The organism is Rahnella sp. AN3-3W3 (assembly GCF_003263545.1).
Lineage (GTDB): Bacteria > Pseudomonadota > Gammaproteobacteria > Enterobacterales > Enterobacteriaceae > Rahnella > Rahnella variigena.
Map to the genome: position 1 here is coordinate 1 of NZ_JYDG01000002.1, position 115,343 is coordinate 115,343.

A 115,343-nucleotide genomic window follows, 5' to 3' on the forward strand; every position below is an offset into this window, starting at 1 on the left:
CACTCGCTTCTGCTTTTAATGGCAGAGCACCTGCGGCAAGAGCCACGCCGGAGGCTTGCAGGAACGAGCGACGACTGAGTGACATATCTTCTCCATGAAAACAAAATCAGGAACTGTGTAGAATCCGCCGCCATCAATGGCAGCGGGAAAAATGGCATCAACTGAATTTTATTTTTTTGCGGCGGCTTCGCGCTGCGCCACTTCGGCATCCAGCTCAGCAATTTTGTCCGCCATGATCTGACGGCAATGCTCGGACAACTCACGCAGGCGCTCTTTGGTATAACCGCTGGTGTCAATTGGCGGCAGCATCTCAACAATCACCAGACCGTTTGACCAGCGATTTAACTTCACCTTGTTACTGGTGTTCGATACGCAGATCGGCACAATCGGCACACCGGCAGCAATGGCAGCATGGAAAGCGCCGGTTTTGAATGGCATCAGGCCACGGCCACGGCTGCGGGTCCCTTCCGGGAACATCCAGATCGACAGATTCTTTTTCTTAATCTGGGTCACGACCTGAGAAATGGTACCGTGCGCTTTGGCGCGATTATCACGGTCAATCAGCAGGTTGCCCGTCAGCCAGTAAAGCTGACCAAAGAACGGGATCCAGGCCAGGCTTTTCTTGCCGACGGTCACCGTTCCTGGCATGACGACGGACGAAGCCGTCACCATGTCATAATTGTTCTGATGGTTGGCAATATAAATACAGTTGCCGTTATTCACTGCTTCTGCAGGAATACGTTGTTCTACACGAAGGCCAAATACGGGTGCCAGACGACCAAACAGCTTACCGAAAGTCGACACATGTTTCGGGTTCCGCGGACTGAAAAGACAATAAATACAACCAAAAACAGAGACCAGAATCGAGTAAACCACCACGATAATCAGACGCAAAATAAATAACATAACATCCTCTTAAAACTACAGCCGAAGCCAGTAAGAAACCTGTGCAGTTTCGCTCCCTGTGAGGTGAACTATTCTCAAGCCTCATTCAGCAGGGCACAACGGTTTTATTGATACAAATGTAAAATCTTTGCACTGCACAACAGTCTCAGGCCGCTGCAACCCTCTCAAACGAGTTCAGGGCACAAATGTGCCCTGTCTGTTAAGAAGTTACAGCCATTTTATTCTTCGCTGTCACCACCACCGGTGCGCACAGGCGCATCGACTTCAACCCGATCGATACGTTGCAGCCCGCGTGGCAGCAGGGTTCCCTTGCGGCCACGTTCAGCACGGAATTTCTGCAAATCTTCCGGACGCAGAACCAGCTTACGTTTACCCACGTGCAGGGTAACTGATGTTTGCGGTGGCAACACCAGCAGCCATTGTAGTTTATCTTCACCACTTGCTGCTTGCGCAGAAGGGATTGAAACAATTTTGTTACCTTTGCCTTTCGACAACTGAGGCAAATCAGCCACCGGGAACATCAGCATCCGGCCCGCGGCAGTGATCGACAGCAACATATCATCAGCGCCATGCAACTCCATTGGCGGGAACGCTTTCGCATTTTCCGGCAAGGTGATCATGGCTTTACCGGCACGATTGCGCGCCACTAAATCATTGAAGGTACAGACGAAACCGTAACCGGCATCGGAAGCCATCAGTAACTTCTGATCGTCGGCAGCCATCAGCACGTGTTCAATGGTCGCGCCCGGCGGCGGCGTCAGTTTACCGGTCAGTGGTTCACCCTGACCGCGCGCCGATGGCAACGTGGTCGGATCCAGCGCATAACTGCGCCCGGTGGAATCCATAAACACCACCGGCTGATTGCTCTTGCCTTTCGCTGCAGCACGGAAACTGTCGCCGGCTTTGTAGCTCAGGCCGGAAGCATCAATGTCATGACCTTTAGCACTGCGCACCCAGCCAGATTCGGACAACACAATCGTGACCGGCTCAGACGGAATGAAATCGTGCTCGCTCATCGCTTTAGCTTCTTCGCGTTCAGTGATCGGCGAACGACGCTCGTCACCAAAGGCTTCAGCATCAGCCTGAATTTCTTTGCGGATCAGTGTGCTGAGTTTGCGTTCAGAGGCCAGCAGCGCCTGCAGCTGATCGCGCTCTTTCGCCAGTTCATCCTGCTCACCGCGGATCTTGGTTTCTTCGAGTTTCGCCAAATGACGTAATTTCAACTCGAGAATCGCTTCTGCCTGAGTATCTGACAGCTCAAAACGCTGCATAAGCACCGGTTTTGGCTCGTCTTCGCTACGGATGATGTGAATGACTTCATCTATATTCAGGAACGCCGTCAGCAAACCTTCGAGGATATGCAGGCGTTTCAGCACTTTATCAAGGCGGTAGTTCAGACGACGGCGTACGGTATCGCGACGATAAACCAGCCATTCGGTCAGAATTTCCAGCAGCCCTTTCACCTGCGGACGGTGATCGAGGCCGATCATATTCATGTTGATGCGGTAGCTGCGTTCCAGATCGGTGGTCGCGAACAGGTGATTCATCACCTGATCAAGGTCGATACGGTTAGAACGCGGAACCACCACCAGACGCGTCGGGTTCTCGTGATCGGATTCGTCACGCAGATCTTCGACCATCGGCAGCTTTTTGGCACGCATCTGGTTGGCAATTTGCTCCAGCACTTTCGCACCGGACACCTGATGCGGTAACGCGGTGATCACCGCGCTGCCGTCTTCTTTGTGCCAGACCGCACGCATACGCACCGAGCCTTTGCCCGATTCGTACATTTTGCGGATTTCATTGCGTGGCGTAATGATTTCGGCTTCGGTCGGGAAATCTGGCCCCTGAACGAATTCCAGCAAATCTTCCAGCGAGCTGTTCGGTTTTTCCAGCAACGCGACCGCAGCGGCAGCCACTTCACGGATGTTATGCGGCGGAATATCCGTCGCCATCCCGACCGCAATGCCGGTGGTGCCATTGAGCAGAATATTCGGCAGACGCGCAGGCAGCATTTTCGGCTCCTGCATAGTGCCATCAAAGTTCGGCACGTAATCGACCGTCCCCTGCCCTAATTCACGTAACAGAACGTCGGCATATTTCGACAGACGCGATTCGGTATAACGCATCGCAGCAAATGATTTCGGATCATCCGGCGCACCCCAGTTCCCTTGCCCGTCAACCAGCGGATAACGGTAAGAGAAAGGCTGCGCCATCAGCACCATCGCTTCATAACAGGCGCTGTCGCCGTGCGGATGGTATTTACCCAGCACGTCACCGACGGTACGCGCGGATTTTTTGAATTTGGCGTTATTACTCAGGCCCAGCTCGGACATCGCATAAATAATACGGCGCTGTACCGGCTTGAGCCCGTCACCGATAAACGGCAGCGCGCGGTCCATGATGACGTACATGGAATAGTTGAGATAGGCGTTCTCAGTAAACGTGTGCAGGGCTAAACGCTCTGTTCCGTCATGAGTCATTTCGCTCATTGATGTTTAATCCTCAGACCCGTGGCGTTATCGTTTTGGAAATTAAGGAAGCTTGCACCCGCTGGCGCATAATAAGGCGGCGTACACGAGGCAATGATGTCCGCGATAGTACATCATCTGCCGTATGGCTGTCACAGTTGCTGTGTTTATGCCTTCTTTTTAAACAATTATTCCGCAATAAAATGGCTCAATTGCCGTGCTGTTTCTTCCATTATTGCATCTGAGTCAATAGTCTTGTGCGCGATATCACATTTTTCTGCGGGACAGAGTTAAGTACACTACGTGATAACAGCCTGACCACCAGAATTCTATTTAAGGGAACTCCATGAGCAATATCCTGATTATCAATGCCGGCAAAACATTTGCCCATTCCAAAGGCGCACTGAACAACAGCCTGACTGAAGTCGCAACCAGCTTCCTGCGTGATAAAGGCCACGACGTGCGTGTGACCGTGCTGGAAGACGGTTATGACGTGCAAACCGAAATCGAAAGCTATCTGTGGGCAGATGCCATTATTTATCAGCAGCCGGGCTGGTGGATGGGGATGCCATGGACACTGAAAAAATACATCGATGAAGTGTTCACTGAAGGCCACGGCAAACTGTACGCCAGCGATGGACGTACCCGTTCTGATGAATCGAAAAAATACGGTTCCGGTGGCCTGCTGCATGGCAAGTGCTACATGCTGTCAGTAACCTGGAACGCACCTCTGGAAGCGTTCGAAGATAAAGAACAGTTCTTCCACGGCGTTGGCGTTGATGGCGTTTATCTGGCACAACACAAAGCCAACCAGTTTATCGGCCTCGATACGCTGCCGACCTTTATGTGTAACGACGTGATTAAACAGCCTGATGTGGAAGGTGATTTTGCGCGCTACCGTGCTCACCTTGAAAATGTATTCGGTCAGGCTTAAGGTTTAAGGTCACCCGGGAAAGAGGTTTTTTATGATCACTGTTATTGCTGAAATCAAAGTAAAACCAGGCCGTCGCGATTCGGTTATGGAAAAAATCATCGCCCTGCTGCCGGACGTTCAGGCAGAAAAAGGCTGCCACCGTTACGAGCCTTACGTTGATTTCAACGGGCAGATCCCGTGGCGTAAAACCGTACCTGATTCCATCTTTATGCTGGAAGACTGGGAAAGCCTGGCGCATCTCGAAGCGCATCAGCAGGCTGAACATATGGACAAGCACCGCGAAAACATCAAAGCCGACGTGCTGGATGTGGTGATCCATATTATTGAGAAAGCGTAGTCGTAAGACCAGCGCAGTTCAGAAAACAAAAATGCCGGAGCTGTGAAGCGTCCGGCATTTTTTATGGGTGCAGCGAAATTAAAAGGTTCAGACGTCCAGTTCGGCAGTGTCGCCTTTTTCCTGCAACCAGTTACGGCGATCTTCTGAACGCTTCTTGGCCAGCAACATATCCATCATGCGCAGTGTCTGATCGATATCCTCTTCATCGATTGTCAGTTGCACCAGACGACGGGTATTCGGATCCAGCGTGGTTTCGCGCAGTTGGAGCGGGTTCATTTCACCCAGACCTTTAAAGCGCTGTACGTTCGGTTTGCCTTTCTTGCGTTTCAGCTGATCCAGCACGCCTTCTTTTTCCTGCTCATCCAGCGCGTAGAACACTTCTTTGCCCAGATCGATACGGTATAAAGGCGGCATCGCCACATATACATGACCGCCGCGCACCAGGGACCGGAAGTGACGGACAAACAATGCGCACAGCAGCGTGGCGATATGTAAGCCGTCGGAGTCCGCATCCGCAAGGATACAGATTTTGCCGTAACGTAGCTGGGTCAGATCTTCGCTGTCCGGATCGATACCGATCGCCACGGAAATGTCATGCACTTCCTGCGAAGCCAGCACTTCATCAGAAGAGACTTCCCACGTGTTTAAGATCTTACCTTTGAGCGGCATGATCGCCTGATATTCACGATCACGTGCCTGTTTGGCAGAACCGCCTGCGGAATCCCCTTCCACCAGGAAAAGTTCGGTCATGTTCAGATCCTGCGAGGTACAGTCTGCCAGTTTGCCCGGCAGCGCAGGGCCGCTGGTCAGTTTCTTACGCACGACTTTTTTCGCTGCGCGCAGACGACGCTGAGCGCTGGAAATGCACAGTTCAGCCAGCTGTTCTGCCGCCTGAACGTTCTGGTTCAGCCACAGACTGAACGCATCTTTCACCACGCCGGAAACAAACGCTGCACACTGGCGCGAAGACAGACGTTCTTTGGTTTGACCGGCGAATTGCGGATCCTGCATTTTCACTGACAGCACATAGGCGCAGCGTTCCCAGATATCTTCAGCAGACAGTTTCACGCCGCGCGGCAGGATATTGCGGAACTCGCAGAACTCACGCATGGCGTCGAGCAGCCCCTGACGCAGACCGTTGACGTGCGTACCGCCCTGCATGGTCGGGATCAGGTTGACATAGCTTTCAGTCAGCAGTTCGCCGCCTTCCGGCAGCCACAACAGCGCCCAGTCTACGGCTTCCGTATCACCGGCAAAATTACCGACAAAGGCTTTTTCAGGCAGAGTGATCAGGCCGTTGACGGCTTCCATCAGGTAGTCAGTCAGACCGTCTTCATAACACCAGCGTTGCTCGGTGTTATTCACTTTGTCTTTGAACAGAATTTCTACGCCAGGACACAGTACGGCTTTGGCTTTCAGCAAATGGCTGAGGCGGCTGACCGAAAAACGCGGGCTGTCGAAGAAGCTGCCATCTGGCCAGAAATGTACGCTGGTTCCGGTATTGCGTTTACCGCAGGTGCCGGTCACGTGCAAATCCTGCACTTTATCGCCGTTTTCAAACGCCATTTCATACACTTCGCCGCCGCGTTTTACCGCCACTTCGACACGCTTAGACAAGGCGTTGACCACCGAGATCCCTACGCCGTGCAGGCCGCCGGAAAACTGGTAGTTTTTATTCGAGAATTTACCGCCTGCGTGCAGACGGCAGAAAATCAGTTCAACTGCCGGGACGCCTTCTTCTGCGTGGATATCCACGGGCATACCACGGCCATCATCGATGACTTCCAGAGACTGGTCTTCGTGAAGGATCACTTCGATGCGTTTCGCGTGACCGGCTAATGCCTCATCCACGCTGTTATCAATAACTTCCTGGCCGAGATGGTTTGGCCGGGTGGTATCGGTATACATGCCCGGACGGCGGCGCACCGGTTCGAGTCCGCTGAGGACCTCTATGGAATCCGCGTTATAAGTTGATTGGCTCATCGTTGATTATTCGTGGCTCATAGGTTTGTGGGCTAACGATACAGTATTTGGGCGGGTATCAGCACTGGCAGCAAGCAGACGCGATTAATCCGGGGATAAAATCACCCTGACGATGTTAGTCTGCGGCCAGCTCAAGGAAATCTACAATCGGCGAAAAATAACGCTCAAAGCCGACAAATGCATGATTTCCTTCGGGTTCGACCGTCTGGCGACAGGTGGTGTAATACGCCACAGCCTGACGGTAATCGAGAATTTCATCGCCCGTTTGCTGCAGCAACCAGAGTAAATCCGGTGACTCCAGCGGTTCGACCTGCATCACTTTCAGATCGTAAACGTGGCGTGACTCTAACACATATTGTTGTCCGGTGTAGGGGTTCTCGTTTTGCCCGAGGAAGTCGATCAGCAGCTCATACGGCTTCACCGCAGGGTTCACCACCACCGCAGGCACGGCAAAACATTGCGACAACCAGGTCGCGTAATACCCGCCCAGCGACGAGCCGACAATCCCCAGTTTTTTACCCGCATTGCTGATCACCAGACTCTCAAGTTGTTCGGCCGCATCGGCCGGATAAGGCGGTAACTGCGGGACAACCATATCAATATGGGGATGATTGACCGCCAGCCAGTTTTTCAACGCCGTCGCTTTCGCCGAGTTGGGAGAACTGTTGAATCCGTGCAGGTAAAGTAAGGTGTTCATTCGTAGCCGTCCGACTCCGTGTCAGGATGAAACTCGCTGGTTTCCAGACGGAAGACTTCAGTCTCCACGCGGCCATCCGGATACAAATCGAGATAGCGCCAGCCCGGCGCAACAGTATCAATCGTGAAATTCGTGCAATGCGGTTTGAACTGTACGCAGGTTGACGGCGTCGCGTAAAGACGACGGCCATACCAGTCGAGATCCAGCTCCTGATGAATATGTCCGCACAAAAGCGTATTCACTTTCGGGTAATTCACCAGCGTGTTCGCCAGCATATGCGCATTGCGCAGGCTGTGCTGATCCAGCCACGTACAGCCGGAAGGCAGCGGATGATGATGGAGCATCAGCAATGTAAAACGATCCGGATAAGCATCCAGGCAGCGCACCAGCCATTCCAGCTGATATTCGCTCAGCTCGCCGTGAGGCACGCCGAAGACCTGTGTATCGAGCAGGACAATCTGCCAGTGTTCACCGAGAAGAACATGCTTGGAAGGGCTAATACCCGCATCCTGCAAGGCATTGACCATCGCCGGCTGGAAATCATGGTTGCCGGGCAGCCAGACGCAAGGCGCCGTCAGTTCACCGATGCCGCGCGCAAACTGATGGTAGGCTTCCACGGACTGATCCTGCGCCAGGTCACCGGTTGCCGCGATAATATCGACGTCGCGCTGCTGGGCTTTGATTGCGTCCAGCACTGCGCGATAGCTGTTAAACGTATTCACGCCCAACAACGTTTCATCTTCACCGGCAAAGAGATGGGTATCAGTAATTTGTAGAATCCTGACTTTGGCCCCATTCACCAAAGGCAATGTAAACAGGCTTTCCAAATCGTTTCCTTTGTTGTTGAAGTCTGTCTAACAAACCGGAATTGCCATCGCTCCATGCGCAAGGCAATAACGCAGCCAGTCCGCCAGGAACTGGTTAATTTGATGCTTTTCATCACGCTGATGCAACTTTTTATTCGGGTAATCATAGCGTGCTTTGAAACGAAAGATCTGCTGACTTGCACACACTTCAGCCACCATCGCATCGTGATACAGGCGAACAGTGAGCGAAGGCAGACTCCAGTAACTGACAGCCGGCGCCGTCTGTTTGATTTCCACTAGCGAGGTATAACGCGTTGATTCGAGGATCGTCAGGCAATACGTCGCGCTACTCACCTGATATGTCACGGTTTCACCAGGCTCATCGGTGCGTGGCATTAAACGGCGCAATTGTGCAAAATTAGTTTCGCACAATCTCATCATTTCAGGGAAATCAGGGGTATAGCGCTTAATCATTAGTTGGCCCACTCTTTTCTCAGGGATTCATGGTGCAGCTGCAGCCATTGCAGGGCAATCACTGACGCCGCATTGTCTATCGCTCCTTCTTCCACCCAGCGGTAAGCCTGTTCGCGGCTGACCACATGTACCCGGATGTCTTCATTCTCTGCTTCCAGACCGTGAATTCCTTCTGCCGTCGTGGCATCGACTTCACCGACCATAATGGAAAGACGCTCGCTGGTTCCGCCCGGACTTGCCAGGTAATTCAGAGCCGGTTTGCAACGCTTCACCACAATGTTCGCTTCCTCGAGTGCTTCGCGGCGGGCGACATCTTCGACTGTCTCGCCTTCTTCAATGATACCGGCGACCATCTCCAGAAGCCAAGGGGTATCACTTGAATCCAGTGCGGGGATACGGATCTGCTCAATCAACACAACTTCATCCCGTTGCGGATCATAAGGTAATAGTACGGCGGCATGTCCGCGCTCGAAAACTTCGCGCACAACTTCCCCGCTCATTTCCCCATTAAACAGCCGATGGCGAAACCGATATGCAATAATAGAAAAAAAACCTTTATATCGCGTCTCACGTGCAATAATTTCTACATCATCTTTACCGAAAGTAACCGGTGACCGTTTAAATGAAGACATGGAATGTTTCCTTAATGCCTCTTAAAGGTAATTTATCGCCCTTTGAGGTCAATTTGATGAAAATGCGTTAATAATAATCAAGGTTGTTTGTGATAGATTTAGGCTCATTCAGTCGGGAAGGCACGTTAAGCCAACCGCCCCGCTAGCCTGACTCTGCTAGAATCCGCGTCTATTGGTAATTTGACTGCGCCACCATACATAACAACATTGCTGCACAACAAGGAATGCAAATGAAGAAACTGCTCCCCCTTCTCATCGGACTCAGCCTGGGCGGCTTCAGTACGATAAGCCAGGCCGAAAACCTGATGCAGGTCTATCAGCAAGCCAGGACAAGTAACCCGGACCTGCGCAAATCTGCTGCTGACCGGGATGCTGCATTCGAAAAAATCAACGAAAGCCGCAGTCCTTTATTACCGCAACTCGGATTGGGTGCGGATTATGGATATACCAATGGCTACCGTGATGCCAATGGCGTTAACAGCGATGTTGGCAGCGCCAGCCTGCAATTAACGCAGACCATTTTTGATATGTCAAAATGGCGCGCCCTGACTTTGCAGGAAAAAACTGCCGGTATTCAGGATGTGTCATATCAGACTGATCAGCAATCATTGATCCTGAATTCCGCAACGGCTTATTTCAACGTTTTGAGTGCGATCGATTCACTCTCTTATACCGAAGCGCAGAAACAGGCAATTTACCGTCAGCTGGATCAAACCACTCAGCGTTTTAACGTGGGTCTGGTTGCGATTACCGATGTGCAGAATGCCCGTTCACAATACGACACCGTATTGGCTAACGAAGTGACTGCCCGTAATAACCTGGATAACGCACTGGAATCCCTGCGTCAGGTGACCGGTATGTATTATCCGCAACTGTCTTCCCTGAATGTCGACAACTTCAACACTACGCGTCCGCAACCGGTCGCGACGCTGTTGAAAGAAGCAGAAAGCCGCAACCTGAGCTTACTGTCTGCGCGTCTGTCACAGGATCTGGCACGTGAGCAAATCCGTTATGCGGAAACCGGCCACATGCCAACGGTGGATCTGACTGCCTCTACCGGCATCAGCAACACCAAGTATCACGGCGACAAAACCGGTGGTTCTTCAAGCTACCAGGATGCCGATGCTGGCCAGAACAAAATTGGTCTGAGCTTCTCCCTGCCACTGTACAGCGGCGGTTCTGTGACCTCACAGGTCAAACAAGCTCAGTACAACTTCGTTGGCGCCAGCGAACAACTGGAAAGCGCGCACCGCAGCGTTGTTCAGACCGTTCGCTCTTCCTTCAACAACATCTCTGCCTCAATCAGCAGCATCAACGCGTATAAACAAGCCGTTGTTTCTGCTCAGAGTTCTTTAGATGCGATGGAAGCCGGTTATCAGGTGGGTACACGTACCATCGTTGATGTGCTGGATGCGACCACCACCTTGTATAACGCTAAACAACAGCTTTCCAGCGCACGTTACACGTACCTGATCAACCAGCTGAACATCAAGTCAGCGCTGGGTACACTGAACGAAAGCGACCTGCTGGCACTGAACGGTGCTCTGGGTAAACCGGTTCCGACAGCGCCTGATCAGGTTGCGCCTGAAACGCCAGACCAGGATGCAGCGGCAGACGGTTACGGTAACAAGACTGCAGCAGCACCTGCACCACGCGCTCAGCAAGCCAGTGCAACGACCTCTGCTAACACCACCAGGAAAAGCGGCAATCCTTTCCAGAACTGATCCTGAAAAGTCCCTCCGCATTTTCCCTAAGGCAGCCTGAAAAGGCTGCTTTTTTTTGCCTGTATCACGCCGCTCTGTAAAGTCTCGTAACAATTGCCTGTCGCTGCTTTAACATTAACCAACTTTCCCCTATTCTTAGGCCCTACTGGGAAAGGGCGAAAAAGCCCTACACATGGGATAAGAACGATGAAACGGACACAACAAGTCAACTTAGCTACCTTCCGTAAATCATGGCGTAGCTCTCGAATCACTCCTGTCGCTCTGGCAGTCAGTGCGGTCTTTATGCTGGCCGGCTGCGAGAAAACCGACGAAACAGTTTCTCTGTATCAGAATGCGGACGACTGCTCGAAAGCCAACCCGTCTGGCAGCGCGCAATGTGTCGCCGCTTACGATGCCGCTAAACAGGAAGCCGCAAAAACCGCGCCAAAATATGCCAGCCGTGAAGACTGTATCGCTGAGTTTGGCGAAGGCCAGTGTACTCAGGCTCCGGCGCAGGCGGGCGTGGCCACGGCTGAAAACCAGAGCAGCGGCGGCAGCATGTGGATGCCACTGATGGCGGGCTACATGATGGGACGCATGATGGGCGGCGGCGGCTACGCGCAACAGCCTCTGTTCAGTTCAAAAAATCCGGCCAGCCCGGCGAACGGCAAATTCGTCGATGCGACCGGTAAAAACTACGGCCCTGCCACTGCGGGCGGACGTACCATGAACGTACCGAAAACAGCGATGGCACCAAAACCTGCCGTCACCAACACCATCACCCGTGGCGGTTTCGGCGACAGCGTAGCCAAACAAACCTCGATGCAGCGCAGCTCTACCGCAGCGACACGCAGCCCTGGCCGCAGCATGGGTGGCTAAGAGAATCAGATGAAACGTTTAGCCATTAATGAGCGTCCGGACTGGCGCGAAAAAGCCACGGAGTTTGGCTTCAACTTTCACACCATGTATGGCGAGCCGTACTGGTGTGAAGATGCGTATTACCAGTTCACACTGGCGCAGATTGAAGAGATCGAAGACGCCACCGCCGACATTCACCAGATGTGCCTGAAAGTGGTTGAGCGCGTGGTGAACGACGACAAACTGATGGCGAAATTCCAGATCCCAAAGCACGTCTGGGACTTTGTCCGCAGTTCATGGCGCACGCAACAACCTTCGCTGTATTCACGTCTGGATCTGGCCTACGACGGTGTCAATCCGCCTAAACTGTTGGAAAATAACGCCGACACGCCGACATCTTTGTACGAAGCGGCCTTCTTCCAGTGGCTGTGGCTGGAAGATCAAATCGCGGCTGGCAACCTGACTCAGGATGCTGACCAGTACAACAGTTTGCAGGAAAAGCTGATCGAGCGTTTTGCTGAGCTGAAAAATCAGCACGGTTTTTCGCTGCTGCACATCGCCTGCTGCCAGGACACTGAAGAAGATCGCGGTACGGTGCAATATTTGCAGGACTGCGCGCTGGAAGCTGAACTGGCCAGTGAATTCCTGTTCATCGAGGAAATCGGTCTGGGCGAACGCGGACAATTCACTGACACGCAGGATCAGGTGATTTCTAACCTGTTCAAGCTATATCCGTGGGAATTCATGTTCCGCGAAGTGTTTGCCACCAAACTGGAAGACGCGGGTGTCCGCTGGCTGGAACCGGCCTGGAAAGCGATTCTGTCGAATAAAGCCCTGCTTCCGTTGCTGTGGGAAATGTTCCCGGATCACCCGAATCTGTTACCGGCTTATTTCGCCGAAGACCCGCATCCGGAGCTGGATCACTACGTTGTGAAACCGCTGTTTTCACGCGAAGGCGCTAACATAAAAGTGATCGAAAAAGGTCAGGAAGTGGCGAGCGTTGAAGGCCCATATGGCGCTGAAGGCATGATTGTGCAGCAGTTCCATCCGTTGCCGGTGTTTGAAGGCAGTTACACGCTGATCGGCAGCTGGCTGGTCAACGATCAGCCTTGTGGGATCGGCATCCGTGAAGATAAAGCGCTGATCACGCAGGATCTGTCACGTTTTTATCCGCATACCATTGTCGGATAAAAAAACTAAAAAAGGATAATGAGATTTTTCATTATCCTTTTTATTTACCGGATTACCCAACCTGAACGGAAAGCATAGAAAGCGATCCCATCACGATCCCGTCCGTTGGCTGTGTGATCGGTTCTGTACCATCCCACGCGCCTAAAACATATAACAATGGCAGATAGTGATCCGGAGACGGATTCGATAACGCGCCGCCCTCATGTTCCATAAACTTCACCAGAGGATGATCTTTAGCCTCACCCTTCCAGTTCAGGTTATCTTTCACATATTTCTCAAACGCAATCGCCCACGGATACGGCTCGCCGTTACCATCCCATTTCACCATGCGCAGGTTGTGCACCACGTTTCCGCTGGCGACAATCATCACCCCTTCGTCACGCAGAACAGCCAGTTTCTTGCCTAACTCATAGTGATATTCCGGCGGTTGCGTTCCGTCGATACTCAGCTGAATAACCGGAATATCGGCATCCGGATACATCTTGATCAGCACGCCCCAGGTCCCGTGGTCAAAACCCCACTCGCTGGTGTCGGCCATCACATTCACCGGGCTGAGCAATTCCTGAACCCGTTTCGCCAGAGCCGGTGAACCCGGTGCCGGATAACGTTTATCAAACAACGCCTGCGGGAACCCGCCAAAGTCATGAATAGTGCGCGGATTCTCCATCGCCGTTACCGCCGTGCCGCGGGTGAACCAGTGAGCAGAAACTGCCAGAATCGCTTTTGGCCGTGGTAATGATTCGCCCAGCGCATGCCAGGCACGGGTATAAGTGTTATCTTCCAGCACGTTCATCGGGCTGCCGTGGCCTAAGAAAAGTGCGGGCATACGTTGAGTTGTCATCATAAATTCCTTACCGCAAATAAAAGTGAGCGGGCTGTTAAGCAACCTCCGCAAGATGTGATTACGGTACTCTTTTTGATTGCGGGTTACAGCCGGATAACCGTGAAGGAGATGTTCAATAAATTTGATGAGACAAATCAAAAGAAGATGATGAAAAATTGCGCTAAAGACAAATTGCAGGATTCAAAAGCAAAAGGCCGCATAAGCGGCCTTTTTGTTACGCACGATCGGTGTTGATTCAGCTTGCCTGACGGGTCTGCGCCTGACGATAAGCCACCAGATCGGCGATGGTCACGACCGGCATATTATGCTGACGGGCAAAGACAATCACTTCAGGCGCGTGCCCCATGGTGCCATCGTCATTGGTCAGTTCACACAGCACGCCGAAAGGCTTCAGGCCTGCCAGTGTCGCCAGATCGATAGACGCTTCGGTGTGACCGCCACGGGTCAGCACGCCACCGGCCTGTGCGCGCAGCGGGAAGATATGCCCCGGGCGGTTAAGGTCAGAAGGTTTTGCGCCGTCTTTGATTGCCGCACGGATAGTGGTGATGCGGTCAGCCGCAGAAACACCGGTAGTCACGCCTTCAACCGCTTCGATAGTCACGGTAAACGGCGTCTGGAACGGGCTGGAGTTGTTCTCAACCATCATTGGCAAATCCAGCTTTTTACGGCTGTCTTCATTCATGGTGAGGCACACAATTCCGCTGCCGTGACGAATGGTCAGCGCCATTTGCTCAACGGTCATGTTTTCAGCGGCAAAAATTAAATCGCCTTCGTTTTCACGATCTTCGTCATCCAGTACTAACACACCAACGCCGTTACGCATGGCGTCAAGAGCACGCTCAACACGTTCAGTTGATGTACCGAATTCGGAAAGTAGGGTCTGATTCATGGTAAAAATAACCTCATGTTCTGTATGTGGATTACCAGAATCAGGGCGTCTTGAGGAGGCTAGCTGAAGCAGCTGTATGGCGTGCTACAGTTATAAAAAATAACGCAGCGGGCAATACGGTGCCCGGCTTGAATCGTTACTCTCTCCCATCCGGACTTTAACCGTCGGCCCCGGAATCACACCGGATCTGCTGACCTCTAACCCCGAAGGATTGAGCGCTCGCGGGCTTCCACATGGAAGGGATTATGGTCCTTCCGATATTCCGTGGTTTACCGCCGGTGGGGACTTTCACCCCGCCCTGAGAATAAGCAAAACAACTATAGCGCCAATAAATGTACAGGGCAATCCTGCGGATTGGCCAATTAGTGCCCCTGAAGGTTTATAGAAACGGCGTCAGCGATTACACTAAGGAAAAGCACCTCCTTCGAGAAAAGGAATAATCATGATTGACCCGAAAAAAATTGAACAAATTGCCCGCCAGGTTCACGAATCTATGCCTAAAGGGATCCGTGAGTTTGGTGAAGATGCCGAAAAGAAAATCCGCCAGGTATTACAGGCGCAGTTCAGCCGTATGGATTTAGTCAATCGCGAAGAGTTTGACGTGCAGACGCAAGTTTTACTGCGCACCCGCGAAAAGCTGGCCGTACTGGAACAACGTCTCGCAGCGCTGGAAGGCAAACAAGCTGAAGCGGAAAAACCACAAGATCCGGCCTGATTTGCATGAGTTACGCGGATTGCTGAAGTAGAAACAGAAAAGGCCTGCTAACCAGGCCTTTTTGCTGTGAACAGTACGGCTTATTGTGTATTGAGTACCGTTTTAGCGCGGGGCAATAACAGCGAAAGCGCAGCAAATACCACCACGGCATACAATGCTTTCCAGCCGACCATCGCCAGTAATCCGCAGCACAACACGGCACCCAGCATCGCCATCCATTTTGAACGCCCTTTCAAAAGTCGCGTCCCCGCCAGCATACAGAGCAGGTATATCAGGATGAAAATCCCGTTGGCATAAGTGATCAGCGCGCCCAATGGCAGATGCAGCCAGTAAATCAGCAGGGTAAACAGCATACAACTGCCGACCACCAGATTGAGCGCCGCGACCGGCACCTGCTGAGACGAGAGCTGCGCCAGCTTACTTTGCGGCTTGAGCTGAGCCTGCGACCACACCAGCCGGGCAAAGCTTTGGGTATAAATATTCACGCTGGCAAAACACGCCAGATAGCCAATGATGCAGGCCACCCACAGTGCTTTTTGCCCGAACAGTTGCACGACGATGCCGGGGAGAGAAGCCCCCGCTTCCCGCCCTTCTCCCCAGGCATGGAATTTCAGCACAGCGACCGTACACCCCCAGTACACGGCGCCCGCCACCAGCATGCCAATCAGCAGCGCACGCGGAAAATCCCGTTCCGGATTGCGGAACTCTGTCGCCAGATGGGCAAACGCTTCAAGCCCGACAAAGCACCAGAACATTACTGCCAGTGCATCGAACAGGTTTGCGGGTGAAACGTCACGTATCGCAGGCAATGGGATTTCAGGCAGGGAAATTCCCCCTTTCCACCAGATAGCAATCACCAGCGCGATGACCAGCAAAGCGATCAGCGTCTGGATATTGGCGCTCGAACCGGCACTGCGGGTACCGAGAAACCAGATAATCAGCAACGTACCGAGCTGAACCAGCAGAAGATTTTCGCTGCTCCAGCCGAATGCCGCCTGCCAGAATCCGGCCGCGATATGCAGCGCGGCGGGTAAGCCGACCGGGATCACGGACAGGAATAACCAGCCGGTGACTCGCGCCATGTGGGGACCAAAAGCTTTGCCGACAAAATGCGCCGCCCCGCCTGCGTTGGGGAAATGGCGTCCGAGTGCGGCAAAACCGATGGCAATAGGAAACACCAGCAGGATAAGCACCGGCCACGCCCACAGGCTGTCATTTTGCGCCAGTTGCGCCGCCAGCGCGGGCACCGCGAAAACACCCGTTCCCAGCAGCGACGTAGATAACAGCCCGACGCCCTGTGCCAGGCTTAACTCCTGTTTTAATCCGCTCACAACGTTAATCCGCCCACAGCAAAGTCACTTCCGTTTAGTGTTATTGACGACATCATCAAAAAGAAAAAGGGCTTATCAGATAAGCCCTTTCATGCAAATAAACGATGTGGAAATCAGTCCTGAGCTTTAATCTGATTGATGATTTTGGTAGTGGACAAACCATCTTCAAAATTCAGCACACGCACTTCACCGCCATTCGCCCAGACTTCCTGACAACCGGCGATTTGCTCAGGCTTATAGTCACCGCCTTTCACCAGCAGATCAGGCAAGATCCCGGCGATCAAACGCTGCGGCGTGTCTTCATCAAAAGAAACCACCCAGTCGACCGCACCCAGAGCGCCCAGCACGATCATGCGGTTTTGCAGCGCATTCACCGGACGGGTTTCGCCTTTCAGACGCTTGGTCGAGGCATCGCTGTTAACGGCAACAATCAGACGGTCGCCGAGTTTGCGGGCATTCGCCAGATAAGAAACATGTCCCGCGTGGAGGATGTCAAAGATGCCATTGGTCATTACGACTTTTTCGCCGCGCTGACGGGCCATCGCCACAGCCGCTTTCAGTTGCTCTTCATTCATCACGCCAAAGCCGACGTCTGAACGCCCGCCGATAGCATTTTCCAGCTCAACCGGAGAAACCGTAGACGTACCCAGTTTACCGACCACCACACCGGCGGCGGCGTTGGCCAGGAAGCAGGATTCTTCCAGCGTATTCCCGGCGGCAAGCGCCGCGGCAAGCGTACCGATCACCGTGTCACCGGCACCGGTCACGTCATACACTTCCTGCGCCTGCGTTGGCATATGGAAAGGCGCTTTGCCTGGCTGCAACAGCGTCATACCGTGCTCAGAACGGGTCACCAGCAACGCAGAAAGCTCGAAATCAGCAATCAGTTGCATACCGCGCGTGACGATTTCATCTTCGTTTTTGCAACGGCCGACAACGGCTTCGAATTCGGACAGATTTGGCGTCAGCAATGTCGCACCGCGATAACGTTCGAAATCAGAACCTTTAGGATCCACCAGCACCGGCACGCCGGCTTTTCTCGCCAGCTGGATCATTTTCTGCACTTCCGTCAGCGCGCCTTTGGCGTAGTCAGACAGCACCAGCGCGCCACTTTGCGGCAAGGCTTGTTCGATTTTGGTCAGCATCGGCTGGAGATCCACGCCTTCAAAACCTTCTTCAAAGTCGAGGCGGATCAGCTGCTGGTTACGGGACAAAATACGCAATTTGGTAATGGTCGGATGCGAGGGCAACGCCACGAAATCGCAGTTTACTTTCACTTCCGCCAGACGTTCGCTTAGCGCACGTGCCGCGTCATCCACGCCGGTCAGGCCGATCAGACGCGAAGAAGCACCGAGAGACGAAATGTTCATCGCCACGTTTGCCGCGCCGCCTGGACGTTCCTCGATAGTATTCACCTTCACGACCGGTACCGGCGCTTCCGGAGAAATACGGTTGGTCGGGCCATACCAGTAGCGGTCTAACATTACGTCACCGACCACCAGCACACCGGCACGGTGGAAATCAGGCAAAGTCACTTTCATCCCAAGACTCCAAAACAGATAAATCAAATCGGGTAAACACAATGCGCCGGATAATATCACAAGCGCCTGTTACCCGAATAAAAACCCTCAGCCCAGCCACTTCGCCCAGCTGGCGCGGATTTGTGCGCGTTCTGCCGCAAAGCTGTCTGCGGCCACTTTTCCGCTATGTTCCTGTAAAGCGAGGTGATGAATTTCGTCGCGCAGCGTGACATAAGCCTGCGTCAGATTTCGTGCCTCGTCTTCCGGCATGATGTCGTGTTGCGCCATCAGCTCAAAAATCCTTACATTATCGGACCAGCGGGTCAGCTTTGGCTCGTCATGAGCAAAGCGTAAGACCAGATATTGTGCAATGAATTCAATATCGGTGATGCCACCCGGATCGGCTTTCAGATCAAACTGGTCAGCCTTTTTACTGCCCAGGTGCGCATACATTTTCTCGCGCATCTCGCGCACTTCTTTACGCAACCCGTCGTCATCACGCTGGCGACATAAAATATCGCGGCGCGTGGCGTTAAATTGCTGCGTCAGTTGCGGATCGCCGTAAACCACGCGAGCGCGCACCAGCGCCTGATGTTCCCACGTCCAGGCTTCATTGGCCTGATAATCGGCAAACGCTTCGATGGTACTGACCAGCATACCGGACGCGCCGGAAGGCCGCAGACGCGCATCAACTTCATAAAGAATTCCCGACGATGTGCGCGTGCTGAATAAATGCATAATGCGTTGCGCCAGCCGCAGATAAAACTGACGGCCGTCGATGACGCGCTCGCCGTCGGTCATGACTTCCGGCGCACAGTCGAGCAGGAAGACCAGATCCAGATCGGAACTGTAACCCAGCTCCCAGCCGCCGAGTTTGCCGTAACCAATGACGGCAAAATCACGGCCTTCACGGTGCTGAAGATGCGTCGGCTGACCGTATTTCGCGACCATCTGTTCCCACGCCTGCTGCACCACCACGTCGAGAATGGCTTCGGCGAGATAGGTTAAATGGTCGCTGACTTTCATCACCGGCAGCGCCCCGGAAATATCCCCGGCGGCGATACGCAGATGCTGCGCCTGCTTGAACTGCCGCACGGCTTCAAGCTGCTGCTCTTCGTCTTCTGTCGGCACGCGCATCAGATACTGACGCAGCTCATCGCGATAGGCGGTCAGTTCAATCGGCTGATACAACGTACGCGGATCGAGTAACTCATCGAGCAGTAACGGATGACGGGCCAGCTGCGTTGCCACCATCGGTGACGCGGCACACAGGCGGATTAACTGTTTGAGCGCACCGGGATATTCCACCAGCAGCTCGATATAAGTGGTCCGCGTGACGATGTTGAGCAGCAGTTGCATCAGGCGCTGAAGTGTCACATCGGCATTTTTATAGGTACACACCTGCGCCAGCAGACGCGGCATCAGTAAATCGAGTTGCTCACGTCCGCGCGGTCCGATAGTGCGCTTATCGACATCACGACGAAACTCGGCAATCTGCTGCAAAACATGACGCTGCGCGTTTTCATCGAGCAGTGGAACCAGAGGCGCCAGTTCGGCAGGCTCCAGCAAATCAATCCACAAACTGCTGAATTGCGCCTGTTGCTGATCGTCTTCAGAGTCAGGCGTGTCATCGCCAATCAAATCATTAAACACCGCACGCACGGCCTGCATGTGAGCATTCACTGCATCCAGAAGCTGTGGCCAGGCGGCGTAATCCATTCCCCAGGCCAGACGCGCCTGATTCAGTTCATCGGAAGGCAAAGTCTGCGTCTGTTCATCGGAAATTGCCTGCAACAGGTTTTCCAGACGACGCAGGAACAGATAACTGCTGCGCAGTTGCAACACCTGCTCGACCGGCAGGATGCTCAGATTTTCCAGCGCCTGCAACGTCGGCAGCAATGCACGCTGCTGCAATGCCGGTTCACGCCCGCCGCGGATAAGCTGGAAGACCTGCACGATAAATTCAATTTCGCGGATGCCGCCTGCACCGAGTTTAATGTTGTCTTTCAACCCCCGGCGACGGACTTCACGGGCGATCATCCCTTTCATATTACGTAATGACTGGATCACGCTGAAATCGATGTAACGGCGGAACACAAAAGGCATCAACATTTTGCGCAGTTCCTGACTGCTGATATCTTCCGCGCCGCCCATCAGCCGCGCCTTCACCATCGCGTAACGTTCCCAGTCGCGCCCCTGTTCCTGATAATAATCTTCCAGCGCCGGGAAACTCATCACCAGCGGACCGCTGTCACCAAACGGACGCAGACGCATATCGACACGGTAAACAAAACCGTCGATGGTCGGCTGATCCAGCGCTTTGATCAGCCGCTGTCCAAGGCGGGTAAAGAACTGGGCATTATCCAGTTCGCGTCGCCCGCCGCGGGTCTGACCGTTTTCCGGATAGGCAAAAATCAGGTCAATATCCGAAGAGAAATTCAGCTCCCCGCCGCCGAGTTTACCCATCCCGAGGATCAGCATTCTTTGCGGTTCGCCAGCAGCATTGACCGGCGTACCAAACTCCCGACAGCAAGCGTCGTAAAGCCAGTCGCGGGCGCTGACGATCAGCAGTTCAGCCAGTTCACTCAGCTGATGCAGCGTGTCTTTCGCTTCGCTGGTTTGCGCCGATTGCGACCAGGCGATACGGGTGAGAATACGGCGGCGGAACAGTCGCAGTGCTTTCATCAGCCCGTTTTCATCCGTCACACCGGTCAGTGCTTCTTCAAGCCATGGGCGATAAAGCTGCCATTCCTGGGACTGAGGCGGTGTTTCATTGATTTCATGCCACCACTGGCCAAACGCCAGCAAACTGTCCGTGACGAATTCACTGCTGGTTAAAACGGCCAGCTGTTGATCATCGGGAAGCGGGAGGTTTTCAGGATGTTCACGCCAGCGCTCAAGCAGACTCTGAGCATGACTTTGCAAAACAGAAGGGAGTGGCAACATGAAATCAGATTCCTTGCAAAAAAAAGCCCGGGCTATTTGCCCAGGCTTATCAGTCAATTAACGAGGTTGTCCGTTTAACCAGAATGCATCCATCATTACCGCATGAGAACGGGCGGAATCCTCCCAGGCGTGTTGCTGCTGCACGATGGCCTGTTGCAGATCGGCCCAGCCCGCAATGTACGCGGCAACGTCTTTTTCAGGATAAGCACCGCCCAGCAAATGGAAGGTGATAATCTGACGTTTCAGACGCGCCAGCTGGTCGCGGTAGCCTTCTTCGGTCAGCGGCTGTGCAAACGCCTCTTTCAAATCAGCAGCGGTACGGCCCAGCATGATGTCGGCAAACCGTTTGAAAGAACCTTCCAGTTTTTTCGCCGATTTGTCATCAATGAAAGGCGTCCAGCCTGAGGTTGCCAGCCAGGAAGTAAGCACTAACTTGCATTTCAGGTAGCTGGCGCTGTAACAGATTTCCTGCGCATCGGCAGATTTCTGCTCCAGCACAGGAACCAGATCGGTCAGCAGCGTACGCAGTTCAGACGAGGCTTTACGCGGCACCAGCCCGCCAAACAACACCAGCACCTGACGCACAGTTTCCACGGCCTGTAGCACGGTCAGACGCGCAGTTTTATCGCCACGCACCCACAGCTCTTCATGATATTGCCAGTGATCCAGTGCCAGCTCGAACATAGCGGACATTGCCTGTTCCACGGTCGCTTTCGGCTGGGCTTTAAAAACCGGCAACGGTTTGATTTCACGCGCCGGATTGCCTTTCGCCAGATGATAACCCCGAGCGGCTTTGCTGAATCCGCCCTGACGTAAACCGCCATGAGCGCCAATCTCAGCGGCCAGAGCCAGCAGATCGGCGGTGTTGCCTTTTTTCAGTTCCAGTTCAATTTCTGCCAGTGCTTCAGAAAGCTCACCGGCCACCACTTCACCCTGATCCAGACCCAGCTCAATCTCGCTTTCGCCGTAAGTGATCACCCACTTTTCACGGGTGAAGTCGGTACGGAACAACGGTGCCAGTTCTTTTTGCAGCGCGGCAGGTTTGCAGCCTTCCGGCCAGATATCTTTCGGGAACGCGCTGAGTTTCAGCACCGGTTTTTTCAGCTCGACATTGTATTCAGGGCGCTGATGCAGGCCGCCCACCACTTTCCCGCCGGTTTTAATGGTCATTTCGTACTGATCGTCGAAACCACGGATACGCAGGCCAATATCGTGCGAACGTAAATAGTTTTCCGCAGTCTCAAAATAGATGTTGGTCAGTTTCGAAGGCGCGGTGTGCTCGCTGTTAAATCCAGCGAGTTGCGAAGGTAATTCGGCGATTGCTGCCGGGGTGGCGATAAATTTTAATTCTATTTCTACGGTCATAGGAGTCTTCACACCGATTCTTTGCTGCCAAAAGGGATAAACGCGTCGCTGCAATTCTATCATAAGCACAGCGCGCAAGCCGCATGTTGCGGGATTGTAAGATAGTTCTCATTCCGGTTTATACATTGCGTCGTCACACTGTTGCCCTTACTATCGGTCACCCAACTTTTGGTCTATGAAACCAACTTTTGGACTCTGAATTAGTGCAATGGCCAACAGAGGCGGTTGCCAGAAGACGTATCCTGATTAAACGGATGCACACTTCACGTTCCCTAAATTCACAAAGAAACGATGAAATAATGCAGAAATTACGCCTAATTGGTTTCGCTTTGCTTGGTTTAAGCATCACATGGGGCGCTCACGCTGATGAGAAGCGCTATATCTCCGACGATTTGATCACCTATATCCACAGCGGTCCGGGTAATCAGTATCGCATTGTTGGCACCCTGAATGCCGGTGAAGAAGTCACCCTGCGCAGCGTTAACGACAGTACTAAATATGGTGAGATTGTTGATTCAAAGGGCAAAACGGCCTGGATCCCACTTGATCAGTTAAGCAATGTGCCGAGCCTGCGTACCCGCGTTCCGGATCTGGAACAACAGGTGAAAACGCTGACTGACAAACTGACCAACATTGATTCCAGCTGGAACCAGCGCACTGCGGAAATGCAGAGCAAGGTGTCTTCCAGCGATGGCATTATCAATGGCCTGAAGAAAGAAAATCAGGATTTGAAAAATCAGCTGATCGTGGCGAAGAAGAAAGTTGACGCGGTCAATGTCCAGCTCGACGACAAACAAAGAACCATTATTCTGCAATGGTTTATGTACGGCGGCGGTGTCGCGGGTGTCGGTCTGGTTCTGGGTCTGCTGTTGCCACATCTGATCCCACGTCGCAGGAAGAAAGATCGCTGGATGAGCTAAAAGCTCAACATCCTGATTAACTCCATAAGGCACTTCGGTGCCTTTTCGTGTTTCCATCAATCAGGAAATCTTCAGCCCAACTTTGCTATGATGAACAAAGAGTCCCTTTGGCCTATTTCAGGAGTTATCGCGTGGAGATTTACCTGGTCGGCGGCGCAGTCCGAGACAGCTTATTAAACCTGCCTGTGTCTGAACACGATTGGGTAGTGGTCGGCGCAACGCCTGAATACATGCTGGAAAACGGCTATCAGCAGGTCGGGAAAGATTTCCCAGTGTTCCTGCATCCCCGCACCCGTGATGAATATGCCCTGGCCCGCACAGAGCGAAAATCAGGTTCCGGTTATAACGGTTTCACCTGTTATGCCGCGCCGGACGTCACGCTGGAACAGGATCTGATGCGGCGTGATCTTACCATCAATGCGATCGCCAAAAGCAAAGATGGCGAACTTGTCGATCCCTATCACGGACAGCGCGATATCGAACAACGCCTGTTGCGTCACGTTTCGGATGCCTTCGGTGAAGATCCGCTGCGTGTGTTGCGTGTCGCCCGTTTTGCCGCGCGATTTGCTCATTTAGGTTTCACGGTCGCTCCGGAAACGCAGGCGCTGATGCAGCAGATGGCAGAAAGCGGTGAACTGGAAGCGCTGACACCAGAACGTGTGTGGAAAGAAACCGAAAAAGCCTTGCAGACGCAGGATCCCCAGGTCTATTTCCAGGTGCTGCGTGACTGCGGCGCGCTCAAAGTGCTGTTCCCGGAAATCGATGCGCTGTTTGGCGTTCCGGCACCAGAAAAATGGCATCCGGAAATTGATACCGGTATTCATACGCTGATGACGCTGAAAATCGCCAGCACGTTGACGCCGGAAGTGGATGTGCGTTTCTCTGCGCTTTGCCATGATTTGGGCAAGGCGCTTACCCCGCCGCAATTCTGGCCAGCGCATCACGGCCACGGTCCGGCAGGTGTGAAACTGGTGGAAAATATTTGCCAGCGCCTGAAAGTCCCGACGCATATCCGAGATTTAGCCAAACTGGTCGCAGAGTTCCACGACCTGATCCATACCGTGAACAAGCTGCGTCCGGAAACCCTGTTAAAACTGTTCGACACCATCGACGTGTGGCGTAAACCACAGCGGCTTGAGCAGATGATTATGACCAGTGAAGCCGACGCCCGCGGGCGTACCACCTTTGAAAACAACCCTTATCCGCAAGGTGATTATCTCCGTGAGGCTTTCAAAGTGGCGAACAGCATTACCAATAAAGAAGTGCTGGATGCAGGTTTTCAGGGAATTGAAATCCGCGATGAGCTGAAAAAGCGTCGAACACAAGCTCTGGCAGACTGGAAACAAACGCAGGAAGCAGCGATTTAGACCCCATCAACGATTAAAAAAAGCCCCGTGCGTTTTGCGCCGGGGCTTTTTTTCTCGCCATTATTTCTTGTCGCCAATAAACCAAAAATCAGGCGATAAAGACGAAGTACACCGCGATCGCTACAAAGAAGCGATAGATGGCGAACGGAATAAACGAAATACGTTTAATCACCGCCAGGAAGGTTTTGATAGCAATCAGGGCAACGATAAATGCGCTGATAAAACCGGTAGCGAACATCGGTAAATCAGCCAGCGTCAGGAAGCTGTAGCTCTTATACAGATCCAGCGCTGTCGCGCCCATCATCATCGGCACCGCCAGCAGGAAAGAGAACTCAGATGCCGCAAAACGACTGATGCCCATTAACATCCCGCCGCTTATGGTCGCGCCCGAACGGGAGAATCCTGGCCAGAGCGCCAGACACTGGAAAACACCAATCATAAATGCCTGCAGGTAAGTGATGTCATCCACCCCTTCTGCACGCGGTTTTTTCGGTTTCAACAATTCGGCTGCAATCAGCAAAACACCACCGACGACCAGTGCAATCATCACAAATTTCGGCTCAAACAAGGACTTAATCTGCGAGTGCAGCAGCAAGCCCAGGATCGTTGCCGGGATCATCCCTAAAATAATATGCAATAAATTCAGCCGGCGGTTACCCGTGCCTTCATGAACAGGCGGCTTGCCAAAGTGCAGGCCAATCATGCCAAACAAACGACGCCAGAACATCACTACCACGGCCAGAATGGACCCTAACTGGATAACCACTTCAAATGATTTCGAGGTATCACCGGTAAAGCCCAGAAGATTTCCCGCGATGATCAGATGGCCGGTAGATGAAACCGGTAAGAACTCAGTCAACCCTTCAACAACACCCAAAATTGCTGCTACAAGCAAAGAATGACTTTCAACGATCATTATCGCACCCTACCCTATAAAATATCCCCGGATGGGGAAACCAGCTCAAAGTACAGACAACAAAAAAGCGGCATCACGCTGAGCCGCTTCATTAAAGGAAGCCCGGCAGTCCGGACTTTCCTTTTAACGCTTCTATATGACATTAAATAGACAAGCATTTTTTAAATTGTATCCGTAACCGGACTAAATTCGTTTTCCGCGCTCAATAATCACGCCGACATTGGCCGCCTGAGCCACCGCGCCGGGCTTGCTGAGCTTAATCCGCACCCATGGCGAGTTAAAACGGGTCAGCAGCAATGTCGCCACTTCTTCGGCCACACGCTCTACCAGCGCAAAATTTTGCGATGCCACATGTTCAATCACCGCATCACTGACGTCCGCATAGCTTAAACAGTCATTCACATCATCGCTGGCAGCGGATTTTCGGTTATCCCAGGCCATTTCGATATCGAACACTAGTTTCTGTTTAATCGTCTGTTCCCAGTCGTAAGCGCCAATCGTGGTGATTACATTTAGTTGCTCAATAAATACGATATCCATCACGTGATTCTCTGTTTTTGGCCCAGCCGGATACCACTTCCAGCAGAAAATGCGTATTATCCATGGATGTTGCGATTAAAACGACCCTTATTAGACGGAACTGCTTTATGAGTGCTACCGCGCTTGGAATGATTATTTTCGCCTACCTCTGCGGCTCGATTTCCAGTGCGATTCTGGTCTGCCGGGTAGCCCGGTTGCCTGATCCGCGCACAGCGGGCTCTGGCAATCCCGGTGCCACAAATGTCTTGCGGCTGGGTGGCCGGCTGGCCGCGGCGTCTGTTCTCATCTTCGATGTTCTGAAAGGTATGTTGCCTGTCTGGCTGGCCTATCGCCTGAATATTCCGCCGATGTACCTTGGGCTGACCGCTATCGCGGCCTGTCTGGGTCACATCTATCCGGTATTCTTTCGCTTCAAAGGCGGTAAAGGCGTAGCGACTGCTTTCGGTGCCATCGCGCCTATCGGCTGGGACTTAACCGGGCTGATGATGGGGACATGGCTGCTGACAGTGCTGCTGAGCGGATACTCTTCGCTGGGCGCGATTGTCAGTGCACTGATCGCACCTTTTTACGTCTGGTGGTTCAAACCAGAATTCACTTTCCCGGTCGCCATGCTTTCCTGTCTGATACTGTTGCGTCATCACGATAACATCCAGCGTCTTTGGCGGGGCCAGGAAGGAAAAATCTGGGATAAGCTGAAGAAGAAACGCAAAGCGGCGAAAGAAAATAAGACCGAATAGCGGATAACGTCAGATTTCAGACAAAAAAAAACGACCTCAGGTGGGTCGTTTTTTATTGGTTTTTTAACTCAGCCAGCCTGGCTGAGCGCGAGCGAGACAAGGCGCCAGGAAACCTGAAAGCGCAGCATACTCAAGTATGTGAGCATTTCGGGTCGACGCAGCAACGCAGTCGCAGCCCCGCTCAGACTGGCGGAAGCTCCGCTAACGGCCAGCGCGGGCGAACGGTGACACCAAGATCAGGTGTTGCTCCGGTTTTCAATCGCACCATACCGGCATAAGCAATCATCGCGCCGTTGTCGGTACAGAATTCAGGTCTGGCATAAAATACCTTACCGCCACGTTTGGTCATCACGTCTTCAAGTTTGGCGCGTAATGTGCGGTTCGCGCTGACGCCACCAGCCATGACGAGCTGTTTAAAACCGGTCTGATCCAGCGCGCGTTTGCATTTAATCGCCAGCGTATCGACCACGGCATCTTCAAAAGCGCGGGCAATGTCCGCGTGCGTCTGCGGGTCGCTGTCATTGCCACGAATGGTATTTGCAGCGAACGTTTTGAGACCGGAGAAGCTGAAATCCAGCCCCGGACGATCGGTCATTGGACGCGGGAATGTAAAGCGCCCGGCCACACCCTGAGCCGCCATTTTTGACAGCAGCGGGCCACCCGGATAATCCAGCCCCAGCAATTTTGCCGTTTTATCAAAGGCTTCACCGGCAGCGTCATCAATAGACTCGCCCAGTAAGGTATATTCACCAATACCGGTTACGCTGATTAACTGCGTATGACCACCGGAAACCAGCAGCGCGACAAACGGGAAATCAGGCGGATTATCTTCAAGCATCGGTGCCAGCAAATGACCTTCCATATGATGAACCGGCACCGCAGGCACATCCCAGGCAAACGCCAGAGAACGGCCGATAGTTGCGCCGACCAGCAACGCGCCGACCAGACCGGGACCGGCGGTATACGCCACGCCGTCGATGTCCTGTGCGGTCAGCCCGGCTTCTTTCAGCGCGGCCTGAATCAAAGGGATTGTTTTGCGCACATGGTCACGCGAGGCCAGTTCTGGCACCACGCCGCCGTAATCTGCATGCAGTTTTACCTGACTATACAGTTGGTTGGCTAACAAACCGGCTTCGCTGTCATAAACTGCAATTCCGGTTTCATCGCAGGACGTTTCAATACCCAGTACTCGCATCACTCTTTCCATCATAGTTTGGCGCTAACTCGCGGCGCGCAGTTTAGCACACAAGCCTTAGCGGGTGCTGCACCGGAGTGGGAATTCCTTGCTTCCTGAGCCAATTAATGTCGAGCAATTTCGATTGATTGGTATATAATCGCCGCCCGACGCAAAAGCGAGCGCACGATGTTGCAGAAGGGTTGCTGAACGCGCCTGTTTCAATTTGCCGTTATGCTTTACAAGACGAGGCGAATTGGAGTAAAATTCCGCACCATTTTGAAATGTGCTGGTACAACATCAGCAAACAAACCGATTTTATCGAGGTGAGAGGCACATGCCTGTAATTAAAGTACGTGAAAACGAGCCGTTCGACGTAGCTCTGCGTCGCTTCAAGCGTTCCTGCGAAAAAGCAGGTGTTCTGGCAGAAGTTCGTCGTCGTGAATTCTATGAAAAACCGACTACCGAACGTAAACGCGCTAAAGCATCTGCAGTAAAACGCCACGCCAAGAAACTGGCTCGCGAAAACGCACGCCGCACTCGTCTGTATTAATCTTCGGGGGCAACCCCAAATCGCGTGATTTGCAATATTAAGAACGCGCAGACTGCGTAGTAGCATACGAAGGCCGTGCTTTCCGAAAGGAATGCGCGGCTTGTTCTCGTTTATAGGCTAGTGAGTAAGGGGCTTATGGCTGGGAGAATTCCGCGCGTATTTATCAATGACTTGCTGGCTCGCATCGATATCGTCGATTTGATCGACGCACGTGTAAAGCTCAAGAAACAGGGTAAAAATTATCACGCGTGCTGCCCTTTCCACCATGAGAAAACACCCTCATTTACCGTAAATGGCGATAAGCAGTTTTATCACTGTTTCGGCTGTGGTGCCCACGGCAATGCCGTCGATTTCCTGATGAACTATGACAGGCTTGAGTTTGTCGAAAGCATTGAGGAACTGGCGACAATGCAGGGTTTGGAAGTGCCGTACGAAGCAGGCACCGGTCCAAGCCAGATGGAGCGTCATCAGCGTCAAAGCCTCTACCAGTTGATGGCACCGCTTAGCGAGTTCTATCAGCAATCACTTAAACAGCCTGCAGGTGCCCCCGCACGGGAATATCTTGCCCGACGCGGTTTGAGTGAAGACGTCATCAGTCACTTCGCTATTGGTTTCGCCCCTCCGGGCTGGGACAACGCATTAAAGCGTTTCGGCAAAAATGCCGATGATAAAGCGTCTCTGATTGACGCCGGCATGTTAGTCACCAATGACAATGGTCGCAGCTATGACCGTTTCCGCGAACGGGTGATGTTCCCTATTCGTGATAAACGTGGCCGCGTGATTGCCTTTGGCGGCAGGGTTTTGGGTGACGGTACGCCGAAATACCTCAACTCGCCGGAAACCGAAATTTTCCATAAAGGCCGCCAGTTGTATGGCCTGTATGAAGCACAGTTAAAGCACCCGACGCCGGCGCGTTTGCTGGTTGTTGAAGGGTATATGGACGTTGTCGCACTGGCGCAGTTCGGCATTGATTACGCCGTGGCATCACTGGGTACGTCCACGACGGCTGACCACATTCAGCTGATGTTCCGCAGCACCGATAACGTCGTTTGTTGTTACGACGGCGACCGGGCGGGACGTGAAGCTGCATGGCGCGCGCTGGAAACAGCACTGCCCTATCTTAATGATGGTCGCCAGCTGCGTTTTATGTTTTTACCCGATGGCGAAGATCCAGACACGCTGGTGCGAAAAGAAGGCAAAGAAGCGTTCGAACAAAGAATGGAGCAGGCGATGCCGCTGTCCACTTTCCTGTTTGATTCGCTGATGCCGCAGGTTGATTTGAGCAGCCCTGACGGGCGCACCAAATTGAGCATGCTGGCATTGCCGCTGATCCGTCAGGTACCCGGTGAAACGTTACGGATGTATTTACGTCAGCAGTTAGGGAATAAGCTCGGGATTTTGGATGACAGCCAGCTTGAAAAGCTGATGCCTAAACAGGCAGAAAATAGCAATGTCTATCAGGCGCCCCAGCTAAAACGCACAACCATGCGTATACTTATAGGGTTACTGGTACAAAATCCACAACTGGCTACACTTATACCCTCGCTGCAAGGTTTGGAGCAAGCGAAGCAACCAGGACTGGATCTTTTCAGCGAGTTAGTCACCACTTGCTTAGCCCAGCCGGGCCTGACAACAGGCCAGTTACTGGAACTTTATCGCGACAATAAGTTCTACCAACAACTTGAAACTCTGGCGACGTGGAACCACATGATCGTAGAGGACATGGTCGAAGAGGAATTTCGTGCCACTCTAGCCAGCCTGTATGACTCGATTTTAGAGCAACGGCTTGAAACTTTGATTGCAAAAGCCAGGACGCATGGCCTGAGTCCAGAGGAACGCACCGAAGTGAGTTCCCTGAATCAGGTGTTAGCGAGAAAGAGTTAAAAATTTAATAACAAGAACATATATTTACCCGGATAACTCGAGTGATGGAAAGGCAGCTAACGCACCTGCGGCTCGAAGTATTACGGGTAAAACAGAACACGGCTTAAGTGCCGATAAAAAGCGGGGCACGGCCCTGCGCAGAGCCGCCCTGGTGGGCCGCGGCACAATAAACGCCCCTAACGTTATTGTTGGCGATGTTACCCGACCGACACCAACCCAAATACTCTGAAGTGTGGATACCGTCTTATGGAGCAAAACCCGCAGTCACAGCTTAAGCTACTTGTCACCCGTGGTAAGGAGCAAGGCTATCTGACCTATGCTGAGGTCAATGACCATCTGCCGGAAGATATCGTCGATTCCGACCAGATCGAAGACATCATCCAGATGATTAACGACATGGGCATCCAGGTTCTTGAAGAAGCTCCGGACGCCGATGATTTGATGCTGGCCGAAAACCGCCCAGATACCGACGAAGACGCTGCAGAAGCGGCGGCGCAGGTACTTTCCAGCGTTGAATCCGAAATTGGCCGTACCACCGACCCAGTGCGTATGTATATGCGCGAGATGGGTACCGTTGAACTGCTGACCCGTGAAGGCGAAATCGACATCGCCAAACGTATCGAAGACGGTATCAATCAGGTCCAGTGCTCCGTTGCTGAATATCCTGAAGCTATCACTTATTTGTTAGAGCAATATGACCGTGTAGAAGCAGGCGAAGTACGTCTGTCTGACCTGATCACCGGTTTTGTTGACCCGAACGCCGAAGAAGAAATCGCACCAACTGCGACTCATGTGGGTTCTGAACTGACCACTGAAGAGCAGAATGATGACGACGAAGACGAAGATGAAGACGACGACGCTGAAGACGACAACAGCATCGACCCTGAACTGGCTCGCCAGAAGTTCACCGAACTGCGTGAACAACATGAAGCGACACGTCTGGTCATCAAGAAAAACGGCCGTAGTCACAAGAGCGCAGCAGAAGAAATCCTGAAGCTGTCCGATGTGTTCAAACAGTTCCGTTTAGTGCCAAAACAGTTCGATTTCCTGGTTAACAGCATGCGTTCCATGATGGATCGCGTACGTGCTCAGGAACGTCTGATCATGAAAGTGTGCGTTGAACAGTGCAAGATGCCGAAGAAAAACTTCGTCAATCTGTTCGCCGGTAACGAAACCAGCGATACCTGGTTCGATGCGGCTCTGGCAATGGGTAAACCATGGTCTGAGAAGCTGAAAGAAGTCACCGAAGACGTGCAGCGCGGCCTGATGAAACTGCGTCAGATCGAAGAAGAAACTGGCCTGACTATCGAGCAGGTTAAAGACATCAACCGTCGCATGTCGATCGGCGAAGCGAAAGCCCGTCGCGCGAAGAAAGAGATGGTTGAAGCAAACTTACGTCTGGTTATTTCTATCGCCAAGAAATACACCAACCGTGGTCTGCAGTTCCTTGACCTGATCCAGGAAGGTAACATCGGCCTGATGAAAGCCGTTGATAAGTTTGAATATCGCCGTGGTTATAAGTTCTCAACTTATGCGACCTGGTGGATCCGTCAGGCTATCACCCGCTCCATCGCCGACCAGGCACGTACCATCCGTATCCCGGTGCATATGATTGAGACCATCAACAAACTCAACCGTATCTCCCGCCAGATGCTGCAAGAGATGGGCCGTGAGCCAACACCGGAAGAGCTGGCTGAGCGTATGCTGATGCCGGAAGACAAAATCCGTAAAGTGCTGAAAATCGCTAAAGAGCCAATCTCAATGGAAACGCCAATCGGCGACGATGAAGATTCGCATCTGGGCGATTTCATCGAGGATACTACCCTCGAGCTGCCACTGGATTCTGCAACGTCTGAAAGCCTGCGTTCTGCGACGCATGACGTTCTGGCTGGCCTGACCGCACGTGAAGCGAAAGTTCTGCGTATGCGTTTCGGTATCGATATGAACACTGACCACACTCTGGAAGAAGTGGGCAAACAGTTCGACGTTACCCGTGAACGTATCCGTCAGATCGAAGCGAAAGCGTTGCGTAAACTGCGCCACCCAAGCCGCTCCGAAGTGCTGCGTAGCTTCCTGGACGATTAATCGTCCTCAGGCTGTCAGCCAATAAAAAGCCCCGCCTTTCTCTGGAAATGGCGGGGCTTTTTTTATTGTTTGAAGTTTAGGCTCAGGAATTCAGCGCATCGTAAAGTTCGCGGTAAGAGGCGGTCAGTTCCTCTAACGTCGCACGGTTCAGTCCGCTGGGGTTAGGCAGCACCCAGACCTCTGTGTCACCGATTTTCAGCGCCTGACGCCCCCAGTTCACTTTGCTGATCCCAAACGCTTTACTGAACGCCTGCTTACCCAAAACGGCCAGTGCGCGCGGCTGATAGCGTTCGATTTTCTCCGTCAAAACCGCCCCGCCCTCACGCAACTCATCGCGTACCAGTTCGGTTGCTTCAACGGTCGGGCGCTCAACCAGCATCGTGATGCCACAACCCGTATCCAGCAAATGTTGCTCTTCTTCAGGCTTCAGCAAGCGCGCGGTAAAACCGGCCTGATAGATAACTTTCCAGAAGCGATTATTGGCATTAGCAAAATGAAAACCATGATGAGCGGTAGATAGACCAGGATTGATGCCGCAAAAAACGACAGAAAGATCCCTGGCGATAATATCTGTAATCATTATTCTTTCCTGAGATGTATTTACCGGAGTTATCGGTAAAAAAGTCTGCGAATACAACATGCCAGAACTGTGCACAAAACGCGCATACAAACCGAACACATATAGACCTGTAAGCAGAGTTTACCGTATAATCCCGCACCTCGGCCCTTTAGCTCAGTTGGTTAGAGCACGCGACTCATAATCGCTTGGTCGCTGGTTCAAGTCCAGCAAGGGCCACCAAATTTTAGTTTCAGATTCAAACGATTAAGCCACTTCGCAAGAAGTGGCTTTTTTGTTAGCTAAATTAATTGCCTCAAAAGTGGCTCACTAAAATCAAAGCACGCCCTGCGCCAACATAGCATCGGCGACTTTCACAAAACCGGCGATATTGGCGCCACGCACATATTGTGTCTGTTTACCTTCACCGCCGTACTCCACGCAGGAGTGATGGATATCCAGCATGATGTGACGCAGACGCGCATCCACTTCTTCAGCTTTCCAGCTCAGACGTGCAGCGTTCTGCGCCATTTCAAGACCTGACGTCGCCACGCCACCGGCATTCGCCGCTTTGCCCGGCGCGAACAACACGCCCGCGTCGGTGAACAAGTCGGTCGCTTCAATGGTTGTCGGCATGTTCGCGCCTTCGGCGACGGCTTTCACGCCATTGGCAATCAGCACGCGTGCCGCATCGGCATCCAGTTCATTTTGTGTGGCGCAAGGCAGCGCGATATCCACCGGCACGTTCCACGGCTGCTGGCCTTCGAGATAGGTCAGCCCGAGTTTTTCTGCATAATCGGCCACACGCCCGTCACGGCTGGCTTTGATTTCGGTCAGCAGCGCCAGTTTCTCAGGAGTAAAGCCTGCTTCATCGACGACAGTACCGTTAGAATCTGACGCCGTAATCACCCGGGCGCCCAGTGACATGGCTTTTTCAATCGCGTATTGCGCGACGTTGCCGGAACCGGATACCGCAACGCGCATACCTTCAAAATCCAGACCATGGCGTTTGAGCATCGATTCAGTGAAATAGATCAGGCCATAACCTGTGGCTTCCGGGCGGATCAGACTGCCGCCAAACGACAACCCTTTGCCGGTGAACACACTGGCGGTGTTGTTGGAGAGTTTTTTCATCATCCCCGCCATATACCCGACTTCACGCCCGCCGACGCCGATATCACCCGCAGGCACATCGGTATCCGGACCGAGATGACGGTACAGTTCAAGCATCAGCGCCTGACAGAAACGCATGATTTCGCCTTCGCTTTTGCCTTTCGGATTGAAATCACTGCCGCCCTTCCCGCCGCCCATTGGCAACGTGGTCAGGGCATTTTTAAAGGTCTGCTCAAAACCGAGGAATTTGAGGATTGATAAATTGACCGACGGATGGAAACGCATGCCGCCTTTATACGGGCCAATCGCCGAGCTGAACTGCACGCGCCAGCCACGGTTCACCTGCACCTGATTTTTGTCATCCACCCACGCGATGCGGAACTGAATGACACGCTCCGGCTCCACCAGACGTTCGAGTAAAGCAGAACGGCGGTATTGCAGATTTTGTTCGAGGAAAGGCCATAGCGTGGTCATAACTTCACGTACGGCCTGGGAGAATTCGACCTGATGCGGGTCGCGTTGTTGTACTGAGGATAAGAACTGTTCGAGGGATTGAATCTGATCCATTGATTTAAAACTCCGTCTGTAAGTGATGTTGTCTTTTTTTATTTACTGCTTATTTTTTGACTATGCATCGACTGACAAGCGGACATCAAGTGATTTATTTACCCGATTAAAACCCTAGGATTTGCGCCCTTCCAGCTTGAGTAATAACGCTTTGTTATCGAGGCCGCCAGCAAAGCCGGTTAACTTACCGGAAGCACCGATGACACGATGGCAAGGCGCCACAATGGAAATCGGGTTACGACCATTGGCAGCACCGACGGCGCGGACGGCTTTCGGGCGGCCAATACGGCGGGCGATATCGCCATAACTGCGCGTCTCACCAAAGGGAATTTCCAGCAACGCCGCCCAGACTTCTTTCTGAAATGCCGTGCCGGTGAAATCCAGTTCCAGCTCAAAGCACGTACGTTCGCCTGCAAAATATTCGTTCAGCTGTTGCTCGGTTTTCAGCAGGATCGGAAACGACGGGTCTTCAATCATGTCGCCCAACGGCACGCGCCCGTCGATTTCACATTCCCACAAAATGGCGGTCAGTTTGTCGCCTTTTGCCGCCAGCGTCAGCAGCCCGACCGGTGATGCCATTCGCTTGAATCTGTATTCCATCAGTCCCTTCCTTTGCGAGTTTTACGCCCACACTTTACCGGAAAGGCAGGAACTGACGACAATTATTTCAGACCCAGCTGCGCACGCAGTTCGGCTTTTGCCGCGTCAAATTCGGTCTTGAAATCAGGCTGCTCTGCCATTTTCTGGGCGATCAGCGCCGCGCCGGTGCGGCTCATCACGGTATCAGAACGGTAATGGAAACCGGCCACCAGACGGTTTTCAGCGTAACCGGCTGCGCGGGTGAACAGCGCGTTGCGTTTTTCCGGCACCATTTCACCCAGCACCGTCGCCATCAGATAACCGATGGTGGAATGACCGGAAGGCCATGAACCGGATTTAGATTTTTTCAGCAGCGGATGAATTTGTTCATCCAGCATGTAAGGACGGGGACGGTTAAACGCTTTCTTGGCGTGATCGTCCACCACGTCTTCTGTCGCCACAATGCGCTCAAACAGCGCGGCGGTTTTCGGCAGTTTCGCGGCATCAAAATCCGGGCCCATCACATCGGCAAAACGCCAGACGTTTTCTTCAGCATCGGCAATCGCGGCTTTCTCTTGCTCAGGCGTACGGGTGGCCTGAATTTCCAGCAATTCTTTCAGTTCAGCTTTTGTCTGCGCCGAATCATCCGCCGGTGGCGCTGGCAGATATTGGGTCAGATCCAGTTCCTGACTGGTGATAAACGGCTTGGCTTCTTCGGCAGCCTGAACAGCAAAGGTGGAACCCAGAGTGAAAAGCAGCAGAGCGACGAGGGACTTACGCACGGTGAAACTCCTGATATTAGTTTGAATATCAGGAGAATAGAGAAGAAATGTGACGGTTAAATGACAGACATCAGCCCAGTAATCCCAGTTTGCCGGTCAGCTTACGCACCACTTTTTTATTCCCCGCCAGCGCGATGCCGAGCAGTTGCAGGTTGTCGGTCGGCACACCCGATACCGCCTCACGAAATGCAGCGTAATCAGTGGTTTGCTGCCCTTCGACCGGGAAAATAATGCCGTCCATTTCATCATCATTAAGCAGATGCTGATGAAGTTGTGTGAGTTGTTGAGCATCGGCCACTAACACGCTGATACCAATCGGGATCAGCCCCGGATGTTCCCGGTTATCAGCATCAATCAGCGGCGCGCCAACCAGAGACGGATGACGTTGTCCGAGCGTCAGCGCCAGTACCGCGGCAGCATTGGCGGCATGTCCGGCGGCCAGTTGCTGGTTGATCACGATAACGCAGCGTTCAGGGGATGAGGGCAAAATTGTGGCAGGAGTATTCATGGTGACAGGCTCCGGTTCAGTTGAAATCTGAGCTTAACCTGTCACTTTTTCTCAATCTGGAAGATTTGTGCACAGACGCCGGTAATTCGCGGGCGTGAGCTGATACGCACGGCGGAACCAACGTCCGAGATGACTCTGATCGGCAAATCCTAAATCTGCTGCCACCGCTGCCGGCGTGCGCCCCAGCGCTAACCCTTCGCGGGCGCGGGTCAGTTTCAGCTGAATAAGATAAGCGTGAGGCGGCAATCCAAATTCGGCTTTAAACGCACGGCTGACCACAAAGCGGCTTTCGCCGGTCGCCGCCGCCAGTTGTTCGAGGCCAATGTCCTCGTGCAGATGGGCGTGCAGATATTCCCGCGCCTGATTCGCCACACGTGACCATGGCGCTTCGCCTTGCAAACGCGGCGGTTGCCAGGTGAGATGTCCACCCAGCGCGCTGAGTAATCCGTCGAGCGCGGTCTGCCGCACAATGCGCAGTTCTTTGCCATGCAACGCCTGAAACGCCATCGACGTCGCCTGCGCCAGCTGCGGATCCTGCGCTAAGGTATTTTCGAAACTCGGATCACCGGCAGACGACAGAGAATCGCGCCGCGCCGCCAGTTCGCGGCTCAGCCATTGCGGAGCGAGATACAGCATGTGGTAAGTAAAACCGCCGGGCTGCACGGCATCGCCATCGTGGATTTCGCCCGGTTCGAGCATAAACACTTTACCCGGCAGGCTCTGGTGCTTCTGGCGCCGGCAGCTGAACTGCTGCAATCCGTACTGCGTAACGCCGACCAGATAGCTGTCATGCCAGTGAGGATCGTAAGCATGGCCTTCGAAATGGGCGTGGATCGTCTCGATCCCGCTGTCTTTATCTTTCGATAAATCGACCCAGTTTGCAGACGCCATAATCCCCCGCTGAATGAATTAACAACAGGGTAACAATAGAAGGGAGAAAAAGAAATGAGGAGATTTAGCGCCTCCCCTTCGCAGGGAGGCGCTAAGAAAACTTAGTGTTTCACGCTTTCAATAAAGGTTTTGCGGGCGGTTTTAGAACCCAGACGTTCGGCTTCGTCCAGCAGTTTCAGGGCTTTATCGACGTCCCCTGCTTTCACCGCTTTCTTAATCGCGTCGTTGAAATAGGTTTCGGAATCACTGAGCATAGGTTCAGACGGTTTGGCCGGGGCTGCCGCAGGCGCAGGTGCCTGGGTGCTGCCGACAACCACTGGCTCCGCTGCTGCTGGTGCAGATGACGGGAGGAACTGACCAATCATCACGTTACCGGTTTTCTGCTCGGCGGTGACTTTCAGGCTCAGCGTGCCGGTTGGGGTATGACGGGCAATCGGATCCGGGATATCCGGTACCGCGTTACCCACGCCAGCGGCAAAGGCTTTGGCCGGGTTCACCATCTGCGTCGTTTCAGCCAGATCCTGACGGGTGGTGTACACCAGCAGATAAATTTGTTTCTGACCCAGCGCTGGCGTCAGTTTCAGTGTGCCTTCCAGACGGTCACTGGAGACGATGCCCGGTTTCTGATACGGGAAATAGCTGGAAGGATAAAAGGCTGCCGGACGCATCTGCTCATCCAGCACCAGAACATTTGGCGCATACACGGTTTTACCGGTCGCGATACTGGTCAGCGTAATTTCAAGTGAACCCCGGTCGGCAGGCAATGCGAATGCCCCGACGGCGCCCTGAATTTGACCCTGATTAATCTGTGCGCTGGACGTTCCGAGCGTCACATCCTGCGTCACTGGCGGGACCAGCGGCGTCCATGAAAGGTTGCGTAAGGTCTGGCTGGAAATTGCAGGTGCGGTATTCGCATCATTCTGCGCCGCATTCACGACCGCAGGTGCAGCAGCCAGCAGGCTCAGCGACAGACACAGTGACAGCAGATTCTTTTTCATTATTGTTTCCTTTGAAATCACCATGAAGGCTGGCGGTTATCAGCGATAATCCGCCAGCCAGCACATCTTCTTTACTGCTTGTACTTTTGAAAACTGGCACAGGCCTCGAAGTCATTTGAGTTGCAGGAAGGCGGCAACTGAACTCATCCCCGGGAGCATACACATGTATGTGACCGGGGTGAGTGAGGGCAGCTAACGCATCTGCGGCTCAAAGGACGAAGAGGATCACCACCAGATTTCCATTTGTGCGCCGAACGTTATTTCATCGTCATTACCACGGCTGAAGGTTCTTGTGCTGGTATCGTTCATCGCTAAGCCATTGTTTGCGCCGCTGTCAGTATCGTAGCCCCATTTTTCATCCCAGTTTGCATAGGTTGCAAACACGCGGATGGCCGGACGTGACCAGATGCTGTCGCCAGCCTGCCATTGTTGCGCAAGGGTAACTTTGTACTGACCGTTTTTGTCGCCGGTGCGCTGGGATTTCACGTTGTCGTAACCGACTTCCAGCAAGGTGCTCATGATCGGGGTCCATTTGTACATCGGACGGACACCGACGGTATACCAGGTTGTGCCGTTATTGTTATCGCGGTCAACATCCTGATACATCGCCACATACATCAGGCTCCAGGTATCGTTGAAGTCAATCGCACCGTGGTCGAGAACACGGATCATGCTGCCGTTGTTGTCGATGGCTGCACCGTTGGAGTGGCCGTTCGCTGCGCCCTGACCCGGATCAGTCATAGAGTCTGAGGCATATTGCAGGACGAATTTGTTGTAGCCGTTGTAGATGCTCTGCGTATGTTCTGCAGTCACCAGGAAGCCGTCTTTGGTCGCATTGTCCGCGAAGGAATAACCGTCACGCGCATTGGCACGACCGTAATCCACACCTAACTCCAGCACGCCGCCCGGGTTAGTTTGCAGGCCTGCCAGACGAACGTCGAACACGTCGTTGGACGTTGGCACTTCGTTACGCTGGTCAGCAATATAGCCGTATGAGCCGCCGCTTTCGGTGTTACGGGTCGCTGCCAGAGACAGTTTACCGAAGCCCAGATCCACATCTTCCAGACCCGCACCAGGACCTGAAATATCCCAGTAGTAGAAGTCGATCATGTGCACGTCATGACGTTGGTAGAAACGCTTACCGGCCCAGATGGTGGAACCCGGCAGCCATTCGATCAGGTTCTTACCCTTCACGTTTGCTTCGCGGAAAGCCGGATCGGTTGACTCCCAGTCGTTCTGTTGTGATACGGAATACGCCACGTTGGTGTCGAAGTAGAAGCTCTTATCCCCTTCTTTCCACACTTCCTGACCGAGTTTTAACTCCGCATAGGTTTCACATTCGTTACCCAGACGGTATTTACTGTCAGCGCCTGTCGCTTTGAAACATTGCTGCTCGCCGCCGCTGCCAGTCCAGCCGATGCCCGAACGGGCATAACCGGTAAAATCGACTGCCATTGCTTGTGTAGAAAGGATTCCGGCAGCCACTGCCAGCGCCAGGGAAGAACTACGCATTGTAATCATCATTTTCTCCTGTAGGGGATCGCGTGCTTTCAAACACCAGATTCGGGATGTAACCGGCGACATGCAGTTCCGTCCTCGCGGAACAGATGGCAGCGGTGTGGTGGCAACCCGATGGCGAATGTTGCACCTTCTTCTACCAGCACCACGTCGTTCTGGCGGTACACCAGGTTCTGACGAATTGCCGGAATTTGGATGTGGATCTGTGTTTCGTTACCCAGTTGCTCGACGACCTGCACTTCACCGGAAAGCGTCACTTCCGCGACGTCGCTTGGCAGAAGATGTTCAGGACGGATACCCAGTGACAGGTTGCTGCCGACTTTGACGTCGGTGCCTTCGACGGGCAGCCAGACTTGCTGGCGGTTTGGCAACTCGACCTGCACACGTGCAGGTTCAGCACCGGTGACTTTCACCGGCAGGAAATTCATTTTTGGAGAGCCGATAAAACCGGCGACAAAACGGTTGGCAGGATAGTGATACAGCTCGAGCGGCTTACCGACCTGAGCGATATGTCCGGCATCGAGCACCACGATTTTATCGGCCAGCGTCATCGCTTCGACCTGATCGTGGGTCACGTAAATCATGGTGCGTTTAAGGCGCTTATGCAGGCGCGAAATCTCGATACGCATCTGCACACGCAGCGCGGCATCTAAGTTGGAAAGCGGTTCATCGAGCAGGAAAACCGTCGGTTCTGCCACCAGCGTACGGCCAATCGCTACGCGCTGACGTTGTCCGCCGGAAAGCGCTTTCGGACGACGATCTAACAGGTGCGCCAGCTGCAATACTTCAGAAACCTGGTTCACACGCTGATTGATTTCTGCTTTCTTCGCTCCGGCCAGCTTGAGGCCAAAAGACATGTTTTCAGCCACCGACAGGTGCGGATAAAGCGCATAAGACTGAAATACCATGCCGATGCCGCGGTCTGCGGGCGGCACTTCATTCATGCGTTTATCACCGATTTTCAGTTCGCCGGAAGTGATGTCTTCCAGACCGGCAATCATGCGCAGCAGGGTTGATTTACCGCAGCCGGATGGCCCGACAAACACCACAAACTCGCCCTCTTCGATTTCCAGATTGATGTCGCTGGAAATCACGGTTTCACCAAAGGCTTTGTACACGCTGTTAAGGGAAACGCTCGCCATCCTGAACTCCTGTACTTGCTGCCAGCGAGAAAACTCAATGCAACGAAGAGTGAAGGAATAGCCGCTAAGCGTAATCATCCGTAACAAAGTTTTTCATGGGGGAGGAGCAGGGAGGATGACGGATTCGCGCAACCGGATGAAAGTTCACAGCAAAAATCAAATTCGTGATCTGAATGGCAAAAAACGACGCATATTTTTGAGTGATGAACCACATAACGCCAGAGAGTGTCGGCGGGATCACATTCTGAGAGGCGGGGGCGTAGAGGGGGGGATGATGAAGCGTTGTCGGGTTGAATCCACACTGGCGTCGTACCCTGTCTTTTCCCGTCTCAGACGACAGAAAACCGACTCCTCACAGGAAATAAAAAGGATTGGATTATGACTCTCAGCATTAAAAAGATTGTTAAACAAACACTGGCACTCTCAGCGCTGGCTACGCTGGTGCTGTCATCTTCCGCATTTGCCAAAATAGAAGAAGGAAAGCTGGTCATCTGGATCAACGGTGACAAAGGCTACAACGGCCTGGCGGAAGTCGGTAAGAAGTTTGAGAAAGACACCGGCATTAAAGTCACGGTAGAACATCCGGACAAGCTGGAAGAAAAATATCCGCAAGTCGCGGCCACCGGCGACGGCCCTGACATTATCTTCTGGGCGCACGACCGTTTCGGCGGTTACGCACAGTCTGGCCTGCTGGCTGAAATCAGCCCGGATAAAGCCTTCAAAGACAAATTGTTCCCGTTCACCTGGGATGCAGTGACCTTCAACGGCAAGCTGATCGGCTATCCGGTCGCGGTTGAAGCGCTGTCACTGATTTACAACAAAGACATCATTAAAGAAGCGCCAAAAACCTGGGAAGAAATCCCGGCACTGGACAAAGAGCTGCGCGCCAAAGGCAAGAGCGCCATCATGTGGAACTTGCAGGAACCGTACTTCACCTGGCCAATCATCGCCGCTGATGGCGGTTATGCGTTCAAGTATGAAAACGGCAAATACAACATTAAAGACACCGGCGTGAATAACGCAGGTTCTCAGGCTGGCCTGCAATTCATCATCGATCTGGTGAAAAACAAACACATCAACGCTGATACCGATTATTCCATCGCCGAAGCCGCCTTCAACAAAGGCCAGACCGCGATGACTATCGACGGTCCGTGGGCCTGGTCAAACCTCGACAAGAGCAAAATCAATTACGGCGTGACGCTGCTGCCAAGCTTCCACGGCAAACCGTCTAAACCGTTCGTCGGCGTGCTGACTGCCGGTATCAACGCCGCCAGCCCGAATAAAGAACTGGCGAAAGAGTTCCTGGAAAACTATCTGATCACCGACGAAGGTCTGGCGGTGGTCAACAAAGATAAACCGCTGGGCGCTGTGGCACTGAAAACGTATCAGGAACAACTGGAGAAAGATCCGCGCATCGCCGCCACCATGGCTAACTCCAAAAACGGCGAAATCATGCCTAACATCCCGCAGATGAGCGCCTTCTGGTATGCAGAACGCAGCGCCATCATCAATGCGGTGAATGGCCGCCAGACTGTTCCGCAAGCACTGAAAGACGTAGAAACACGCATTACCAAGTAATGCCGAAGCATTAGCTCAATGAACGGTACGGGACTCACGGGTTCCGTACCGCCACCACAAGGATTGTCCTTATGCCAAGAGCCAAAAAACGGCCGTTCAGCAATGCGTTCAAATGGCTGGTCATCGCCCTGCTCGCCTGCTTTACCGGTTATCTGATCGTGCTGATGTATGCGCAGGGCGAAACCCTTTTTGCCGTTCTGACCCTGATTCTTTCCAGCGTCGGTTTATACATTTACGGCAACCGCCGCGCCTATTCGTGGCGCTATGTCTATCCTGGCCTCGCCGGGATGTCGTTATTTGTGCTGTTCCCGCTGGTCTGCACCATCGCGATTGCGTTTACCAACTACAGCAGCACCAACCAGCTGACGTTTGAACGTGCGCAGTCGGTGCTGATGGACCGTCAATTTCAGGGCGGAAAAGCGCTTAATTTTGCGCTCTTCCCTGCTGGTGAAAAGTCTGCCGGTGATAAATGGCAGCTGGCACTGACGTCAGCGGATAACAGCGAGACGCTGGTTTCGCCACCTTTTGCCTTTAACGCTTCCGCGCCACAAACGCTGGAGATGCTCCCGCAGACCGCCCCTTCGACGGAAAAAGCCGGTCTGCGCGTGGTGACACAAAACCGTGCGGCGCTGGGACAACTCTCGGCGAAATTACCCGACGGCGAAACGCTGCGCATGAGTTCATTGCGCCAGTTCTCCGGCACCCAGCCGCTGTACAAACTGGGCGACGATGAAAAGCAGCTGACTAACGTTGAAACCGGCACCATCTACCGCCCGAACACAAAAACCGGCTTCTATCAGGCAGTAAACGCTCAGGGCGAATGGCAGGCCGAACAACTCAGCCCGGGCTTTACCGTCGGCATCGGCTGGGGCAACTTCCTGCGCGTATTGCATGATGAAGGGATCCAGAAACCCTTCCTGTCGATTTTCGTCTGGACCGTTGTTTTTGCCCTGCTGACCGTGATCCTGACCGTCGCCGTCGGCATGGTGCTGGCCTGCGTCGTACAGTGGGAGGAACTGAAAGGCAAAGCCGCTTACCGCATCCTGCTGATCCTGCCTTATGCGGTGCCGGCCTTTATTTCGATTCTGATTTTCAAAGGGTTATTCAACCAGAGTTTCGGTGAGATCAACCTGATGCTCAGCGCGTTGTTCGGCATTAAACCGGCATGGTTCAGCGATCCGTGGACCGCCAAAAGCATGATCATTATCGTCAACACCTGGCTCGGTTATCCGTACATGATGATCCTGTGTATGGGCCTGCTGAAAGCCATTCCTGACGATCTTTATGAAGCTTCGGCAATGGACGGCGCCACGCCGATGCAGAACTTTTTCCGCATCACGCTGCCTTTGCTCATTAAACCGCTGACGCCGCTGATGATCGCCAGCTTTGCCTTTAACTTTAATAACTTCGTGCTGATCCAGTTACTGACCAACGGCGGGCCGGACATGCTCGGCACTACGACACCTGCCGGTCATACCGATTTGCTGGTCAGCTACACCTATCGCATCGCCTTCGAAGGCGGCGGCGGGCAGGACTTCGGGCTGGCGGCGGCGATTGCCACGCTGATCTTCCTGCTGGTCGGTGCGCTGGCTATCGTGAACCTGAAAGCCTCACGCATGAAATTCGACTAAGGAGAAACAGACAATGCCCATGGTTAAACCTAAGTCGCAGAAAGTCAGATTGCTGGTCACGCACCTTTTACTGCTGTGTTTTCTGGCGCTGATCCTGTTCCCGCTGCTGATGGTATTCGCCATCTCGCTGCGTCCGGGTAACTTTGCTACCGGCAGCCTGATCCCGGATCAGGTCTCGTGGGATCACTGGAAACTGGCGCTCGGCATCGCGGTCACCAACAGCGACGGCAGCATCACACCGCCGCCATTCCCGGTGATGTTGTGGTTATGGAACTCGATCAAGATCGCCGGGATCACCGCGGTCGGCATCGTCGCCCTTTCCACCACCTGCGCCTACGCGTTTGCCCGCATGAAATTCCGCGGTAAAAGTTCGCTGCTCAAAGGGATGCTGATCTTCCAGATGTTCCCGGCGGTGCTGTCGCTGGTGGCGTTATACGCCCTGTTCGACCGCCTCGGCATGTATGTGCCGTTCCTCGGCCTGAACACTCACGGCGGCGTGATCTTCGCCTATATGGGCGGCATCGCCCTGCACGTCTGGACCATCAAAGGCTATTTCGAAACCATCGACGGCTCGCTGGAAGAAGCCGCCGCACTGGATGGCGCCACCCCGTGGCAGGCTTTCCGTCTGGTGCTGCTGCCGCTGTCGGTACCGATTCTGGCCGTCGTGTTCATTCTGTCATTCATCGCAGCCATAACCGAAGTGCCGGTGGCATCTTTACTGCTGCGTGATGTGAACAGCTACACCCTGGCGGTCGGCATGCAGCAATATCTGAACCCGCAAAACTACCTGTGGGGCGATTTCGCGGCGGCAGCCATATTGTCCGCCATCCCGATTACGGCAGTATTCCTGATCGCCCAACGCTGGCTGGTCGGCGGCTTAACGGCAGGCGGTGTGAAAGGTTAAATGTAAGGCTAATGCGCTTTGTAGTACTTGATCAATTACCTGTGTCTTGGGCGGCTGAATAAGCCGCCTTTTTTTGTGTCTGTGCTTATGCAAAACGCTTTCCATTGCATTCTACTTTTCGAGACATATTCCAGGAATGATAAATAAGTATCAGGATCGGCTCTCTGGGATGGTATTGCCCAGTATTCCTCTTAACATGCCTGCGGGACAGACGGTTAAAAGGAGGTCCCCGTGAATATTTCAGGATGGGTTTATGACATTGCCGAGTTGGCATTTAACGAATTACAAAACAGGCTCAACGATCACCAGATAAATGTTCAGGTAAATTTTCTGGATAAGCGTTCTGCTATTGATCTTGAACTCATGCGGACAATGCTAGACTGGCGATTATGGTTTAAAGAAGAACACTTCATTCTTGAAAATCGCTTCAGCCTGGCAATACATTCTAAAGGCAGGCCGCCCATAGTGATTGGCGCAGCGGTATATTCTTACGATGTTAAAGCTAACCAGGTTTCTATTCACATGCTGGAACATTTTAAAAATGCCGTTTTAAAGTCAGCATTAGAAAAACGCATGGCTTTTTGTGCATTTTTTGCCGCGTATTTATTTGCAGATATTGTTGGTGTAATAGTTCTGAAAATAAACAGACCTGTTTCAGGGCTGGCATCTTTTTACCAGTACTGGGGATTTATTTATGACGAGCATGGCGATATGAAAGTTAACAAATCAAATCTGTTAAATAAATTACGCCATTTGGGACAACGAGGGGGAGTACACGATTTTGAATGGCCTGAAGAAGGGCTTAACTGAACCGGTATAGGAAATGAATTATTAAAACGGTAGAGTGTTCTAATTCACACTAAAGGAATAGTTATGAGAACCATTGAAGAGATTTTAAGAACGTTACCGCCAGAAATAGTGGCTAATTATCATCGGACTAAAGATCAGCGCCGCATCGTTGGCGACATGATGTTTGCTATCCTCGATCCCGACGAAATTCTGGTAGGTATTCTTGCTAATAACGCAGAAGCAGAAACGCATACTTCTTTTTAAGTCATTCACAAAAAAGCCCCTTACGGGGCTTAGTTTGTCTTTCTCTAAACCTCAGCTTACCGAAACTTTCCGGCGGCGTTTATCGAGGTCTTTAATCAGCTTATTCACCTGCTCGTCGGCGAACATCTCTTCGAGGGAGGTGGACAGTTTACGGCGCCAGTTCGGGTATTCGTCGCTGGTGCCGGGCACGTTGACCGGCGCGTCCATGTCTAACCAGTCTTCTGGTTGCAGGCCGAGCAAAGCACAGGCGCTGTCAGCGACGTAGCGTTGCAGGCCACGGTTGAGCACCGGCGTCATCTCCATCAATGCCGCTTTACGTCCGGTTTTCTTAGGGATGCAGTCGTAATGGTGTAAGCCGTCAAGCAGCCCCTGACGCGCACGGGCGCGGTCGGCGTACAGCTCCTGCAACACATCTTCATCGCGGTACAGTCCCAGCGATTTACCCAGCGCCAGATCGTCACTTTGCCAGTATCCGCGCAGCGTCGGCAGGTCATGCGTGGTGATCGTCGCCATCGCCTGAACCGGATACGACTGCGGCGCACGGAAGTTGTTTTCCTCATCACGCTCGAAATACAGCACTTTGTAGGAATACACCCCACCTTCGCGCAGCTTACTGACGATCTCCACCGGGACGGTGCCCAGATCCTCACCAATCACCATGCAGCGGTGACGCTGACTTTCCAGCGCCAGAATAGCCAGCAGATCGTCTACCGGATATTGCACATACGCGCCTTTATCCGCTGTTTCACCGGCAGGGATCCACCATAAACGCAATAACGTCATCACGTGATCAATACGCAACGCGCCACAGCTGGTCATGTTTGAACGCAGCAGATCGATAAACGGCTGATAACCGCGTTTCACCATCACATGCGGATCCATCGGGCGCAGATCCCAGTTCTGACCCAGCGGCCCGAGGATATCCGGCGGTGCGCCGACCGAGGCTTTCAGGCAGTACAGCTCGCCATCGCCCCAGGTTTCCGAGCCACCTTCCACCACACCGACGGCCAGATCGCGATATAAACCGATCGACATGTCGCCCTGCTGGCTGACCTCGTAGCATTGGGAAAATTGCGTTTCTGCCAGCCATTGCAGCCAGAGGTAAAACTCCACATCCTGCGCTTGTTGTTCGCAGAAAGCGCGTACGGCCGGTCCGCGCGCATCATGATATTGCTCCGGCCAGCGGTTCCAGCCGAGCGCAACATCCGTCTCTTTCGCCAGATGCTCGTATAACGCGTCAAACGCCGCCTGCAGATACAGACTTTCCCCGCCCTGCTTCACAAAAGCCGCCAGCGATTTCACCTGCGCATCCTGCGCTTTACGCTTCAGGAATTGCGCGTAGGCCAGGCGTAAACCTTCGAGTTTGAGCGGCATCACTTCACCGTAATCCACCCAGTCGCTGGCACGTACGGCCTGTAACCGTTGCTGCGTCAGCGGCAGATTCCACCATTGTTGCGCGGCTTCGCTCAGCCTGAAATCGTCGACGGCACTGACGTCGATATAAATCACGTTCAGCCAGCGGCGCGACGACGGACTGTAAGGGCTGGCCGCCACCGGATTGGCAGGATACAGCGCATGAATAGGATTCAGCCCGACAAACGCACCGCCACGCTCAGCGACCTTTTTCAGCAACAACCGGAGATCGCCGAAATCGCCAATCCCCCAGTTATTTTCCGAGCGCAGCGTATAAAGTTGCACGCACGCGCCCCACAGTTTTTTACCCGCCAGCAACGCATCAGGTTCATAGCAACGTTTCGGGGCGACAATCACCCGGCAATCCCACTGCTGCGCATCTTGTGTCAGCGTCAGCTGGTGATAACCGGCAGGGATTTTGCCCGGCAGCGCCAGGGTCATTTTACCGCTGATTCGCCCTTGCTGGGTTGCACCGCTTTCCAGTTTGAGTGTCCAGGCATATTCGCCTTCACCCCCGACCGGCAATGCCAGACGGCTGCCGGAAACGAACACTTTCACCGCAGGAACCGGCGTCACTACCAGATGGCTTTCCGCCACCCAGCCCATTGCGGCTAACAGTTCACGCTTAGTTTCGGGCGCAATCGCCTGCTGCTTACCGTGCGCGTTGATAAAACCAGAGGAAATACCCGCCTCCCTGGCGGCCTGCTCCAGTGCTTTGTTCTCCATGCGGGCTCCTTAACGTTTCGCCTGCCAGATCCGCTGCTGATAATCGCGGATCGAGCGGTCGGAACTGAACATCCCAACACGTGCCGTGTTGAGAATGGTTTTGCGCGTCCAGTCTTCCTGGTCGCGATACAACACATCAACTTTTTGCTGCGCGGCGCAATAATCGGCAAAGTCAGCCAGCACCAGATAAGGATCGCCGCCACCCAGCAAACTGTCGAGCATCAGGCTGAAAGCCTGTTTGTCGCCATCGCTGAAGAAGCCGTTTTCCAGCTCTTTGAGGATCTTATCCAGGTGCTTGTCTTTTTTGCGGATCTTGAGCGGATCGTAGCCTTTCGCCTGCAACGCTTTGACCTGATCAACCGTGTTGCCAAAGATGAAGATATTGTCTTCTCCGACCTCTTCAGCAATCTCGACATTCGCGCCGTCGAGCGTGCCGACGGTCAGCGCGCCGTTCAGCGCCAGCTTCATGTTGCCGGTGCCTGAGGCTTCTTTCCCGGCGGTCGAAATCTGCTCGGAAACGTCCGCGGCCGGGATCATCAGTTCAGCGACAGAAACGCGGTAATCCGGGATAAACACCACTTTGATGCGGTCGCGCACCAGCGGATCGTTATTCACTTTTTCCGCCACTTTGTTAATAGCGTAGATAATGTTTTTCGCCAGGTAATAACCCGGTGCCGCTTTCGCGCCGAACAGGAAGACGCGTGGCACCATGTCCATTTCCGGGTTATCACGCAGCTGACGGTAAAGGGACAGAATGTGCAGCAGGTTCAGATGCTGACGTTTGTATTCGTGCAGGCGTTTGATCTGCACATCGAAAATGGCGTCAGGATTGAGCGTCAGCCCCATCACCTGTTTCACGTAGTGCGCCAGTTTGATTTTATTCTCACGCTTAATCGTCTGATAACGCTGACGGAATTTATTATCGTCGGCGAAACTTTCCAGCCCTTTCAGGGCATCCAGATCGTTAACCCATTCGGTTTTCAGCGTGTCGTCAATCAGCGCAGACAGTGCCGGATTACACTGTTTCAGCCAGCGACGCGGCGTAATGCCGTTGGTGACGTTATGGAATTTGTTCGGCCACAGCTGGTGATATTCCGGGAACAGATCTTTCACCACCAGTTCGGAGTGCAGCGCCGCCACGCCGTTCACCGCAAAGCCGCTAACCACGCACAGATTCGCCATACGGACTTGTTTGTTCTGGTGAACAGACAGTTTTTCCCACACCGCTTTATCGCCCGGCCACTGCTTTTCGACCACTTTTTTGAAGCGGGCATTAATGGCTTTGATCAGCGAGAAGTGGCGCGGTAACAGGCTCCGCACCAGTTTTTCGTCCCAGCATTCCAGCGCTTCAGGCATCAGCGTGTGGTTGGTATACGCAAAGGTCTGGCTGGTGATTGCCCAGGCAGCGTCCCAGCCCAGCTGATGCTCGTCGAGCAAAATACGCAGCAGTTCAGGAATGGCAATGGTCGGGTGCGTGTCGTTGAGCTGGATAACTTCGAATTTCGGTAAATCTTCAATTTTGCGACCGAGGAAATGATGACGACGCAGGATATCGCCTACCGAACAGGCGCACTGGAAATACTGCTGCATCAGGCGCAGGCGTTTACCGGCATCGTGGTTGTCATTCGGATACAACACTTTGGTGAGCTTCGCCGCATCAATGCCTTTTTGCTCAGCCTTGAGGAATTCACCGTCGTTGAACAAGGTCAGATCAAACGGATGCACGTCGGTGGCCTGCCACAAACGCAGTGGCTGGGTGACGCCATTTTTATAGCCGACCACCGGCAAATCCCAGGCTTCACCGCGCAGGGAGAACGCCGGATGCCATTGTTCTTCGCCATTCTCGTTCCTGGTCAGTTTGCCGCCAAACGCCACGTCAACAGACAGCGAGCTGTTGTGGCTGAACCACGGATAGCTTTCGCGATGCCAGTTATCCGGCGCTTCCTGCTGTTTGCCTTCGCTGAACGACTGACGGAACAGACCGTACTGATAATTCAGGCCGTAGCCGGTTGCCGGTTGTCCGACGGTCGCCATCGAATCAAGGAAACAGGCCGCCAGACGCCCTAATCCGCCATTACCCAGCGCCGGATCGGTTTCCTGCTCCAGCACATCGGCCAGCTCAACGCCCTGCTCTTTCAGAGCCTGGTTAACGGTTTCATACCAGCCGAGGTTGATCAGGTTATTCGCGGTCAGGCGCCCGATCAGAAATTCCATCGAAATATAGTTTACGTGCCGTTGCGGCTGTTTTGCCGCTTCAGGCGCAGGCTGCGCACTCAGCAGTTCGGACAGCGCGGCACTGGTGGCCTGCCACCACTGATGCGATGTCATATCCTGTGCCTGTTGCAAACCGAATCCCTGCCACTGGCGTTTTAGCGCGGCTAAAAACTGCGTCTTATCCAAAGTCACCTGCATTACATGCCTCTTTATCCGGGAATTTGTAGGGAAGTCTGATGTTGATTATCACTATGCTGACGCTTGTGCCTGTGAGCAGCATCATCCTGCCAAAGATTAGGCAGGGAGGAGAAACGGGGCGTAGCCGGAGGAGACGGGGGATCAGGGGGAAGCTCTGAAAATTTGTATTTAGAAGTGTGATGCAGAGCAACTTAACGGCATGTAAAAACGTAACATTCTTGCAATCAATGTTTCAAAAGAGGACTTTAGAAAAAGTGATTAATTACACGCTGCGAAATAATTATTACGCCTCCTGACTACCGTCAAAAGAATCGAAAAAAATGCTGATCCCGTCGAAATTGAGCCGCCCGGTGCGGCAGCAAAATACAGTGGTTCGCGATCGTCTGCTGACGAAGCTCTCGACTGCGCCAAATTACCGTCTGACCCTGGTCGCCAGTCCGGCGGGCTATGGGAAAACGACGCTGGTCGCACATTGGGCGGCGGGCAAAAGCGATCTCGGCTGGTATTCGCTGGATGAAAGTGACAATCAGCCGGAGCGTTTTGCCAGCTATCTGATTGCGGCGGTACAACAGGCTTGCGGCGGTCATTGCGTCAAAAGTGAAGCGCTGAGTCAGAAACACCAGTACGCCAGTTTATCGGCGCTGTTTGCTCAGCTGTTTGTTGAGCTTTCCGACTGGCACCGTCCGCTGCTGCTGGTTATCGACGATTATCACCTGATTTCTAACGATGCCATCCATGAAGGGATGCGTTTTTTCCTGCGTCATCAGCCGGAAAATCTGTCGCTGGTGGTCCTTTCGCGCACCCTGCCACCGCTGGGTATCGCCAATATGCGTGTCCGCGATCAGCTGCTGGAACTCAACGCCACGCATCTGGCCTTTACGCATCCGGAAACCCAGCAATTTTTCGACAACCGGCTGAAAGACCCCATCGATCAGGCCGACAGTGGCCGTCTGTGCGACGAAGTGGCTGGCTGGGCAACGGCACTCCAGCTGATCGCGTTATCCGCACGTCAGTCCACCACGTCGTCGCAACAGTCTACGCAGCAGTCCGCCCGCAAACTGGCCGGGCTGAATGCCAGCCATCTTTCAGAATATCTGGTGGATGAAGTGCTGGATCGCGTGGATGCGCCGACACGAGACTTTTTACTGCGCTGCTCGCTGCTGCGGTCAATGAACGATGCGCTGATTGTGCGTCTGACCGGCAGCGAAAACGGCCAGCAGCGCCTCGAGGAACTGGAACGTCAGGGGCTTTTCATTCACCGCATGGATGACACCGGCGAATGGTTTAACTTCCATCCGCTGTTTGCCACTTTCCTGCGCCAGCGCTGCCAGTGGGAACTGTCGACAGAACTGCCGGCCATTCACCGTGCCGCTGCCGAAGGCTGGCTGGCGCAAGGTTTTCCAGCCGAAGCTATTCATCATGCGCTGGGGGCGGAAGACATCAATATGCTGCGCGATATTCTGCTGCAACACGCCTGGGCACTGTTCAATCAGAGCGAACTCGCGTTGTTGGAAGAATGTCTGGCCGCGCTGCCGTACGACCGCCTGATCCAGAATCCTAAACTGGTGCTGTTGCAGGCGTGGCTGGCACAAAGTCAGCACCGTTATGCCGAAGTGGAAACGTTGCTGGTGCGCGCCGAAAGTGAAATGCAGCAGCGCAATATCGTCATGGAACAGGAACTCGCGGCGGAATTTGATGCCCTGCGGGCGCAGGTGGCGATTAACGATGGCCGTCAGGATGAGGCGGAAAAACTGGCCGCCGACGCCCTGAAATATCTGCCGTATGAAAGCTATTACAGCCGGATTGTGGCGACCTCGGTCACCGGCGAAATCCAGCACTGCAAAGGCGATCTGACCCGCGCTTTGCCGCTGATGCAACAAACAGAACAGATTGCCCGCCGCTATGAAGCTTATCACTATGCGTTATGGGCATTGCTGCAACAGAGTGAAATCCTGATTGCGCAGGGCTTTTTGCAGGCTGCGTTTGAGATGCAGGATCGCGCTTTTGAACTGGTGCGTGAACAGCATCTGGAACAGCTGCCGATGCACGAATTTTTGCTGCGCCTGCGCTCGCAATTACTGTGGTCATGGTCGCGGCTCGATGATGCCGAAGACGCCGCCCGTCAGGGGCTTGACGTGCTGACCAACTTCCAGCCACAGCAGCAGTTGCAGTGTCTGGCAATGCTGGCAAAATGCTCCCTCGCCCGCGGTCAGCTCGATAACGCACATCACCATCTGCAACGCTGTGAAAGCCTGCTCAAAACCGGTCAGTATCACATCGACTGGCTGACCAATACCGATAAACCAAGGGTGATTTACTGGCAGATGATCGGCGACAAAGCCGCTGCCAGCCAGTGGCTGCAACAGGCGCGTAAACCCGATATGGCAGACAACCATTTCCAGCAAGGCCAGTGGCGTAATATCGCCCGTGTGCAGATTTTGCTGGAACAGTTTGATGAAGCCGAGGTGGTGCTCGATGAGCTGAATCAGAATGCGCGTCAGTTGCGCCTGACCAGCGATCTCAACCGCAATCTGCTGCTCAGCAATCTGCTTTACTGGCATACCGGCCGTAAAAATGATGCGCAGCGGGTGTTGATCGAAGCGCTGGGGCTGGCGAACCGTACGGGTTTTGTCAGTCATTTCGTCATCGAAGGGGAAATGATGGCGCAGCAGTTGCGTCAGTTGCTGCAACTCAATCTGCTGCCGGAACTGGAACAGCGCCGTGCGCAGCAAATTCTGCGTGAAATTAACCAGCACCATCGTCATAAGTTCGCGCACTTCGACGAAGGGTTCGTCAACAAACTGCTGACCCATCCGCAGGTGCCGGAACTGATCCGCACCAGTCCGCTGACCCAGCGCGAATGGCAGGTTCTCGGGCTGATTTACTCCGGTTACAGCAACGATCAGATCGCCGGTGAACTCGATGTCGCGTCCACCACCATCAAAACGCATATCCGCAACTTGTACCAGAAACTGGGCGTCGCACACCGTCAGGAAGCGGTGCAGCAGGCGCAGCATCTGTTACAGGTCATGGGGTACGGCGCCTGATTCACCGGGTAACTCTCAACGCCCTACCGTTATCGCACCCCACTCTTTTCATAACACATCATCAAAATAAGTTGATGTGTTATGCCTATTTTTCATTAGCGAACATATTTTGCTCAAAAATAAAATCCGGTGATATAATGTGACCGTCGTCACACTATTGTAATTCACCATTTCTTCAGAAAAGCCCGCTGCCAACCTGTTATAACAGCCATCCGGCTGATTTTGGCTTTGTGTAAACGGCTGTAGTGAGTAAGGATTTTATCGATGGGTACTTTAACTGCCGGGATTGTCATGATGCGCTGGGAATTGCTGAGCGCCTTTTTGATGTTCTGCACCAGCCAGCTTAATATTGTTTGCCGGCAGTCCAGCCGCAATACCATGGCCTTTGTTTGCAGCGGTCTCGGCCTGACCGTAACCTGTTTCTTCGTCATGAGCCTGATGGGCATGAATTATGATGCCGCCGCCGTCGCGCAGTTCTGGGCAAACACGAAAGACGTTTTCTTTGATGTGATGAGCAAAACCCCGACCGATATGTCTTATTACTATTAATCCGATTCGCTCACCGCGAGTCGTTGAGAACAGATGAAAGAAAGGCAGAACATGATGTTCTGCCTTTTTTATTGCCCTGATAATGAACATTCAGGCCAGCTTGCTGATTATTTGTTCACCTGCATATCATTTAATCCTAAATTTAGAAAAATGCGTGGCGTATCTGAGGTCTTTTTGTACGTGAGTTTCTGATTACCTGTAAATTGCAGTCTGCTCCGCAATGTAAAACGATATTGTGCGCAGGGCATAAACTATTCATTGCTAATAGTTGAAGGGTCGTATTAGATTCTCACCCATACTTTTCTTAGAATGATCATTGCTTTTTTTGCTTCAGGCTGCTGAATTTTCACCGGTTTGGCACCCCCTGCTTATGGCTGAAGGAATTCCGATGAATACGCATCACGTGCTTGGCGCGTTAGTGTTACTGGTAAGTTCTGCTTCTTCGCTCGCCGTCGAAACGACGGGCATTCCCCAGGATCAGGTAAAAGAGCGCAATGCGTTTATTGCTGACCTGATGAAAAAAATGACCATTGATGAAAAAATCGGTCAGCTGAATCTGGTCACTGTGGGGCCGGACTATCAGAAAGAAGCCATTATGGCTGACATCCGCGCCGGTAAAGTCGGTGGCGTGTTTAATACCGTCACTAAACCTGATATTCGCCGCATGCAGGATCAGGTCAAAGAAAGCCGCCTGAAGATCCCACCGTTTTATGCCTATGACGTGGTGCATGGTCAGCGCACTATTTTCCCTATCAGCCTTGGCCTTGCCGCCAGCTGGGATATGCAGGCCGTCAACACCAGCGCACGTATTTCCGCACTGGAAACCGCAGCAGATGGCCTGAATATGACCTTCTCGCCAATGGTCGATATTACCCGTGATCCGCGCTGGGGCCGTGTCTCCGAAGGTTTTGGCGAAGACACCTACCTGACGTCCCGCCTGGCACATGAAATGGTGACGGGTTATCAGGGTAAAGACCCTTCCGCACCCTACGCCGTGATGGCTAACGTCAAACACTACGCGCTGTACGGCGCGGTGGAAGGCGGTCGCGAATACAACACCGTGGACATGAGCCTGACACGCATGTTTAACGATTACATGCCACCGTATAAAGCGGCGGTAGATGCCGGTGCTGGTGGCGTGATGGTTGCCCTCAACAGTGTTAACGGCGTTCCCGCGACGTCAAATACCTGGTTGCTGAAAGATATTCTGCGCGATGACTGGCAGTTCAAAGGTCTGACAGTGAGTGACCACGGCGCTATTGGCGGTCTGGTCAAACACGGCGTGGCCGAAGATGATCGTCAGGCGGCTGCGATGGCGCTGAAAGCCGGTGTCGATATGGACATGGCCGACAATATGTACGGTAAGTATCTGAAAGGATTGCTCGCCGACGGTCTGGTGAGTCAGCAGGATATTGACCGTGCCGTGCGTGACGTTCTGGCCGCCAAATGGGACATGGGGCTGTTTGTCGATGAATACCGTCATTTAGGTCCGCAGTCGAGCGACCCGGCGGACACCAATGCCGAAAGCCGTCTGCACCGCACCGAAGCCCGCGAAGTCGCGCGCACGTCCCTCGTGTTGCTGAAAAACACCAACGAGACGCTGCCATTACAGAAAAAAGGCACCATTGCCGTGATTGGCCCGCTGGCTGACAGCAAACGCGATGTGATGGGCAGCTGGTCTGCCGCCGGTAAAGCCGCTCAGGCCGTGACTGTCTTGCAGGGGATGAAAGATGTCCTCGGTGACAAAGGCACATTGTTATATGCACGCGGTGCTAACATCACCGACGATCAGGGGATGGTCGATTTCCTTAATTCCTACGACAAGCAGGTGATCAACGACCCGCGTAAACCGCAGGACATGATTGATGAAGCGGTGAAAACAGCTGAGAAATCAGATGTCGTGGTGGCGGTGGTGGGTGAAGCGCAGGGTATGGCGCATGAAGCCTCCAGCCGTTCAGATATCAGCATTCCGCAAAGCCAGCGTGACCTGCTCAAGGCGCTGAAAGCCACCGGTAAGCCGCTGGTGATTGTGCTGATGAATGGTCGTCCTCTGACACTGACGTGGGAAAATGACATCTCTGATGCCATGCTGGAAACCTGGTTCGCCGGCACCGAAGGCGGTCACGCGATTGCCGACGTTCTGTTTGGCGATTACAACCCGTCAGGCAAACTGCCGATGACTTTCCCGCGTTCGGTCGGGCAAATTCCTTTGTATAACAGCGTGCTGAATACCGGTCGTCCGTTCAATCCGCAGCATCCGGATAAATACACGACCCGTTATTTCGATATCACCAACGGGCCGCTGTTCCCGTTTGGTTATGGCCTGAGCTACACCCGTTTCAGCGTGTCTGACGTGAACCTTTCATCCACAACCATGGATGCGAAACATCCGCTGACAGCCAGTGTCACGGTGAAAAACACCGGCAAAGTCAGTGGCGCGACGATCGTCCAGCTGTATCTGCAGGATGTCACCGCGTCGATCAGTCGTCCGGTGAAAGAGCTGAAGAACTTTGAGAAGATCACCCTGCAGCCGGGTGAAGAGAAAACCGTGACATTTGCTATCAATGAAAGAGATTTACGTTTCTACAATGACAAGCTGAAATGGGCCTCTGAACCCGGTAAGTTCAACGTATTCGTCGGGTTAGATTCTCAGGATGTGAAGAAAACCAGCTTCCTGCTGAAATAACATATCGGGTCTGAAGCCAGGCCCGATATGTAGTCAGCACGTTCTCTCTCAGGCGGGATCCCGGCAACGGAACCCGCCTGTTCTGAGCAGTAATTTCTGTCCGGTGACTGGATATATAACCGACAGTTGCTAACCTTAAATTCAATGTGTTACGCCTTCCGGCTCTGTATCCGATAGTTGCGGAGCGGTGCGGGTGTGCTGAGCAGAGTAAACTCCGTCTGTGCTGACTATCGCCATGTCGCCACACTGGCGGCGTATAGCGTTCTTTTCGGAGAAACATTCATGGTCGATTCTCAAGATGCGTCCATCCTGTACCTGCATTTTGGTACGCCCCGCCCATACTGGCGAGTGGGTTCTGACAGCAATGCAATGGAGCTGTCCGCAGAGAAAGGCGTTGTTAATGTTGCTATCTCCCTGACCCAATGGCAGGCGGGAAAAATCAGGCAACTGACCGGGATCACCTCAAGTTTCACGCTGGACATCACCCTGTTCGGTTCCCCTGTACGCCTTTATCTCGTCGGCCGGAAAATTGACAGCAAAGCCTGGGCTGGCACGGCATCAGCGTATCAGGACACTGAATCCGTCGCGCACGATCTTGAAGTCGGTCTGACTTTTGCTGAACAGGTGGTTTCCGAAGCCAACTCCGTGATTGTGATCATCGATCAGGAAGGCAAAATCCATCGTTTTAACCGGCTGAGCGAAGAATATACCGGCCTGCGCGAAGAAGATGTCATTGGCCGCAGCGCCTACGATTTATTCATGTCGATGGAAGAAGGTCTGGCGTCGCGCCAGAACATCAACGGTTTTTTTCAGCATCAGCAATCCTACGAAGTCGAACGCTGGATCAATACGGTTAAAGGTCAGCGGCTGTTTCTGTTTCGCAATAAATTCGTCCACAGCGGCAGCGGTAAACAGCAAAAATACCTGATCTGCTCGGGTTCTGACATTACGGACGAGCGCAAAGCGCAGGAACGTCTGCGCGTGCTGGCCAACACCGATCTGGTCACCGGTTTCGCCAACCGTAACGCGTTACAGGAATCTCTGGCCAGAGCCCTTCTCGAGCGCGGCGAAAACAAAGTCGGGCTGATTTATCTGGATCTGGATAACTTCAAAAAGGTGAACGACGCCTACGGTCATATGTTTGGCGATCACCTGTTGCGGGCGGTATCCGACGCTATTCAGGATTGTCTGTCGCCTAACGATAAGCTCGCGCGCCTCGGCGGCGATGAATTCATCATCCTCAGTATCCATGCAGAACTGAGCGCACTGGAGGCACTGAGCCAGCGCGTGTTGCGCCGCCTGAGCCTGCCATTTCGTATCGGTCTCATTGAAGTCTATACCGGCTGTTCCGGCGGCATTGCTATCTGTCCGGAACACGGCACTGACGGCGATACGCTGCTGCAAAACGCCGATACCGCCATGTATGTGGCGAAGGAAAAAGGCAAAAATGCGCACTGCGTTTTCTCGCCGGGCATGAATGAAAAAGCCTCAGAATACATGTGGCTGGACACGCATTTACGCAAAGCGCTGGCGGAAAAAGACCAGCTGGTTTTGCACTATCAGCCGAAAGTGTCACTTTATGGCACCGTGCAAAGTGTCGAAGCGCTGCTGCGCTGGAATTCGCCGGAACGCGGTCTTATCCAGCCGCAAAGTTTTATCCCTTATGCCGAAGAATCTGGCCTGATTACACCCATCGGCAAATGGGTGATCGAAACCGCCACCCGTCAGGCGACTGAATGGCAAAAAAAGGGGCTAAATCTGCGCGTGGCCGTGAATCTTTCCGGACGCCAGCTGAATAATGGCTCGTTTATCACGACGCTGTCTGACGCCATGAAAAAAGCCGGCATGAAAGGGTGTCTTCTCGATTTTGAACTGACCGAAAGCTGCCTGGTGGAAGACGAGGGCGCAGCTGTCGCCATGATTAACCAGTTGCATAAACTCGGCGCGCAGGTGCATCTGGATGATTTCGGTACCGGTTATTCTTCGCTGTCCCAGCTGGCACGCATTCCGCTCGACTGCATTAAGCTCGACCAGAGTTTTGTCCGTGGGATCAATGACAATCCGGTTTCTCAGGCGCTGGTGCGGGCGATTGTGGCAGTGGCGAAAACCCTGCAACTGACCGTGGTGGCGGAAGGGGTGGAAACGGCTGAAGAAGAGAAGTTAATTGACGAGATTGGTGTGGACAGCAAACAGGGCTTTCTTTACGCCAGGCCAATGCCCGCAACGGAACTCGAGCACTGGCTTGAAGAAAAAATGATTGCTTCACCCAATATTTTTAAACCTAAAGCAAAACAGAAATAGCGCCAGTAACGGGCCCTTTCTGCCCGCTGCTAGCCGGTTTTACGCAGTGATGCCGTATGCCGGTTTTGCAGCATGACCAGACGCTCCATATAACCCAGGTCTTTCTCCTCCAGCGTAAACGCGGCATCCACCCAATCCTCCGTAATATCCATCAGCTCGGAACGTGAAAGTTGCAGTACTCGCTGGCGTGCGCGGATCATGGCGCGGATCCCGTTAAGTTTTGGCCGCAGCACATCCATAAACGTACGCGTGGCGTTGAACGCCTCACCCGGCTGGAATAACACATCCACCAGCCCGCGGCTTTCAAACCATTCCGCCGTATGAGACTCACCGGTGGAAATCAGTTCCTCCGCCAGCTTCATGCCCGCTTTACGCGAGACCAGCGAATAACCGCCCATTCCCGGAAAGAGGTTAAAGGCGATTTCCGGAAACCCCATCCGGGCCGTGTTTTGCGCCAGCACATAATGGTGCGCCAGCGCCGCTTCGAATCCGCCGCCCAGCGCCGTACCTTCAATCATCGACAAGCTGATAGCTCCCACATCAAATCCACGCGCTGCAGCATGAACACAGTCCACACAGGCTCTGGCGTAGGCGCGCAAAGCCTCGCGCTTGTTATTGACGATAGAGTCGACAAAGAAACTCAGATCACCTCCCACATTGTACATATTGGGCACCAAAGAACCGGTGACCCAAAAATCAAAACGCAGCCCCGACGCCTTTGCTGCATAGGTGAGCGTCATGATGTCTTCAATAAGCTCCTGATTAAAACAGGGACGTGGATAAGACCTGAGCATCATCCACATGACATTACGGCCTTCTTCATAATAGGCTGCAATCTGGGACAAATGCCCGGCTTCGGTAAACGGGCGGCAGGCTGTATGGTCAATAAGATTCATAGTATATATCCAGGTTAGAAATGAATTTTTTAGGGTGAAGCAGCTCCAGCCTAGTCCAGCTCTAACCTGAACTGAATCGATTCGAGATTGTTTTATAAAAATAATCCTAAGCGCATAAACGTAATAAAAAAATGTTTAAAATAAACAACCTGCAACCAATCAATATTGTGTAAAAACAAAGAAATAATGTTTTCATCCGCGACTTCAGACGACCAGACTTCCGCAAAAATAATCCGCCATAATTAATGTTTGGCGATTAATAATATGCGTAATAGTTAATTAACTCTCAGGGATTTCCCCAAAGTGATGCATATCACAGTCATTGCACGCTGACTTTCCAATTGCTCTGCCACCCGCTAAATTGAATTCATCTCCTCCGACCACTTAAGAGAATTCCATGACTGAACGCGCTTCGCTGTTTTATCCGCACCTGCTGGCGCCGCTGGATTTAGGTTTTACACAACTGAAAAATCGCGTGCTGATGGGTTCTATGCACACCGGACTGGAGGAACTGGAGGACGGGCCTGAACGTCTGGCGGCCTTTTATGCCGAACGCGCCGCCGCAGGTGTCGGGCTGATTGTCACAGGCGGCATTTCCCCCAACGCGCAGGGCGTGGTGTATCAGGGTGGTTCAGTCCTCGCAGAACAGGAGCACATCACGCATCACCGCGTGGTAACGGAGGCCGTTCATGCCGCCGGGGGAAAAATTGCGCTGCAAATTCTTCATGCAGGGCGTTACAGTTATCAGCCCCACCCCGTCGCGCCTTCAGCACTTCAGGCACCGATCAACCGCTTTACACCTCACGCCCTGAGCGAAGAAGAAATCGAATCAACGCTGGCGGATTTTGCCCGCTGCGCGCAACTCGCCAAGGCGTCCGGCTATGACGGTGTGGAAATCATGGGCTCCGAAGGTTATCTGATAAACCAGTTCCTCACCGCGCGCACCAATCAGCGCACGGACAGCTGGGGCGGTTCCGCCGATAACCGTATGCGGTTTGCGACAGAAGCCGTGCGCCGCGTGCGCGAAACCTGTGGCAGGGAGTTCATCATTATTTATCGCTTATCCATGCTGGATCTGGTTGAGGAAGGCTCGGACTGGCAGGAAGTCGAAACTCTGGCGCAACGCATCGAGCAGGCCGGCGCGAGCATTATTAACACCGGCATCGGCTGGCACGAAGCGCGCATTCCGACCATCGCCACTATGGTTCCCCGCGCGGCGTTCAGCTGGGTGACGCAAAAACTGATGGGCAAAGTCGGTATTCCGTTGATCACCACCAACCGCATTAACGATCCCGACGTGGCGGAGAAAATTCTCGCCGAAGGTTGCGCGGATATGGTGTCGATGGCGCGCCCGTTCCTCGCCGATCCGGCGTTTGTCGAAAAAGCCGCACAAGGGCGTGCTGATGAAATCAATACCTGCATCGGCTGTAATCAGGCCTGTCTGGATCAGATATTCGCCGGAGAAGTCACGTCCTGCCTGGTGAATCCCCGCGCCTGCCGTGAAACGCAGTTACCCATAACCCGTGCGGAAATCACCAAACGCCTGGCCGTGGTCGGCTCCGGGCCAGCCGGACTGGCATTTGCCACCACCGCCGCCAGCCGCGGACATCACGTCACCTTATTTGATGCACACAATGAAATCGGCGGGCAGTTTAATGTCGCCAAACAGATCCCCGGCAAAGAAGAGTTTTATCAGACGCTGCGCTATTACTCGCGTCAGCTGACATTACTGGGCGTCACGCTGCGTCTGGGTGAAACCGTCACCGCCAGCCAGTTAACGGGTTATGACGAAGTGATCCTCGCCTGCGGTATTTCACCACGCCTGCCGGATATTACTGGCATTGATCACCCGAGCGTACTGACGTATCTCGACGTGCTGCGAGATAAAAAACCGGTCGGTCAGCGCGTCGCCATTATTGGCGCTGGCGGTATCGGTTTTGATACCGCCGAATATCTGGTGCATAAAGGCGTGTCATCAAGCCTGAGTACTCGGGCCTTCAGTCACGAATGGGGGATCGACCAGAGCCTGAGGCATCGCGGCGGTCTGGCACCGCAGGGACCGCAGCCCGAACCGGCGGCGCGGGAGATCGTTCTGCTGCAACGCAAAACCACCAAAGTCGGCGCAGGACTGGGGAAAACCACCGGCTGGATCCACCGCGCCAGCCTGCTGCAGCGTGGCGTGAAGATGCAAAGCGGCGTCAGCTACGAACGCATCGACGACGCGGGTTTGCATCTGATCATGAATGGCGAACCGCTGTGTCTGGAAGTAGATAACGTGATTATCTGCGCCGGACAGGAACCGCAGCGCGCCCTGTATCAGCCGTTGCAGGATGCCGGAAAAACCGTACATCTGATCGGCGGTGCAGACGTGGCCGTCGAACTTGATGCCCGTCGGGCTATCGATCAGGGCACGCGGCTGGCGCTGAAGATATAAACATTGGATTAGAAAACTGCAGACGAAAAAAAAGCCGCGATGAGCGGCTTTTTATGTCAGCAATTCAGCGATCAGTGATGCGACGCCGTTTTCACCGCACGCAAAATCACGAATTTCTGGTTGGTGGCGATCGTCGTGCAGTTGCCGAACAGGCGGCGCAGTTTCTGGTAGTAATCCAGATGGCGGTTGCCGACGATGCGCAGTTCGCCGCCGGTTTGCAGGCAACGTTTGGCGTCGCAGAACATGCGCCACGCGGTGTCATCACTGACCACGGTGCCCTGGTGGAACGGCGGGTTACACAACACGGCGTGCAGGGTTTCGCGCTCGACACCAGCCAGCATATTGTTCACTTCGAAATGACAGCGGCTGACATCCTGCGGCAAATTGTTTTCGACGTTAATACGGCTGGATTCCACCGCCATATAAGATTCATCGACGAACAGCATTTCTGCATCCGGATTCAGCGCCAGCGCGGTCATGCCGATCACGCCGTTACCGCACCCCAGATCCGCCATACGCCCTTCGATGCCTTCCGGCAGATGCTGCATGAAGAAGCGTGCGCCGATATCCAGACCGCCGCGTGAGAACACGTTGGCGTGGTTGGAAATACGGAATTCGCTGTCATCCAGCGCCCATTCGGAAATCACCGGCTCTGCGGTTTGCGCTGGCAGAGTCGCTTCACAATGGATCAGACGGGCTTTTTTCCATGCCAGGCTGGTTTTGGTTGGCCCGAGGATTTTCTCGAACAACTGCAACGTAGAGGTGTGGATATCACGGGCTTTCGCGCCGGCGATAATCTGCGTGTCCGGCGTCACCACTTCACGCAGCGCCAGCAGTTGTTGTTCCAGCAGCGCCAGCGTTTTTGGCACTTTGATGATGACCAGACCCGGATTGATCGGCAACGGCACCAGGCTGCTTTGCGCCGCCACGCTGTCTTCGTCAAATCCGTTAAGACGCAGGTTATGGCGCATCGCCAGCTGACTCATGAAAGAGTCATTGATGCTGGTCGGGCTGTACGGCTGCAAGGCGCAGGCCAGCGTGCCAAAAGCATCGTTGAAAATCAGCAGCGGACGGCCGTTGAGCGCGTCGGTGTTCAGGTTTTGCAGCAGATATTCATCCGCCGCTTCCCATGCCTGTAACTGCGTTGCCGCTTCTTCCAGCGGATAACGTTCCAGACGCAGTTGCAATAACTGACCACCTGTTTCGGTTTCGAATTGGCTCATTGGCCCTCCTCTATATTCAATTTGCGCTGTTTATCCCTTAATTTGGTCTATCAGTAAAACGTTTTTTCAGTTAAAAAGGGGTTTATCTGCCGGACTGGCGCGATCGTGACGAAAACACCGCTTACCGGTATGGCATCTTTTCCCCGTCAATAAAGAGACAAAGCAAATAGTTATGCCTGAATTGACCTATCTGCAAGGCTATCCCGAGAATCTTCAGGCTCAGGTTCGCCAGTTAATCGAACAGGAACGTTTAGGTAAAGTGTTGCTGACGCGATACCCCGAGCCGCACGAGCTGACCACTGACAAATCGCTCTATCAGTATACGCTGGACCTGAAAAACCAGTTTTTGCGCAGTTCATCGCCGTTAAGCAAAGTCGCTTATGACAATAAAATCCACGTGATGAAACACGCGCTGGGGCTGCATACCGCCATATCGCGCATTCAGGGCGGCAAGCTGAAAGCCAAAGCGGAAATCCGCGTCGCGACGGTATTTAAAAGCGCGCCGGAAGCGTTTCTGAAAATGATTGTGGTACACGAACTCGCGCACCTGAAAGAAAAAGAACACAACAAAGCCTTCTACAGCCTGTGCTGTCATATGACGCCCGACTATCATCAGTTAGAATTCGACACGCGCATGTACCTGACGCATCTGGAAATATTCGGCAAGTTATACCAATAATTCATTGTCCACTTATCTATAGGGAACACATATGATTCGCTTTGCAGTCGTCGGCACCAACTGGATCACCCAGCGTTTTATTGATGCCGCACACGAGAGCGGTAAGATGAAGTTAACCGCGATTTACTCCCGCACGCTGGAAGGCGCTAAAAAGCTCGGTGAGGATTATCCGGTTGAACATTATTTTGATTCCCTTGAAGCAATGGCCGCGTCTGATCTGATTGATGCCGTCTATATTGCCAGCCCGAATTCATTACACGCCCCACAATCGCTGTTGTTTCTCAGCCATAAAAAGCACGTGATTTGCGAAAAGCCGCTGGCGTCTAATTTGCAAGAAGCCGAAAGCCTGATTGCCTGCGCGAAAGAGAACAACGTGGTGCTGTTCGAAGCGTTTAAAACCGCCTATCTGCCGAATTTCCTGCATATGAAAGGCGCGCTGAACCGCATCGGTAAACTGCGTAAAGCCATTCTGAATTACTGCCAGTATTCATCACGTTATCCGCGCTATCTGGCGGGTGAAAACCCGAATACCTTTAACCCGGCGTTTTCCAACGGCTCAATCATGGATATTGGCTATTACTGTCTGGCCAGCGCCATTTCGCTGTTTGGTGAACCGGAATCAGTAACAGCCACGGCGACATTACTGGACAGCGGCGTCGACGGTCAGGGCACGGTGATTTTGTCTTATGCGGATAACTTCGAAGTGGTGATCAACCATTCCAAAATCAGCGACTCCCTGCTGCCAAGCGAAATTCAGGGCGAAGACGGCACCCTGCAGATGGAAAAACTGTCTGAATGCCAGACGCTCAGCCTGACGCCACGCGGCAGCCAGAAACTGGATCTGACACAACCGCAGCACATCAACACCATGCTGTATGAAGCAGAAACTTTTGCGATTCTGGTCGACAGCCAGTTTGTCGCGCACCCGGGGCTGGAAGTCTCGCGCATCACCGCCAAAGTGCTGACGGAAATCCGTCGTCAGACCGGCGTGGTGTTTCCGGCCGATAATCAGCCTTAATGTTCCGTAAGTATCGGGAGTAACAGATGATTGCACCCAGCCAGAAACCGCTGTTGATTTTACAGACCGGTCACGCGCCGGAGCCTATCCGCCGCGCACACGATAACTTCCCGCAGATGTTTATCCGCCAGGGGGATATCGACCCGCAGCAGGTCGTGATTGTGGATTTGCAGGCGGGTGAACGCCCGCTGCCGCCGGAAAACTATTGCGGGGCGATCATTACCGGGTCGCGCAGCATGGTGACAGAGCATCTGGCGTGGAGTGAAGACGCGGCGGACTGGGTACGTCTGGGCATGTTGCAGGAGTTACCGATGTTCGGCGCCTGCTACGGTCATCAGCTGATGGCGTATGCGCTGGGCGGCGAGGTAGATTATCACCCGCAAGGGATTGAAGTGGGCACCCATGAAGTCACGCTGACGCCTGCCGGGCATCTTGACCCGCTGGTATCTCAGCTTCCGGCGCAGTTCGCGGCGAATCTGATCCATCTGCAAACCGTTATCACGCCGCCCGCGACGGCGACGGTGCTGGCGAAAACGCTGCACGACCCGCATCAGATCCTGCGTTATGGCCCCAATGCTGTCAGCACCCAATTCCATCCGGAATTCAGTCTGGCGGTGATGAAAACGTATTTGTCGTGGCTGGGTTCCCTCGCCGAAGACGATTCAGTGGACTTTACTCATCAGGCTCAGCAACTTAGCGAAACACCGCTCAGCCAGGGGCTGCTGCTGGCCTTTGTCGGCGCACTCGGTAAACGTCAGGCACTGGCGGGTTAATGCTCTATAATGTTTCTGAATGTTTGACACCGGACACATTTTGCATTAATTTGCGAACTGCAAAGGGGAGTAACTTCTTCGCCGGATAATCGTCATTACGGTGTCTGGACCCGCGCTCACGCAGCGCCGTCTCAGCCACCCGGTTACCGGGGCAAAGATAAGCATTCACAAGATGAATAGTTATCTTTGTAAGTGAGACCTTGCCGGACGGCGAGGTTTGCTCACAGCTCAAAAAATGAGCGGCTAACGTCTTCCGACGCTGGCCGTTTTTTTTTGATGTTTTTTGAGGATACCGCAATGATGAACTCCGTAGGCAACCCGATTTTATGGGGCTCTTTTGCCGTGGTAGTGATAATTATGCTCGCGTTCGACCTGCTGTTGCAGGGTCGCAAAGGCGCGCAAACCATGAGTATGAAAAGTGCCGCGATGTGGTCGCTGGTGTGGATTGGCCTGTCGCTGCTGTTCAACTTCGGCTTCTGGTGGTATCTCAACGGCGAGTTTGGACGTGAAGTCGCCGACGCCAAAGCCACCATGTTCCTGACCGGCTATCTGCTGGAAAAAGCGCTGGCGGTCGATAACGTTTTCGTCTGGCTGATTCTGTTCAGCTACTTCTCCATTCCGGCTAACCTGCAACGCCGCGTGCTGGTCTACGGCGTGCTCGGCGCCATCGTTCTGCGTACCGGTATGATTTTCGCGGGTAGCTGGCTGGTGGGGCAATTCAGCTGGATCTTGTACGTGTTCGGCGCGTTCCTGCTGTTCACCGGTATCAAGATGGCACTGGCGAAAGATGACGACGGAGAAGTGGGCGAGAAACCGATGATCCGCTGGCTGCGCAGTAAAATGCGTATGACCGACGATTTACAGGGCGAGAAATTCTTCGTACGCCGCAACGGTATTCTGTTCGCCACGCCGCTGTTGCTGGTGCTGATTATGGTCGAGCTGAGCGACGTGATTTTCGCGGTCGACAGTATCCCGGCTATCTTTGCGGTAACCACCGACCCGTTCATTGTGCTGACGTCTAACCTGTTTGCGATACTCGGCCTGCGTGCGATGTACTTCCTGCTGGCCGGCGTGGCGGAACGTTTCTCGATGCTGAAATACGGTCTGGCGGTGATCCTGATTTTCATCGGTATCAAGATGCTGTTGCTCGATGTGTTCCACATTCCGGTGGGAATATCGCTGGGGGTGATCGCGTCGATACTGATCATCACCCTGCTGATTAACACTTGGGTGAACCGTCGTAACGATCTAAACAATACGCGAAAGTCATAGCATTAATCAGGAATAATGAATGGGCGGATATCACGTCCATTCATTATTTTACCTGTTTATTTTCAATGAAGATTATCAAAGCTTATTTCCATCGGCATACCTCCACTCCGATTACGAGCCCGTCCAACTGACCGAAGATGAGCTTTGACAGGCAATGCTACCCTGTGGCCCTCTCATTCCATTTATCTTTGTGTATGATATTACCGTCGCAGTGCTTCCAGGTAATCGCCTCATAACGTAGCTGAATGTTTTCCAGATGCGTTCCCGTTGTGCCGCCAGGATGGAGCGTTGGAGTGATCGCAGTGATCTTCACGTTCTCTAACAGAATATTGAAATACTCATGTTCCATGCCTGAATCCATTATTTGATACATCTTTATTGTTGCAGATTTCAATACCAGGTTATTTGTGAGAGCGCGGTATAGCAACGGGGTGACTTTATCGAACTCTTTTTGAATGTTGATGGGCTCATGTACGCGTGTACCCGTCAGTCTCCCCGTGTGCCCGCAGCAGGGTATAGAAAGGTGGTGAGCAAACGATTTCAACTCAATGGCACCCACGCGGCCAGAAACCAACGAGCCGCCAATAATCGGAGAATTATTTTCATCTGTTAGAAATAAATAAGCTGGAATTGACATGTTATATCCTTATAAAGTTAATTATTACGTTTGTCTCTGCCTGTGATTTTATCAATCACTTTGTACAAGATGTATAGAAATATTAGCCAGGCTCCTATACCTACAAACTTCATCGGCCACGGCTCGATGTATATAATGCAAAGTATTGGCCCAAATATCATCAATGGTGCAAATGCGAACTCAAATAAATAATAAATTATAAAAGCAACTATTTTTTCGGTTGCAGTAAGAATCATCTTGATGACTTTAAAAAACACCCCGTCTTTAGGCATTTATTTTCTTCCTCACCAACTCAATTATTTTTCTGAATGTAGGTTCGCCTTGCGTTATTCTGATATGCATCGCATCTACAAAAGGTTGAACGGATGGCTCAAATAAGAAGTAAAGGAGGTCATAGTCTTTCGCACTCAATAAATTATATATTTCTGGGTTCTCAGCCTCCAACCGTTCAGAGGTTCGTATTGAGCGCTCAGTCATACCACCAATTAACAACGTTCCAGTTAATACAGCTATGGGTTTTGATTTAAATGTAGCTGAGATAAAAGAAACTCTTTCTAATACTGCAGCCGTTATCATAGCCATGATTGTATTAGTCCCCATCCTTCCCACAAATGATGTAATTAGGCCTCTATAAATATTATCCTGCTCTGTTTCGGTAACGTAGATGTTAAACTTATTAAAATTATCTTAATCGCATCTATGATATGGTCATAATTCAAGATATCGTTTCTTATAGCGCCAGCCATTCTAATTCTAGCTGTTTCACGCCTGAACCGTGAGCCTGTATCAAACACACCATATACCATATAGCCCATATCAAGCGGCACGGTGAACGCACCGTTTATGAGGCCATTTACTGATTCGGGGGAAAGAATAATCCCAGCAATGCGCGTGGAGATATCATCAATGTCAGCCATATTAGTCCCTTAGTTATGATTCATTCCCATCCTAATGGTATTGCATTATACACGTACGCACTAGATTTTTTACTTACAATGGAGTTCTGGCAAAAAAGCCCAGTTTAGTCGGGCACTAATTAATACTGAATCACTCGTTTTGATATATTAATTCATACGGCGTATACATCTACCAACGTTTTACAAAAATGCTTATGAGTGATGGCGTAGCCAAGGAACGGAAATTCATTACGCGGACTTCGGTCTGTACGCCTTACTATACTATTGCCTTCCCTCAACCCTTTTTCACCAACAAGCATTCAATCACATTACTCACTCGTTACTGACTAACCTGACATTACTTGTTCTTGATTTTTGTTATTTGAAAGTTCACTTATTGTGTAAAATACACACTTATTAGAATTTCTTTAAACGAAACATATAAAATAAATCACTTGCATTAGAGTTTGATATCCGGCCATGGCATCAGCGGTAAATCCCCGGCTGGCGCGGCAAAAGCGGAAAAGGTGAGAAACAGGGATGAAGCCAGAAGGGTACGACGGAAAGGCAATAACATCGGTGAAATTCCTCAGAGTAAAAAGCGCACCATCTTAGCCCGCTGAAGCTAAAGGAATTACTATAGTCGCTGGATAAAATAAAGGCGGTGACTGAGTTAACAATCACCGCCTGTATGATTAATACTTAACGCGAAACGATTACTGCCAGCCGTAACGGCGCACGAACCAGCCTTTCACGCACTGCGTCAGCACCATGTAGCCCGCCAGAATCGCGATCAGCCACGGGAAGTAGCTCAGCGGCAGCGCCTGCAATTGCAGGAATCCGGCAACGGGCGAGTAGATCAACGCGATACCGGTGACTACCACCATCAGCGTCATGATGCACAGCGGCCAGGAGGCGCGGCTCTGAATAAACGGCACTTTGCGGGTGCGGATCATATGCACAATCAGCGTCTGCGACAGCAGCCCTTCAATGAACCAGCCGGACTGGAACAGCGTCTGCGCCTCCACCGTATTGGCCTGGAACACCCACCACATCAGGCTGAAGGTCAGAATGTCGAACACGGAACTGATTGGCCCGAAGAACACCATAAAACGGCCAATGTCACCCGCATTCCAGCGCTGCGGTTTTGCCAGTTGCTCCTCATCAACGTTATCAAACGGGATCGCTACCTGTGACACATCGTAGATAAGATTCTGGATCAGCAGATGCAGCGGCAACATCGGCAGGAACGGCAGGAAGGCGCTGGCCACCAGCACGCTGAACACGTTACCGAAGTTAGAACTGGCGGTCATCTTGATGTATTTCAGCATGTTGGCGAAGGTTCTGCGCCCTTCTGTCACGCCCTGCTCCAGCACCATCAGGCTTTTTTCAAGCAGAATGATATCAGCAGCTTCTTTGGCAATATCCACCGCCGAATCCACGGAAATACCAATGTCGGCCGCGCGCAGCGCCGGTGCATCGTTAATGCCGTCGCCCATAAAGCCGACCACATGCCCTTCACCGCGCAGCAAGCGCACAATGCGTTCTTTGTGCATCGGCGTCAGTTTGGCAAACACCGTGGTTTCGCGGGCGACGTTCAGCAGTTGAACATCGTTAAGTGCATCGATATCGCTGCCGATCAGAATCGTTTCTGCATGTAATCCGACATCTTTGCAGACCTTACGCGCCACCAGCGGGTTATCGCCGGTGAGAATTTTCACGGTGACGCCTTTGCGCTGCAACGCTTCCAGCGCCGGTGCGGTGCTTTCTTTTGGCGGATCGAGGAACGCGATATACCCGGCCAGAATCAGGCTGGATTCATCGGTCACACCGTACCCCTGCGTGCGTGATGGCATCACTTTATGTGCCACCGCCACCACGCGCAGCCCCTGCTGATTCAGGTCATCAGTAATGCGGCGGATGCGCGCGAGCAGTACATCGGTCAGCGGCACAATCTCACCGTTGAGCTGCACCAGCGTACAAATCGACAGCATTTCTTCCAGCGCGCCTTTGCAAATCAGGCGGTGATTCTGATCGTTTTCGGCGACCACCACGGACATGCGGCGGCGGTCGAAATCAAAGGGAATTTCATCCACTTTTAGCGAGTTATGCACCTGACCGGCATCACCCGCTTCCAGTACGGCAACATCCAGCAGGTTTTTCAGGCCGGTCTGGTAATGGCTGTTCAGCCACGCCAGATGCAGCACGTCGTCGCTGGTCACACCTAGGACGTCAGTGTGGCGCTCAAGGACAATTTTATCTTGCGTCAGTGTGCCGGTTTTATCGGTGCAGAGGATGTCCATCGCGCCAAAGTTCTGGATAGCGTCCAGACGTTTGACGATCACTTTCTGGCGGGAGAGTTTCACCGCGCCTTTCGCCAGCGTCGAGGTGACAATCATCGGCAGCATTTCAGGCGTCAGCCCGACCGCCACGGAGAGCGCAAACAGCGCCGCTTCCCACCAGTCGCCTTTGGTGTAGCCGTTGATCACCAGCACCACCGGCGTCATCACCATCATAAAGCGGATCAGCAGCCAGCTGACTTTGCTGATACCGGCCTGGAACGCATTTGGCTGGGTATCTTCCTGCACCACGCGTTCGGCCAGCTGACCGAACCAGGTTTTGCCGCCGGTGGCGATCACCATCGCAATCGCCGTACCACTGACCACGTTGGTGCCCATAAAGCACAGCGTGTTCAGTTCGAGCGGATCCGCCGCAACCGGTTTTTTCTCGCAGGCATGTTTTTCCACCGGCAGCGATTCACCGGTCAGCGCCGCCTGGCTGATAAACAAGTCTTTGGCGGAGACAATACGTAAATCTGCCGGGATCATATCCCCCGCAGAAAGCTTGATCAGGTCACCCGGCACCAGCTGGCTGATGGGGATTTCCACCGTTTCGCTGCGCCCGGTTTGCGTGTCACTGCGCAGCACCGTGGCGGTGTTGCTGACCATGGCTTTTAGCGCATCGGCAGCTTTGTTGGAGCGCGCTTCCTGAATGAAATGCATAAAGGTGGAAATAAACACCATCGCGCCAATCACCAGCGCCGCCGTTAAATCATCGGTGGCGTAAGACACCAGCCCAAGCACAGTCAGCAGCAGGTTGAACGGATTGCGGTAGCAGTGCCACAGGTGGAGCCACCACGGTGCAGGCTGCTGATCGCCGGTCTGATTGAGGCCGGAAACTTCACGGATATCGTCGGCTTCCTGCGCGGTCAGCCCTTCCGGATGGCTGGCAAATTGCAGGTAAAGCTGGTCTTCGGTGGCGCGGGCACAGGCCTGACAATGTGCGGCCATCGCCGCAGGAACTGCCTGCGCAGTGCGGCCTGGCACGTTTTCGAGCATCGGATCGCGACGGACTAAACGGCGCGGTAAGTTGCGGCTGAGCGCGCTGAGCAGCCGGGAGGTGAAATCTTTGAACATCATTCGCACCTTATTGCGCCCACGGGAAAATGACCGCAGACGGGCAAAAGGGTTATAACAAAACAGGGGCGAACGAACAGACGTGCACCACCGCTTACCTGATAACGTTTAATGTCACGGTAAGCAGCAGCAAAGCGGGTGCTTACCGGATCACAACGGACCTACAGAATTGGGGTCGGGTTCCATGGGTTTTCACCTCCGGTAAGGAACGGTCTGGAAATTCATACGCATCGGGTATAAAAATCCGTTAGGGTAGAGCTGTTAACTACGCCTCAGGCGTATTTTCCGCGGATTATAAACCTGTTTACTGCAACCGAACTTAAACCTGATCTCACTTAACCATACAAAATAACTATGCAAAATCGCCTGACCATAAATGACATTGCGCGCCTGAGCGGCGTCGGTAAATCCACGGTTTCCCGCGTTCTGAATAACGAAGGCAATGTCAGCCCGCAAACCCGCGAACGCGTATTACAGGTGATTGAGCAGGAACATTTCAGCCCGTCGAAATCAGCGCGGGCAATGCGCGGGTTCAGCGATAAAATCGTGGCGATCATTGTTTCCCGCCTCGACTCTCCGTCAGAAAATCAGGCTGTCCGCGCCATGCTGCCACTGTTTTATCAGCAAGGTTACGATCCGATTGTGCTGGAAAGTCAGTTCAGCGGCGAACGTGTTAAAGAGCATTTGCAGGTGCTGAAACAGCGCAATATCGACGGCGTGGTGTTGTTTGGTTTTACCGGTTTATCGGCACAAATGCTGACGCCGTGGCAGGACAAACTGGTGATGCTGGCGCGCGATATGCCGGGGCTGTCGTCCGTGTGTTATGACGATGCGGGGGCGGTACAACTGCTGATGAACAAGTTGCTGGCGCAGGATATCCGCCGCATCGGTTTTATCGGCGTTTCGCCACGGGACACCACCACCGGCCAGCGACGCAGTGAAGCTTATCAGGCGTTGTGTCAGGCGCAGGGGCTGACGCCGCACATGGCGCTCGGTGAACTCACCTATCAGAGCGGTTTTGATCTGATCCCGCAATTGCTGGAAAACGACATTCAGGCGGTGATTTGTGCCTCCGATACCATCGCTATCGGCGCACAGAAATACCTGCAACAGCAGCAAATCCGCGACATTCAGGTATGCGGTATTGGTAACAACCCGCTGCTGCATTTCCTGTTCCCGGAATCGTATTCCGTAGAACTCGGTTATGGCGCGGGTGGCGAAGCGGCGGCGAAACAACTGCTGGCACAGCTCAGCGGTTCTGCGGCCGTGCAGCAACTGATCATCCCCGGAAAGCTTGCTTTCTGAATCCCCCGATTTTCTGACCTTAGCCTTTCCCAAAAGCAGAAACTTTGTGATCGTTCCGGCAAAACCGGGAACGTTCCCGGACAAGTTCCCATCACCTTCGCTATGCTTGAACCGTACCCTACACACTTACGCAAAATCACAGGTCATTCCCTATGAGCAAAGTTAAGCAACAGGATGTTGATCAGCTGATCGCCCTCGTTGGCGGCAGCGACAATATCGCGATGGTGACTCACTGCATTACGCGTCTTCGTTTTGTCCTCAATGATCCGTCCAAAGCCGACCCGAAAGGTCTCGAAGCCCTGCCGATGGTCAAAGGCTGCTTTACCAATGCCGGTCAGTTCCAGGTCGTTATCGGGCCGGAAGTGGATGATTACTATAAAGTCCTGATCGCCAGCACCGGTAAAAGTGCAGCCGGAAAAGAACAGGCAAAAGTCGCCGCCCGCCAGAATATGAGCTGGTTTGAGCGCAGCATTTCTCATTTTGCAGAAATCTTCTTCCCGCTGTTACCGGCGCTGATCAGCGGCGGTTTGATTCTCGGTTTCCGTAACGTTATCGGTGAAATCCCGATGAGCGATGGCCAGACGCTGGCGCAGATGCACCCGCTGTGGCAGTCAATTTACGATTTTCTGTGGCTGCTCGGCGAAGCCGTGTTTATGTTCCTGCCGGTGGCGGTCTGCTGGTCAACGGTCAGAAAAATGGGCGGTACCGAAATCCTCGGCATCGTGCTCGGTATCACGCTGGTGTCGCCGCAGTTAATGAACTCCTACAACCTCGGGCAGCAAATCCCTGAAGTGTGGAATTTCGGCTGGTTCACTATCGAAAAAGTGGGTTATCAGGCGCAGGTCATTCCTTCCGTTCTGGCGGGTATGGCGCTGGCGGTCATCGAAAATGGCCTGAAACGCATTATCCCTAATTACCTGTATCTGGTGATTGTGCCGGTCAGCTCACTGATTATTGCCGTGTTCCTGGCGCACACGCTGATCGGGCCGTTTGGCCGCATGATTGGCGACGGCGTGGCTTTCGCAGTGAAATTCATCATGACCGGCAGCCTCGCGCCGATCGGTGCCGCGTTGTTTGGTTTCCTCTATGCGCCGCTGGTCATTACCGGCGTGCATCAGACCACACTCGCCATCGATATGCAGATGGTGCAAAGCACTGGCGGAACGCCGGTCTGGCCGCTGATCGCCCTCTCCAACATCGCGCAGGCAGCCGCGGTCGTCGGCGTGATTATCGTCAGCCGTAAACACAACGAACGTGAGATTTCCGTGCCTGCAGCCATTTCCGCCTTCCTCGGCGTGACCGAACCGGCGATGTACGGGATCAACCTGAAATACCGCTTTCCGATGCTGTGCGCGATGATCGGCTCGGCGTTTGCCGGTCTGATTTGCGGCCTGTTCCACGTCACGGCTAACGGTATTGGCGTCGGCGGATTGCCGGGCATTCTGTCCATCAAACCGCAGTTCTGGAGCATCTACGCACTGGCCATGCTGGTGGCAATTGTGGTGCCGATTATCCTGACCGTGCTGGTTTATCAGCGCAAAGCCCGCCGTGGCGAACTGGCAGTGGTGTAAGAAATTTAAGAAGGAAAATGGAATGAACAGCGAATTGCCGTGGTGGAAAAACGGCGTGATTTACCAGATTTACCCAAAGAGCTTTCAGGACACTACGGGCAGCGGCACCGGTGATATCAACGGTATTACGCAGCGTCTGGATTACCTGAAAACATTGGGCGTCGATGCCCTGTGGCTGACGCCGATGTACCTGTCGCCGCAGATTGATAACGGCTACGACGTAGCGGATTACTGCGAGATTGACCCGGCTTACGGCACGCTGGAAGACTTCGAGCGGCTGACCGCAGAGGCGCATCAGCGCGGGATCCGCATCGTAATGGATATGGTGTTTAACCATACTTCGACGCACCACGAATGGTTCCGCCAGTCGCAGGATCCGGGCAGTCCGTTCCGCCCGTTTTATATCTGGCGTGACAGCGCGACCGAAGGCGGCCCGCCGAATAACTGGCGTTCTAAATTCGGTGGTGGCGCCTGGCAGTGGCATGAAACCAGCGGGCAGTATTATCTGCATCTGTTCGCCACCGAGCAGGCGGATCTCAACTGGGAATACCCGCCGGTGCGCGAGGCGCTGAAAAAAGTCTGCCAGTTCTGGGCGGATAAAGGCGTCGACGGACTGCGTCTGGACGTGATTAATCTGGTATCAAAACAGCAGGGTTTTCCCTCTGATGATGCCGGTGATGGCCGCCGTTTTTATACCGATGGCCCGCGTATTCACGAGTTCCTGCAGGAGTTCAGCCGCGATGTGTTCAAACCGCTCGGGCTGATGACGGTCGGCGAGATGTCTTCAACGAAGCTTGAGCATTGCCGCCGCTACGCCGCTAATGACGGCAACGAACTGTCGATGACCTTTAACTTTCATCATCTGAAAGTGGATTATCCGAACGGCGAAAAATGGACTGATGCGCCGCCGGATTTCGTCCAGCTCAAGCAGATTTTCCGCGAGTGGCAGCAGGGAATGCACGGGCATGCGTGGAACGCGCTGTTCTGGTGTAATCACGATCAGCCGCGCATTGTGTCGCGCTTTGGTGATGAAGGCGCACTGCGCACGACGTCGGCCAAAATGCTGGCGATGGTGCTGCACGGTTTGCAGGGCACGCCGTATATTTATCAGGGCGAAGAAATCGGCATGACCAATCCTGGCTTTAAACATCTCGAACAATATCGCGATGTGGAAAGTCTGAATATGTTTGCCGAACTGAAATCCGACGGGCGCAGCAACGAAGAGCTGTTACGTATTCTGGCGAAGAAATCACGGGATAATTCGCGCACGCCGATGCAATGGAACGCCGGAGAACAGGCCGGATTTACCACCGGCACACCGTGGATTTCCGTCAGCCACAACGCGCAGGACATCAATACCGAACAGGCACTGGCGGATAAAGACTCGGTCTTTTATCTCTATCAGCAACTGATCCGACTGCGCAAAACGCTGCCGGTACTGACCGGGGGCGATTATCAGGATTTGCTGCCAGAGCATCCGCAACTCTGGTGCTATACCCGCACGGCAGACGGCAAAACCCTGCGGGTGATGGCAAACCTGAGCGCACAGGATCAGACCTTCACATTGCCGGAATTCCCCGGCAGCACGCTGCTGAGTAATTACGCATCCCCTGCGGTTTCCGGAATGCTTCGTCCGTACGAATGCCTCTGGCAACTCACCGAATAATCTGAAATTTCAGTTCTGCCGGGTCAGTCACACTCGTGTCTGGCCCGTTTATTTTTTATGCATCTCCTTATAAAACAACACGCAAAATTCAGGCCAGAACTTACAGTTGGTCATCAATTCTTCCGCCAAAAAAATTCTTTGTTTCAGGTCAATAAAAAGAGAATTATCACTCGCGTGAATGCTACATGTAGTGTGTATAGTACACACCCAACCCAATATATAGCGATTTCCCGCAAAAGCCACACAACTGGCCTGTAAGCCTTGTGGGGCGCGGGATCCGCCCAATAGGAGTGTCATTGTGAAGGCAGACAGACTGGAAACCGTACCCGCAAAATCCACAACAATGCAGCCCATCGTGATCAAGCGGGATGGTTGTCAGGTCCCTTTCGATGAAGTTCTGATTAAACAAGCCGTGCAACGCGCGGCGGCTGCTGCCGGTATCGACAGCGTGGATTATTGCGCTCAGGTTGCCCGCGTGGTGGCGGAAAGTCTGCAAGACCAGGCTCGTGTAGATATCCACGATATTCAGGATGCGGTCGAAAATCAGCTGATGGCAGGTCCGCATAAAAAGCTGGCACGCGCTTATATCGAATACCGCCATGACCGCGATGTGAAACGTGAAATGCGTGGCCGCCTGAATCAGGAAATCCGCGGTCTGGTTGAACAAAGCAATATGGCGCTGCTCAACGAGAATGCCAACAAAGACAGCAAAGTGATCCCGACCCAGCGTGACCTGCTGGCGGGTATTGTCGCCAAGCATTACGCCAAACAGCATATTTTACCGCGTGATGTCGTGCTGGCGCATGAGCGTGGCGAAATCCATTATCATGACCTCGATTATTCACCTTTCTTCCCGATGTTTAACTGCATGCTGATCGACCTTAAAGGCATGCTGAATCACGGTTTCAAAATGGGTAATGCGGAAATTGACACGCCAAAGTCCATTTCCACCGCTACGGCCGTCACCGCGCAGATTATCGCGCAGGTCGCCAGCCATATTTACGGCGGCACCACCATTAACCGCATCGACGAAGTACTGGCGCCGTTCGTCACCGCCAGCTTCAATAAACATCGTCAGACTGCCGAAGAATGGCAGATTGCAGATGCGGATGGCTTTGCTCACAGCCGTACCGAAAAAGAGTGTTATGACGCCTTCCAGTCGCTGGAATATGAGGTTAATACGCTGCACACCGCCAACGGCCAGACGCCGTTTGTCACCTTCGGTTTTGGCCTCGGCACATCCTGGGAATCGCGCCTGATCCAGCAATCAATTCTGCGTAACCGCATTGCCGGACTGGGCAAAAATCGCAAAACCGCTGTATTCCCGAAACTGGTGTTTGCCATCCGTGACGGCCTGAATCATAAAGTCGGTGACGCCAACTACGACATCAAGCAACTGGCACTGGAATGCGCCAGCAAGCGTATGTACCCGGACATCCTCAATTATGATCAGGTGGTGAAAGTCACAGGTTCGTTCAAAACGCCGATGGGCTGCCGCAGTTTCCTCGGCGTGTATGAAGAAAATGGCGAGATGATCCACGAGGGTCGCAATAATATCGGCGTGATCAGCCTGAATCTGCCGCGTATTGCGCTGGAAGCGAACCGCGACGAAGCGGCGTTCTGGGCACTGCTCGACGAGCGTTTGCTGCTGGCGAAGAAAGCGCTGATGACCCGTATTGCGCGCCTCGAAGGCATCAAAGCCCGCGTTGCACCAATCCTGTACATGGAAGGTGCGTGCGGTGTGCGCCTGAAAGCTGACGACGATATTTCCGGCATCTTCAAAAATGGTCGTGCCTCGATTTCGCTCGGATACATTGGCGTGCATGAAACCATTAACGCGCTGTTCGGCGACCAGACCCACGTGTTCGACGCCAGCCAGTTACGCGAAAAAGCCGAGGCGATTGTGGCCCGTCTGAAAGCGGCAACTGAAAGCTGGAAAGACGAAACGGGCTACGGTTTCAGCTTGTACAGCACGCCGAGCGAAAACCTGTGCGACCGCTTCTGTCGTCTGGATAAAGCCGAATTCGGGCTGGTGGCCGGTGTCACCGATAAAGGTTACTACACCAACAGCTTCCATCTGGACGTCGAGAAGAAGGTCAATCCGTATGAAAAACTCGACTTCGAAGCGCCGTATCCGCCACTCAGCAACGGCGGTTTCATCTGCTATGGCGAATACCCTAACCTGCAACACAATCTGAAAGCGCTGGAAGACGTGTGGGATTACAGTTATACCCGCGTGCCGTATTACGGCACCAACACGCCAATCGATGAATGCTACGACTGCGGCTATACCGGCGAATTCGAATGCACCAGCAAAGGATTTACCTGCCCGAAATGCGGCAATCACGAACCTTCCCGCGTGTCAGTCACCCGCCGCGTGTGTGGTTATCTCGGCAGCCCGGATGCTCGTCCGTTTAACGCCGGTAAGCAGGAAGAAGTGAAGCGCCGGATTAAACATCTGGGTAACGGTCAGCTGGGTTAATACTTTGAACTTCCATCAGTATTACCCGATTGATGTCGTGAACGGGCCGGGAACACGCTGCGTGCTGTTCGTTTCCGGCTGCGTCCACGAATGCCGCGGGTGCTATAACAAAAGCACCTGGCGGCTGGACTCCGGCAAACCTTTTACGCTGGAAGACGAAGACCGCATTATCGCCGATCTGCAAAACACGGTGATCCCGCGTCAGGGTTTAACGCTCTCCGGCGGCGATCCGCTGCATCCGCAAAATCTTTCTGCGGTGCGCCAGCTGTTATTACGCGTGCAGGCGGAGTGTCCGGGCAAAGATGTGTGGATGTGGACGGGTTATACGCTCGGGAAACTGAGCGCTGAACAGCGGGAAGTCGTGGCGTTAATCAACGTGCTGGTCGACGGGAAATTTGTGCAGGAACTGAAAGACCCTGCACTTATCTGGCGCGGCAGCGGTAATCAGGTGATCCATTATTTGCGTTAATGCTTTCAGAGGGGAAATTATTCCCCTCACATCCGGTTCAAATTCCATTCAGTAAAAAATCAAACGCATTTTTCACTTCATAAATTTCCCCGTCGAGCTGTCTGATCTGATCGCCAATTTCTCGTGACTTAACGCCCCCCAGCATATGCGTCATTGCCACATACTGCTCTTGCTCAATCTTAAGCAAAGGACAAAGTTTTTTTGGCGGAAAGTCTATTAATTCGAGCAGTGGCACCAACGGAATCATTACCGTATTACCGAACCCACTCGCAGCCGAATGATGGATATTCAGCAAAAAAGGATACGCTACCTTTCCGTCTCCTTTGTTTTCATAAACAGCGTATTGCTCCATCAAAATGCACGCTGATAATCAGAAAACGAACCATGTTCTTCGACGTATTTATTTATCGCCTCAATTCCTTTTTGATTTTCACGCCTCCATTTCTGCGCAGGTGTTTCGGGTATTAACGTAACAGGTAAATCATTGAATTCACGATTGAGTGCTTCTGACATACAAAGTCCTTATGTAATTAATGTTTAAAAAAACATCCGACAACCAGAGTGTAATTTGTACTGTTCATTCCGTAAATCCCCCTCTTTCATTCCTGCGAGACGTCTTCCAACTCTTCATTTTCCTGCAACCAGAGCTTCACCCAATTGTCATTTAGCACGCCCAAAATGATGCCAACGCCACACTGAGGTTTGCATCATGACCCTTTCAGAAAGCTTTCAACTTTTCTCTGCCACTGCCCGTTTGTCCCGTGCGAGGTATTCATTGTGATGAACTTATCTAGACATCCGACCAGTTACGCCACGGTGTATCAGCAAATCGCTGCCGAACTGGAACAGGAACTTCGTAACGGTTACCGCTGCGGCGATTATCTGCCGCCGGAACAACAGCTTGCCGAACGTTTTCAGGTGAACCGCCATACGCTGCGCCGTGCGGTGGATGAGCTGGTCGATCGCGGCTGGCTGCAACGCCGTCAGGGTATTGGCACGCTGGTGCTGATGCGTCCTTACGATTATCCGCTGCATTCGCAGGCGCGTTTCAGCCAGAACCTGCTGGATCAGGGCAGCCATCCGACCAGCGAACGTCTGCTGGCGGTGCTGCGTCCGGCCACCGATCACGTCGCGGCGGCGCTGTCGCGTCAGGAAGGCGACACCGTTATTCATCTGCGTACCCTGCGCCGCGTGAACGGCGTGCCGGTCTGCGTGATTGATCACTATCTGCCCGATCTCGACTGGTGGCCTGCATTGCAAAACTTCCATAACGGCTCGCTGCACGATTTTATCCACGAAGAGATTAAGCAAAAACTCAGCCGCCGTACCACCCGCATTAATGCCCGCCGCGCGCTGGCAAAAGAGAGCAAATTACTCGAAATCGTCCCGCAGGCACCGCTGCTGTGTGTCCGCACCCTGAACATTTGTGAAGGCAGCGATTCGGTGGCGGAATATTCCGTCAGCCTGACGCGTGCCGACATGATCGAACTGACCATGGAGCACTGAATGGATCACCTGCAAACCCGCCAGCGCTGGATGTCGGTGCTGGCTCACAGCCGTCCCGATGAGCTGCTCGCCCACTGGCAACCGCTGAATTTATCCCCGCAATTTGAACGACTCCGCGCTGCTGAAACCGGTCTGACCCAGCTTCAGGGGCGCATGGGCGGCACAGGCAAACGTTTTGTGATGGGCGATATGACCGTCACCCGCGCCGTCATTCAGTTAGACGGCGGTGTCTACGGCTACAGCTACGTCAGCGGGCGCAATAAGTCCCACGCCGAACTGTGCGCGGTCATTGACGCCTTGCTGCAAATACAGGGCATGGACGAACTGCTGCATAAACGCGTGATAGCGCCTCTGGCTGCGCTGCAACAGGAACGCCGCCAGCAACGCGCTCGCGAGGTGGCTTCCAGCCGCGTCGATTTCTTTACTCTGGTTCGCGGAGAATAACTCATGTCACTTGTTGCCAGTTTTCAACATCCGGTTTCCGATGCGCAGTACAGTTTTCGTCGTATTCTCAAAGCGTTAAGCGAACCCGGCGTCAGCGTGCAGTTGCCAGCTATGCCCGGCTTCGGGGCGTTAGGTTCTGCCAGCGCCTGCGTGCTGCTGACGCTTATCGATAACGATACGCCGCTGTGGCTGAGCGCCTCGCTCAATGATGAAATTCTGCGTAAAAACCTGCGTTTTCATACCGGTGCAGTGCTCACCGATGACCCTTCTGCCGTCAGTTTTGCGCTGGCCGATCCGGCGCTCGACAGCGCCACGCTGCTGGCTTTCCCGTGCGGTGATGAGATGTCGCCGGAGCTGGCGACCAGCGTAATTGTGCAGCTGGACAGTCTGACCGGCGGCACGCCGCTGCGTCTGCGCGGGCCGGGCATCGAGAGCAGCCGCATGATTTCACCACAGTTGCCTGATTCTGTTCGTGATTATCTGCTTAACCGCCCTCACCGTTTCCCGCTGGGTCTGGACTTTATGTTCACCTGTGGCGAAGAACTGATTGCCGTACCGCGCACCACGCGCGTGGAGGTGTGCTGATGTACGTCGCCGTTAAAGGGGGTGAGAAGGCGATTGCCGCCGCCCATCAGCTGCTGGCGCATGAGCGCCGCGGCAATACTGATGTGAATGAACTTGGCTGCGAACAGATTGAACAACAGCTGGGTTTAGCCGTTGACCGGGTGATGAGCGAAGGCGGAATTTACGACCGTGAGCTGGCCGCACTGGCGATCAAGCAATCCGGTGGCGATCTGGTCGAAGCGATTTTCCTGCTGCGCGCTTACCGCACTACGCTGCCGCGTCTGGCGACCAGCGAGCCGCTGAATACCCAGGCGATGCGCCTCGAGCGGCGTATCTCCGCTATTTATAAAGACTTGCCTGGCGGGCAGGTGCTCGGCCCGACTTACGATTACACCCACCGCCTGCTGGATTTCGCGCTGCTGGCCGAAGGCGAAGCGCCGTTCACCCCGATAGCCGATGAACCACAGCCGGAAGATTGCGGCCATGTGTTTGATTTGCTGACGCAACAACAACTGGCGGTACAGGAAGAAGACGACGGTACCGAGCCGGAAGACATCACCCGAACGCCACCGGTATTTCCGGCGTCCCGTGCGGCACGTCTGCAACAGCTGGTGCGTGGCGACGAAGGTTTTCTGCTGTCACTGAGTTATTCCACCCAGCGCGGCTATGGCCGCACCCATCCGTTTGCCGGTGAAATCCGCACCGGCTGGCTCACCGTCGAGATCGTGCCGGAAGAGCTGGGTTTTGCCATCGATATCGGCGAGATCCTGCTGACTGAATGCGAAATGGTGAACGGTTTTGTCACCCCTGAAGACAAGCCGCCGCACTTTACCCGTGGCTACGGGCTGGTGTTTGGCCGCGCCGAACGCAAGGCGATGTCGATGTCGCTGGTGGATCGCGCACTGCAAACCCGTGAATACAACGAGCAAATTAGCAGCCCGGCGCAGGACGAAGAATTTGTCTTGTCCCACGCCGATAACGTCGAAGCTGCCGGTTTTGTCTCGCATCTTAAATTGCCGCATTACGTCGATTTCCAGGCGGAACTGGAGTTGTTAAAACGCCTGCGCGCTGCGAAAGAACAGGACTCAGCCAATGAACAATAATGCCGCCCAAACAATGACCGGCTACAACCACGGTTATCTCGACGAGCAGACGAAACGCATGATCCGCCGAGGGATCCTCAAAGCCGTAGCAATCCCCGGTTATCAGGTGCCGTTCGCCGGTCGCGAAATGCCGATGCCATACGGCTGGGGCACCGGCGGGATCCAGCTGACCGCCAGCGTGATCGGCACAACAGATGTGCTGAAAGTGATCGACCAGGGCGCGGATGACACCACCAATGCCGTGTCGATCCGCAAGTTCTTCCAGAGTGTCGCCGGGGTGAAAACCACCGAAAAAACTGTGGAAGCCAGCCTGATCCAGACCCGTCACCGCATTCCGGAAACGCCGTTGCAGGAAGATCAGATCCTGATTTTCCAGGTGCCGATCCCGGAACCGCTGCGCTTTATCGAACCGCGAGAAACCGAAACCCGCAAAATGCACGCGCTGGAAGAATACGGCGTGATGCAGGTGAAGCTGTATGAAGACATCGCGCGCTTCGGCCATATCGCCACCACTTATGCGTACCCGGTGAAAGTGAATGACCGCTACGTGATGGATCCGTCGCCGATCCCCAAATTTGATAACCCGAAAATGAACATGATGCCCGCATTGCAGTTGTTCGGTGCCGGACGCGAAAAACGCATTTATGCCCTGCCACCATTCACCAAAGTTGAGAGTCTGGACTTCGATGATCATCCGTTCACCGTTCAGCAATGGGATGAGCCGTGCGCGATTTGCGGATCGCACCACAGCTATCTCGATGAAGTGGTGCTCGACGATCAGGGCAACCGCATGTTCGTGTGCTCCGACACCGATTTTTGTGCTCAGCAGGTTGAGCAACAGGCTTCCAACGAGGTTAACCGCTGATGACCACTCCCTTAAATCTTGCCGCCGAACCGCTGCTGTCGGTGAATAACCTGACTCATCTTTATGCGCCGGGCAAAGGCTTTAGCGATGTGTCGTTCAATCTGTATCCGGGAGAAGTGCTGGGTATTGTCGGCGAATCCGGCTCGGGTAAAACTACGCTGTTGCAGTCGATTTCTGCCCGTCTCGCGCCCCAGGCAGGGCAAGTCATCTATAACAATGGCCAGGCCACCGCGCAGTCGCTGTATGACATGGCGGAAAGCGATCGCCGCCGTCTGTTGCGCACCGACTGGGGCGTGGTGCATCAGCATCCGATGGACGGTTTGCGCCGTCAGGTTTCTGCCGGCGGCAACATCGGCGAGCGCCTGATGGCAGTCGGAGAACGTCATTATGGCGATATACGCAAGAAGGCCGGTCAGTGGCTGGAAGATGTCGAAATTCCGGTTTCCCGTATCGATGACCTGCCGACTACATTTTCCGGCGGGATGCAGCAACGTCTGCAAATAGCCCGCAATCTGGTAACGCATCCGCGTCTGGTGTTTATGGATGAACCGACCGGCGGACTCGACGTTTCGGTTCAGGCACGTCTGCTGGATCTGCTGCGCACGCTGGTGGTGGAAATGCAGCTGGCGGTGGTGATTGTCACCCACGATTTGGGCGTCGCCCGCCTGCTGGCGCACCGTCTGCTGGTCATGAAACAGGGTCAGGTAGTGGAAAGTGGCTTAACCGACCGCGTGCTCGACGATCCGCATCATCCGTATACGCAACTGCTCGTTTCTTCCGTGCTTTCCTAACCTAATTTCAGAGAAAGAGTGACCAAAATGACGACGAAGCTCAGGGTCGAAAATCTCAGTAAAACTTTCGTTCTGCATAACCAGAACAGCGCCAGATTGCCGGTTTTCAGCAATGCCAGCCTGACCGTGAATGCCGGGGAATGCGTGGTTCTGCACGGCCATTCCGGCAGCGGAAAATCCACCCTTCTGCGTTCTTTATACGGCAACTATCTGCCGGACAGCGGCAAAATCTGGGTCGAGCATCAGGGCCAGCAGATTGATATGGTCAGCGCCGAAGCACGGGACATTCTTGCCGTTCGCCGCCATACGGTCGGCTGGGTCAGCCAGTTCCTGCGCGTCATTCCACGCATCAGCGCACTGAATCTGGTGATGCAGCCGCTGCTGGAACTGGGTGTGGATAAAGCACAAAGCGAAGCCCGCGCCAGTGCGTTGCTCCGCCATCTTAATGTTCCGGAACGTCTGTGGCATCTCGCGCCCTCGACGTTTTCCGGCGGCGAACAGCAGCGCGTGAATATCGCCCGCGGTTTTGTGGTCGATTATCCGGTGCTGTTGCTTGATGAACCGACCGCATCGCTGGACGCCACCAACCGTGCCGCCGTCGTGACGCTGATTGAGCAGGCCAAAGCGCGCGGTGCGGCGGTGGTCGGGATTTTCCATGATGAAGATGTGCGCGAACGCGTTGCCGATCGCTTGTATGAAATGAGCCCGGAAACGGCGCCGGAGATGTCCGCATGATCATAAATAACGTCAAACTGGTGCTCGACGATCAGGTGGTTGAAGGGTCGCTTGAGATGCAAAACGGCGTGATCACCGCCTTTGCTGACAGCCGCAGTCAGCTGCCGCAGGCGCTGGATGCTCAGGGCGGCTGGCTGCTGCCAGGCTTTATCGAACTGCACACGGATAATCTGGATAAGTTTTTCACGCCGCGACCAAAAGTAGACTGGCCAGCGCATTCTGCCATGAGCAGCCACGATGCGCTGATGGTCGCCAGCGGGATCACTACCGTGCTGGACGCCGTCGCCGTCGGTGACGTACGCGACGGCGGGCATCGTCTGGATAATCTGCAAAAGATGATCGACGCGATTGTGAACAGCCAGAACGCCGGACTGAACCGCGCCGAGCACCGTCTGCATCTGCGCTGCGAACTGCCGCACGAAACCACGTTGCCGCTGTTTGAGAAGCTGATGGATACCTCGGTGCTGTCACTGGTTTCGCTGATGGACCATTCGCCGGGCCAGCGCCAGTTCGCTACGCCGCAGAAATACCGTGAGTATTATCAGGGCAAATACCACATGAACGACGAGCAAATGGACGATTTTCAGGAAGAGCAAATCGCCCTCTCCCGGCGCTGGGCGCAGCCAAACCGTGAAGCGATTGCTGCCCACTGCCGCGAGCGCCATATTTCGCTGGCCAGCCATGACGATGCCACCGCCGCCCACGTTGAAGAATCACGGGCGCTCGGCAGCGTGATTGCAGAGTTCCCGACCACCGAAGAGGCAGCACGCGCCTCGCACAACAGCGGTTTGCAGGTGCTGATGGGCGCACCGAATATCGTGCGTGGCGGTTCGCATTCCGGCAACGTGGCGGCGCACCATCTGGCTTCGCTTGGCCTGCTGGATATTCTCTCTTCCGATTACTATCCCGCCAGCCTGCTCGACGCGGTTTTCCGGATTGCCAACGATGAGAGCAATGCGTTTAGTCTGCCGCAGGCGGTGAAACTGGTGACCCGTAATCCGGCGAACGCGCTGGGTCTGAAAGATCGCGGAGAAATCGCCGAAGGCAAACGCGCGGATCTGGTGCTGGCACGCGCACATAGCGATCACTTTTTTGTGCAGAACGTCTGGCGTCAGGGCACTCAGGTGTTCTGAGGGGAGATGAGATGAGTCGTTTACTCTATCTGATGGGTGCTTCGGGTTCTGGTAAAGACAGTCTGCTGGACGCGCTGCGTCAGCATTTACCCACCGATGTCGCCGTCGCGCATCGTTACATTACGCGCCCGGCGGATGCGGGTTCGGAAAACCATATTGCGCTGAGCGAAGCCGAATTTATTCAGCGTCGCCAGCACAGTTTATTCGCCATGGACTGGCATGCGCATCAGTGCCGGTACGCCGTGGGCATTGAGATAGACACCTGGATGCAGCTCGGTTGTCACGTGGTGGTCAACGGCTCGCGCGCGCATCTGGAGAAAGCCCGCCAGCGTTATGGTCAGCGGCTGGTACCGGTCTGTTTACAGGTTTCTGAAACCGTACTGACTGAACGCCTGACGCGTCGCGGACGTGAAGATACGGCGCAAATCGCCGGTCGTCTTCAGCGTGCCAGAGAGTACGAAAACGCCCTGCCCGCCGGCTGCCACCGGCTGAATAATGACGGTGCGTTGCACGAGACTTTACAGCATCTGCTGGCCATTCTTGCCTTGCCGGTCAGCGCGTTTATTTATCCCGTCACTTCATCATGAGCGATTTTATGACAGACATCATTCATCCGTTTTCGCTGGCTGACGAGCAGGATTATTCGCGGCCAAAAATCGGTCAGCAGGTCGAGCTGAACCGGTCAACGCTGGGTCAGTATGTGCATATTGCCGACAACGCGATCATCGAGGAAACGCAGTTCGGCGATTACTCGTATACCGCCGGCAACAATCAGATCTTCTGCGCCACGATCGGAAAATTTGTGTCGATCGCCACCTATGTGCGGATCAATCCCGGCAATCATCCGACCTATCAGCGCGTTGCCCAGCATCATTTCACCTATCGCAGTTCTGTCTACGGACTCGGTGAGGACGATCAGGAATTTTTCGACTGGCGGCGTGAGCATCATGTCACCGTCGGTAACGATGTGTGGATCGGGCATAACGCGGTGCTGATGCCCGGCGTGCAAGTCGGCAATGGCGCAGTGATCGGCACGTCTGCGGTGGTCACGAAAGATGTTGAGCCTTATTCGATCGTCGCGGGTGTGGCAGCGAAAAAGATCGGCATGCGCTTTGATGACAAGATGATCGGGCGGATCGAAGCCAGCCGCTGGTGGGACTGGGATCATGAAACGCTGAAAGAAAGGATGCCGGACTTCAGGGATCTGCACGTTTTTGCAGAAAAATATCTGTAGGGATCTGGCGTGATATTGAGTTGAAAGCAGTCTGAGGAAAATTCGCGTTTTTTGCCTGATACCATATCACAAGGATCCGGCTCAGCGGATCACGCGAATTAAAGATCTTCGATACTGGCGGCAATCTCATTGGATTCCAGCACCGTGATGCCGCCTAATCCGGCGTTAAATGCCTGCTCCTGCAATGCTTTCGCCACCACATCAGAATCAATCGCTTTCCATTTCCCCGGCAGCATTTTAAACAGCGGCGCACTGAGTTGCTCAAGAAGACGCGGCGGATGGCGCTTTCCGACTAATAACGAAGGCCTGACTAATGTCAGCAACGGCCATCCCTGCTGCATCAGCGCCAGCTCCATTTCGCCTTTGGTGCGGTTATAGAGAAAACGCGAACGGGCATCAGCGCCGTTAGCACTCACAGCCAGACAATGGCGTGCGCCCAGTTCGCGTGCCGCTTTGGCGCAATCCACCACCAGATCGTAATCCACCGCCCGGAATGCCTGCGCACTGCCCGCCTGTTTTCGCGTGGTGCCCAGACAGCAGAACAGTAAATCTATCGGCTCATCGAGTGCGACCACCAGTGACGTGAGATTGTCGCCGAGCGGATTAAACAGCTTATTCCCTGGCAGCAGCGGACGACGGCTGGGTGCCACGATGCGGCTGACTCGTGGATCAAGTTGCAACAGACGTAAGAGCTCACGCCCGATCAGGCCACTTCCGCCCAGCAGAAGAACTTTTGCCATATCACTTCCTTTTAAAAAACGGCTTTCGCGCTGCGATTTTGAAACATGGATTCTGAAACACGGGTTCTGAAACATGAAAGCATGAACAGATATTTGAAGTGTTACCTGAATGTAAATCTCACGCTATAAGACAGTTCCTGTTACTTTCGCAGACTCGGACGAATCCAGTTTGATTAGCCCGCCGCTGGCTTGTAGGCTTAGTAGTGTATGACGAAAAACACATTCTCAGCAGGAGGAACCATGAGCAAGAAGATAGCGGTACTCATCACTGATGAATTTGAGGATTCAGAATTCACTTCACCCGCCGAGGCCTATAAAAAGGCTGGCCATCAGGTTATTACCATCGAAAACAAAGCGGGCAACGTGATCAAAGGCAAACAGGGCAAGGCGAAAGTCACCATTGATAAATCGATTGATGATGTCAACGTGGCCGACTTCGATGCGCTGTTGCTACCTGGCGGACATTCGCCGGATACCTTGCGCGGTGACGACAGATTTGTCGATTTCACCCGTGATTTTGCGAAAAGCGGCAAACCCATTTTCGCCATCTGCCACGGCCCGCAGCTACTGATCAGCGCCGATGTTATACGTGGCCGAAAACTCACAACGGTTAAACCGGTAGTCGTCGACGTTAAAAACGCCGGTGCAGAGTTTTACGACAAAGAAGTCGTGGTTGACGATAACACGCTGGTCACCAGCCGGACGCCGGACGATCTGCCCGCCTTCAACCGTGAATCACTGAAAATTCTGGCGGCATAAGCCTTGCGCCCCTTCTGTGGAAGGGGCGATTTCTCTTCAAACTTCCCTGTCCCACAGCAGTTTCTTGCCAAATCCCAGCGCGTTATCGGTCATTTTGATGTGATTCAGTTTCAGTCCCCAGACCGGCGCTTTCATGGCGATGGCGACAGGGAAATGCCTGCAATAAAGATGTCGCGCATGCGCTTCTTCTTCACCGCTAAGCACGGTGGCTTCGCCGCGATACTGAATGCCTTTAATCAGCGCAATGGTTTTCGGATGCGGAGCAATCGTGCCGACTATATGCGGTGATTTCGCCATCAGCGTACCGTGCAAAGTTTTCATTTCGGTCATGAAATACAACGTCATGCTTTCTGTATCCGTGACGTAAAAACAGTTCGCGCTCCACATCTCGCCGTCGGCAACGGCACACAGCGCCAGCACATGCTGTTTATTTAGAAACTTCAGAATATGTTTCAGGTCATCAGGGTTATTCATCACACGCGCCTTATTTTGGTTTATGTCAGTTTACCGCCCCATGTTGATGTTTTGCCTCACTCTGTTGTGCCTTTCAGATAAATAGTGTGCCTTTCAGGTAAACTGACACAAAATTTCCTGACACGCAGAGCTTATGTCCGCCCCATCCAACTGGTTTTTATACATGCTGAGAACCCCGACCGGGATGCTTTACACCGGCATAACGACCGACGTGACACGGCGTTTAGGCCAGCATCAGTGCGGAAAAGGAGCGAAATCGTTGCGTGGAAAAGGTGAGCTGACGCTGGCATTTCATTGTCCGGCTGGCGACCGTTCACTGGCTTCAAAGCTGGAGATTAAAGTCAAAAAACTGAGCAAAGCGCAGAAAGAGTTGCTGGTGAGAAATGCACCGGAATGTCTGGAAAGTTATCTGGGTTTAACGGAAAGCGGGAAATGAAAAAGGCCGGAAACCGGCCTTTGTTTTATCTGAGCAAAAAAGTTGGCCCTGAGATATCAGAAACGATTAAACGCCGACGGGAAAACCACTTCTCCGCTGGCATCTTTCAGTGCGTCGTCTGATAAGGTGAACAACTGGAAAGCCGTTTCCGTTTCCGGCCAGCGGCAATGCAGGTCATACGCAGCAGCCGGTTTGAATCCAAAGCGCTGGTAATACGCCGGATCACCCAATACCACTACGGCGGCATAGCTGAACTCATTCAGGGAATCTAACCCTTCATAAACCAGTTTTTCGCCCAGCCCCTGACCGCGCAGAGATTCATCTACTGCCAGCGGCGCGAGCCCGACCCAGTTGCGGTCTTCACCCCGGATATCGACCGGGCAGAAAGCAACATAACCCACCACACCGCCTTCATCGTCGGTCGCCACAACGCCCAGCGTCAGCAGGCCATCTTCGCGCAGTTCCTGCACCAGATCCGCTTCTGCACCCGTCGGGAATGAGGCGCGTAATAAACGGTCAATGCCCGCAGCATCTACCGGAATTTCAGTACGAATTAACATGGCTCAGCTACCGGAGCTTGCGGCTCACGGCCCTCTTGCAGACCCGCTTCGACAAAATCGGCCAGGCGCAGCAGGCCATTTTTCAGCAGCAGCGGCATAGTATCGAGATCGATAGAATCCATCAGATTCTTCACATACAAGCCCAGTTCGGTATCACCTTCAATACGCAGACGGCGCTGGAAGAACAGCGTGTCCGGATCTTCTTTGCGGGCAGCGATCAGGATCAGATCGTTTGCATTACCGCTGAAGCTGACATCGGCTTCGCCACGTTCAGCGATCACCAGTTTGCTCTCCTGCACTGACATCAGCCAGGTCAGGCTGAGATCGCTGACCTCAATTTTCAACCAGCGGCCTTCAAGGAAATCCAGCTCTCCGTCGGCCAGCGCCTGACGAAGCTGCCAGCTCAGTACCTGTTGCAAAACCTGCCGTTGCAACGCAAAAGGCGTGAATTTCAAAGGCAGACTTAACAGGGATGGTCCCTGACGAACCACACGTGCACGTAGTTTTTGCAACACTGGCACTACTCCTTTCGGTAACTTTTCGGCAAGTTTTAAGGCAGTTATACCGCCTATTTTGACACATTGCCGGGAACGTTCAGCGGTCTACATCAATAAATACTGCTACAGAAAAACATCACGTACAACCTCCCCGGGCGCTGTATGCCTTCCAAAGCCGCAGAAACTGCCTCAAATCAAAATATTGCATCCATTGCTTCTCTAAAATAGTTCGCCAATCAAAGCCCTGACTGATGAATGAATGACGTCGGCAACTGGCTTTTCATCACCCACCAACCTCAGCTCTGGCTGGCCGGTTGCAGTAAGGAACGAGAATGGAGCTACTTTGCCCGGCAGGGAATTTACCTGCATTGAAAGCGGCGATCGATAATGGCGCAGACGCGGTATATATCGGCCTGAAAGATGACACCAATGCACGCCATTTCGCCGGTCTGAATTTCACGGATAAAAAATTGCAGGAAGCCGCGGATTACGTTCACCGTCACCGCCGTAAACTGCATATCGCCATCAATACGTTTGCGCATCCTGATGGCTATCAGCGCTGGGAACGCGCAGTGGATATGGCCGCACAGCTCGGCGCAGATGCACTGATCCTGGCCGATATCGCCATGCTCGATTACGCCGCGAATAAATATCCTCACGTTGAGCGCCATGTGTCGGTGCAGGCATCGGCCACTAACGACGAAGCCATCCGCTTTTATAAACGTAACTTTGATGTCGCCCGCGTTGTTTTGCCGCGCGTGCTTTCGATGCATCAGGTGCGTCAGCTTTCCCGTACCACTGTCGTGCCGCTGGAAGTCTTCGCCTTTGGCAGCTTGTGCATCATGGCCGAAGGCCGCTGCTATCTTTCTTCCTATCTGACCGGTGAATCGCCAAATACCGTGGGTGCCTGTTCACCGGCGCGGTTCGTACGCTGGCAACAAACGGCTCAGGGCATGGAATCGCGTCTGAACGATGTACTGATCGACCGCTATGACGAAGGTGAAAACGCCGGTTATCCGACCCTGTGCAAAGGGCGTTATCTGGTAGATGGTGCGAAATATCATGCGCTGGAAGAACCAACCAGTCTGAATACGCTGGAGTTATTGCCGGAGTTGTTCGCCGCCAATATTGCCTCCGTGAAAATTGAAGGACGTCAGCGCAGCCCGGCGTATGTCAGTCAGGTAGCCCGCGTATGGCGTGCGGCAATCGACCGCTGTATGGCGGATCCGCAAAACTTCAAAACCGATGACGCCTGGATGAAAACGCTGGGCTCCATGTCTGAAGGTACACAAACCACGCTCGGTGCTTATCACCGCAAGTGGCAGTAATCGAAGAGACGATGATGAAATATTCTTTAGGGGCCATTCTTTACTACTGGCCGAAAACGCAGGTTGAAGCGTTTTATCAGGCCGCAGCGGACAGCAGTGCAGATATCATTTATCTCGGTGAAAATGTCTGTACTAAACGCCGTGAGATGAAAGTGAATGACTGGATGGAGGTCGCGCGTCAGCTGGCCGCATCCGGTAAACAGGTGGTGATTTCCACGCTGGCCTTGTTGCAGGCACCGTCTGAACTGAATGAACTGAAACGCTATGTAGAAAACGGCGAGTTTCTGCTGGAAGCTAACGATTTCGGCGCGGTGAACATGGCAGCCGAACGCAATCTGCCGTTTGTCGTCGGTCATGCGCTGAACTGCTACAACGCCGTCACGCTAAAAATCCTGCAAAAACAGGGCATGATGCGCTGGTGTATGCCGGTCGAGCTTTCACGTGACTGGCTGGTCAATCTGCTGAACCAGTGCGATGACCTGGGTATCCGCAATAAGTTTGAAGTGGAAGTGCTGTCGTACGGACATTTACCGCTGGCCTATTCGGCGCGCTGTTTCACGGCTCGTTCTGAAAACCGTGCGAAAGATGAATGCGAAACATGCTGCATCAGTTATCCGCAGGGGCGCAAAATGCTGTCGCAGGAAAATCAGCAGGTGTTCGTGCTCAACGGCATTCAGACGCAGAGCGGCTACTGCTATAACCTCGGCAATGAACTGGTATCAATGCAGGGATTAGTCGATATCGTGCGCCTGTCGCCGGAAACCAAAGATACCCTCGCTACACTGGAAGCGTTCCGTAACAATGAAAGCGGTTTGCTGCCACTGACACTCACCGATAACGCCGACTGTAACGGCTACTGGCAGCGCGTCGCCGGGCTGGAACTGCGCCCCTGACAGCGCCTGTTGCAGTGAAAAGGGAGAAGACCTGGCGGTCATCTCCCTTTTTTTATCACGAATTTCTGTGCTTCGGCCGGAACATCGCTCTGAGCCGGACGCCATCACGCAGCATCCCCACGGCAATGCCGATAAAGGTGTAAAACAGGCACAAGATCAGCAGCATCAGAATATCGCCGCCCACATCTTTAAACGGCAGCCCCATCTGATTCACACCGGCAATAGCTTTGGTCGCCCAGGTTGAAGGCAGCATAGACGAAACGCCCCTGACCCAGGCGGGCATCGCCTGTAACGGCCAGATAGTGCCGGAAATATAAAAAGACCGGTGTGGTGATAAAGGCCAGCGTCAGGTAAATCAGTTCGACGCTACGCAGGCATTCCGTCACCAGTTTCCCGAGCCCCAGCACTGCCAGCAGGAACGGGAAGGTCAGCAGCAAAATTTCAGGAATGCTGGCCGTTTGCCGGTAACCCAGGATCCATGGCCACAGCACAAACAAGACGATCGACAGAAACAGCCAGACCGGGATCAGCGCCGAAATACCGCCCAGAAACGCCGGTATCGCCGGTTTTCCGGAAGGTCCGCTGTTGAGTACAATGCTCACGCGCACGCTGGCGATCAATAATGAGTGCTGCAATAACATCACCAGCAGGCCGGGGAAAATAATCGCCGCAAAGCTGATGCCGGGGTTAAACACATCCAGCGTCTGTCCGACAATCGGCGAAAGCACCACGCTGGCCTGCCGCTCACTGAAGCCGCTGCTCAGCAACAAATCCGTGTTGTATTGCGTGAGAATTGCCTGATACGCCGCCAGCACATCCTGCTGGATCTGCCCGTTCGCCAGCCGGTTAGTCGCATCGCCGTACACCGGGATCACAATGTTCTGCCCTGCGAGGATCTTCTTCTCAAGATCGACCGGCATGATGATCACCGCGAAAAGCTTACGCAGCGCCAGATCGTGTTCGGCCTGCGCCAGGCTGTCGTAAGCCACCGTCGCGACTTTGGAAGTGGCGTCCAGCTGACGAGTCAGCATCCGGCTGGCGGTGCTGTGATCCTGATCGACCACCGCCACCGGCAAATCCCACACCGTGCGGTTCGCATAGACCAGGCTCATCACGCACAATGACAGCAGTAACATCATCCACATTGGCTTGTCGAGCAAACCGGTGAGCACTTTACGGAATGTCGTCCACCAGGTTTTAAACCATTCACGACGGGTCACTGGCCTGCCTCCTGTCGTTTAAGCCGCATGTAGAGGCGTCTGCGCACCAGCAGGCCGGTCAGCAGCGGATAAATGAGCAGGATGAAGCACACCATCAGAATACCGCGCACCGAGACTTCCCGCAGGAAAACGTCAAACATCGCGGCCAGTGCATAGCTGAGCGGCTCAATGCCGGAAATAATGCGCGCTGGCAGCGGCATCGACAGCACCGGTACCGCCATTCCGGAGAAAGTCAGCGCGATACTGACGAAAATCCCCATCATGGTGTAAGCGGTAATGGTGGTTTTGGTGAAGGTGAAAAGTAACAGCCCGAGGCTTTGCGCAGCGATCACATAGAAGAAGCCAATCACCACCATATACAAAGGATTGCCGCTGACGCGGGCGTCAAAGAATCCAACCAGCATCGCGATTTCCACCATCAGTAACGTGGTGAAACACAGCGTATAGGGTGCAAGTTTGCCGAGCAGCGCCAGCGTAAATGACGGCGCACTGAGCAACGCCTGGCTGCGCGCCATCACGTAGATCATGCAGGTCACGGTAAACAGTTGCAGCAGGTGAATCGTCGCGGCGAATTGCTGGTAATAGATGTAACTGCCGCTGGCGTTAAACAGGCTGCCGTAGGATAAATCGACGCTGGCCAGCGATGGCAGCGTTTTGCCGATTTCAGTCGCAATAATCGAACGGTAACTGGTGTTCAGTTCGGTGATCAGCCCGCTGAAATCCTGCGTGGAATACAGACCGGCACCGTAAAACAACGCATTGTAATACAGCACTACGCTCGGCTGTTTTCCAGCCAGTACGTCGGCTTCAAAATCATTGGGAATATACAACAGCGCATAATCCTGCGCGGTACGCAGACGGTATTCCGCTTCCGGTAAACCGCCTTCGAACGCCTGCACATGCGCGTGTGAACCGGCGTCCAGTTTGCGGGTAAGCGTTTTGGATAATGAGCTGTGATCGTTATCGACCACAGACACCGGTAAATCCAGCAATGTGCCTTCGGAAAAGTTGTTGCTGATAAGACCAAACAGAAGCAAAGGGAAAATCCAGCACAGCCAGTGGATCACCGGTTTGCGAAAGGCGTGATTCACTTCACGGGTAAAAGAGCGGCTGAAACAGCGCCATGCGGCTTTTACCCTTTCACTGCGTGGCGCTTTGACCGGCTTCACTTCGCTTTCCATTGCCACAATGCACTCATGCCCTGACGCAGTCCGGGCACCGGTTTCGCAGGGTAAAGACGCACTTCAAAGGTTTTTAAATCGAAGTCACCTGTCGCGCGCGTGGCGCGTTTGGTCGCATAGTCACCGAGCGGCGCGATATAGCGAACTTCGGCTTCGATCAACTGGTTATTCAGCGCGGGAACGCGCATCTGCACTTTGTCGCCTTTGCGCACGCCAGCCAGAATATCTTCACGCAGGTTAAAGACGAAATAGGCGTCTGGCAGACGGACCAATGTCAGCAAAGGACTGTTGGCACTTTCCAGTTCGCCGACTTCTACCGGGATCGGCCCCACTTCACCATCGACCGGCGCTTTAACCTGTAAGTCATCGGTCTGCGCTTTTACTTCCAGCAAGTCTTCTTCCGCCTGACGCAGCTGCGCGGCATAGCTTTCGCGCTGTTCCACGCGGTCGCCGTTTACGCCTTCATCAAGATTGGCTTTAGCGACCAGAACTTGTGCATATGCGCTGTCGCGGGCGCGGCGGGAATCTTCTAAATCAGAAGCTGAAATAAACCCTTTAGCCGCCACTTTGACATTGCGGTTGTAGAGATCGCGGGCGTTCACATATTCTGCCTGAGACTGCGCCAGGGTGGCTTTGAGGTTACGGATACTTTCTTCGCGGGTACCGTTAACCGAGAGATCGAGCTGCGCTTTTGCCTGATCGCGGGCAGCTTCGGCAGCGCGTAATTGCGCCATCATTTCCGGGCTGTCGAGAGTTATCAGCAATTGCCCGGCTTTTACATCGTCACCGCGTTCAACATGACGTTCAATCACGCGGCCTTTCGATTTCGACGCCACAATCACTTCTGGCGCATCGACTTCTCCCTGTAACAGTAAATCCTGATTGTGCGCACGAAACAGCACCGCCAGAGAAACCGCCGCCGCAACCAGCAACAGGGTCAATAATATTCGTTTACTCATCGGTGCTTCATCCTTTTTGTTTGCCTGTGTTTATCATCGGCTTTTGGTTCTCCATTCCATGATTGTCCTTTCCCGCCAACGCCCGTTCTTAAAGGCGCGTGTGCGCTTGTGTCAAATCATAGCGGGATGAACAAAGACTGTTTAACACAAAACAACATATTCATAGAAACTATAATTTAAGTTACTCAAATCGATTTTAAGGATGTTTTAACGGCAATTAAGGGCACAAATGCCGTATTCAATCAGTAGTTATTGGGTAATACTCGTTCTAATTATGAGCGGAGTGAATGCTTTCTCCGCACTTTCCTTTGATGAGTGAGCCGTGATTATGTCTGATAAAAACACCGTTCCCCTTTCCGTGCTCGATCTGGCGCCGGTTCCGCAAGGAGCCGATCCGGCCCGGGCATTCCAGTGTTCCCTTGAACTGGCGCAGCACGCTGAGAAGTGGGGCTACCAGCGTTACTGGATGGCAGAACATCACAACATGACCGGTATCGCCAGTGCAGCGACCTCCGTGCTGCTGGGTTACATCGCGGGCGGAACCAAAACGATCCGCGTAGGTTCCGGCGGTGTGATGCTGCCAAACCACTCCCCGCTGGTGATTGCTGAACAGTTCGGCACGCTCGCCACGCTGTATCCAAATCGTGTAGATCTGGGACTCGGCCGCGCGCCTGGAACAGACCAGCGCACCATGATTGCACTGCGCCGTCATCTTTCCGGTGAAATCGATAACTTCCCGCAGGATGTACAGGAATTGCAGATGTATTTCGGTGACGTTCAGCCGCAGCAGGCCGTACAGGCCGTGCCGGGACAAGGTTTGCATGTGCCACTCTGGTTACTCGGCTCCAGCCTTTACAGCGCGCAACTGGCGGCGGCTCTTGGCCTGCCATTTGCCTTCGCCTCACATTTTGCACCGGACATGCTGTATCAGGCACTGGCGATTTATCGCAGCAAATTCCAGCCTTCCGCTCAGCTTGAGAAGCCACACGCGATGGTGTGCATCAACGCGATTGCCGCAGACACCGATGAAGAAGCGCGCCGGATGTTTACCTCCAATCAGCAGCAGTTCATTAATCTGCGCCGCGGAATGCCGGGTAAACTCCCTGCGCCGGTCGATAACATTGAAAGCCTGTGGTCAGCTCAGGAACGCTTTGGCGTCGATAACGCGCTGCGCATGTCTGTGGTCGGTAACAAAGAAACAGTGCGTCAGGGGCTGCAAAATATCCTGCGTGAAACCGAAGCCGATGAGCTGATGATCAACGGTCAGATTTTTGATCACCAGGCTCGTCTGCATTCGTTCGAAATTGTGTCTCAGTTGCAGGGCGATCTGGTCAAAGAGCAGCGCATCAGCTGACCCTCGTAGTAAATGGCGGACGAAAGTAAATTACAGACGAAAAAAAACCAGCCCGATGAAGGCTGGTTTTTTATTTTCTGACGTTAAGTCATCTGAAGCTCAGCGAGCTGGATTCAGATTATGCGTCAGTAGTACGACGTGGTGCGCGGCTTGGCGGACGACGGTCACCAGCTGCTGAAGAACCTTCACGACGATCACCGCTGAAAGAACGCGGAGCACCGTTACCACGGCCACCTTCACGACGTTCACCGTTGAAAGGACGCGGAGCACCGTTACCACGACGCTCACCGCCAGCACCGGCCGGACGATCACGACGTGGAGCCTGTGGCACTGCATCACCGATCAGCTGCATGTTCATCGGTTTGTTCAGGATACGCGTACGGGTGAAGTGAGACAGGATCTCGCCCGGCATACCTTTAGGCAGTTCGATAGTTGAGTGCGTACCGAACAGCTTGATGTTACCGATGTAACGGCTGCTGATGTCGCCTTCGTTAGCGATAGCGCCAACGATGTGACGAACTTCAACACCATCATCACGACCCACTTCGATGCGATACAGTTCCATTTCGCCAGCGTCACGACGCTCACGACGTGGGCTGTCGCCATCACGTGCAGGACGGTCGTTGCTGCGAGCCGGACGGTCACGACGATCGCCACGGTCGCCACGATCTTCGAATTCACGACGTGGTGGACGGCTTTTGAAGACCGGATCCGCTGCAACGATCAGAGGACGTTCGCCCTGTGCCATTTTCAGCAGTGCCGCAGCCAGTGTTTCGATGTCCAGCTCTTCTGCAGGTTGCAGTTTAGCCAGCAGACCACGGTACTGATCCAGATCGCTGCTTTCCAGTTGCTGCTGAACTTTCGCTGCGAATTTAGCCAGACGACGTTCGCCCAGTACTTCTGCAGTTGGGATTTCAACTTCTGGAATGGTCAGCTTCATGGTGCGTTCAATGTTACGCAGCAGACGACGCTCACGGTTCTCAACGAACAGTAATGCGCGACCCGCACGGCCAGCACGACCGGTACGACCGATACGGTGAACGTAAGATTCTGAGTCCATCGGGATGTCGTAGTTAACAACCAGGCTGATACGTTCTACGTCGAGACCACGTGCTGCCACGTCGGTTGCGATCAGAATGTCCAGACGGCCATCTTTCAGACGTTCCAGAGTCTGCTCACGCAGCGCCTGGTTCATATCACCGTTCAGTGCAGCGCTGCTGTAGCCGCTACGTTCCAGGGCTTCAGCCACTTCCAGGGTCGCGTTTTTGGTACGAACGAAGATAATCGCCGCATCAAAATCTTCTGCTTCAAGGAAACGCACCAGCGCTTCGTTTTTACGCAGACCGTAGACAGACCAGTAGCTCTGGCTGATGTCTGGACGGGTAGTCACGCTTGACTGGATACGTACTTCCTGAGGCTCTTTCATGAAGCGACGGGTAATACGACGGATAGCTTCTGGCATGGTTGCAGAGAACAACGCGGTCTGATGTTCAGCCGGGATCTGCGCCATGATAGTTTCGACGTCTTCGATGAAGCCCATACGCAGCATTTCATCAGCTTCGTCCAGCACCAGGCCGCTCAGGTTTGAGAGGTTCAGGGTACCGCGTTTCAGGTGGTCCAGCAGACGGCCCGGGGTACCCACAACAACTTGTGGTCCCTGACGCAGTGCGCGCAGCTGAACGTCATAGCGCTGGCCGCCGTAAAGGGCAACCACATTCACGCCATGCATATGTTTAGAGAAATCAGTCATTGCTTCAGCAACCTGAACCGCCAGTTCGCGGGTCGGTGCCAGAACAAGAATTTGTGGTGCTTTCAGTGAAGCATCAATGTTATGCAACAGCGGTAAGGAGAATGCAGCTGTTTTACCGGAACCTGTCTGAGCCATGCCCAGAACGTCGCGGCCATTTAACAGGTGAGGAATACACTCAGCCTGGATTGGTGAAGGTTTTTCATAGCCCAAATCAGTCAGGGCAGAAATGATCGGAGCAGACAGCCCCAGGTCAGCAAAAGAGGTTTCAAGCTCAGTAGTCATGTACACGTGCCTCATTAATAATGGCAGCCAGTCTACATAACTCGTCGAGAAAATTTTCAGTCATTTTCATTGAAAAGTGTGAACCGGCTCAAATTAGATTATAAAACGAACAAAGCAACCCTCGCCCGTTAAGGCGCTTAAAAATGGTAAATACCATGATTAAAAAGGCTGATTGGTGTCGTCAGCTATTGCTGGTCCGATTCTGATAGGTCGTCTTGCTCATGGCCCAAAAGCGCCAATTCCAACAATGCATAGCGGTGCTCAACGAAGTTATGGACGTTGTTAGCTACCGTCAGTTTGAACAGTGCCGCGGCGCTGTTCTTGTCCCCCAGACTTAGGTAATGCTTACCTAAATAGAAGTCAGTTTCACTGAGATGCTCAGCGAGCGAAGTGTTATCCGTTGCTTCTGCCTTGAGGCGTTCCATCAGCGTAGATTCGCTGATTTTGCCCAGGTAGAATTCGACGATATTCCATCCCCATTGCCCTCTGTCCGCTTTGTCATAACGCTCCTGGAGCGCTACTTCGGCATTCTTCGGATTGATTTCTCGCTCCGCAAGATAAAGCCATAACGAACGGAAGGGATCATTTGGATCGTCTCGATAAAACGCCTGCAGATCATCCTGCGCTAACGAGAATCGGCCACCGTAATACAGGGCGATACCTCGGTTCAAACGCGCGTAGTTGTAAGTTGGATCAAGCTCTAGTACAGAATCAAACGCTTCATAGGCAGCATCGAAATTGCCTGCCTGCGTTAGGTAAATCCCCAGGTAGTTAAAAACTTCTGGCATATCAGGACGAATAGACAGCGCTTGTGAAAAATCATTTCGCGCCAGTGCTCTTAGCCCGAGACTATCATACAGCACACCGCGCTCATATAATAGCTGTGCTCTCTCATCATCGGTTAATGACCGGCTGGCAAGTATTTGTTCCATGCGTGCCAGGATGACTTCCTGCTGCAACGTCGGCTGCAACGGAATCGCCAGAACTTCGTTTTTACGCCAATCATGGTTGCTGCATCCTGCCAACATAAGTGCTGTCGCAACATAACACCAGCGCAAGAAAGGCTTCATTTCTACTCCCGGAGACAAACATTGGATGAACATCCTGTCATCCGCTTGCTTAACACAAACGCGTCCTGCGTCCGTGAGACGAACAGCTCCTCCCCATGTGGAAAGGAGCTGTAAAACTTCTGTTACAGATTATTCTGCTGCAGGTTGCTCAGTTGTTTCGTCCTGAGTAGGTGCGGTAGCTTCTTTGATGCTCAGACGCACACGACCCTGACGGTCAACTTCGAGAACTTTAACCGGAACTTCCTGACCCATCTGCAGGTAATCAGTCACTTTCTCTACACGCTTGTCAGCGATTTGAGAGATGTGTACCAGACCTTCTTTACCGCCGCCGATGGCAACAAACGCACCAAAGTCTACGATACGGGTCACTTTACCCTGATAGATACGGCCAACTTCGATTTCAGCAGTGATCTCTTCGATACGACGGATAGCATATTTAGCTTTCTCGCCATCGGTAGCTGCGATTTTCACAGTACCGTCATCTTCGATTTCGATAGTGGTGCCGGTTTCTTCAGTCAGAGCACGGATCACAGAACCACCTTTACCGATCACGTCCTTGATTTTGTCCGGACTGATCTTGATGGTGTGAATACGTGGAGCAAACTGAGAGATATCGCCACGTGGTGTGCTGATAGCCTGTTCCATCACGCCCAGAATGTGCAGACGCGCACCCTTAGCCTGGTTCAGAGCCACCTGCATGATTTCGCGGGTGATACCTTCGATTTTAATGTCCATCTGCAGCGCGGTGATACCGTCGCGGCTACCGGCCACTTTAAAGTCCATGTCGCCCAGGTGATCTTCGTCACCCAGAATGTCGGACAGAACGATAAAGCTTTCGCCTTCTTTAACCAGACCCATTGCGATACCCGCAACAGCGGCTTTAATCGGCACGCCTGCATCCATCAGGGCCAGAGATGCGCCACAAACGGAAGCCATTGAAGATGAACCGTTAGATTCAGTGATTTCAGATACCACACGTACGGTGTACGGGAAGTCTTCTGGTTTTGGCATCATCGCCAGTACGCCACGTTTAGCAAGACGGCCATGACCAATCTCACGACGTTTTGGCGAACCTACCATACCGGTCTCACCGACAGAGTACGGAGGGAAGTTGTAGTGGAACAGGAAGCTGTCAGTTTTCTCGCCCATCAGCTCATCCAGGTTCTGTGCATCGCGGGCAGTACCCAGTGTTGCAGTAACCAGTGCCTGAGTTTCACCACGGGTGAACAGCGCTGAACCGTGAGTACGTGGCAGAACACCAGTACGCACATCCAGACCACGGATCATGTCTTTTTCGCGGCCATCGATACGTGGCTCGCCACGCAGAACACGGCTACGAACCACGTTCTTCTCGATGCTGCCCAGAATGTCAGAGATTTCGCCAGCGTCCAGAGTGTCGTCTTCAGCTTGCAGAGCCTGAACAACGTCAGATTTGATGACGTTAATCTGGTTGTAACGCTCTTGTTTCTCGGTGATCAGGTACGCATCACCCAGACGGGATTCAGACAGTGCAGCCACGCGAGCGTGCAGCTCAGCGTTAACCACTTCAGGCTGCCAGTCCCATTTTGGCTTACCGGCTTCAGCAACCAGTGAGTTGATGTTGTCGATAACGATTTGTTGTTGTTCGTGGCCGAATACGACCGCGCCCAGCATCTGATCTTCGCTCAGCACTTCAGCTTCAGATTCAACCATCAGAACCGCGCCCTGAGTACCGGCAACAACCAAGTCCAGACGGCTTGTTTTCAGCTCATCTGCGGTTGGGTTCAGAACGTACTGGTCGTTGATGTAACCAACGCGTGCAGCACCGATTGGGCCGTTGAATGGAATACCAGACAGGCTCAGGGCAGCAGACGCACCGATCATCGCAACGATGTCAGGGTTAACTTGTGGGTTCAGGGAAACCACAGTCGCGATAACCTGAACTTCATTCAGGAAGGAGTCCGGGAACAGAGGACGAATCGGACGGTCAATCAGACGTGAAGTCAGAGTTTCGCCTTCGCTTGGACGGCCTTCACGACGGAAGAAGCTACCCGGAATACGACCAGCAGCGTAAGTACGCTCCTGATAGTTAACAGTCAGCGGGAAGAAGCTCTGACCTGGTTTAGCTTTTTTCTGGCCAACAACGGTAACGAATACCGCAGTGTCGTCCATGCTAACCATAACAGCGGCAGTTGCCTGACGAGCCATCATGCCGGTTTCCAGCGTAACGGTGTGCTGGCCGTATTGGAATTTACGAATAGTCGGATTAAGCAATGTAATGTCCTTTTGTATGACGCGCAGCTGTTATGACAGCAGTTCACGCCGATCAATATCCGAGCTTCTCACTACATTCTCGCGACTAATGACAATCCTTATATACCTGGCAATGTGGTAATAAAGTCTCTCATTAGCCGCGCGAAAACATCTGTAACGGAAGTTCATGTACTTAGAATAACAACAGAAACAGCAGCCATACAGTACCCTGATTTGGCGTTGCTTCCTAGAATAAAGGGGCCTATTGGCCCCTTTACACTGAAACTCGCTTGATTAGCGACGCAGACCCAGACGTTCGATCAGGCTGGTGTAACGTGCTACATCTTTACGCTTCAGGTAGTCCAGCAGTTTACGACGCTGAGAAACCATACGCAGCAGACCACGACGGCTGTGGTGATCTTTTTTGTGCTCTGCAAAGTGACCTTGCAGATGGTTAATTTGAGCAGTCAGCAGAGCAACCTGAACTTCGGTAGAACCACTGTCGTTAGTGCCACGACCGAAGTCGGAAACGATTTGAGCTTTAGCTTCAACGCTTAGAGACATAATCTTACTCCAAAATATTATAGATAATTAAACGGGTGCCGATCTCTAATTCAGCAACCCAATGCATAAGCTGCGCTATTCTACCCTTTGCTATATGTGATCGCAAGGTGAGCAGAAAGCGCTTAATCCGTGTATTCGACGACCAGACGACGCGGCGCAATGCGGCCGTCATCATCAATTTCGCCCACACCGATAAACTTACGTTCTTCGCCTTCAGTGATGCGAACCATGCCACTGACCGGTGCGCCAGATGCCTGAACAGGTTGGCCCTGTTTAACATATCCGGCGACGACAGGGAGCAGGTTCACTTCCGGGAAGTCTTCACACGCGCTGTCCATAGGCAACAACAAAGGATCCAGCAGTAAGCGTGGCTCTATGCCCTGCTCTTCTGCCTGAGCGATCAGTTCATGGAGTTTTTCCATGGTGACCATACGCTCTGAAGGATAGGTTGCGACCTGCAAACGACGCAAATAAGTCACGTGCGCACCACAGCCCAATTTTTCGCCCAGATCATCCACAATCGTGCGGATATATGTGCCTTTGGAACAGTGGATTTCTAATTCAACCTCGAAGCTTTCCCAGCGGATGAAATTGAGTTCATACACGGTGATGCTGCGGGATTCTCGCGGAACTTCGATGCCCTGACGTGCGTACTCGTACAGTTTTTTCCCTTCATATTTCAATGCAGAATACATGGAAGGGATTTGCCGGGTTTCCCCGCGAAAACTGTCGAGAGCGTCGTCCAGTTGCTGCTGAGTGAAGGCCATTTCACGTTCAGAAATGATGGCACCTTCAGCATCTGACGTATCCGTGCGTTGTCCCATACGGGCAATCACGCGATAACGTTTGTCAGAATCGAGCAGGAAACGGGAAAACTTGGTCGCTTCGCCTAAGCACAGCGGCAACATGCCAGTGGCTAAAGGATCGAGCGCGCCGGTATGTCCTGCCCGGTTAGCGTTATAAAGGCGTTTAACCTTTTGCAGGGCATCGTTAGAAGACAAGCCTAAAGATTTGTCCAGTAGCAGAACACCGTGTATATCACGGCCGCGGCGGCGTGGGCGACTCATTATACTTCCTCGTCATCGCCTGCAGCTGAACGGCGTTCAGCATCGTTCTTCACGACGTTGGTCACCAGATTGGACATACGCATACCTTCAACCAAAGAGTTGTCGTAAGCGAAAGTCAGTTCTGGTACGACACGCAAACGCATCGCTTTACCGATCAGCGTACGGATGAAACCTGACGCGTCCTGCAAAGCTTTGATGCCATTCTTCACACGATCAGGATCGTGATTGTCAGTCGTCAGCACGTCCAGGAAGGTCACGAACACTTTGGCATAGGCCAGGTCACGTGAAACTTCAACGCCTGAAACGGTCGCCATGCCTACGCGCGGGTCTTTGACTTCACGCTGTAAGATGATGGCGATTTCTTTTTGCATCTCCTGAGAGACGCGCTGAGTACGGCTAAATTCTTTTGCCATGATGCTTTTCTCCTCACTTGCTCCAGACAAATAAGGGGGCGCAAGGCCCCCCATCTGGATATCAGCTACTTCGCAAACGTTAAGCGATAGTACGTTTGATCTCGATGATTTCGAAGACTTCGATCACATCGCCAGTACGCACATCGTTGTAGTTCTTAACGCCGATACCACATTCCATGCCGTTACGAACTTCAGCAACGTCATCTTTGAAGCGACGCAGGGATTCCAGTTCGCCTTCGTAGATCACTACGTTTTCACGCAGTACACGGATTGGGTTGTTACGCTTGATCATACCCTCAGTCACCATACAACCTGCAATAGCGCCGAATTTCGGTGACTTGAACACGTCACGAACTTCAGCCAGGCCGATGATTTGCTGTTTGTATTCTGGCGCCAACATACCGCTCATCGCCTGTTTAACTTCGTCAATCAGGTTATAGATAACGGAATAGTAACGCAGATCCAGGCTTTCGCTTTCTACGACACGGCGGGCAGAAGCATCTGCACGGACGTTGAAGCCCAGGATGATCGCGTTGGAAGCAGCGGCCAGTGTTGCGTCAGTCTCGGTGATACCACCGACACCCATACCGACGATTTTAACTTTAACTTCGTCAGTAGACAGATTCTGCAACGCATCGGAAATCGCTTCGCAAGAACCCTGAACGTCAGATTTCAGAACGATGTTCAGTTCAGAAACTTCGCCTTCAGTCATGTTCGCGAACATGTTTTCCAGTTTAGATTTCTGCTGACGAGCCAGTTTCACTTCGCGGAATTTACCCTGACGATACAGAGCAACTTCACGCGCTTTCTTCTCGTCACGAACAACAGTCACTTCATCACCCGCAGCCGGAACGCTGGACAGACCCAGAACTTCGACAGGAATAGAAGGACCCGCAGACGTAATGTCACGACCCATTTCGTCACGCATCGCACGGACACGGCCGTATTCGAAGCCACAAAGAATGATGTCGCCTTTGTTCAGAGTACCTTCCTGAACCAGAACGGTTGCAACCGGGCCACGACCTTTGTCCAGGAAGGACTCGATCACAACGCCGCTTGCCATGCCGGTGCGAACTGCTTTCAGTTCCAGAACTTCGGCTTGCAGCAAGATAGCTTGCAGCAAATCGTCGATACCGGTACCCACTTTCGCAGACACATGGATGAACTGAGATTCACCGCCCCACTCTTCTGGCATAACGCCATACTGAGAGAGTTCGGTACGAACGCGGTCCGGATCAGAGTCTGGCTTATCAATTTTGTTCACTGCAACCACGATTGGCACGCCAGCAGCTTTCGCATGCTGTACGGCTTCGATGGTTTGTGGCATTACGCCATCATCTGCAGAAACAACCAGTACAACGATATCCGTTGCCTGAGCACCACGAGCACGCATTGAAGTAAACGCGGCGTGTCCCGGAGTATCCAGGAAGGTGATCATGCCGTTTTCGGTTTCTACGTGGTAAGCACCGATATGCTGGGTAATACCACCGGCCTCGCCTGCTGCCACTTTCGTTGAACGAATGTAGTCAAGCAATGAGGTTTTACCGTGGTCAACGTGGCCCATGATGGTCACAACCGGAGCACGTGGCTCAGCGGCAGCAGAAGAAGCGGTATCACGATCGCTCATCAGCGCTTCTTCCAGCTCATTCTCACGACGCAGGATAACTTTGTGGCCCATTTCTTCCGCAACCAGCTGAGCAGTTTCCTGATCAATAACCTGGTTGATGGTGGCCATGGCGCCCAGTTTCATCATGGTTTTGATGACCTGAGAACCTTTAACTGCCATTTTATTTGCCAGCTCAGCAACAGTAATGGTTTCACCCACTACAACATCACGGTTAACGGCAACAACAGGCTTGTTAAAGCTCTGCTGTAAGGTACTTGGCTTACGCTTACCTTTACCGTTACGGCCAACAGCACGGGCTTCTTCGCGATCCGCTTTAGATTCGGACAGCTTGTTGCCTTTTTTCTGTTTGGTCGCTTTGCCACCGCGAGTACGGCTACGACGTTCGCCTTCAACTTTGGCGTCATTTTCGTCTTCAGCAGCACGAGCATGGGTAGAAGTGGTGACATGGTAGTCAGCAGATTCTGATTCGCTTGGTGCGGTAGCTTCAGTCCAGACACCAGAGTCAGCCATTTTACGGGCTTCTTCTGCGATGCGCTTGGCGTTTTCTTCAATCTTACGCTGGGCTTCTTCTTCCGTTTTGCGTTTCAGCTCTGCGGCTTCAGCTTCACGGCGTGCTTTCTCTGCCTGAGCTGGTTTAGTTACTTCATCGGTATTTTGGTTGGTCACTTTATCTTTTTCCGCTGCATCACGCTTAGCTTTATCAGCGGCCTCACGTTTAGCTTGCTCTTCGGCGGCGCGTTTGGCTTTTTCCTGAGCTTCGCGCTGGGCTTGCTCCGCTGCTGCACGCTGTGCCTGTTCTTCCGCGTCACGCTTCGCCTGCTCTTCCGCTTCGGCCTGGGCAACTTCTGCCTCGGTCATATCACGTTTAACATAAGTGCGTTTCTTGCGGACCTCGATTTGCACCGATTTACTCTTCCCGCCGGTGCTCGGAATATTCAGTGTACTACGCGTTTTGCGTTGTAACGTCAGTTTGTTTGTCGCACCGGCATTTCCGCCATTCAGGTGCGCCAATAAAGTCTCTTTTTCTTGCTGGGTCACAGAGTCAGTTTCGGACTTTGAGATCCCTGCATCAGCAAATTGCTGTACCAGGCGATCTACCGGAGTCTGAATCTCTGCCGCCAGCGCTTTTACAGTTACATCTGTCATGCTGTTCCTTCCTGCTACAGTTTATTACGCGTTGTCGCCAAACCAGCAGATATTGCGCGCGGCCATGATAAGTTCACCAGCCTGCTCGTCACTAAGACCTTCAATATCAGCCAGATCGTCGACACCCTGCTCGGCAAGATCTTCCAGCGTACAAACCCCTTGTGCAGCCAGTTTAAATGCCATGCTACGTTCCAGACCCGCCAGGTTAAGCAGATCGTCAGCAGGCTTTTTGTCACCGAGACTTTCTTCCTGAGCTAAAGCCAGTGTGGTCAGCGCTTCTTTTGCACGTTCGCGCAGCGCATCCACGGTGTCTTCATCCAGGCCGTCAATTTCAAGCAGCTCGTTGACTGGCACATAAGCCAGTTCTTCAAGCGTTGAGAAACCTTCTTCTACCAGAACCGTGGCGAAATCTTCATCGATGGCCAGGTATTTGGTGAAGGTATCAATCGCAGCGTGTGCCTCAGCCTGATGTTTGGCTTGCAGGTCGTCTGCTGTCATCACGTTCAGTTCCCACTTGTCATCACCACGATGCTGTTTCAACAATTGGGAGGCCAAACGCACGTTCTGGCCATTACGGCCAATCGCCTGTGCCAGATTGCTGGCTTCAACGGCGATATCCATGGTGCATTTATCTTCATCAACCACGATGGAAGCGACATCTGCCGGTGCCATTGCGTTGATAACGAATTGCGCAGGATTATCATCCCAAAGGATGATATCGATACGTTCACCGCCCAGTTCACTGGAAACAGCCTGAACGCGTGCACCACGCATGCCGACACAAGCACCGACCGGGTCGATACGTTTGTCGTTGGTTTTTACTGCAATTTTCGCACGGGAGCCAGGATCACGGGCTGCCGCTTTAATCTCAATCAGCTCTTCGCCAATTTCCGGCACTTCGATGCGGAACAGCTCAATCAGCATCTCGTTACGTGAACGGCTGACAAACAGCTGGGCACCGCGTGCTTCAGGGCGCACATCATACAGAACGCCACGAATACGGTCGCCGGAGCGGAAGTTTTCACGCGGAAGCATGTCTTCACGCAGAATAACGGCTTCAGCGTTGCTGCCTAAATCCAGAGCGATGCTGTCACGGTTAACTTTCTTAACCACGCCGGTGACGATCTCACCTTGCTGCTCACGGAATTGATCAACCACCATCGCGCGCTCTGCTTCACGTACCTTCTGTACGATAACTTGCTTGGCCGTTTGCGTGGTGATGCGGTCAAATGTGACCGACTCGATTTGATCTTCAATATATCCGCCGAGGTCGATGGACGGATCTTCGTATTGTGCAGCTTCGAGGGTGATTTCGCGGGTCGGCTGAGTCACTTCGTTGACTGCCACCCAGCGACGGAAGGTATCGAAGTCACCTGTTTTGCGGTCAATACTGACGCGGACTTCGATTTCCTGCTCGTATTTTTTCTTGGTCGCCGTTGATAATGCAATTTCCAGCGCTTCAAAAATCTTCTCGCGCGGGAGGGATTTTTCATTAGAAACTGCTTCTACAACAGCCAGAATCTCTTTGTTCATCCTAGTTGCCTCTTCCAAACTCTTTAAAAGTGGGGTACCAGGTTCGCTTTCTGGATGTTGCTCAGTGCGAACACTTCATCTTTCCCTTCCACTGTCACCGTGATCATTTCGCCTTCGACAGCCTTAATAATGCCCTGCCATTTGCGACGATTCTGCACTGCCATACGCAGAACAATGCTGACTTCGTCACCCCGGAAACGTTGATAATGTTCAGCGGTGAACATAGGACGATCAAGGCCTGGAGAGGAAACTTCCAGGTTGTAGGCGACGGTGACTGGATCTTCAACGTCCAGCACAGCGCTCACCTGGTGGCTGACATCAGCACAATCATCAACATTGATCCCGGCGTCACTATCAATATAGATGCGCAACGTCGATTGGCGAGCCCGAACGAACTCGATGCCCACCAGCTCAAAGCCAAGTGCCTCGACTGGTGCTGTAATCAGCTCTGTTAATTTTTGTTCTAATGTGGACAAGCCCACCCCCAAGACATAAAAAAAGGGCTAAATAGCCCAGTGATTCTGTTGCCAAATAACAAAAAACCCCGATAAATCGGGGCTTTATGCAACTGGACCCTATTCGCCGCATAGCGGCTTCGGTACAACTTTCGCGAAGTGTTATTTCAAATAGAAACTTTCAAATTGGAACTGCAGAACATCACAGGAAGACACTGAAAGTCTATTTGAAATAAACACTTAGGGAAAGTGGTTGCGGGGGCCGGATTTGAACCGACGACCTTCGGGTTATGAGCCCGACGAGCTACCAGGCTGCTCCACCCCGCGTCCGAAAACGTGGCAAATACTACGCCGATAATCGCTAAAAAGCAAATTATCACAAAGATTGGTACCGAGGACGGGACTTGAACCCGTAAGCCCATTCGGGCACTACCACCTCAAGGTAGCGTGTCTACCAATTCCACCACCTCGGCACTCTTTTTTTTCACAATCGCTTATACTGTCCAAGTACAAGCCACTGTTTAAAACTTTTCACTTCTTGCGATAAGAAGGTTACTGCTTAGCGAGGAACGTCACTGTTAGGCGCTGCTGGAGCTGCCGGTGCAGTGGTCTGCTCAGTTTTCACTGGCTGACTCAGGTTTTCCCACTCACTACCTTTTTGGCTTTTATTGGTGCTCATGTTCCCGAGAATCAAACTAATGATAAAGAACAGTGCTGCCAAAATGCCGGTCATACGGGTCATGAAGTTACCGGAACCACTCGAACCGAACAATGTGCCAGAAGCACCTGCTCCGAAAGAGGCTCCCATATCAGCGCCTTTGCCTTGTTGCAGCATAACCAGAGCAACAAGCCCGATTGCTACGATAAGGAAAATCACCAGAAGAGCGTCGTACATAGTAGTACCTGTATCCTCGCGGGTTCACCGCATGCCAATTGCTTCTCACCATTTAGCAGGTCATTCATGGACCCACTGAAGCGGGTGTGAATACTAACCAAAGCCGTATTGCCGTGCAAGGGCAATCTTCATCAAAATGTTCGTTTGCGGAAAAAAACGGCAAATTTGAAGCAAAGTGGCTGACAGGACGCTGTTCAGCCACGCATATCACGAAAATTCGCCGTTTTTTATCAGGTTACGCTTTGACTGCTTTTACCGCATCGGCAATACGGTTAGCCAATTTTTCCACCAGTTCCGCGTCTTCGCCTTCTACCATCACACGCAGCAAAGGCTCGGTACCTGATTTACGTAACAGTACCCGGCCACGACCCGCTAACTGTTTTTCAACATCTGCAGTGACCTGCTTAACTTCGTCGGATTCCAGCGGATCATGTTCGCCAGCAAAACGGACGTTAATCAGGATTTGTGGCAGCAATTTCATACCGCTGCACAAATCATGCAGGCTCATGTGATTGCGAACCATGGCGGTGAGCACTTGCAAACCGGCCACGATGCCGTCACCAGTGGTGGTTTTATCAAGCAGAATGATATGGCCGGAGTTCTCAGCACCAATACGCCAGCCTTTTTCCTGCATTTTTTCCAGCACGTAACGGTCGCCAACTTTCGCACGGGTAAATGGAATACCGAGCTGTTTTAATGCCAGTTCCAGGCCCATATTACTCATCAGGGTGCCGACGGCGCCGCCTTTCAGCTGGCCCTGACGCAAGCCTTCACGAGCAATGATGTAAAGGATCTGGTCACCATCGACTTTATTACCTTCATGGTCGACCATAATCAGACGATCGCCGTCGCCGTCAAAAGCCAGCCCGACATGGGCTTTTTCTGCCAGAACGCGTTGCTGTAACTGACGGACGTCGGTCGCACCGCACTCTTCGTTAATGTTCATCCCATCCGGGTCGCAGCCGATAGTAATCACTTTAGCGCCCAGTTCCCGCAGAACGCTTGGCGCAATGTGGTAAGTCGCGCCATTGGCACAATCCACAACGATTTTCAGTCCGTTCAGGCTCAGTTCGCTCGGGAACGTCCCTTTGCAGAATTCGATATAGCGGCCGGCAGCATCCACAATACGGCTGGCTTTACCCAACGCAGCGGATTCCACGCAAGTAAGAGGTTTTTCGAGCTCAGCTTCGATGGCTTCTTCCACTTCGTCCGGCAGCTTTGTACCGTCAATAGTGAAGAATTTTATGCCGTTATCGTAGAACGGGTTATGCGATGCAGAAATCACAATCCCGGCTTCAGCACGGAATGTACGGGTCAGATACGCAACTGCAGGTGTTGGCATCGGGCCGGTAAAGGAAGCCGAAAGCCCCGCAGCAGCCAGACCGGCTTCAAGTGCAGATTCCAGCATATAGCCGGAAATACGGGTATCTTTGCCGATAATCACTTTACCCGAACCATGACGCGCTAATACTTTGCCTGCAGCCCAGCCCAGTTTGAGAACGAAATCAGGGGTGATCGGGCTGTCGCCTACTTTTCCACGTATGCCATCAGTACCAAAGTATTTACGGTTGCTCATAATTAATTTTTATCCCTTGCAGAAAGTGTCGCTTCCACGATACGCATCGCTTCGACGGTTTCTTTAACATCATGTACGCGAACTATCTGAGCTCCCTGCATGGCAGCAATCACAGCGCAAGCAACGCTGCCCGTCACGCGTTTCTCCGGTGACACATGCAGTAGCTGCCCTACCATAGATTTCCTCGACATCCCCACCAAAAGTGGTAACCCGAAGTGATGGAACTCAGCCAGTCTGGCGAGTAACTGATAGTTATGCTCTAAATTTTTACCGAAACCGAAGCCCGGGTCGAGCAACAATTTGCTTTTCGGAATGCCGGCATTCACACAACGTGCAATTTGCTCGACAAAATACTGGTCTACCTGCGCAACGACGTTGTCGTAATGCGGGGCATGTTGCATCGTTTTCGGGTCACCTTGCATGTGCATCAGACAAACGGGCAAACCCGTTTCTGCCGCAGCCTGCAATGCCCCTGGCTCCTGAAGCGAGCGAATATCGTTAATCAGATGCATACCGGCATTTGACGCTTCACGGATAACAGAAGCCTTCGAAGTATCCACCGAGATCCAGACATCAAAACGTCGCGCGATGGCTTCTACGACCGGCACCACACGGGCCAGTTCTTCCTCTTCGCTGACTTCAGCAGCGCCCGGACGCGTTGATTCTCCCCCGATATCAAGGATTGTCGCGCCGGCATCGACCATCGCCTGAGCGTGGCGAAGCGCAAGATCAAGCGTGTTGTGTCGTCCGCCATCAGAAAAGGAATCTGGGGTAACATTCAGGATCCCCATCACCTGGGGAAAAGTGAGATCCAGTATCGAGTCTCTGGCTGTGAGGTGCATAAATCATGTCCCTTCTGGTCATTCGTTGAGGCAGTTTCAAATTCCGACACAAAGAATGCACGCATAAAAAACCCCGGGCAAGCCCGGGGTTGAGTGTTATCTGCGTTATTTTCCAACCAGCTGCTTATTTGCCGCTGAATTGCTCAAACATCGTGTTGCCAGGATTTGGCGTGCGAGGTTCGTCAACTGGCGTTGGCGCTTTTGGAGCACCGCCGTCGTTAGAATTATTGTTGCCGTTTTTACCGTTAGCATCATCCCAGCCAGCAGGCGGGCGAACTTCCGTACGGTTCATCAGGTCATCAATTTGCGGCGCATCGATGGTTTCGTATTTCATCAGGGCATCTTTCATTGAATGAAGGATATCCATGTTTTCCATCAGCAACGTACGCGCACGAATGTAGTTACGCTCAACCAGAGATTTCACTTCCTGATCGATGATACGGGCAGTTTCATCAGACATATGTTTAGCTTTCGCAACTGAACGACCGAGGAAGACTTCGCCTTCTTCTTCCGCATACAGTAACGGACCTAATTTCTCTGAGAAGCCCCACTGCGTAACCATGTTACGGGCAATAGAGGTGGCAACCTTAATGTCGTTCGACGCACCGGTAGACACTTTTTCCACGCCGTAAATGATCTCTTCAGC

At 53.1% G+C, this 115,343-nt stretch carries 100 protein-coding genes, 3 tRNA genes, 2 pseudogenes and 1 riboswitch (1 of these 106 running past the window's edge); of the genes and pseudogenes, 47 read left to right on the top strand and 58 right to left on the bottom strand.

The genetic code is table 11. From position 1 onward, the window contains the following. From UC15_RS00950 to parC, 3 genes are all read right to left on the bottom strand, one after another. The coding region (locus UC15_RS00950) for a twin-arginine translocation signal domain-containing protein (protein ID WP_157960952.1) at positions 1 to 85 on the bottom strand (85 nt) is incomplete at its 3' end. A gap of 83 nt (positions 86 to 168) precedes the next feature. Next, positions 169 to 906 (bottom strand): 1-acylglycerol-3-phosphate O-acyltransferase, encoded by a 738-nt coding sequence (locus UC15_RS00955; RefSeq protein WP_112286706.1) that lies wholly within the window; start codon positions 904 to 906, stop codon positions 169 to 171. 218 nt (positions 907 to 1,124) lie between these two features. Beyond that, a complete protein-coding gene (gene parC / locus UC15_RS00960; RefSeq protein ID WP_112286707.1) occupies positions 1,125 to 3,398 on the bottom strand; it encodes a DNA topoisomerase IV subunit A in 2,274 nt (757 codons plus the stop codon). Positions 3,399 to 3,723: 325 nt separating this feature from the next. On the opposite strand from parC, the gene UC15_RS00965 reads away from it, so the two are divergent. Further along, a complete protein-coding gene (locus tag UC15_RS00965; RefSeq protein ID WP_112286708.1) occupies positions 3,724 to 4,311 on the top strand; it encodes an NAD(P)H-dependent oxidoreductase in 588 nt (195 codons plus the stop codon). Positions 4,312 to 4,342: 31 nt separating this feature from the next. Then, on the top strand, positions 4,343 to 4,648 hold the full coding sequence (locus UC15_RS00970; RefSeq protein ID WP_112286709.1) for a putative quinol monooxygenase: 306 nt from the start codon (positions 4,343 to 4,345) through the stop codon (positions 4,646 to 4,648). A gap of 87 nt (positions 4,649 to 4,735) precedes the next feature. Here the strand turns inward: UC15_RS00970 and parE are convergent, their stop codons facing one another. The 5 genes from parE to nudF all read right to left on the bottom strand — a co-directional run bounded on the left by parE (position 4,736) and on the right by nudF (position 9,240). Further along, positions 4,736 to 6,631 (bottom strand): DNA topoisomerase IV subunit B, encoded by a 1,896-nt coding sequence (gene parE, locus UC15_RS00975; RefSeq protein WP_112286710.1) that lies wholly within the window; start codon positions 6,629 to 6,631, stop codon positions 4,736 to 4,738. Positions 6,632 to 6,746: 115 nt separating this feature from the next. Beyond that, the gene (yqiA, locus tag UC15_RS00980; RefSeq protein WP_112286711.1) at positions 6,747 to 7,328 is read right to left on the bottom strand and encodes an esterase YqiA; all 582 of its coding nucleotides are present in this window, start codon (positions 7,326 to 7,328) and stop codon (positions 6,747 to 6,749) included. Then, positions 7,325 to 8,155, bottom strand: a complete 831-nt coding sequence (gene cpdA, locus UC15_RS00985) for a 3',5'-cyclic-AMP phosphodiesterase (protein ID WP_112286712.1) — start codon at positions 8,153 to 8,155, stop codon at positions 7,325 to 7,327. Before cpdA ends, yqiA begins: the two co-directional genes overlap by 4 nt. Before the next feature lie 27 nt (positions 8,156 to 8,182). Then, positions 8,183 to 8,608, bottom strand: a complete 426-nt coding sequence (locus UC15_RS00990) for a DUF1249 family protein (protein WP_095923552.1) — start codon at positions 8,606 to 8,608, stop codon at positions 8,183 to 8,185. Continuing rightward, entirely contained in the window at positions 8,608 to 9,240 is a 633-nt protein-coding gene (gene nudF, locus UC15_RS00995; RefSeq protein ID WP_112286713.1) for an ADP-ribose diphosphatase, read from the bottom strand. The genes UC15_RS00990 and nudF overlap by 1 nt, the downstream gene beginning before the upstream one ends. A gap of 224 nt (positions 9,241 to 9,464) precedes the next feature. Here nudF and tolC point away from each other — a divergent pair, with 224 nt between their 5' ends. The 3 genes from tolC (at position 9,465) to UC15_RS01010 (ending at position 12,992) form a co-directional block, all read left to right on the top strand. Continuing rightward, positions 9,465 to 10,964, top strand: a complete 1,500-nt coding sequence (gene tolC / locus UC15_RS01000; protein ID WP_276320306.1) for an outer membrane channel protein TolC — start codon at positions 9,465 to 9,467, stop codon at positions 10,962 to 10,964. Between the two features lie 186 nt (positions 10,965 to 11,150). Beyond that, entirely contained in the window at positions 11,151 to 11,822 is a 672-nt protein-coding gene (locus UC15_RS01005; protein ID WP_112286715.1) for a DUF1190 family protein, read from the top strand. A gap of 9 nt (positions 11,823 to 11,831) precedes the next feature. Next, the gene (locus UC15_RS01010; RefSeq protein ID WP_112286716.1) at positions 11,832 to 12,992 is read left to right on the top strand and encodes a glutathionylspermidine synthase family protein; all 1,161 of its coding nucleotides are present in this window, start codon (positions 11,832 to 11,834) and stop codon (positions 12,990 to 12,992) included. A gap of 52 nt (positions 12,993 to 13,044) precedes the next feature. Here UC15_RS01010 and ygiD read toward each other — a convergent pair whose 3' ends face one another. Beyond that, complete coding sequence (gene ygiD / locus UC15_RS01015) at positions 13,045 to 13,833, bottom strand: 4,5-DOPA dioxygenase extradiol (RefSeq protein WP_112286717.1); 789 nt, start codon at positions 13,831 to 13,833, stop codon at positions 13,045 to 13,047. A gap of 238 nt (positions 13,834 to 14,071) precedes the next feature. After that, on the bottom strand, positions 14,072 to 14,725 hold the full coding sequence (gene ribB, locus UC15_RS01025; protein WP_112286718.1) for a 3,4-dihydroxy-2-butanone-4-phosphate synthase: 654 nt from the start codon (positions 14,723 to 14,725) through the stop codon (positions 14,072 to 14,074). A gap of 134 nt (positions 14,726 to 14,859) precedes the next feature. Beyond that, a riboswitch (FMN riboswitch) is annotated at positions 14,860 to 15,035 on the bottom strand. A gap of 132 nt (positions 15,036 to 15,167) precedes the next feature. Here ribB and UC15_RS01030 point away from each other — a divergent pair. Continuing rightward, the gene (locus UC15_RS01030) at positions 15,168 to 15,440 is read left to right on the top strand and encodes an accessory factor UbiK family protein (RefSeq protein ID WP_112286719.1); all 273 of its coding nucleotides are present in this window, start codon (positions 15,168 to 15,170) and stop codon (positions 15,438 to 15,440) included. Between the two features lie 80 nt (positions 15,441 to 15,520). Here UC15_RS01030 and yjeH read toward each other — a convergent pair whose 3' ends face one another. From yjeH to UC15_RS01050, 4 genes are all read right to left on the bottom strand, one after another. Next, positions 15,521 to 16,771, bottom strand: coding sequence for an L-methionine/branched-chain amino acid transporter (gene yjeH / locus UC15_RS01035; RefSeq protein WP_112286720.1), 1,251 nt, complete (start codon positions 16,769 to 16,771; stop codon positions 15,521 to 15,523). A gap of 113 nt (positions 16,772 to 16,884) precedes the next feature. Beyond that, a complete protein-coding gene (gene hldE, locus UC15_RS01040; RefSeq protein WP_112286721.1) occupies positions 16,885 to 18,312 on the bottom strand; it encodes a bifunctional D-glycero-beta-D-manno-heptose-7-phosphate kinase/D-glycero-beta-D-manno-heptose 1-phosphate adenylyltransferase HldE in 1,428 nt (475 codons plus the stop codon). An 87-nt stretch (positions 18,313 to 18,399) separates the two neighbouring features. Then, positions 18,400 to 21,237 carry a bifunctional [glutamate--ammonia ligase]-adenylyl-L-tyrosine phosphorylase/[glutamate--ammonia-ligase] adenylyltransferase gene (gene glnE, locus UC15_RS01045; protein WP_112286722.1) on the bottom strand — a complete coding sequence of 946 codons (2,838 nt, stop codon included), beginning with the start codon at positions 21,235 to 21,237 and terminating at the stop codon, positions 18,400 to 18,402. A 57-nt stretch (positions 21,238 to 21,294) separates the two neighbouring features. Further along, on the bottom strand, positions 21,295 to 22,602 hold the full coding sequence (locus UC15_RS01050; protein WP_112286723.1) for an inorganic triphosphatase: 1,308 nt from the start codon (positions 22,600 to 22,602) through the stop codon (positions 21,295 to 21,297). 299 nt (positions 22,603 to 22,901) lie between these two features. Between UC15_RS01050 and UC15_RS01055 the strand changes: the two genes are divergently transcribed. Beyond that, the gene (locus UC15_RS01055) at positions 22,902 to 23,522 is read left to right on the top strand and encodes a TIGR04211 family SH3 domain-containing protein (protein ID WP_112286724.1); all 621 of its coding nucleotides are present in this window, start codon (positions 22,902 to 22,904) and stop codon (positions 23,520 to 23,522) included. Between the two features lie 131 nt (positions 23,523 to 23,653). Next, complete coding sequence (locus tag UC15_RS01060; protein ID WP_112286725.1) at positions 23,654 to 24,889, top strand: multifunctional CCA addition/repair protein; 1,236 nt, start codon at positions 23,654 to 23,656, stop codon at positions 24,887 to 24,889. 88 nt (positions 24,890 to 24,977) lie between these two features. Here the strand turns inward: UC15_RS01060 and bacA are convergent, their stop codons facing one another. Together bacA and folB are read right to left on the bottom strand one after the other, a co-directional pair. Beyond that, entirely contained in the window at positions 24,978 to 25,802 is an 825-nt protein-coding gene (gene bacA, locus UC15_RS01065) for an undecaprenyl-diphosphate phosphatase (protein WP_112286837.1), read from the bottom strand. A 186-nt stretch (positions 25,803 to 25,988) separates the two neighbouring features. Beyond that, a complete protein-coding gene (gene folB, locus UC15_RS01070; protein WP_112286726.1) occupies positions 25,989 to 26,345 on the bottom strand; it encodes a bifunctional dihydroneopterin aldolase/7,8-dihydroneopterin epimerase in 357 nt (118 codons plus the stop codon). Positions 26,346 to 26,452: 107 nt separating this feature from the next. Here folB and plsY point away from each other — a divergent pair, with 107 nt between their 5' ends. After that, entirely contained in the window at positions 26,453 to 27,082 is a 630-nt protein-coding gene (gene plsY, locus UC15_RS01075; RefSeq protein ID WP_112286727.1) for a glycerol-3-phosphate 1-O-acyltransferase PlsY, read from the top strand. Between the two features lie 181 nt (positions 27,083 to 27,263). Here plsY and tsaD read toward each other — a convergent pair whose 3' ends face one another. Continuing rightward, complete coding sequence (gene tsaD / locus UC15_RS01080; protein ID WP_112286728.1) at positions 27,264 to 28,277, bottom strand: tRNA (adenosine(37)-N6)-threonylcarbamoyltransferase complex transferase subunit TsaD; 1,014 nt, start codon at positions 28,275 to 28,277, stop codon at positions 27,264 to 27,266. Between the two features lie 316 nt (positions 28,278 to 28,593). On the opposite strand from tsaD, the gene rpsU reads away from it, so the two are divergent. The 3 genes from rpsU (at position 28,594) to rpoD (ending at position 32,778) form a co-directional block, all read left to right on the top strand. Beyond that, positions 28,594 to 28,809 (top strand): 30S ribosomal protein S21, encoded by a 216-nt coding sequence (rpsU, locus tag UC15_RS01085; RefSeq protein WP_001144069.1) that lies wholly within the window; start codon positions 28,594 to 28,596, stop codon positions 28,807 to 28,809. A gap of 135 nt (positions 28,810 to 28,944) precedes the next feature. After that, entirely contained in the window at positions 28,945 to 30,693 is a 1,749-nt protein-coding gene (gene dnaG / locus UC15_RS01090; RefSeq protein ID WP_112286729.1) for a DNA primase, read from the top strand. Positions 30,694 to 30,939: 246 nt separating this feature from the next. Then, complete coding sequence (rpoD, locus tag UC15_RS01095; RefSeq protein ID WP_095923569.1) at positions 30,940 to 32,778, top strand: RNA polymerase sigma factor RpoD; 1,839 nt, start codon at positions 30,940 to 30,942, stop codon at positions 32,776 to 32,778. Between the two features lie 82 nt (positions 32,779 to 32,860). On the opposite strand, the gene mug is transcribed toward rpoD, so the two are convergent. Next, positions 32,861 to 33,358: a G/U mismatch-specific DNA glycosylase gene (gene mug, locus UC15_RS01100; protein ID WP_112286730.1), complete on the bottom strand. Its 498-nt coding sequence runs from the start codon at positions 33,356 to 33,358 to the stop codon at positions 32,861 to 32,863. Positions 33,359 to 33,500: 142 nt separating this feature from the next. Here mug and UC15_RS01105 point away from each other — a divergent pair. Continuing rightward, a tRNA-Ile gene (locus UC15_RS01105) sits at positions 33,501 to 33,577 on the top strand. A 93-nt stretch (positions 33,578 to 33,670) separates the two neighbouring features. Here UC15_RS01105 and gdhA read toward each other — a convergent pair. The 8 genes from gdhA to malK all read right to left on the bottom strand — a co-directional run bounded on the left by gdhA (position 33,671) and on the right by malK (position 41,432). Beyond that, positions 33,671 to 35,014: an NADP-specific glutamate dehydrogenase gene (gdhA, locus tag UC15_RS01110; protein ID WP_112286731.1), complete on the bottom strand. Its 1,344-nt coding sequence runs from the start codon at positions 35,012 to 35,014 to the stop codon at positions 33,671 to 33,673. A 114-nt stretch (positions 35,015 to 35,128) separates the two neighbouring features. Then, positions 35,129 to 35,614 carry a methylated-DNA--[protein]-cysteine S-methyltransferase gene (locus UC15_RS01115; protein WP_112286732.1) on the bottom strand — a complete coding sequence of 162 codons (486 nt, stop codon included), beginning with the start codon at positions 35,612 to 35,614 and terminating at the stop codon, positions 35,129 to 35,131. A gap of 62 nt (positions 35,615 to 35,676) precedes the next feature. Continuing rightward, on the bottom strand, positions 35,677 to 36,375 hold the full coding sequence (locus tag UC15_RS01120) for a phosphatase PAP2 family protein (RefSeq protein WP_112286733.1): 699 nt from the start codon (positions 36,373 to 36,375) through the stop codon (positions 35,677 to 35,679). A 70-nt stretch (positions 36,376 to 36,445) separates the two neighbouring features. Continuing rightward, positions 36,446 to 36,883 (bottom strand): DUF2000 domain-containing protein, encoded by a 438-nt coding sequence (locus UC15_RS01125; protein ID WP_112286734.1) that lies wholly within the window; start codon positions 36,881 to 36,883, stop codon positions 36,446 to 36,448. Positions 36,884 to 36,934: 51 nt separating this feature from the next. Then, positions 36,935 to 37,774 (bottom strand): AraC family transcriptional regulator, encoded by an 840-nt coding sequence (locus UC15_RS01130; RefSeq protein ID WP_112286735.1) that lies wholly within the window; start codon positions 37,772 to 37,774, stop codon positions 36,935 to 36,937. Between the two features lie 101 nt (positions 37,775 to 37,875). Further along, positions 37,876 to 38,772, bottom strand: a complete 897-nt coding sequence (malM, locus tag UC15_RS01135; protein WP_112286736.1) for a maltose operon protein MalM — start codon at positions 38,770 to 38,772, stop codon at positions 37,876 to 37,878. Between the two features lie 225 nt (positions 38,773 to 38,997). After that, entirely contained in the window at positions 38,998 to 40,296 is a 1,299-nt protein-coding gene (locus UC15_RS01140) for a maltoporin (protein ID WP_198659645.1), read from the bottom strand. Positions 40,297 to 40,322: 26 nt separating this feature from the next. Then, positions 40,323 to 41,432, bottom strand: a complete 1,110-nt coding sequence (malK, locus tag UC15_RS01145; protein ID WP_112286738.1) for a maltose/maltodextrin ABC transporter ATP-binding protein MalK — start codon at positions 41,430 to 41,432, stop codon at positions 40,323 to 40,325. A gap of 378 nt (positions 41,433 to 41,810) precedes the next feature. Here malK and malE point away from each other — a divergent pair, with 378 nt between their 5' ends. From malE to UC15_RS01175, 5 genes are all read left to right on the top strand, one after another. After that, complete coding sequence (malE, locus tag UC15_RS01155) at positions 41,811 to 43,010, top strand: maltose/maltodextrin ABC transporter substrate-binding protein MalE (protein WP_112286740.1); 1,200 nt, start codon at positions 41,811 to 41,813, stop codon at positions 43,008 to 43,010. 71 nt (positions 43,011 to 43,081) lie between these two features. Next, on the top strand, positions 43,082 to 44,641 hold the full coding sequence (gene malF, locus UC15_RS01160; protein ID WP_112286741.1) for a maltose ABC transporter permease MalF: 1,560 nt from the start codon (positions 43,082 to 43,084) through the stop codon (positions 44,639 to 44,641). 13 nt (positions 44,642 to 44,654) lie between these two features. Further along, complete coding sequence (malG, locus tag UC15_RS01165; RefSeq protein WP_112286742.1) at positions 44,655 to 45,545, top strand: maltose ABC transporter permease MalG; 891 nt, start codon at positions 44,655 to 44,657, stop codon at positions 45,543 to 45,545. 231 nt (positions 45,546 to 45,776) lie between these two features. Then, positions 45,777 to 46,355 carry a hypothetical protein gene (locus UC15_RS01170; protein WP_112286743.1) on the top strand — a complete coding sequence of 193 codons (579 nt, stop codon included), beginning with the start codon at positions 45,777 to 45,779 and terminating at the stop codon, positions 46,353 to 46,355. A gap of 63 nt (positions 46,356 to 46,418) precedes the next feature. Beyond that, a complete protein-coding gene (locus tag UC15_RS01175; RefSeq protein ID WP_112286744.1) occupies positions 46,419 to 46,598 on the top strand; it encodes a hypothetical protein in 180 nt (59 codons plus the stop codon). Between the two features lie 51 nt (positions 46,599 to 46,649). Here the strand turns inward: UC15_RS01175 and malQ are convergent, their stop codons facing one another. Beyond that, positions 46,650 to 48,737, bottom strand: a complete 2,088-nt coding sequence (gene malQ / locus UC15_RS01180; RefSeq protein ID WP_112286745.1) for a 4-alpha-glucanotransferase — start codon at positions 48,735 to 48,737, stop codon at positions 46,650 to 46,652. A 9-nt stretch (positions 48,738 to 48,746) separates the two neighbouring features. After that, on the bottom strand, positions 48,747 to 51,149 hold the full coding sequence (gene malP, locus UC15_RS01185; RefSeq protein ID WP_112286746.1) for a maltodextrin phosphorylase: 2,403 nt from the start codon (positions 51,147 to 51,149) through the stop codon (positions 48,747 to 48,749). 320 nt (positions 51,150 to 51,469) lie between these two features. Here malP and malT point away from each other — a divergent pair, with 320 nt between their 5' ends. From malT to pdeR, 4 genes are all read left to right on the top strand, one after another. Further along, positions 51,470 to 54,196 (top strand): HTH-type transcriptional regulator MalT, encoded by a 2,727-nt coding sequence (malT, locus tag UC15_RS01190; RefSeq protein WP_112286747.1) that lies wholly within the window; start codon positions 51,470 to 51,472, stop codon positions 54,194 to 54,196. 264 nt (positions 54,197 to 54,460) lie between these two features. Beyond that, a complete protein-coding gene (locus tag UC15_RS01195) occupies positions 54,461 to 54,745 on the top strand; it encodes a YjcB family protein (RefSeq protein ID WP_112286748.1) in 285 nt (94 codons plus the stop codon). A 388-nt stretch (positions 54,746 to 55,133) separates the two neighbouring features. Then, the gene (gene bglX, locus UC15_RS01200) at positions 55,134 to 57,431 is read left to right on the top strand and encodes a beta-glucosidase BglX (protein ID WP_112286749.1); all 2,298 of its coding nucleotides are present in this window, start codon (positions 55,134 to 55,136) and stop codon (positions 57,429 to 57,431) included. 282 nt (positions 57,432 to 57,713) lie between these two features. Then, positions 57,714 to 59,732 (top strand): cyclic di-GMP phosphodiesterase, encoded by a 2,019-nt coding sequence (gene pdeR / locus UC15_RS01205; protein WP_112286750.1) that lies wholly within the window; start codon positions 57,714 to 57,716, stop codon positions 59,730 to 59,732. A 29-nt stretch (positions 59,733 to 59,761) separates the two neighbouring features. Here the strand turns inward: pdeR and UC15_RS01210 are convergent, their stop codons facing one another. Continuing rightward, positions 59,762 to 60,628, bottom strand: coding sequence for a crotonase/enoyl-CoA hydratase family protein (locus UC15_RS01210; RefSeq protein WP_112286751.1), 867 nt, complete (start codon positions 60,626 to 60,628; stop codon positions 59,762 to 59,764). A 397-nt stretch (positions 60,629 to 61,025) separates the two neighbouring features. Between UC15_RS01210 and UC15_RS01215 the strand changes: the two genes are divergently transcribed. Next, on the top strand, positions 61,026 to 63,062 hold the full coding sequence (locus UC15_RS01215; protein ID WP_112286752.1) for an NADPH-dependent 2,4-dienoyl-CoA reductase: 2,037 nt from the start codon (positions 61,026 to 61,028) through the stop codon (positions 63,060 to 63,062). A 71-nt stretch (positions 63,063 to 63,133) separates the two neighbouring features. Here UC15_RS01215 and rlmG read toward each other — a convergent pair whose 3' ends face one another. Beyond that, positions 63,134 to 64,285, bottom strand: coding sequence for a 23S rRNA (guanine(1835)-N(2))-methyltransferase RlmG (rlmG, locus tag UC15_RS01220; protein ID WP_112286753.1), 1,152 nt, complete (start codon positions 64,283 to 64,285; stop codon positions 63,134 to 63,136). Between the two features lie 172 nt (positions 64,286 to 64,457). Here rlmG and UC15_RS01225 point away from each other — a divergent pair, with 172 nt between their 5' ends. The 4 genes from UC15_RS01225 to UC15_RS01240 all read left to right on the top strand — a co-directional run bounded on the left by UC15_RS01225 (position 64,458) and on the right by UC15_RS01240 (position 68,027). Further along, positions 64,458 to 64,964, top strand: coding sequence for a M48 family metallopeptidase (locus UC15_RS01225; RefSeq protein WP_112286754.1), 507 nt, complete (start codon positions 64,458 to 64,460; stop codon positions 64,962 to 64,964). Between the two features lie 31 nt (positions 64,965 to 64,995). Continuing rightward, the gene (locus UC15_RS01230) at positions 64,996 to 65,982 is read left to right on the top strand and encodes a Gfo/Idh/MocA family protein (protein WP_112286755.1); all 987 of its coding nucleotides are present in this window, start codon (positions 64,996 to 64,998) and stop codon (positions 65,980 to 65,982) included. Positions 65,983 to 66,008: 26 nt separating this feature from the next. After that, a complete protein-coding gene (locus UC15_RS01235) occupies positions 66,009 to 66,755 on the top strand; it encodes a glutamine amidotransferase (protein WP_112286756.1) in 747 nt (248 codons plus the stop codon). A gap of 300 nt (positions 66,756 to 67,055) precedes the next feature. Continuing rightward, positions 67,056 to 68,027 (top strand): TerC family protein, encoded by a 972-nt coding sequence (locus UC15_RS01240; RefSeq protein WP_112286838.1) that lies wholly within the window; start codon positions 67,056 to 67,058, stop codon positions 68,025 to 68,027. Between the two features lie 157 nt (positions 68,028 to 68,184). Here UC15_RS01240 and UC15_RS01245 read toward each other — a convergent pair whose 3' ends face one another. The 3 genes and pseudogenes from UC15_RS01245 to mgtA form a co-directional block, all read right to left on the bottom strand. After that, the gene (locus UC15_RS01245) at positions 68,185 to 68,664 is read right to left on the bottom strand and encodes a type VI secretion system tube protein TssD (RefSeq protein WP_112286757.1); all 480 of its coding nucleotides are present in this window, start codon (positions 68,662 to 68,664) and stop codon (positions 68,185 to 68,187) included. A 264-nt stretch (positions 68,665 to 68,928) separates the two neighbouring features. Further along, positions 68,929 to 69,581: pseudogene (locus tag UC15_RS01255) on the bottom strand (hypothetical protein). 695 nt (positions 69,582 to 70,276) lie between these two features. Continuing rightward, on the bottom strand, positions 70,277 to 72,979 hold the full coding sequence (gene mgtA, locus UC15_RS01260; protein WP_112286759.1) for a magnesium-translocating P-type ATPase: 2,703 nt from the start codon (positions 72,977 to 72,979) through the stop codon (positions 70,277 to 70,279). A 351-nt stretch (positions 72,980 to 73,330) separates the two neighbouring features. Between mgtA and treR the strand changes: the two genes are divergently transcribed. The 5 genes from treR (at position 73,331) to nrdG (ending at position 80,469) form a co-directional block, all read left to right on the top strand. Beyond that, complete coding sequence (treR, locus tag UC15_RS01265) at positions 73,331 to 74,281, top strand: trehalose operon repressor TreR (protein WP_198659646.1); 951 nt, start codon at positions 73,331 to 73,333, stop codon at positions 74,279 to 74,281. A 152-nt stretch (positions 74,282 to 74,433) separates the two neighbouring features. Next, entirely contained in the window at positions 74,434 to 75,852 is a 1,419-nt protein-coding gene (treB, locus tag UC15_RS01270; RefSeq protein WP_112286761.1) for a PTS trehalose transporter subunit IIBC, read from the top strand. Between the two features lie 22 nt (positions 75,853 to 75,874). After that, complete coding sequence (gene treC, locus UC15_RS01275; RefSeq protein WP_112286762.1) at positions 75,875 to 77,518, top strand: alpha,alpha-phosphotrehalase; 1,644 nt, start codon at positions 75,875 to 75,877, stop codon at positions 77,516 to 77,518. Positions 77,519 to 77,861: 343 nt separating this feature from the next. Continuing rightward, complete coding sequence (nrdD, locus tag UC15_RS01285; protein ID WP_112286764.1) at positions 77,862 to 80,000, top strand: anaerobic ribonucleoside-triphosphate reductase; 2,139 nt, start codon at positions 77,862 to 77,864, stop codon at positions 79,998 to 80,000. Between the two features lie 4 nt (positions 80,001 to 80,004). Next, complete coding sequence (nrdG, locus tag UC15_RS01290; protein ID WP_112286765.1) at positions 80,005 to 80,469, top strand: anaerobic ribonucleoside-triphosphate reductase-activating protein; 465 nt, start codon at positions 80,005 to 80,007, stop codon at positions 80,467 to 80,469. A gap of 37 nt (positions 80,470 to 80,506) precedes the next feature. On the opposite strand, the gene UC15_RS01295 is transcribed toward nrdG, so the two are convergent. Together UC15_RS01295 and UC15_RS01300 are read right to left on the bottom strand one after the other, a co-directional pair. Further along, entirely contained in the window at positions 80,507 to 80,821 is a 315-nt protein-coding gene (locus UC15_RS01295) for a CcdB family protein (RefSeq protein ID WP_112286766.1), read from the bottom strand. Continuing rightward, positions 80,821 to 80,982: a type II toxin-antitoxin system CcdA family antitoxin gene (locus tag UC15_RS01300; protein ID WP_112152055.1), complete on the bottom strand. Its 162-nt coding sequence runs from the start codon at positions 80,980 to 80,982 to the stop codon at positions 80,821 to 80,823. Before UC15_RS01300 ends, UC15_RS01295 begins: the two co-directional genes overlap by 1 nt. 267 nt (positions 80,983 to 81,249) lie before the next feature. On the opposite strand from UC15_RS01300, the gene phnF reads away from it, so the two are divergent. From phnF to UC15_RS01350, 10 genes are read left to right on the top strand one after another with little or no spacing between them, the layout of a single operon-like run. Continuing rightward, complete coding sequence (gene phnF / locus UC15_RS01305) at positions 81,250 to 81,975, top strand: phosphonate metabolism transcriptional regulator PhnF (protein WP_112286767.1); 726 nt, start codon at positions 81,250 to 81,252, stop codon at positions 81,973 to 81,975. After that, positions 81,976 to 82,419, top strand: coding sequence for a phosphonate C-P lyase system protein PhnG (gene phnG, locus UC15_RS01310; RefSeq protein WP_112286768.1), 444 nt, complete (start codon positions 81,976 to 81,978; stop codon positions 82,417 to 82,419). Positions 82,420 to 82,422: 3 nt separating this feature from the next. Then, positions 82,423 to 83,004: a phosphonate C-P lyase system protein PhnH gene (gene phnH / locus UC15_RS01315; RefSeq protein WP_112286769.1), complete on the top strand. Its 582-nt coding sequence runs from the start codon at positions 82,423 to 82,425 to the stop codon at positions 83,002 to 83,004. Next, positions 83,004 to 84,086 (top strand): carbon-phosphorus lyase complex subunit PhnI, encoded by a 1,083-nt coding sequence (locus UC15_RS01320; protein WP_112286770.1) that lies wholly within the window; start codon positions 83,004 to 83,006, stop codon positions 84,084 to 84,086. The genes phnH and UC15_RS01320 overlap by 1 nt, the downstream gene beginning before the upstream one ends. Then, positions 84,076 to 84,951 (top strand): alpha-D-ribose 1-methylphosphonate 5-phosphate C-P-lyase PhnJ, encoded by an 876-nt coding sequence (locus tag UC15_RS01325; RefSeq protein WP_112286771.1) that lies wholly within the window; start codon positions 84,076 to 84,078, stop codon positions 84,949 to 84,951. The genes UC15_RS01320 and UC15_RS01325 overlap by 11 nt, the downstream gene beginning before the upstream one ends. Beyond that, the gene (phnK, locus tag UC15_RS01330) at positions 84,951 to 85,742 is read left to right on the top strand and encodes a phosphonate C-P lyase system protein PhnK (RefSeq protein ID WP_112286772.1); all 792 of its coding nucleotides are present in this window, start codon (positions 84,951 to 84,953) and stop codon (positions 85,740 to 85,742) included. Before UC15_RS01325 ends, phnK begins: the two co-directional genes overlap by 1 nt. Positions 85,743 to 85,769: 27 nt before the next feature. Then, positions 85,770 to 86,477: a phosphonate C-P lyase system protein PhnL gene (gene phnL / locus UC15_RS01335; RefSeq protein WP_112286773.1), complete on the top strand. Its 708-nt coding sequence runs from the start codon at positions 85,770 to 85,772 to the stop codon at positions 86,475 to 86,477. Then, entirely contained in the window at positions 86,474 to 87,610 is a 1,137-nt protein-coding gene (gene phnM, locus UC15_RS01340) for an alpha-D-ribose 1-methylphosphonate 5-triphosphate diphosphatase (RefSeq protein ID WP_112286774.1), read from the top strand. The genes phnL and phnM overlap by 4 nt, the downstream gene beginning before the upstream one ends. An 11-nt stretch (positions 87,611 to 87,621) precedes the next feature. Beyond that, positions 87,622 to 88,197 (top strand): ribose 1,5-bisphosphokinase, encoded by a 576-nt coding sequence (gene phnN / locus UC15_RS01345; protein WP_112286775.1) that lies wholly within the window; start codon positions 87,622 to 87,624, stop codon positions 88,195 to 88,197. Between the two features lie 8 nt (positions 88,198 to 88,205). Further along, complete coding sequence (locus UC15_RS01350) at positions 88,206 to 88,844, top strand: acetyltransferase (RefSeq protein WP_112286839.1); 639 nt, start codon at positions 88,206 to 88,208, stop codon at positions 88,842 to 88,844. A 98-nt stretch (positions 88,845 to 88,942) separates the two neighbouring features. Here the strand turns inward: UC15_RS01350 and UC15_RS01355 are convergent, their stop codons facing one another. Beyond that, complete coding sequence (locus UC15_RS01355) at positions 88,943 to 89,584, bottom strand: hypothetical protein (protein WP_112286840.1); 642 nt, start codon at positions 89,582 to 89,584, stop codon at positions 88,943 to 88,945. A gap of 240 nt (positions 89,585 to 89,824) precedes the next feature. On the opposite strand from UC15_RS01355, the gene UC15_RS01360 reads away from it, so the two are divergent. Beyond that, positions 89,825 to 90,343, top strand: coding sequence for a type 1 glutamine amidotransferase domain-containing protein (locus UC15_RS01360; RefSeq protein ID WP_112286776.1), 519 nt, complete (start codon positions 89,825 to 89,827; stop codon positions 90,341 to 90,343). A 36-nt stretch (positions 90,344 to 90,379) separates the two neighbouring features. On the opposite strand, the gene UC15_RS01365 is transcribed toward UC15_RS01360, so the two are convergent. Beyond that, on the bottom strand, positions 90,380 to 90,817 hold the full coding sequence (locus UC15_RS01365; protein ID WP_112286777.1) for a YhbP family protein: 438 nt from the start codon (positions 90,815 to 90,817) through the stop codon (positions 90,380 to 90,382). A 133-nt stretch (positions 90,818 to 90,950) separates the two neighbouring features. On the opposite strand from UC15_RS01365, the gene UC15_RS01370 reads away from it, so the two are divergent. Beyond that, positions 90,951 to 91,253 carry a GIY-YIG nuclease family protein gene (locus tag UC15_RS01370; protein WP_112286778.1) on the top strand — a complete coding sequence of 101 codons (303 nt, stop codon included), beginning with the start codon at positions 90,951 to 90,953 and terminating at the stop codon, positions 91,251 to 91,253. A 56-nt stretch (positions 91,254 to 91,309) separates the two neighbouring features. Here the strand turns inward: UC15_RS01370 and UC15_RS01375 are convergent, their stop codons facing one another. Both UC15_RS01375 and UC15_RS01380 read right to left on the bottom strand, forming a co-directional pair. Continuing rightward, positions 91,310 to 91,813, bottom strand: a complete 504-nt coding sequence (locus UC15_RS01375; protein ID WP_112286779.1) for a GNAT family N-acetyltransferase — start codon at positions 91,811 to 91,813, stop codon at positions 91,310 to 91,312. Further along, entirely contained in the window at positions 91,807 to 92,328 is a 522-nt protein-coding gene (locus tag UC15_RS01380) for an SCP2 domain-containing protein (protein WP_112286780.1), read from the bottom strand. Before UC15_RS01380 ends, UC15_RS01375 begins: the two co-directional genes overlap by 7 nt. Positions 92,329 to 92,642: 314 nt before the next feature. On the opposite strand from UC15_RS01380, the gene UC15_RS01385 reads away from it, so the two are divergent. Next, the gene (locus UC15_RS01385) at positions 92,643 to 93,638 is read left to right on the top strand and encodes a peptidase U32 family protein (RefSeq protein WP_112286781.1); all 996 of its coding nucleotides are present in this window, start codon (positions 92,643 to 92,645) and stop codon (positions 93,636 to 93,638) included. Positions 93,639 to 93,652: 14 nt separating this feature from the next. Further along, positions 93,653 to 94,531 (top strand): U32 family peptidase, encoded by an 879-nt coding sequence (locus UC15_RS01390; protein ID WP_112286782.1) that lies wholly within the window; start codon positions 93,653 to 93,655, stop codon positions 94,529 to 94,531. A 55-nt stretch (positions 94,532 to 94,586) separates the two neighbouring features. On the opposite strand, the pseudogene UC15_RS01395 reads toward UC15_RS01390, so the two are convergent. From UC15_RS01395 to UC15_RS01405, 3 genes and pseudogenes are all read right to left on the bottom strand, one after another. Then, positions 94,587 to 95,676: pseudogene (locus tag UC15_RS01395) on the bottom strand (ABC transporter permease). Between the two features lie 71 nt (positions 95,677 to 95,747). Next, on the bottom strand, positions 95,748 to 96,932 hold the full coding sequence (locus UC15_RS01400) for an ABC transporter permease (RefSeq protein ID WP_198659649.1): 1,185 nt from the start codon (positions 96,930 to 96,932) through the stop codon (positions 95,748 to 95,750). Then, entirely contained in the window at positions 96,917 to 97,891 is a 975-nt protein-coding gene (locus UC15_RS01405) for an HlyD family secretion protein (protein ID WP_112286783.1), read from the bottom strand. The genes UC15_RS01400 and UC15_RS01405 overlap by 16 nt, the downstream gene beginning before the upstream one ends. A gap of 328 nt (positions 97,892 to 98,219) precedes the next feature. Here UC15_RS01405 and UC15_RS01410 point away from each other — a divergent pair, with 328 nt between their 5' ends. Further along, the gene (locus UC15_RS01410) at positions 98,220 to 99,245 is read left to right on the top strand and encodes a luciferase-like monooxygenase (protein ID WP_112286784.1); all 1,026 of its coding nucleotides are present in this window, start codon (positions 98,220 to 98,222) and stop codon (positions 99,243 to 99,245) included. A gap of 118 nt (positions 99,246 to 99,363) precedes the next feature. Here UC15_RS01410 and UC15_RS01415 read toward each other — a convergent pair whose 3' ends face one another. From UC15_RS01415 to ftsH, 16 genes are all read right to left on the bottom strand, one after another. Continuing rightward, complete coding sequence (locus tag UC15_RS01415; protein WP_112286785.1) at positions 99,364 to 101,277, bottom strand: DEAD/DEAH family ATP-dependent RNA helicase; 1,914 nt, start codon at positions 101,275 to 101,277, stop codon at positions 99,364 to 99,366. Beyond that, the gene (yrbN, locus tag UC15_RS26225; protein WP_096335046.1) at positions 101,267 to 101,347 is read right to left on the bottom strand and encodes a protein YrbN; all 81 of its coding nucleotides are present in this window, start codon (positions 101,345 to 101,347) and stop codon (positions 101,267 to 101,269) included. Before yrbN ends, UC15_RS01415 begins: the two co-directional genes overlap by 11 nt. A 115-nt stretch (positions 101,348 to 101,462) precedes the next feature. Further along, complete coding sequence (nlpI, locus tag UC15_RS01425) at positions 101,463 to 102,347, bottom strand: lipoprotein NlpI (RefSeq protein ID WP_112286786.1); 885 nt, start codon at positions 102,345 to 102,347, stop codon at positions 101,463 to 101,465. A 129-nt stretch (positions 102,348 to 102,476) separates the two neighbouring features. Then, positions 102,477 to 104,600 (bottom strand): polyribonucleotide nucleotidyltransferase, encoded by a 2,124-nt coding sequence (gene pnp / locus UC15_RS01430; protein WP_112286787.1) that lies wholly within the window; start codon positions 104,598 to 104,600, stop codon positions 102,477 to 102,479. A 273-nt stretch (positions 104,601 to 104,873) separates the two neighbouring features. Then, entirely contained in the window at positions 104,874 to 105,143 is a 270-nt protein-coding gene (rpsO, locus tag UC15_RS01435; RefSeq protein ID WP_014333706.1) for a 30S ribosomal protein S15, read from the bottom strand. Between the two features lie 122 nt (positions 105,144 to 105,265). Next, complete coding sequence (gene truB / locus UC15_RS01440; protein WP_112286788.1) at positions 105,266 to 106,210, bottom strand: tRNA pseudouridine(55) synthase TruB; 945 nt, start codon at positions 106,208 to 106,210, stop codon at positions 105,266 to 105,268. Beyond that, on the bottom strand, positions 106,210 to 106,623 hold the full coding sequence (rbfA, locus tag UC15_RS01445) for a 30S ribosome-binding factor RbfA (RefSeq protein WP_101078324.1): 414 nt from the start codon (positions 106,621 to 106,623) through the stop codon (positions 106,210 to 106,212). Before rbfA ends, truB begins: the two co-directional genes overlap by 1 nt. A 79-nt stretch (positions 106,624 to 106,702) precedes the next feature. Further along, entirely contained in the window at positions 106,703 to 109,396 is a 2,694-nt protein-coding gene (gene infB / locus UC15_RS01450) for a translation initiation factor IF-2 (RefSeq protein WP_112286789.1), read from the bottom strand. A 24-nt stretch (positions 109,397 to 109,420) separates the two neighbouring features. Then, positions 109,421 to 110,929, bottom strand: a complete 1,509-nt coding sequence (gene nusA, locus UC15_RS01455; protein ID WP_112286790.1) for a transcription termination factor NusA — start codon at positions 110,927 to 110,929, stop codon at positions 109,421 to 109,423. A 23-nt stretch (positions 110,930 to 110,952) separates the two neighbouring features. Next, positions 110,953 to 111,405 (bottom strand): ribosome maturation factor RimP, encoded by a 453-nt coding sequence (rimP, locus tag UC15_RS01460; protein ID WP_157960951.1) that lies wholly within the window; start codon positions 111,403 to 111,405, stop codon positions 110,953 to 110,955. Between the two features lie 229 nt (positions 111,406 to 111,634). Next, positions 111,635 to 111,711: transfer RNA gene (locus UC15_RS01465), tRNA-Met, on the bottom strand. A gap of 59 nt (positions 111,712 to 111,770) precedes the next feature. After that, a tRNA-Leu gene (locus UC15_RS01470) sits at positions 111,771 to 111,857 on the bottom strand. Between the two features lie 86 nt (positions 111,858 to 111,943). Continuing rightward, positions 111,944 to 112,279 (bottom strand): preprotein translocase subunit SecG, encoded by a 336-nt coding sequence (gene secG / locus UC15_RS01475; protein WP_112286792.1) that lies wholly within the window; start codon positions 112,277 to 112,279, stop codon positions 111,944 to 111,946. Between the two features lie 235 nt (positions 112,280 to 112,514). Then, positions 112,515 to 113,855 (bottom strand): phosphoglucosamine mutase, encoded by a 1,341-nt coding sequence (glmM, locus tag UC15_RS01480; protein ID WP_112286793.1) that lies wholly within the window; start codon positions 113,853 to 113,855, stop codon positions 112,515 to 112,517. Positions 113,856 to 113,857: 2 nt separating this feature from the next. Beyond that, the gene (folP, locus tag UC15_RS01485) at positions 113,858 to 114,697 is read right to left on the bottom strand and encodes a dihydropteroate synthase (protein WP_112286794.1); all 840 of its coding nucleotides are present in this window, start codon (positions 114,695 to 114,697) and stop codon (positions 113,858 to 113,860) included. A 124-nt stretch (positions 114,698 to 114,821) separates the two neighbouring features. After that, positions 114,822 to 115,343, bottom strand: the end of a protein-coding gene (gene ftsH, locus UC15_RS01490) for an ATP-dependent zinc metalloprotease FtsH (protein ID WP_112286795.1). 1,422 nt of this gene lie beyond the right edge of the window; the window shows 522 of its 1,944 coding nt (coding positions 1,423-1,944); its start codon lies beyond the right edge, outside the window; the stop codon is at positions 114,822 to 114,824.

Coding starts and splice junctions, on each gene's coding strand:
- UC15_RS01350 (WP_112286839.1), top strand. CDS start 88,206: ATGACAGACATCATTCATCCGTTTTCGCTGGCTGACGAGCAGGATTAT.
- UC15_RS01225 (WP_112286754.1), top strand. CDS start 64,458: ATGCCTGAATTGACCTATCTGCAAGGCTATCCCGAGAATCTTCAGGCT.
- glnE (WP_112286722.1), bottom strand. CDS start 21,237: ATGTTGCCACTCCCTTCTGTTTTGCAAAGTCATGCTCAGAGTCTGCTT.
- UC15_RS01125 (WP_112286734.1), bottom strand. CDS start 36,883: ATGAATACTCCTGCCACAATTTTGCCCTCATCCCCTGAACGCTGCGTT.
- rbfA (WP_101078324.1), bottom strand. CDS start 106,623: ATGGCAAAAGAATTTAGCCGTACTCAGCGCGTCTCTCAGGAGATGCAA.
- nlpI (WP_112286786.1), bottom strand. CDS start 102,347: ATGAAGCCTTTCTTGCGCTGGTGTTATGTTGCGACAGCACTTATGTTG.
- UC15_RS01130 (WP_112286735.1), bottom strand. CDS start 37,774: ATGGCGTCTGCAAACTGGGTCGATTTATCGAAAGATAAAGACAGCGGG.
- mug (WP_112286730.1), bottom strand. CDS start 33,358: ATGATTACAGATATTATCGCCAGGGATCTTTCTGTCGTTTTTTGCGGC.
- rlmG (WP_112286753.1), bottom strand. CDS start 64,285: ATGAGCCAATTCGAAACCGAAACAGGTGGTCAGTTATTGCAACTGCGT.
- treR (WP_198659646.1), top strand. CDS start 73,331: ATGCAAAATCGCCTGACCATAAATGACATTGCGCGCCTGAGCGGCGTC.
- UC15_RS01215 (WP_112286752.1), top strand. CDS start 61,026: ATGACTGAACGCGCTTCGCTGTTTTATCCGCACCTGCTGGCGCCGCTG.
- UC15_RS01390 (WP_112286782.1), top strand. CDS start 93,653: ATGAAATATTCTTTAGGGGCCATTCTTTACTACTGGCCGAAAACGCAG.
- UC15_RS00955 (WP_112286706.1), bottom strand. CDS start 906: ATGTTATTTATTTTGCGTCTGATTATCGTGGTGGTTTACTCGATTCTG.
- UC15_RS01005 (WP_112286715.1), top strand. CDS start 11,151: ATGAAACGGACACAACAAGTCAACTTAGCTACCTTCCGTAAATCATGG.
- UC15_RS01140 (WP_198659645.1), bottom strand. CDS start 40,296: ATGATGATTACAATGCGTAGTTCTTCCCTGGCGCTGGCAGTGGCTGCC.
- ribB (WP_112286718.1), bottom strand. CDS start 14,725: ATGAATCAGACCCTACTTTCCGAATTCGGTACATCAACTGAACGTGTT.
- glmM (WP_112286793.1), bottom strand. CDS start 113,855: ATGAGCAACCGTAAATACTTTGGTACTGATGGCATACGTGGAAAAGTA.
- folP (WP_112286794.1), bottom strand. CDS start 114,697: ATGCACCTCACAGCCAGAGACTCGATACTGGATCTCACTTTTCCCCAG.
- UC15_RS01010 (WP_112286716.1), top strand. CDS start 11,832: ATGAAACGTTTAGCCATTAATGAGCGTCCGGACTGGCGCGAAAAAGCC.
- phnH (WP_112286769.1), top strand. CDS start 82,423: ATGTCACTTGTTGCCAGTTTTCAACATCCGGTTTCCGATGCGCAGTAC.
- UC15_RS01370 (WP_112286778.1), top strand. CDS start 90,951: ATGTCCGCCCCATCCAACTGGTTTTTATACATGCTGAGAACCCCGACC.
- UC15_RS01050 (WP_112286723.1), bottom strand. CDS start 22,602: ATGACCGTAGAAATAGAATTAAAATTTATCGCCACCCCGGCAGCAATC.
- yqiA (WP_112286711.1), bottom strand. CDS start 7,328: ATGAACACCTTACTTTACCTGCACGGATTCAACAGTTCTCCCAACTCG.
- treB (WP_112286761.1), top strand. CDS start 74,434: ATGAGCAAAGTTAAGCAACAGGATGTTGATCAGCTGATCGCCCTCGTT.
- malT (WP_112286747.1), top strand. CDS start 51,470: ATGCTGATCCCGTCGAAATTGAGCCGCCCGGTGCGGCAGCAAAATACA.
- UC15_RS01385 (WP_112286781.1), top strand. CDS start 92,643: ATGGAGCTACTTTGCCCGGCAGGGAATTTACCTGCATTGAAAGCGGCG.
- UC15_RS01325 (WP_112286771.1), top strand. CDS start 84,076: ATGAACAATAATGCCGCCCAAACAATGACCGGCTACAACCACGGTTAT.
- truB (WP_112286788.1), bottom strand. CDS start 106,210: ATGAGTCGCCCACGCCGCCGCGGCCGTGATATACACGGTGTTCTGCTA.
- gdhA (WP_112286731.1), bottom strand. CDS start 35,014: ATGGATCAGATTCAATCCCTCGAACAGTTCTTATCCTCAGTACAACAA.
- ygiD (WP_112286717.1), bottom strand. CDS start 13,833: ATGACAACTCAACGTATGCCCGCACTTTTCTTAGGCCACGGCAGCCCG.
- UC15_RS01375 (WP_112286779.1), bottom strand. CDS start 91,813: ATGTTAATTCGTACTGAAATTCCGGTAGATGCTGCGGGCATTGACCGT.
- UC15_RS01115 (WP_112286732.1), bottom strand. CDS start 35,614: ATGGAATACAGATTCAAGCGAATGGCATCACCGGTCGGGCTGCTGACG.
- rpsO (WP_014333706.1), bottom strand. CDS start 105,143: ATGTCTCTAAGCGTTGAAGCTAAAGCTCAAATCGTTTCCGACTTCGGT.
- UC15_RS01195 (WP_112286748.1), top strand. CDS start 54,461: ATGGGTACTTTAACTGCCGGGATTGTCATGATGCGCTGGGAATTGCTG.
- UC15_RS00990 (WP_095923552.1), bottom strand. CDS start 8,608: ATGATTAAGCGCTATACCCCTGATTTCCCTGAAATGATGAGATTGTGC.
- UC15_RS00970 (WP_112286709.1), top strand. CDS start 4,343: ATGATCACTGTTATTGCTGAAATCAAAGTAAAACCAGGCCGTCGCGAT.
- malP (WP_112286746.1), bottom strand. CDS start 51,149: ATGCAGGTGACTTTGGATAAGACGCAGTTTTTAGCCGCGCTAAAACGC.
- phnK (WP_112286772.1), top strand. CDS start 84,951: ATGACCACTCCCTTAAATCTTGCCGCCGAACCGCTGCTGTCGGTGAAT.
- folB (WP_112286726.1), bottom strand. CDS start 26,345: ATGGATATCGTATTTATTGAGCAACTAAATGTAATCACCACGATTGGC.
- parE (WP_112286710.1), bottom strand. CDS start 6,631: ATGAGCCAATCAACTTATAACGCGGATTCCATAGAGGTCCTCAGCGGA.
- UC15_RS01240 (WP_112286838.1), top strand. CDS start 67,056: ATGAACTCCGTAGGCAACCCGATTTTATGGGGCTCTTTTGCCGTGGTA.
- rpoD (WP_095923569.1), top strand. CDS start 30,940: ATGGAGCAAAACCCGCAGTCACAGCTTAAGCTACTTGTCACCCGTGGT.
- UC15_RS01365 (WP_112286777.1), bottom strand. CDS start 90,817: ATGAATAACCCTGATGACCTGAAACATATTCTGAAGTTTCTAAATAAA.
- UC15_RS01210 (WP_112286751.1), bottom strand. CDS start 60,628: ATGAATCTTATTGACCATACAGCCTGCCGCCCGTTTACCGAAGCCGGG.
- UC15_RS01360 (WP_112286776.1), top strand. CDS start 89,825: ATGAGCAAGAAGATAGCGGTACTCATCACTGATGAATTTGAGGATTCA.
- bglX (WP_112286749.1), top strand. CDS start 55,134: ATGAATACGCATCACGTGCTTGGCGCGTTAGTGTTACTGGTAAGTTCT.
- tolC (WP_276320306.1), top strand. CDS start 9,465: ATGCAAATGAAGAAACTGCTCCCCCTTCTCATCGGACTCAGCCTGGGC.
- UC15_RS01320 (WP_112286770.1), top strand. CDS start 83,004: ATGTACGTCGCCGTTAAAGGGGGTGAGAAGGCGATTGCCGCCGCCCAT.
- nrdD (WP_112286764.1), top strand. CDS start 77,862: ATGCAGCCCATCGTGATCAAGCGGGATGGTTGTCAGGTCCCTTTCGAT.
- UC15_RS01230 (WP_112286755.1), top strand. CDS start 64,996: ATGATTCGCTTTGCAGTCGTCGGCACCAACTGGATCACCCAGCGTTTT.
- dnaG (WP_112286729.1), top strand. CDS start 28,945: ATGGCTGGGAGAATTCCGCGCGTATTTATCAATGACTTGCTGGCTCGC.
- nusA (WP_112286790.1), bottom strand. CDS start 110,929: ATGAACAAAGAGATTCTGGCTGTTGTAGAAGCAGTTTCTAATGAAAAA.
- hldE (WP_112286721.1), bottom strand. CDS start 18,312: ATGAAAGTGACTTTGCCTGATTTCCACCGTGCCGGTGTGCTGGTGGTC.
- malE (WP_112286740.1), top strand. CDS start 41,811: ATGACTCTCAGCATTAAAAAGATTGTTAAACAAACACTGGCACTCTCA.
- yrbN (WP_096335046.1), bottom strand. CDS start 101,347: ATGAAAATGACTGAAAATTTTCTCGACGAGTTATGTAGACTGGCTGCC.
- UC15_RS01300 (WP_112152055.1), bottom strand. CDS start 80,982: ATGTCAGAAGCACTCAATCGTGAATTCAATGATTTACCTGTTACGTTA.
- phnG (WP_112286768.1), top strand. CDS start 81,976: ATGGATCACCTGCAAACCCGCCAGCGCTGGATGTCGGTGCTGGCTCAC.
- treC (WP_112286762.1), top strand. CDS start 75,875: ATGAACAGCGAATTGCCGTGGTGGAAAAACGGCGTGATTTACCAGATT.
- UC15_RS01295 (WP_112286766.1), bottom strand. CDS start 80,821: ATGGAGCAATACGCTGTTTATGAAAACAAAGGAGACGGAAAGGTAGCG.
- malM (WP_112286736.1), bottom strand. CDS start 38,772: ATGAAAAAGAATCTGCTGTCACTGTGTCTGTCGCTGAGCCTGCTGGCT.
- phnF (WP_112286767.1), top strand. CDS start 81,250: ATGAACTTATCTAGACATCCGACCAGTTACGCCACGGTGTATCAGCAA.
- parC (WP_112286707.1), bottom strand. CDS start 3,398: ATGAGCGAAATGACTCATGACGGAACAGAGCGTTTAGCCCTGCACACG.
- secG (WP_112286792.1), bottom strand. CDS start 112,279: ATGTACGACGCTCTTCTGGTGATTTTCCTTATCGTAGCAATCGGGCTT.
- UC15_RS01405 (WP_112286783.1), bottom strand. CDS start 97,891: ATGAGTAAACGAATATTATTGACCCTGTTGCTGGTTGCGGCGGCGGTT.
- rpsU (WP_001144069.1), top strand. CDS start 28,594: ATGCCTGTAATTAAAGTACGTGAAAACGAGCCGTTCGACGTAGCTCTG.
- UC15_RS01410 (WP_112286784.1), top strand. CDS start 98,220: ATGTCTGATAAAAACACCGTTCCCCTTTCCGTGCTCGATCTGGCGCCG.
- phnN (WP_112286775.1), top strand. CDS start 87,622: ATGAGTCGTTTACTCTATCTGATGGGTGCTTCGGGTTCTGGTAAAGAC.
- tsaD (WP_112286728.1), bottom strand. CDS start 28,277: ATGCGAGTACTGGGTATTGAAACGTCCTGCGATGAAACCGGAATTGCA.
- UC15_RS00965 (WP_112286708.1), top strand. CDS start 3,724: ATGAGCAATATCCTGATTATCAATGCCGGCAAAACATTTGCCCATTCC.
- malG (WP_112286742.1), top strand. CDS start 44,655: ATGCCCATGGTTAAACCTAAGTCGCAGAAAGTCAGATTGCTGGTCACG.
- UC15_RS01175 (WP_112286744.1), top strand. CDS start 46,419: ATGAGAACCATTGAAGAGATTTTAAGAACGTTACCGCCAGAAATAGTG.
- UC15_RS01055 (WP_112286724.1), top strand. CDS start 22,902: ATGCAGAAATTACGCCTAATTGGTTTCGCTTTGCTTGGTTTAAGCATC.
- UC15_RS01245 (WP_112286757.1), bottom strand. CDS start 68,664: ATGTCAATTCCAGCTTATTTATTTCTAACAGATGAAAATAATTCTCCG.
- plsY (WP_112286727.1), top strand. CDS start 26,453: ATGAGTGCTACCGCGCTTGGAATGATTATTTTCGCCTACCTCTGCGGC.
- malQ (WP_112286745.1), bottom strand. CDS start 48,737: ATGGAGAACAAAGCACTGGAGCAGGCCGCCAGGGAGGCGGGTATTTCC.
- mgtA (WP_112286759.1), bottom strand. CDS start 72,979: ATGATGTTCAAAGATTTCACCTCCCGGCTGCTCAGCGCGCTCAGCCGC.
- phnL (WP_112286773.1), top strand. CDS start 85,770: ATGACGACGAAGCTCAGGGTCGAAAATCTCAGTAAAACTTTCGTTCTG.
- UC15_RS01400 (WP_198659649.1), bottom strand. CDS start 96,932: ATGGAAAGCGAAGTGAAGCCGGTCAAAGCGCCACGCAGTGAAAGGGTA.
- infB (WP_112286789.1), bottom strand. CDS start 109,396: ATGACAGATGTAACTGTAAAAGCGCTGGCGGCAGAGATTCAGACTCCG.
- nudF (WP_112286713.1), bottom strand. CDS start 9,240: ATGTCTTCATTTAAACGGTCACCGGTTACTTTCGGTAAAGATGATGTA.
- malF (WP_112286741.1), top strand. CDS start 43,082: ATGCCAAGAGCCAAAAAACGGCCGTTCAGCAATGCGTTCAAATGGCTG.
- malK (WP_112286738.1), bottom strand. CDS start 41,432: ATGGCGAGCGTTTCCCTTAACAGCGTGTACAAAGCCTTTGGTGAAACC.
- UC15_RS01415 (WP_112286785.1), bottom strand. CDS start 101,277: ATGACTACTGAGCTTGAAACCTCTTTTGCTGACCTGGGGCTGTCTGCT.
- UC15_RS01030 (WP_112286719.1), top strand. CDS start 15,168: ATGATTGACCCGAAAAAAATTGAACAAATTGCCCGCCAGGTTCACGAA.
- UC15_RS01355 (WP_112286840.1), bottom strand. CDS start 89,584: ATGGCAAAAGTTCTTCTGCTGGGCGGAAGTGGCCTGATCGGGCGTGAG.
- UC15_RS01235 (WP_112286756.1), top strand. CDS start 66,009: ATGATTGCACCCAGCCAGAAACCGCTGTTGATTTTACAGACCGGTCAC.
- phnM (WP_112286774.1), top strand. CDS start 86,474: ATGATCATAAATAACGTCAAACTGGTGCTCGACGATCAGGTGGTTGAA.
- pdeR (WP_112286750.1), top strand. CDS start 57,714: ATGGTCGATTCTCAAGATGCGTCCATCCTGTACCTGCATTTTGGTACG.